General features: G+C 43.2%; 84 protein-coding genes, 1 riboswitch and 1 other annotated feature (1 of these 86 cut by a window edge). Of the genes, 8 read left to right on the plus strand and 76 right to left on the minus strand.

What is annotated here, in order from left to right; genetic code table 11:
• The 18 genes from H9659_RS08570 to H9659_RS08655 form a co-directional block, all read right to left on the minus strand.
• Positions 1 to 174, minus strand: the start of a protein-coding gene (locus H9659_RS08570) for a Maf family protein (RefSeq protein WP_191689528.1). It extends 429 nt beyond the left edge of the window; only the first 174 of its 603 coding nucleotides appear in the window; its start codon is at positions 172 to 174; the stop codon falls past the left edge of the window.
• A gap of 96 nt (positions 175 to 270) precedes the next feature.
• Positions 271 to 942, minus strand: coding sequence for a hypothetical protein (locus tag H9659_RS08575; protein ID WP_191689529.1), 672 nt, complete (start codon positions 940 to 942; stop codon positions 271 to 273).
• Positions 943 to 1,030: 88 nt separating this feature from the next.
• Entirely contained in the window at positions 1,031 to 1,786 is a 756-nt protein-coding gene (locus H9659_RS08580) for a prepilin peptidase (RefSeq protein WP_191689530.1), read from the minus strand.
• Complete coding sequence (locus tag H9659_RS08585) at positions 1,783 to 2,481, minus strand: hypothetical protein (RefSeq protein ID WP_191689531.1); 699 nt, start codon at positions 2,479 to 2,481, stop codon at positions 1,783 to 1,785. Before H9659_RS08585 ends, H9659_RS08580 begins: the two co-directional genes overlap by 4 nt.
• Complete coding sequence (locus H9659_RS08590; protein ID WP_191689532.1) at positions 2,465 to 3,184, minus strand: hypothetical protein; 720 nt, start codon at positions 3,182 to 3,184, stop codon at positions 2,465 to 2,467. Before H9659_RS08590 ends, H9659_RS08585 begins: the two co-directional genes overlap by 17 nt.
• Entirely contained in the window at positions 3,168 to 4,145 is a 978-nt protein-coding gene (gene pilM, locus H9659_RS08595) for a type IV pilus biogenesis protein PilM (protein WP_191689533.1), read from the minus strand. The genes H9659_RS08590 and pilM overlap by 17 nt, the downstream gene beginning before the upstream one ends.
• 29 nt (positions 4,146 to 4,174) lie before the next feature.
• Complete coding sequence (locus H9659_RS08600; protein ID WP_191689534.1) at positions 4,175 to 4,651, minus strand: competence type IV pilus major pilin ComGC; 477 nt, start codon at positions 4,649 to 4,651, stop codon at positions 4,175 to 4,177.
• 120 nt (positions 4,652 to 4,771) lie between these two features.
• On the minus strand, positions 4,772 to 5,983 hold the full coding sequence (locus tag H9659_RS08605) for a type II secretion system F family protein (protein WP_191689535.1): 1,212 nt from the start codon (positions 5,981 to 5,983) through the stop codon (positions 4,772 to 4,774).
• 2 nt (positions 5,984 to 5,985) lie between these two features.
• Positions 5,986 to 7,023, minus strand: a complete 1,038-nt coding sequence (locus H9659_RS08610) for a type IV pilus twitching motility protein PilT (RefSeq protein WP_191689635.1) — start codon at positions 7,021 to 7,023, stop codon at positions 5,986 to 5,988.
• A gap of 15 nt (positions 7,024 to 7,038) precedes the next feature.
• Positions 7,039 to 8,694, minus strand: a complete 1,656-nt coding sequence (locus H9659_RS08615) for a GspE/PulE family protein (RefSeq protein ID WP_191689536.1) — start codon at positions 8,692 to 8,694, stop codon at positions 7,039 to 7,041.
• A 25-nt stretch (positions 8,695 to 8,719) separates the two neighbouring features.
• Positions 8,720 to 10,144 (minus strand): G5 domain-containing protein, encoded by a 1,425-nt coding sequence (locus H9659_RS15665; protein WP_191689537.1) that lies wholly within the window; start codon positions 10,142 to 10,144, stop codon positions 8,720 to 8,722.
• A gap of 35 nt (positions 10,145 to 10,179) precedes the next feature.
• The gene (locus H9659_RS08625) at positions 10,180 to 10,428 is read right to left on the minus strand and encodes a hypothetical protein (protein WP_191689538.1); all 249 of its coding nucleotides are present in this window, start codon (positions 10,426 to 10,428) and stop codon (positions 10,180 to 10,182) included.
• A gap of 17 nt (positions 10,429 to 10,445) precedes the next feature.
• A complete protein-coding gene (locus H9659_RS08630; RefSeq protein WP_191689539.1) occupies positions 10,446 to 11,681 on the minus strand; it encodes a hypothetical protein in 1,236 nt (411 codons plus the stop codon).
• 19 nt (positions 11,682 to 11,700) lie between these two features.
• Complete coding sequence (locus H9659_RS08635) at positions 11,701 to 12,186, minus strand: prepilin-type N-terminal cleavage/methylation domain-containing protein (protein WP_191689540.1); 486 nt, start codon at positions 12,184 to 12,186, stop codon at positions 11,701 to 11,703.
• 8 nt (positions 12,187 to 12,194) lie between these two features.
• Positions 12,195 to 12,626 (minus strand): PulJ/GspJ family protein, encoded by a 432-nt coding sequence (locus H9659_RS08640; RefSeq protein WP_191689541.1) that lies wholly within the window; start codon positions 12,624 to 12,626, stop codon positions 12,195 to 12,197.
• A gap of 137 nt (positions 12,627 to 12,763) precedes the next feature.
• A complete protein-coding gene (locus H9659_RS08645; RefSeq protein WP_191689542.1) occupies positions 12,764 to 14,488 on the minus strand; it encodes a GGDEF domain-containing protein in 1,725 nt (574 codons plus the stop codon).
• A gap of 25 nt (positions 14,489 to 14,513) precedes the next feature.
• A complete protein-coding gene (locus tag H9659_RS08650) occupies positions 14,514 to 16,226 on the minus strand; it encodes a sensor domain-containing diguanylate cyclase (protein ID WP_191689543.1) in 1,713 nt (570 codons plus the stop codon).
• A gap of 46 nt (positions 16,227 to 16,272) precedes the next feature.
• Positions 16,273 to 17,496: a bifunctional folylpolyglutamate synthase/dihydrofolate synthase gene (locus H9659_RS08655; protein ID WP_191689544.1), complete on the minus strand. Its 1,224-nt coding sequence runs from the start codon at positions 17,494 to 17,496 to the stop codon at positions 16,273 to 16,275.
• A gap of 88 nt (positions 17,497 to 17,584) precedes the next feature.
• Between H9659_RS08655 and H9659_RS08660 the strand changes: the two genes are divergently transcribed.
• Both H9659_RS08660 and H9659_RS08665 read left to right on the plus strand, forming a co-directional pair.
• Positions 17,585 to 18,451, plus strand: a complete 867-nt coding sequence (locus tag H9659_RS08660; RefSeq protein WP_191689545.1) for an ATP-grasp domain-containing protein — start codon at positions 17,585 to 17,587, stop codon at positions 18,449 to 18,451.
• Complete coding sequence (locus H9659_RS08665) at positions 18,448 to 19,248, plus strand: ATP-grasp domain-containing protein (RefSeq protein ID WP_191689546.1); 801 nt, start codon at positions 18,448 to 18,450, stop codon at positions 19,246 to 19,248. Before H9659_RS08660 ends, H9659_RS08665 begins: the two co-directional genes overlap by 4 nt.
• Positions 19,249 to 19,660: 412 nt before the next feature.
• Here the strand turns inward: H9659_RS08665 and H9659_RS08670 are convergent, their stop codons facing one another.
• The 28 genes from H9659_RS08670 to H9659_RS08805 form a co-directional block, all read right to left on the minus strand.
• A complete protein-coding gene (locus H9659_RS08670) occupies positions 19,661 to 22,309 on the minus strand; it encodes a valine--tRNA ligase (RefSeq protein WP_225217738.1) in 2,649 nt (882 codons plus the stop codon).
• 244 nt (positions 22,310 to 22,553) lie between these two features.
• Positions 22,554 to 22,781, minus strand: a binding site (T-box leader).
• Positions 22,782 to 23,016: 235 nt separating this feature from the next.
• Positions 23,017 to 23,622 (minus strand): hypothetical protein, encoded by a 606-nt coding sequence (locus H9659_RS08675; RefSeq protein WP_191689547.1) that lies wholly within the window; start codon positions 23,620 to 23,622, stop codon positions 23,017 to 23,019.
• Between the two features lie 117 nt (positions 23,623 to 23,739).
• Positions 23,740 to 25,029: a glutamate-1-semialdehyde 2,1-aminomutase gene (hemL, locus tag H9659_RS08680; RefSeq protein ID WP_191689548.1), complete on the minus strand. Its 1,290-nt coding sequence runs from the start codon at positions 25,027 to 25,029 to the stop codon at positions 23,740 to 23,742.
• Positions 25,026 to 26,009, minus strand: a complete 984-nt coding sequence (hemB, locus tag H9659_RS08685; protein ID WP_191689549.1) for a porphobilinogen synthase — start codon at positions 26,007 to 26,009, stop codon at positions 25,026 to 25,028. The genes hemL and hemB overlap by 4 nt, the downstream gene beginning before the upstream one ends.
• 3 nt (positions 26,010 to 26,012) lie before the next feature.
• Positions 26,013 to 26,771 (minus strand): uroporphyrinogen-III synthase, encoded by a 759-nt coding sequence (locus H9659_RS08690; RefSeq protein WP_191689550.1) that lies wholly within the window; start codon positions 26,769 to 26,771, stop codon positions 26,013 to 26,015.
• Positions 26,761 to 27,693 (minus strand): hydroxymethylbilane synthase, encoded by a 933-nt coding sequence (gene hemC, locus H9659_RS08695; protein WP_191689551.1) that lies wholly within the window; start codon positions 27,691 to 27,693, stop codon positions 26,761 to 26,763. Before hemC ends, H9659_RS08690 begins: the two co-directional genes overlap by 11 nt.
• A 57-nt stretch (positions 27,694 to 27,750) precedes the next feature.
• Complete coding sequence (gene ccsA / locus H9659_RS08700; protein ID WP_191689552.1) at positions 27,751 to 28,581, minus strand: cytochrome c biogenesis protein CcsA; 831 nt, start codon at positions 28,579 to 28,581, stop codon at positions 27,751 to 27,753.
• A gap of 87 nt (positions 28,582 to 28,668) precedes the next feature.
• Positions 28,669 to 30,033, minus strand: a complete 1,365-nt coding sequence (gene hemA, locus H9659_RS08705; protein ID WP_191689553.1) for a glutamyl-tRNA reductase — start codon at positions 30,031 to 30,033, stop codon at positions 28,669 to 28,671.
• A 239-nt stretch (positions 30,034 to 30,272) separates the two neighbouring features.
• Entirely contained in the window at positions 30,273 to 30,860 is a 588-nt protein-coding gene (gene yihA, locus H9659_RS08710) for a ribosome biogenesis GTP-binding protein YihA/YsxC (RefSeq protein WP_191689554.1), read from the minus strand.
• Positions 30,857 to 33,175, minus strand: coding sequence for an endopeptidase La (gene lon, locus H9659_RS08715; protein WP_191689555.1), 2,319 nt, complete (start codon positions 33,173 to 33,175; stop codon positions 30,857 to 30,859). Before lon ends, yihA begins: the two co-directional genes overlap by 4 nt.
• 123 nt (positions 33,176 to 33,298) lie before the next feature.
• Complete coding sequence (gene clpX / locus H9659_RS08720; RefSeq protein ID WP_191689556.1) at positions 33,299 to 34,564, minus strand: ATP-dependent protease ATP-binding subunit ClpX; 1,266 nt, start codon at positions 34,562 to 34,564, stop codon at positions 33,299 to 33,301.
• Between the two features lie 353 nt (positions 34,565 to 34,917).
• Positions 34,918 to 36,216, minus strand: a complete 1,299-nt coding sequence (gene tig, locus H9659_RS08725) for a trigger factor (RefSeq protein WP_191689557.1) — start codon at positions 36,214 to 36,216, stop codon at positions 34,918 to 34,920.
• 103 nt (positions 36,217 to 36,319) lie between these two features.
• Positions 36,320 to 37,297 carry a tetratricopeptide repeat protein gene (locus H9659_RS08730; RefSeq protein WP_191689558.1) on the minus strand — a complete coding sequence of 326 codons (978 nt, stop codon included), beginning with the start codon at positions 37,295 to 37,297 and terminating at the stop codon, positions 36,320 to 36,322.
• Positions 37,298 to 37,371: 74 nt separating this feature from the next.
• Complete coding sequence (locus H9659_RS08735) at positions 37,372 to 37,908, minus strand: hypothetical protein (RefSeq protein ID WP_191689559.1); 537 nt, start codon at positions 37,906 to 37,908, stop codon at positions 37,372 to 37,374.
• A 167-nt stretch (positions 37,909 to 38,075) separates the two neighbouring features.
• Positions 38,076 to 38,531, minus strand: a complete 456-nt coding sequence (locus H9659_RS08740) for a GNAT family N-acetyltransferase (RefSeq protein WP_191689560.1) — start codon at positions 38,529 to 38,531, stop codon at positions 38,076 to 38,078.
• A 234-nt stretch (positions 38,532 to 38,765) separates the two neighbouring features.
• Positions 38,766 to 39,479 (minus strand): YetF domain-containing protein, encoded by a 714-nt coding sequence (locus tag H9659_RS08745; protein WP_191689561.1) that lies wholly within the window; start codon positions 39,477 to 39,479, stop codon positions 38,766 to 38,768.
• A gap of 64 nt (positions 39,480 to 39,543) precedes the next feature.
• A complete protein-coding gene (locus tag H9659_RS08750) occupies positions 39,544 to 41,283 on the minus strand; it encodes a sensor histidine kinase (RefSeq protein WP_191689562.1) in 1,740 nt (579 codons plus the stop codon).
• On the minus strand, positions 41,280 to 42,050 hold the full coding sequence (locus H9659_RS08755; protein ID WP_191689563.1) for a response regulator transcription factor: 771 nt from the start codon (positions 42,048 to 42,050) through the stop codon (positions 41,280 to 41,282). Before H9659_RS08755 ends, H9659_RS08750 begins: the two co-directional genes overlap by 4 nt.
• A 79-nt stretch (positions 42,051 to 42,129) precedes the next feature.
• Positions 42,130 to 43,257, minus strand: coding sequence for a bifunctional peptide-methionine (S)-S-oxide reductase MsrA/peptide-methionine (R)-S-oxide reductase MsrB (gene msrAB / locus H9659_RS08760; RefSeq protein ID WP_191689564.1), 1,128 nt, complete (start codon positions 43,255 to 43,257; stop codon positions 42,130 to 42,132).
• Between the two features lie 19 nt (positions 43,258 to 43,276).
• On the minus strand, positions 43,277 to 43,774 hold the full coding sequence (locus tag H9659_RS08765; protein WP_191689565.1) for a redoxin family protein: 498 nt from the start codon (positions 43,772 to 43,774) through the stop codon (positions 43,277 to 43,279).
• 13 nt (positions 43,775 to 43,787) lie between these two features.
• Positions 43,788 to 44,510 carry a cytochrome c biogenesis CcdA family protein gene (locus H9659_RS08770; protein ID WP_191689566.1) on the minus strand — a complete coding sequence of 241 codons (723 nt, stop codon included), beginning with the start codon at positions 44,508 to 44,510 and terminating at the stop codon, positions 43,788 to 43,790.
• 188 nt (positions 44,511 to 44,698) lie between these two features.
• A complete protein-coding gene (locus H9659_RS08775; protein ID WP_191689567.1) occupies positions 44,699 to 45,385 on the minus strand; it encodes a copper homeostasis protein CutC in 687 nt (228 codons plus the stop codon).
• Between the two features lie 75 nt (positions 45,386 to 45,460).
• Entirely contained in the window at positions 45,461 to 45,673 is a 213-nt protein-coding gene (locus H9659_RS08780) for a hypothetical protein (RefSeq protein WP_191689568.1), read from the minus strand.
• Positions 45,674 to 45,984: 311 nt separating this feature from the next.
• Entirely contained in the window at positions 45,985 to 46,470 is a 486-nt protein-coding gene (locus tag H9659_RS08785; RefSeq protein ID WP_191689569.1) for a GNAT family N-acetyltransferase, read from the minus strand.
• A gap of 117 nt (positions 46,471 to 46,587) precedes the next feature.
• A complete protein-coding gene (locus tag H9659_RS08790) occupies positions 46,588 to 46,770 on the minus strand; it encodes a hypothetical protein (RefSeq protein WP_225217740.1) in 183 nt (60 codons plus the stop codon).
• Between the two features lie 200 nt (positions 46,771 to 46,970).
• Positions 46,971 to 47,309 carry a PepSY domain-containing protein gene (locus H9659_RS08795; protein WP_191689570.1) on the minus strand — a complete coding sequence of 113 codons (339 nt, stop codon included), beginning with the start codon at positions 47,307 to 47,309 and terminating at the stop codon, positions 46,971 to 46,973.
• A 574-nt stretch (positions 47,310 to 47,883) separates the two neighbouring features.
• Entirely contained in the window at positions 47,884 to 48,192 is a 309-nt protein-coding gene (locus H9659_RS08800) for a hypothetical protein (protein WP_191689571.1), read from the minus strand.
• Between the two features lie 92 nt (positions 48,193 to 48,284).
• Entirely contained in the window at positions 48,285 to 49,463 is a 1,179-nt protein-coding gene (locus tag H9659_RS08805; RefSeq protein ID WP_191689572.1) for a MalY/PatB family protein, read from the minus strand.
• Between the two features lie 214 nt (positions 49,464 to 49,677).
• On the opposite strand from H9659_RS08805, the gene H9659_RS08810 reads away from it, so the two are divergent.
• The gene (locus H9659_RS08810) at positions 49,678 to 51,702 is read left to right on the plus strand and encodes a penicillin-binding transpeptidase domain-containing protein (protein ID WP_225217741.1); all 2,025 of its coding nucleotides are present in this window, start codon (positions 49,678 to 49,680) and stop codon (positions 51,700 to 51,702) included.
• Positions 51,703 to 51,829: 127 nt separating this feature from the next.
• On the opposite strand, the gene H9659_RS08815 is transcribed toward H9659_RS08810, so the two are convergent.
• Positions 51,830 to 52,006 carry a PspC domain-containing protein gene (locus H9659_RS08815; RefSeq protein WP_191689573.1) on the minus strand — a complete coding sequence of 59 codons (177 nt, stop codon included), beginning with the start codon at positions 52,004 to 52,006 and terminating at the stop codon, positions 51,830 to 51,832.
• 18 nt (positions 52,007 to 52,024) lie between these two features.
• Here H9659_RS08815 and H9659_RS08820 point away from each other — a divergent pair, with 18 nt between their 5' ends.
• Positions 52,025 to 53,224 (plus strand): iron-containing alcohol dehydrogenase, encoded by a 1,200-nt coding sequence (locus H9659_RS08820; RefSeq protein ID WP_191689574.1) that lies wholly within the window; start codon positions 52,025 to 52,027, stop codon positions 53,222 to 53,224.
• Positions 53,225 to 53,300: 76 nt separating this feature from the next.
• On the opposite strand, the gene H9659_RS08825 is transcribed toward H9659_RS08820, so the two are convergent.
• Together H9659_RS08825 and H9659_RS08830 are read right to left on the minus strand one after the other, a co-directional pair.
• The gene (locus H9659_RS08825) at positions 53,301 to 53,771 is read right to left on the minus strand and encodes a peptide-methionine (S)-S-oxide reductase (protein ID WP_191689575.1); all 471 of its coding nucleotides are present in this window, start codon (positions 53,769 to 53,771) and stop codon (positions 53,301 to 53,303) included.
• Between the two features lie 201 nt (positions 53,772 to 53,972).
• Positions 53,973 to 55,781: a M3 family oligoendopeptidase gene (locus tag H9659_RS08830; RefSeq protein WP_191689576.1), complete on the minus strand. Its 1,809-nt coding sequence runs from the start codon at positions 55,779 to 55,781 to the stop codon at positions 53,973 to 53,975.
• A 389-nt stretch (positions 55,782 to 56,170) separates the two neighbouring features.
• On the opposite strand from H9659_RS08830, the gene H9659_RS08835 reads away from it, so the two are divergent.
• On the plus strand, positions 56,171 to 56,518 hold the full coding sequence (locus tag H9659_RS08835) for a hypothetical protein (RefSeq protein ID WP_191689577.1): 348 nt from the start codon (positions 56,171 to 56,173) through the stop codon (positions 56,516 to 56,518).
• Positions 56,519 to 56,789: 271 nt separating this feature from the next.
• Here the strand turns inward: H9659_RS08835 and H9659_RS08840 are convergent, their stop codons facing one another.
• The 4 genes from H9659_RS08840 to H9659_RS08855 all read right to left on the minus strand — a co-directional run bounded on the left by H9659_RS08840 (position 56,790) and on the right by H9659_RS08855 (position 59,508).
• Positions 56,790 to 57,269, minus strand: a complete 480-nt coding sequence (locus H9659_RS08840; RefSeq protein WP_191689578.1) for a DnaD domain protein — start codon at positions 57,267 to 57,269, stop codon at positions 56,790 to 56,792.
• 203 nt (positions 57,270 to 57,472) lie between these two features.
• Entirely contained in the window at positions 57,473 to 58,486 is a 1,014-nt protein-coding gene (locus H9659_RS08845; protein ID WP_191689579.1) for an LLM class flavin-dependent oxidoreductase, read from the minus strand.
• Positions 58,487 to 58,621: 135 nt separating this feature from the next.
• A complete protein-coding gene (locus H9659_RS08850; RefSeq protein ID WP_191689580.1) occupies positions 58,622 to 59,305 on the minus strand; it encodes a DUF3169 family protein in 684 nt (227 codons plus the stop codon).
• Positions 59,302 to 59,508, minus strand: a complete 207-nt coding sequence (locus tag H9659_RS08855; RefSeq protein ID WP_191689581.1) for a helix-turn-helix transcriptional regulator — start codon at positions 59,506 to 59,508, stop codon at positions 59,302 to 59,304. The genes H9659_RS08850 and H9659_RS08855 overlap by 4 nt, the downstream gene beginning before the upstream one ends.
• Positions 59,509 to 59,921: 413 nt before the next feature.
• Positions 59,922 to 60,099, plus strand: a riboswitch (Lysine riboswitch).
• Positions 60,100 to 60,218: 119 nt separating this feature from the next.
• On the opposite strand from H9659_RS08855, the gene dapA reads away from it, so the two are divergent.
• Complete coding sequence (gene dapA / locus H9659_RS08860) at positions 60,219 to 61,103, plus strand: 4-hydroxy-tetrahydrodipicolinate synthase (protein ID WP_191689644.1); 885 nt, start codon at positions 60,219 to 60,221, stop codon at positions 61,101 to 61,103.
• A gap of 160 nt (positions 61,104 to 61,263) precedes the next feature.
• Here the strand turns inward: dapA and H9659_RS08865 are convergent, their stop codons facing one another.
• The 11 genes from H9659_RS08865 to H9659_RS08915 all read right to left on the minus strand — a co-directional run bounded on the left by H9659_RS08865 (position 61,264) and on the right by H9659_RS08915 (position 72,871).
• Positions 61,264 to 62,346, minus strand: coding sequence for a tartrate dehydrogenase (locus H9659_RS08865; protein WP_225217742.1), 1,083 nt, complete (start codon positions 62,344 to 62,346; stop codon positions 61,264 to 61,266).
• 39 nt (positions 62,347 to 62,385) lie between these two features.
• A complete protein-coding gene (locus H9659_RS08870; protein ID WP_191689582.1) occupies positions 62,386 to 63,372 on the minus strand; it encodes an NAD(P)-dependent oxidoreductase in 987 nt (328 codons plus the stop codon).
• Positions 63,373 to 63,489: 117 nt separating this feature from the next.
• The gene (locus H9659_RS08875; protein ID WP_191689583.1) at positions 63,490 to 64,677 is read right to left on the minus strand and encodes a thiolase family protein; all 1,188 of its coding nucleotides are present in this window, start codon (positions 64,675 to 64,677) and stop codon (positions 63,490 to 63,492) included.
• A 3-nt stretch (positions 64,678 to 64,680) separates the two neighbouring features.
• A complete protein-coding gene (locus tag H9659_RS08880) occupies positions 64,681 to 65,841 on the minus strand; it encodes an acyl-CoA dehydrogenase family protein (RefSeq protein WP_191689584.1) in 1,161 nt (386 codons plus the stop codon).
• A gap of 14 nt (positions 65,842 to 65,855) precedes the next feature.
• Positions 65,856 to 66,590 carry an enoyl-CoA hydratase/isomerase family protein gene (locus H9659_RS08885; protein WP_191689585.1) on the minus strand — a complete coding sequence of 245 codons (735 nt, stop codon included), beginning with the start codon at positions 66,588 to 66,590 and terminating at the stop codon, positions 65,856 to 65,858.
• A 58-nt stretch (positions 66,591 to 66,648) separates the two neighbouring features.
• Entirely contained in the window at positions 66,649 to 67,494 is an 846-nt protein-coding gene (locus tag H9659_RS08890) for a 3-hydroxyacyl-CoA dehydrogenase (protein ID WP_191689586.1), read from the minus strand.
• 102 nt (positions 67,495 to 67,596) lie between these two features.
• Entirely contained in the window at positions 67,597 to 68,277 is a 681-nt protein-coding gene (locus H9659_RS08895; RefSeq protein WP_191689588.1) for a 3-oxoacid CoA-transferase subunit B, read from the minus strand.
• On the minus strand, positions 68,264 to 68,950 hold the full coding sequence (locus H9659_RS08900; protein ID WP_191689590.1) for a CoA transferase subunit A: 687 nt from the start codon (positions 68,948 to 68,950) through the stop codon (positions 68,264 to 68,266). Before H9659_RS08900 ends, H9659_RS08895 begins: the two co-directional genes overlap by 14 nt.
• 215 nt (positions 68,951 to 69,165) lie before the next feature.
• Entirely contained in the window at positions 69,166 to 70,644 is a 1,479-nt protein-coding gene (locus tag H9659_RS08905; RefSeq protein WP_191689592.1) for a sodium/proline symporter, read from the minus strand.
• A gap of 47 nt (positions 70,645 to 70,691) precedes the next feature.
• Positions 70,692 to 71,852: an NAD(P)/FAD-dependent oxidoreductase gene (locus tag H9659_RS08910; RefSeq protein ID WP_191689594.1), complete on the minus strand. Its 1,161-nt coding sequence runs from the start codon at positions 71,850 to 71,852 to the stop codon at positions 70,692 to 70,694.
• 41 nt (positions 71,853 to 71,893) lie between these two features.
• Entirely contained in the window at positions 71,894 to 72,871 is a 978-nt protein-coding gene (locus H9659_RS08915; protein ID WP_191689648.1) for an ornithine cyclodeaminase family protein, read from the minus strand.
• A 164-nt stretch (positions 72,872 to 73,035) separates the two neighbouring features.
• On the opposite strand from H9659_RS08915, the gene H9659_RS08920 reads away from it, so the two are divergent.
• A complete protein-coding gene (locus tag H9659_RS08920; protein WP_191689596.1) occupies positions 73,036 to 74,232 on the plus strand; it encodes a sugar diacid recognition domain-containing protein in 1,197 nt (398 codons plus the stop codon).
• A gap of 240 nt (positions 74,233 to 74,472) precedes the next feature.
• On the opposite strand, the gene H9659_RS08925 is transcribed toward H9659_RS08920, so the two are convergent.
• The 6 genes from H9659_RS08925 to H9659_RS08950 form a co-directional block, all read right to left on the minus strand.
• Positions 74,473 to 75,222 (minus strand): amino acid ABC transporter ATP-binding protein, encoded by a 750-nt coding sequence (locus H9659_RS08925; protein ID WP_191689598.1) that lies wholly within the window; start codon positions 75,220 to 75,222, stop codon positions 74,473 to 74,475.
• Positions 75,223 to 75,258: 36 nt separating this feature from the next.
• On the minus strand, positions 75,259 to 75,915 hold the full coding sequence (locus H9659_RS08930; protein WP_191689600.1) for an amino acid ABC transporter permease: 657 nt from the start codon (positions 75,913 to 75,915) through the stop codon (positions 75,259 to 75,261).
• Between the two features lie 53 nt (positions 75,916 to 75,968).
• The gene (locus H9659_RS08935) at positions 75,969 to 77,111 is read right to left on the minus strand and encodes a saccharopine dehydrogenase family protein (protein ID WP_191689602.1); all 1,143 of its coding nucleotides are present in this window, start codon (positions 77,109 to 77,111) and stop codon (positions 75,969 to 75,971) included.
• An 85-nt stretch (positions 77,112 to 77,196) separates the two neighbouring features.
• Positions 77,197 to 78,006: a transporter substrate-binding domain-containing protein gene (locus tag H9659_RS08940; protein ID WP_191689604.1), complete on the minus strand. Its 810-nt coding sequence runs from the start codon at positions 78,004 to 78,006 to the stop codon at positions 77,197 to 77,199.
• Positions 78,007 to 78,225: 219 nt separating this feature from the next.
• Positions 78,226 to 79,779, minus strand: coding sequence for an aldehyde dehydrogenase family protein (locus H9659_RS08945; protein WP_191689606.1), 1,554 nt, complete (start codon positions 79,777 to 79,779; stop codon positions 78,226 to 78,228).
• 32 nt (positions 79,780 to 79,811) lie between these two features.
• The gene (locus tag H9659_RS08950; protein WP_191689608.1) at positions 79,812 to 80,972 is read right to left on the minus strand and encodes an LL-diaminopimelate aminotransferase; all 1,161 of its coding nucleotides are present in this window, start codon (positions 80,970 to 80,972) and stop codon (positions 79,812 to 79,814) included.
• Between the two features lie 289 nt (positions 80,973 to 81,261).
• Here H9659_RS08950 and H9659_RS08955 point away from each other — a divergent pair, with 289 nt between their 5' ends.
• Positions 81,262 to 82,575, plus strand: coding sequence for a short-chain fatty acid transporter (locus tag H9659_RS08955; RefSeq protein WP_191689650.1), 1,314 nt, complete (start codon positions 81,262 to 81,264; stop codon positions 82,573 to 82,575).
• Between the two features lie 433 nt (positions 82,576 to 83,008).
• Here H9659_RS08955 and H9659_RS08960 read toward each other — a convergent pair whose 3' ends face one another.
• The 6 genes from H9659_RS08960 to H9659_RS08985 form a co-directional block, all read right to left on the minus strand.
• Positions 83,009 to 83,206 carry a hypothetical protein gene (locus H9659_RS08960; protein WP_191689610.1) on the minus strand — a complete coding sequence of 66 codons (198 nt, stop codon included), beginning with the start codon at positions 83,204 to 83,206 and terminating at the stop codon, positions 83,009 to 83,011.
• Positions 83,207 to 83,343: 137 nt separating this feature from the next.
• Positions 83,344 to 83,634: a hypothetical protein gene (locus H9659_RS08965; protein WP_191689612.1), complete on the minus strand. Its 291-nt coding sequence runs from the start codon at positions 83,632 to 83,634 to the stop codon at positions 83,344 to 83,346.
• 201 nt (positions 83,635 to 83,835) lie between these two features.
• The gene (locus tag H9659_RS08970) at positions 83,836 to 84,306 is read right to left on the minus strand and encodes a DMP19 family protein (protein WP_191689614.1); all 471 of its coding nucleotides are present in this window, start codon (positions 84,304 to 84,306) and stop codon (positions 83,836 to 83,838) included.
• Between the two features lie 822 nt (positions 84,307 to 85,128).
• Positions 85,129 to 85,284, minus strand: a complete 156-nt coding sequence (locus H9659_RS08975; RefSeq protein ID WP_191689616.1) for a tRNA U-34 5-methylaminomethyl-2-thiouridine biosynthesis protein — start codon at positions 85,282 to 85,284, stop codon at positions 85,129 to 85,131.
• A 504-nt stretch (positions 85,285 to 85,788) separates the two neighbouring features.
• The gene (locus tag H9659_RS08980) at positions 85,789 to 86,004 is read right to left on the minus strand and encodes a hypothetical protein (RefSeq protein WP_225217745.1); all 216 of its coding nucleotides are present in this window, start codon (positions 86,002 to 86,004) and stop codon (positions 85,789 to 85,791) included.
• 845 nt (positions 86,005 to 86,849) lie between these two features.
• Positions 86,850 to 87,278, minus strand: a complete 429-nt coding sequence (locus H9659_RS08985) for a DnaJ family domain-containing protein (RefSeq protein WP_191689620.1) — start codon at positions 87,276 to 87,278, stop codon at positions 86,850 to 86,852.
• Positions 87,279 to 87,867: the final 589 nt, after the last annotated feature.

Below are 87,867 nucleotides of genomic sequence, written 5' to 3' on the forward strand. Positions count from 1 at the left end.
CTTAATGGACGCCAGAGCTTGTGCATAAGTTTCCGGCTTTTCACCATTTTCTATCGGACGCTCATCCGCGGTGCTGGCGTGCACAGAAAACGGAACTCCTAAACGTGCGAGCAACTCTTTTCTTCGTGGCGAAGCTGATGCTAAAATAATGGTTTCATTCGTTTCAAAAAACATACGTAAACGCCCCCTTTGCCACATCATACGACAATGTGACCCGGAAGAAAATTGTGTGGAAAACTGCAAAATATGATTTTGACACGTTTTCAGCTATCAAAAATCAAGTTTGACACACTCACCCGTTTCCGAATAATGGGCTAACACATGCATTTTAATGATATTCAGATCATCTGTAAATGCAGTGATAGCGGCAATATTGCTCGCGAACGCATCTTTTTTCCCTTCGCCTGCAGTCTGTTTCCGTGAAGCGACCAAATCCTGAATTTCAGAAATTTGCGAGGCACCAAGCACATTCCTCAATAATTCACCTTCTCCACTGTCGCAGGCGAGCGGAGAAACAGTCACTTGTTTACGGAATACCCCTTCTTCGCCAGCGGGATCTGCATCTTTTTCAGAAAGCCCTAACGCACTCCACACATAAAATTGACCGTCAGCATGGACCGCTGCGGCTTTTGGCAAGTTTTCATCCGCTATGAAAGTCGTTGCGGATGTCTTTGACGAAAAAACCCCATGCTGTTTCGCATACATGGAAATGGGAGCTCCTGCAGCAGCTTTTTCCGACTTCGCTTCATCTTTTTTACCACCTGCTTGGCCGGATGCCGGTCCACTCGCGGGCACGTTTACGTCAGGCGACGCAGCACTTTCCGGTTTCTCTGTTTTCAGCAGGATGAATCCGACAATCGCGACTGCCGCAATCCCTAACAACACGCCTTGTCCGAGCGCGAGCATAATTGTCATTTTCGAATACTTTTTCTTGAAGTTCATAACAATCCCCCCAGTTTCATTAACCGTACCAAAACGGGCATGAAAAAGAACAAGACTCGTGTCGTCTTGTTCTGGAAAATTGTTCGACTTAAGTAAACAGCGTCAGATACCATCCGACAAGTGCGTTTCCGTAAAAATAACTGATGACCGCCGCCACTGCGATGGAAGGTCCAAAAGGTACAGGCGTTTTACGACCTTGACGCGTACGTCGGAGGTGGATGATACCTACGATTGAACCGACCAGAGCCGCGAGAAACAGCGTAAACAACGTGAGCTTGGTTCCAAGCACTAGGCCGATGACGAAAAACAGCTTAATGTCGCCACCTCCCATACCGCCTTTCGACACGATGGCGATCAGCAAGAGCACCAAGAACCCGACCGCTGCTCCTAGAATGCTATCCCACCACGGGTTAAGCGGACTAACCAGGCGCAGCAGCGCAATTGCAACTCCAAATGGCAGCAAGATTCTATTCGGAATCAGCATATACGCGATATCTGAAACCGTAATGATCACGAGCATGGAAATGAAAAGCAATGCCACTGCAAGTTCAACAGAAAACCCTAAAGAATAGAACGAAAAGGCAAATAGAACTCCAGTAACGAGTTCCATCAACGGGTAAATCGGACTGATTTTCGTTCCGCATCCACGGCATTTCCCCCGTAGAAATACGAATGAAACTATAGGGACCAAATCGATCACAGTCAGACGGCGATTGCAAATCGTGCAATGCGAAGGCGGTGAGACAATCGATTCTTTTTTCGGCACGCGTAATCCTACGACATTGAAAAACGATCCGAATACTAGCCCATACACGAAGAAAAAGCTTGTCCAGACAACCGTCATTCGTCTTCACCTGCACGCGTTGTCGGATCCTCTTTCCCCGCTGGTGTCGGCGCATCCAATTTCGGCAGTTCAGGTAAGAGCTCCGGAAGCCCAGGACGGTAGAATGCCTCGAACGAAACCATAAGTTCGAGCGGCTCTTTTTCAGCACTAGCGTCCCGAATCTCTTCCGGCGTATCGAGTTCGATGGATTGTACGACAAAAATACGCTCCATCGCTTCCACTTCACGGATGAAACGATCCATCTGCTCATACGTAGTGGCTGTGAGCTCGACTTCGACGGTCAAACGTTTAAGAGCAAGGGCAGGATCTTCCGTACCGGAATCAATTTGTTCAGTAGTTTCTGTAGGTGCATCACTTAGTTCAACTTGAGTAAACGTCACATTATTTATTAACGCGTTCGACTTCACTTCCGCTTTTTCAAGTTGGACGAGCAACAGGTCCTCAAGTGGCAGAACAGGCACTTTCCGTTGCAACGGGCGTGAACTGGTGGACTGTTCCACGGGTTTCGATGCTACTTGCCGCTGCAATTCGAACAGCACTTCCCGTTGGTCAGCTAGGGACGTAATGACTCTCTCATTTTCTTCTTTTGCAGGCGCATAGAGCTGGAACCAGCTATAACTGACGAGCAATGCGAAAAATATGACCGCCAGAACTAGAAGAGCGATGTCTTTCTGGCGTTTAGTTAGACTCCGCATCGGACCCCTCCTCTTCCGGAACAGTAGCTTCATTGTCATCCGCAGTATCTGCCGGCGGAACGGTTTCTTCAGCTGATGGTTCAGTAGATTCATTGTTTTCCACGGTATCCTCAGGGAGTGGAGGAGCCGCTCCATCAATCACTTGGCGTCCATCTGTAAAGAAAATAGTATAGGTCGCAAGATAACGGGGTAACCAGTTACTCACGACACCCTCTTCCTGATCAATTTCTTCCGCTTCAATCGATTCGATGGATGCAGACTCCACCAATTCGGATGACAACATGCGAGTTAAGAAGTAAGCCGCTTCCGTCTTATCATCGAACTGGATTTCCACTGTCGCTTGGTGAGGTGCCGCAAATGCAAACGAACGGAAAAAACCGCGTCGCGGAAGTTGTGCGACCAAGTCTTCCAGCAGCGGAGCTGTTTCATAACGATAGTCTTCCACCCACTGCACACTCGCAGCAAGCTGATCAAGCGATTGGGCCGTATCCGAGCGATCCAACCGGCCGGTCAGCTCAGATTGAGTGACCTGAAGTGTCATCAATTGGTTGTCCAAACGCTCCGTATCCGAGACCACACTCCGTGTAAGCAAAAAGAAAATCAGCCAGAAAAGAAGCGCTGCGCCGATAAACGCAAGCGCAACGTAGAGGAGGCCGGAGCGCTCCTTCTCCTTTTCCGGCAATAGGTTAATGTCGACTAGCATGGTGCACCTCTTTCAGCGCCAATCCGATCGTCCGATTGAACGACGCAGGGACTATCCCGCCATCAGTAAATGTCAGAGGCTCCGGCAATAATGGGCCAGCCACCACATTCAAACGTTCAGATACTTGAATTAATAACTTATCCATCTCCGCATACTCCCCATTAAAGAGGAGATGCGTAATCGTCGCACTGCCATTCCACATGTTATAGCGATAGAAATTCACGAGTTTTTCAAGTTCCTGCACAATCGCTCGCGGGGATAATCCAGTGGAATCCATCGATAACCCAGTTGCCGACACATCGAGTTCCGTGGCATTCTCCAAATCGACCGGACGCATGAACTGCGGGTAGTGTTGGTGGAAAATCGATACGACGAGCTTTCCTGCGGTAAGATCAGCTAAAAGCACATGCTCGTCCCCTGTGAACTGATGTTTTTCATGCGCCAATCGATAAAGCGCGAGCGGCGCAATATCCGCGACGACAGGTACCAATTTCGCCTCCGTTAACGCGGTCTCATATCCAATGAGCACACTTTCCTTGGAAGCGATCAAAATCGCTTCGTGTGCGTTCTTGTTCGGGTAGTAGGGCACAACGTCAAAAACCGGATCATCGAACGGCAAGTAGATCGACGACCCGATTTCTATGAAAAAGTGCCCTTTTAGTTCATCTTCCATCACGTCTTCCGGGTACGGCACTTTCCGGATCATGACATATGTATCGGGCGCAAGGAACTGGACACTGCGTTTCGCAATGCCCCATTCCTTCGCAAGCCCGTCGAGCACAGTCGCCAACCCGGCTGAATCCACCACCCGACCGTCATGGACGGTGTTGGGCGGAAGCGGGATTTCCACCGCTTCTTCCACGGTTAATGGATCTCCCGCTTTCAGCTTCACGTAGCGGACGGCGTCTTCTTCAATTGTAAGTGAGATGGGCCGCTTTGGGCGGGAGAATGGGAATGGCATGGGTTGGCTCCTTAATATGAAATCTAAAATTATTTTGCGGTTCCTTTAACAGTTGTTGCTTTTCCGCTTTCAGTAATTTCTTTACTTGTGACTTTTTCGAATTTCACTTTCTTAGTTCCGCTATAAGTACCTTCCCCATCAAAGTACGCTGCACTAGTAGTTTTGTTACCCGTTGTTCCATCTGTATTAAGTTTAGATTTAGTTACAGTTGAAGTGTCATCTAAACTTGCTTTATCCGCAAGATACCCTGAAGACACTAATTCAGATACAGTTACAGAGTCTGTGATATCTTTCGTGTCTGCATTCTCAGCAAAATAAAGACTTCCTGCAGCAATGGCTGTTTGAGCATCTGCCTTTACAGCCTTCACTCGAGTATTCTCAATAATTCCACCAATCGACGGCACAGCAATCGCTGCAATAATCCCCAAAATAACAATGACCGCAAGTAGCTCGACGAGCGTCAGCCCTTTTTCATTTTTCAACTTTTTCTGTAAAAACTTCTTCATTTGTTCTCCTCCTCAGTGTACGTGCTTTCGTTCTTACTGTCAGTATACCAAAAGTTCCGGTCATGAGGAACTATTATTCTACTAATTTATGAAATTTAAATGTACATTTAGTTTCACGTGTTACAAATTATCTATCTCGTTAAACAGGCTGAACATCGGCAATAAAATTGCAAGGACAATAGTCCCTACTAACCCCGCTAACAGAACAATCATGATCGGCTCTATGAGCGCTTTCAATCGTTCAGTGGACGCATCGACTTCACTTTCGTAAAAATCCGCAACTTTCGCAAGCATTGAATCCAAAGACCCAGTCTGCTCTCCGATGGCAATCATATGAGGGATGAGTGGTGGAAATGCCCAGTGCCCTTCCATCGGTTCAGTGAGCGAGCCGCCTCGTTCCAGCGATTCCCGTGACTTTACAAGCACTTTCCGTACAACGGAGTTGTCGATGACTTTTTCGGTCATCGCGATTGATTGCAAAATTGGAACAGAACTCGAGAACAGCGAACTCAAAGTCCGAGTCAGCGTTGCAAGCACGGATTTCTTCACGATGTCTCCGAAAATCGGCAATCGCAGCAACAACGTATCCAGCATCATTTTACCTGCAGGATTATTTCGGATCAGATAGAATGCAATTGAGATTGCCGCAACGGTCATAACAATGACATACCAATAAGAAAGCGCAAACTCACTTGCTGACATGACGAAACGGGTCAATAACGGTAATTCCCCTCCCACGCTTGCGAACAGATCCACAAACATCGGAACGACGAATGTCAGCAAGAAAATGACGACTCCGACCGCTACGATTCCTACAACTATTGGATATGATAGCGCAGACAACACTTTTTGACGCGTTTTGTACGCTTTTTCATAATGGATTGCCAATCTATCCAATGCATCATCCAACGTACCTGACAGCTCACCCGCTTTGATCATATTGACGACGAGCGGTTCGAACGCTTTCGGGTGCTTTGCAAATGAATCGGATAATGCGCCACCAGTCCGTAAGTCTTCATTCACTTCAGTCAAAATCTTTTTGAACTGCTTTCCTTCCACTTGCAGTGCTAGGATCCGAATCGCCTCGACGATAGTCACCCCTGCACGGAGCAGTGTGGAAAACTGTCTTAAAAACATGATGAAATGCTGGCGTTTTACCGGCTTACCGATTTGGATGTCTTTAGTGAGTGTCGTTTCCGCCTGTTCAGTTAAATTTTTGACACGGATTCCTTCGCGTTTCAGTTTCAACGCTGCATCTCTTTTGTTATCGGCAACGACAACACCTGAACGGACTGTTTTTGCGTCTCGTCCATCATATTTAAAACGCGCCACGATTACGATTCCTCCTGCAAGTATGGCTCAGCGGTATCATAACTGATCACTCCGCCATCCAATAACTCTTTAACAGATGCGCTCATCATATGCATCCCTGCTGCACGATTTGTTTGAATGACATTCGGGATCTGATGGACCTTTTCCGAACGGATCAAGTTTGCGACTGCTGCATTTTTAATCATCAGCTCCGTCGCTGCACGTCTTCCTGAGCGGTCTTTAGTGGGCAATAGCCTTTGTGATAACACCGCAGTCAATACACCAGCGAGCTGGACACGTATTTGAGCCTGTTGACCATGCGGGAACACATCGATTATGCGGTCGATTGTCGATGCGGCACTCCATGTGTGAAGTGTTGCGAGAACCAGATGTCCGGTTTCAGCAGCTGTAATCGCAGTGGAGATCGTCTCTAAATCACGCATTTCACCTACAAGAATGACATCCGGATCCTGGCGTAATGCAGCACGTAATCCGTCTGCAAACGAATCCGTATCAAAGCCGACTTCCCGTTGATCCACAATGCTTGACCCATGACTGTGCATGTACTCAATCGGATCTTCGAGCGTCAGAATATGTTTTCGTGACGTCTGATTCAAGTAATCGATCATCGATGCTAGCGTTGTGGATTTACCTGATCCCGTCGGTCCGGTCACAAGGATGAGTCCTTGCTTGGTTTCTGCTAATGTTTTCAGAATACCGGGCATCTGTAAGGAATCGATTGTCGGTATGTCTGTTGGAATCGTACGAAACGCTAGAGAAGTTACACCTCGTTGTTGAAAGGCATTGACACGGAAACGCGCTACGTTCGGCACCTCATAAGAATAGTCAATCTGCCCTTGTTCCTTAAACGCGGTAAATAATTTATCAGGGACCGTTGCTTGAGCAACTCCCATCGTGAACCGTTCATCTATCAGTTCACTACCGAACCGTTTCAAATCTCCATTAATACGAAAGACTGGCGGAGAGTCTATCGTCATGTGAATGTCAGAAGCATGAAGTTCAACCGCCTTCGTCAATAATTCATCGATCTGTTGTTTCATCACGATATCCCCTCCTTATTCAGGCAACGCAACGCGAAGCACTTCTTCCGTCGTTGTCAATCCTTGCTTCACTTTATCCAGTCCATCATCGATCAAAAAGATCGTTCCACTGTTAACTGCGGCTTCTCGCATTTTAGCGGGAGTCGCGTTGCTGTTGATCAATTCCCGCATCGCGTCGTCGATCAGCAACACTTCGTGAATCGCAACACGCCCTCGATAACCCGTCATGTTACAAGCTGCACATCCTGACCCGCGATTGATTTCCTCTATCGTCATACCGCGTTTCGCAAAAATCTCCTGCTCACGTACAGATGCTGGCATTTTTTTGCCGCAGTCCCTACATACTTTCCGAATAAGACGTTGCGCAACGACTGCGTTGAGTGACGCTGTAACTAGAAACGGTTCGACACCCATATCGAGCAATCGAGTGATGGATGCAATAGAATCGTTCGTGTGGATAGTACTGAGTACTAAATGTCCAGTCAGAGAAGCACGAATGGCAATTTCGACCGTATCCCGATCTCGGATCTCTCCGACCATCACGATGTCAGGATCTTGTCGCAAGATCGACCGTAGACCCGTTGCAAAGGTCAACCCTACGTTTTGATTGACCTGGATTTGGTTGACACCTGAAAGCTGGTACTCGACGGGGTCTTCAACGGTAATGATATTGACTTCTTCGCGATTCAATTTGTTCAGTGCCGCATATAACGTCGACGACTTACCAGATCCCGTTGGACCAGATATGAGTACGATGCCGTTCGGCCGATTGATTTCCGCTAAAAACCGTTCTAAATTCAGCGCATTGAATCCGAGTTTCTTCAAATCACTCAACGAACTGCTCAAATCCAAAATCCGCATGACGATCTTTTCCCCGAAAATAGTAGGTAAAGTCGATACCCGCAAATCGATTGGACGGAAATCGATTGTTGTCTTAATACGCCCATCTTGAGGTAAGCGCTGTTCGGTTATATCTAAATTAGCAAGAATCTTAATGCGAGCGGTAAGCATGCCCTGCATGTGCTTAGGAAGAACACGCTCCGTTTTCAGCATCCCATCTAACCGGTAGCGGATCACGAGCTCATTTTCCTGGGGATCCAAATGGATATCACTCGCTTTTTGAGCGACTGCAGAGACCATTAACTGATTCACCAAGCGAACGATAGGGGAATCGAGATCTGTCAGTTCTTCTTGCTGCTTCGTTTCTTCAGGCTGATCAATGAAAATATCTTCGAACGATTCGTCTTCGTAATACTTGGAAATCGTTCGAAGTATATCGTCTTTTGAAGCAATTGCCGTTTCAATATGGAACCCCGTTGATAAGCGCAGATCTTCGATTGTCAAATAGTCCATCGGGTCGCTCATTGCAACAAACAACCGATCGCCATCCGCTTTCAACGGAACCAGCAAGTTACGTTTCGCAAATTCCTTAGGTACAATATTGAACAGTTTCGGATCGAACGGATACCTGAACAAATTGATATGAGGAATCCCGAGTTGGAATTCCAATACTTCGATGAGTTGTTGTTCTGTAATGTATCCTCGCCCAAGCAAGGCATCGCCAAGTCGTTGGTCTCGAGGCTTTTCCGCCAATGCCATGTCGAGCTGAACATCTGTAATCAGTCCTGACTCAACAAGTAAATCCCCTAACCGTTTTCGTGGTGCCGCCATTATAAATCCCCCTCCAACCCGGGTGTTACTTGATCAAATTACCGCCTTTATCGTATTGATATCCTTCTTCTCCAGGCTTCGCCATAGGTTTCCCATCATCCTGTTCTGCAGGATCACCAGGATTTCCAGATGGTTCGTTGCTTCCTGAAGGTTTCTCTCCATTGGATGAGCCTCCAGTTGAACCCTGGTTCGAAGTCGAATCATTTCCCGAACTCGAATCGCCGTTGCCCGTGGCGGAATCAGAATCATTCCCCGTGCCGTTGTTTTCAGAAGAATCGGTCCGAGACTCATTTCCCAAGTCCGTCTCTGCTTCAACTAAAGGTAGCTGTTCGACGCGGGAAACCGGCGGATAAAAATCTTCCGATACAGATTCAGTAGTTAGCAGAGTGCCGTCTTCCATGATTTTACGCTGCACAATCACTTCGAAACCATCTTTGCCCGGCTCTGCAACACGAACTTGTCCTCGGGATAGGTCCTCACTATATTGAACGACAGTTTTCGGTTCGAATTTGTGCGTTTCTGCGACGTATGGCTTGTATTCATAACGAAGTGGCATTCCTTCGATGGAAATGTTCAGGGATCCACTTTCCCAATTTGCATGCACTGTATAAGAGGTGTAATTCGGATTTGTCATTACATAATCGAGACCAAGCTGTGCATTTATGGCCGCTTCGAATCCAGGTTCAATCCCTTGGGTCAGTTCATGACGGATTGTACGATCTTCAATCCAGAAGTTCGTCTGTAACGAAGCACGGTATAGGGTAGAAGCAAGAACCGTGAGTTCCTCTTCATCCAATAATCCAGGCTGTGTATTCTCAATGAATTCAAGAAGTGAAAATGGTGTTTTCGGTTCCATTTCACTTCCATCCAACTCACTGAGCAAATCGAGCATCGGAGCTGTCAAACCGTCAACCTCAGTGGAAGCCGAAGCAATTACAGTAGGTGTCTGTGTCGATTCAAGATAATCGGTCAATATAATGGATTGCGGCATGATTCCTGATTCCAGTTTCTCGCTAATTCCATTGGCGATCGATTGAAGTTCCGACTCATTGAATGCAAGCATAGGCAATTGCTGCTGTAACAACGTGCGAAGCCCATCTTCAGAAACCGTCGCGATCAATGAATTCTCTGCTTCGGATTTAGCTTTTTCAATCGTTGCAGAAGGATTATATTCGACCAGCTCTACAGGCAATGGAATGGTTGCATCTTGGTAGAGTAAATCCACCTGCAGTTTATCCTGCATCCCTAGCAAATCAGATGTCAATTTAATTTCCGCTTCCTTATCCGTCTGCTTCGAAAGGTTAAACGGTCCTGCGTATGTATGGTCTCCAAACCGTTTGCCGAAGATTAGGGTTTCCGCAGCAAACGACCCAGCAGACGCAATTCCAAAAAACAGTAAAGAAGCGCCCATAATGCTTAAAAAATATGTGATGACTGTTCGATTACCCACGTACTAGACGCCTCCCCTCAAAATTCTTATTACGGTCAATTATGCGTTTTCGCTTCCTGTTGCTTCGAAAGCAAGACTGCTGTCGCGAAGGATAACCCAAGGATGACAAGCAAGGCGTACCATAATGACATCGTTTGTGACACTAGCATTGCTAGGAATGCTGTTGATGTACCGAGTAGGACGATCCAATTAGCGATGATTGGTAGTCTTTTTAGCCGTATCAGCAAATAAGAGATAACATAAACAGTTAATGAGACAGCAATTAAAAATAAAAAAGGTGCCAAGATGAACCTCCTCGAAATTATTTATATATTACATCTATTACTGGTTCAAGCCAGTTAACTGTAAAACTTGTATCCACACTATTATTAAGACATTGCTTTAAAACTTCTGATTTACTACTTAGCTTAGTAATATTTGAACCATTGAACTTATTATTCGATGGAATGTCAAGTAAATACAGATGACCTGAATCTCCAAATTTAATTTTCCCTGCATTTAAGTTCCCTGCAATGCACACTTTGCTACCTTGCTTTATTTCTAAATTATTATCTATTTGAGCGTCGCCATTGACTACTATTAATGAGTCGTTGACTTTAAAATTGTTCAAAACTTTGAGTGTGCCATCAATATACATTTGAAGTTTTTCATTATTGTTGAAGTTTTTCAACATTAAAAACTTTTTGACAAAAAATGTAGAATTGTTCGCCGCTGTATTTCCTTTTTTCTCATTATCGAAGCCATTCGGAAAATAAACAGTCGAGATTTTCATCTCTTTTATATTATCGACACCATAATGAACACATATTTCATTATCAATTCTCTGTGATGCACAAATCTTAGCAGGCTCTGGTAGCGGATATAGATTATTAATGTTTATAGGCAAACTCCCGTTTCCATTATTAGGAGGTACTGGTGAATTAGAAGGATCAAAAGATGGGATAGTAAACGTTTGCTCGTATACAAGCCGAACGTTTTTTTGATCACCTTTCATCTTCCCTAAAATAGCACCAGACACTTCAACCGTATATCCATCTTTCCGTAAGCCGATTGCGACATTATCATTATTAGTCCAAACCAAAGATACATAGTCATCTGTTTTTTTTAAGTTTCTGTCAAGATCGTAGTAAAAGTTCCCATTATGATCAAAGGTTGAACTCCCTATGGTAGACACATTCACTTCTTTTAAATATGCAATAAGAGCCACAGCTGTTTTTTCTCGAACGTTTTTATACATCTTTGAAAAGTTTTCCGGTGTTTTACTTGTTGTATTACTATTTTTAAAATCCGTAATCATTTTTTCAGCCTGGCGTTCAAGTTCGGGTTTTTTTCTATAAAACTCATTTAGAAACTGAACCTTTGTATAATCCAACCCAGCTTCAGCTACAACAACTTTCAATTGATTGTTATCAATAGTTTTTTCCTGCTTTGCATTACTAATGCTACTACTAAGGAAGACAGCGGAGACAATTGTGATTAGAGTGATTAATAAAAGCACGGTAAGAAGGGCGTAACCTTGCTCATTTTTTTTAACCACTACGAAAACCTCCTTAGTATCATTTATTTTGATATCGAGTAATGCTAGTTTGGATTGTCACAGACAGTTTAGGATTATTTTTATCTCTTATTTTTAAATACAAGTTATCAAGGTTGCTCTTCTTGGGTTCAACTCTAACATCTATTTGCGATTTATAAGTATCATCACTAGACAAACTATCCTCAAATTCACTTGCTTCATAAAAGTAGTCTTGCGCAATAATGCTTTTAAATGAAGGGACGTCTTCACATCCTTGAATGATTATTTCATTTTTAGAAGTAATGAGGCGATAACAATCATTCCTCCTATGTTCATATTGTAATTTAGTAATTACTGCGTTCGCCTCTTGCTGCAATTTCAGTTTAGTAGTTTCTACTACATTATGCTTGACGCTAATATTGAGAGTAGTCCATATAATACCTGTCACTAGTGAGATTAGAACAAGAACCGATAAAAGTTCTACAAGAGTTATTCCTTTTTGATCAGTCCTCAGCAGGTTTTTCATTCTACTCATCACTTCGCTTTCACATATCCGAATGATTCACTTATAAGCTGATTATTCTTCATCATTTTTATATGGATTCTGTGTAATTTAACAACGCCCGGCATGGGATTTGAAATTGTATTCATAGGCGGTTCTGCTTCCTTCTTTATTCGAATAATTGCATCCGGATAAGCTGTATCTTCAGTGCATAACCATAGACTATCATCAGTACAACTGACACCTTGTAATTCACTAAAATCGATAGAATAACTTTTGTACTCCTCCAAAATTACCCGAGCTTCATTCATCGTCTCCAACTTCGTCTCGGTTCTATTATTGAAAAGTGTCATTTGAGGGAAAATCGTCATAAAAGCGACGAAAACTATGCCTAATATCACAAGTGACGCGAGAATTTCAACTAAAGTCAGTCCAGACTCTTCAGTAGTTTTACGTTTCATCACTTTTCCCGCACCTCATTTCGTTCCTTTTGCCTATCTCTAGCATAACGGAGTGAGCCTTTGAGTTCAATAGGGTTCTGCGTATAATTGTTACAAAAAAAGACTGCGGGCGCAGTCTTTTGAGTGAAACCTTATCTCATTCAAATCTCAATCGTTTCTGGTTGTTCTCCTTCATAAACACCTACACGGTTCCGTCCCGCCTGCTTCCCTCCTATATAGAGGGCTCGGTCAGCATTCCGTAATAAACTATTATCCGATTTCGTGTCCTCCGGAATCGAGGAGACACCTAGACTGACGGTGAGGTTGACACCAATGGATTCGATATTATCCGTCAAGTCCGGTTTGATCATAAACGTATGCTGCTCCACTTCAAGGCGAATGCGTTCCGCAAGTGTAACCGCTTCCTTTTTCGTGAAATCCGGGAGCAACAAAACAAATTCCTCACCGCCGTAACGGGCCAGCGTCCTGCCATCCGTCTCGTATTTTTTAAGAATTTGAGCAAACGAACAGAGGATGTCATTTCCGCTTTGATGTCCATAGTTGTCATTGATGGATTTGAAATGATCGATATCTAAAATGATGGCGGATACACTTGAAATCTCCTGTTCATGGAATCGACTGAGCTCCTCACTCAACTTCTTCGTCAAGTACCGGAAATTGTACAGTTTCGTCAAGCCGCATTTTTCACTTTTTTCAATCGTAAGTTCGTAATGAAATGCCTTCATGACAGAGGTTTCAAAATATCCCGTTAACAAATCGACCATTTTCTTATCTATTTCTTCAAAGAAGTTTCTTCGGAAAGACGTCATGATCAGATAGGCTTCAAGTTTTCCTGCCCGAATAATCGGTGCGACCATAACACTTTGCACAGCACTGCTGAACTGGAGATGTTCCAGCTTTTCAATCTCTTTATGTGAACTATATACATTTATTTTGTTGGGGGATAACAAAGGTATCGCTTCATTTTTAAAGGTGAAAAACTCCGCTTCCTTTGAAAAATTACCTGCCTCTGAACATGCTAACAAGTGAAATTCTGTTTCCTTGTAAATATCGAGAATATAAGCTTGATCATAATTTACGACACCGCGAATTTTTTTCGTGAAAACTTCTATGACTTCATGCGTGCTAAGACTCTCGGTTAACTCGTGGCCTATATCGACAGCAGAAGATAGCTTCTTGTTGAACTCTCCTGAAAACGCATACTTGCGGATAATCAGTAGAATAAGGAGGAAGGGGACTCCAAGCAACATCACGGAGAATACACCTAATTTGTAAGTTAACAGACTATATGCGACCGCTAGAGGAAGAACTACCATTGTTATCGCAAAGTCCCACAGCGCGACTTGCTTAAAATCATCAAAAGAAGTTCTTTCGATTTTCATGATACAGTATAGTATCAAGCTATTTATAAGAGAATACGATATTGCGTAGACCGCGGCGGCTGCAAGAAAAGCCCAAGGTGGCATTTCCGAGATACTTCCGCCAGCATAATGGAAACAGAACGCACTAGTAATTGACACGATTGCAAACATTAACGAGTTCGTGGTGAAGCGATAGAATGCCGGCAGACTAGATTTTCGCACAAATTGTAGAATTATGAGTGCAAGTTGCATGAATACCATTTCCGCAAAAAGGCCGTACTGAAAAAAGATCACAAAAATAATCCAGCGTTCAAGCGAAATACTAATTGAAAATATTTGAAACGACACACTCATTGCGACGACTAACATGATGAAATTCAGTATTAAAAACCACATATCAATTTCTTTAAAAGGAAACTTCACGTAAATGACATACAATGAGGTCGGTACTACTAATAGCCACAGTAACAAAGCTATCCACTGCTTATGTGGATTGTTGAGCATTCTGTATCCTCCGTTCTGGAATACTTTACTTCACATAGCCGCCTACTCGATTCCGGCCAGCCTGTTTCGCTCCAATATACAATGCTCGATCTGCATTCCGGAGAAGCGTCATCGCTTCATCTGTGTCTTCAGGCGCGGCTGATACACCTATACTTGCAGTGATTTGAAGTTGTTCTTTACTCATTGGACCCGACAAATCATTCTCGATCCGCATGTTTGTCTGCTCGATTACACTCCGTAACTCTTCTGCAAACCCGAGTGCTGTAGCCGCTGAATATCCAGGCAGAATATAGACGAATTCTTCGCCTCCATATCTAGCAACGATTCCGTTTTCAGGACATTCGTTTTGCAGAAGATGTGCAAATTGTTTCAATATAAGATTGCCACATTCGTGACCGTACGTATCATTCACTTTTTTGAAGTGATCAATATCCAGCATAACAACAGCAACGTGTTGGTGGACACCTTTATGAATCAATGCCATTTCATGTTTCAAGTGCTGTTCTAAAAAACGATAATTATATAGCCCAGTTAACGCACAGCGGTTACTTTGCTGCTCTGCTCGTTCTATATATCTCGCTTTCTCAACCGCTACGATAAAGTAAGAACTGAGAAGGTCCAATACATTTAAGTGAAACTCTTTGAATCCGTCTCTCTTTTTACTTCCCAGTACCAACGCTCCAACAATTTCTTGATGGCGTATTAACGGGACGCATAATAAGCTTTCAAGATCTGCTGGGACAGTAGTCATCGACCGTTCAATCCATTGTTCCCTTCTAGAATACAGAAATCTGTTTTTATTGGATAGGACCTTACCAGCAATCCCCTCCCCGTTCTCTAAGCGAACTTGAGGTACGTCGACTTTCCTTGCTTCCACATAAAAATGGGTAGGTTCCAACCATCCATCATAGTGCTTGAACAAGTACACATACTCCGCTTTAAATAATGCCGTCGTTTTCGTCATGAATTCTTGCACAACTGCTTCTTCAGTTGTCATTTTAGCAAGTTGCTGTCCGATCTTTCCTGCAGCTTGAATATAGGCATTCAAGTCATCTGTCTTCCGGTTGATTCTCAATAAGATTGTCATGAAAAAGAATGGGATTCCCACTAACAGATATCCAATAGCACCATAGTGAATCAGAACGAAATATAAAGATAATGCGAGCGGGACTGCAATGATCATCCGGAAGTAATGCAACAATGTTTCCTTTACAGAACCCCGTCTTTTCCTATGAGTCAGGACTTCATAGAGCTTTGAAATCCAATCATAAAGAAATGAATAGACGATTTGATAGACGACAACACTGACAACCAGTTTACCCATATCCATTTCCCCGGTTTTTGCCCCTGTTAAGAAAAAGGCGATAGCCGCACAAACTGATAGGATAAAATAGGCTAGCGAGTTGTAAAGGAAACGAAAAAGGATATTCCCTTTTTTGAGACGCGCAAAAACCGCTAACGCAATAATCACTTGCGTTATGATCAATTCAATCGTTAAACCGTACATAATAAAGATCGGTAATGTAAACCAGACAAAAAGCGAGACAGGTTTTCGATTATATATGATCGGATAGTGTAAACTTAAAAATCCCAATAAAACTGAAAGTCCTACCCATAACCAATTCACCGTAGGCACGGGCTGGGTATGAAGAAGATAAACGATGCCGGTCGGCACAACAATTATCCACGTTAAGAACAGAAGCATCAATTGCCGGCCTTTCAACTTCATCTTCTTCATCCTTCCTGTTCCCGCCAATCATACGGAATTTTCTATTTATTGATAATTAAAGTATATGAGTCCTTAGGCTATTAAGCAAGTATAAAGAGCCTGAGACTATTTTCTTTCGAAGTAGGTCTTTAGATAGTATTATAGACGCATAATCTTCCTTTGTCACCTTTTTGTTTCCAAATTCACATTGCTCATAAAGGGATTGTGCCGAAGCAGCTCCAGGGACTTCGAAGTCCAAGAAGGTAAATGATTGTGCAACCGGTATTAATTCGTTGAGTGTTGCGTTAATCTCCTTATTCGCCATCATTCCTATGACAAAATCAACCTTTTCCCCAGGAAACTGTTCTTGGATTGTACGCCGAAGCATTACAGCTGCTGCAGGATTATGAGCACCATCAAAAAACACGCCAGGTGCGACCTCTTCAAAGCGATAGGAAAGCTGTGCGTTTGCAATTCCTGTTTGAATCGCTTCTGCCGGCAAGTGTAGACCGGCTTTGAGAAGAGCTTCTATCGCAACCGCTGCATTGATCGCTTGGTGGGGACCTTTCATCTTTCTATTCGGTAATGCTAGTTGCAGACTTCCCTGGAACTGTTCCGGGGTTCCTTCTTTCATCCGAAAGTCTTGTCCATAAATCAGTATTTCACTGCCGACCTCTGCAGCCACTTTTTCTGCCACTTTTTCAGCTTCCTCTAGTAATTGGCCGCAAACAGCGGGAACTCCTTTTTTAAATATCCCTGTTTTATGCCACGCAATCTGTTCGATCGAGTCACCAAGGAATCCGACATGATCTTTTGCGATAGATGAAATCACGGTAGCCACCGGTGTTATCACATTTGTACTGTCGAATCTCCCCCCCATTCCGCATTCGATGAGGACAACATTTGGTTTCAGGCGATTGAATGTTACATACGCGGCTGCCGTCAGCAATTCGAAGTCCGTCAACTTCCCGTCAAGTCCGGCATCTTTCAGTGTTTGGAAAGAAGTTGTCAACTGCGCTTCTGAGATATTTTGTCCATCGATCCGGATTTGGTCATGGATATCCACCATTGCTGGTGAAGCAAAAACCCCCGTGCTGATGCCTGCTTCACGAAGGATGGACTCCATAAAGCAGATTGTTGATCCTTTTCCATTAGTGCCTGCGACGTGAATTGCCCGCAGATTTACTTGTGGTGATCCGAGAACGTGCATCGCGTGTTCAATTGCCGCTAGGCCAGGTTTAATCTCATCATCGCTCGTAATCCTTTCTCTTTTCTTGTACTCATCCAACTTCGGTATCATACCTTTTCCCCACCTTATGCTAAACTAATAGTCAATAGCCTCGAGAAGGCTTTTCTTAAGAGTATAGCATGAGAGAGAAGGGGATCATTTGAAAAAATGCTGGATTATTTATAATGGAAGTTTAGTGAATGATAAATTCCGGGATCAGGCGGAACTCGTCCAGGAAGCTGCGTACCGAGCCAGAATTTCTGCCTCTATTTACAAAAATTACGAAGTGTTCATGGATGTGACCGCCGCAATTGAATCCCTGCCTGATTTCGTCGTGTTTCTAGATAAGGATATTGTGCTTGCGACGTTCTTGAAATCCCTCGGTATTCCTGTATTCAATGATCCGGAAGTAATTGAGCGGTGTGACAATAAAACGAAACAAGCGATTACTTTGGCTCACGATGGGATCCCGATGCCACGTACCATTGTTGCTCCGAAAGTGTATCGGAACTTCACAATCCGGGATAGCGGTTACTATGAACGCGTTTTAGAAGAACTCGGTCTTCCGATGATCATCAAGGAAGCGCGGGGGTCGTTCGGGATGAACGTCTATTTAATCGAGACAGAAGAACAGTTTTATGAGAAAACGGACTCATTACGCGGGGTTGACCATTTATTCCAGGAATTCATCGATTCGAGCCGGGGGCGGGATATTCGTGTGAATGTCGTCGGTGACCGGGTTGTTGCTGCGATGTATCGACATTCCGAGACGGATTTCCGTGCGAATATTACGAACGGCGGCATTGCTGAGACTATCGAATTGACGGAAGCACAAATCGAAGTCGCATTGCGTGCTGCGAAATCAGTAGGCGCAGTTTTCGCAGGAGTCGACTTATTGTTCGGCGTTAACGAAGAACCGCTAGTGTGTGAAGTGAACGCCGCTGCCCACATCCGCAATATTTATAATGTAACAGGCATCAATGTAGCAGATGCAATGATTGAATACATTTTAGAGGTGATTGCGTGAAGGGGTACATCTACTATGATGAGGAAGATGCGGTTCGCAATCACTGGTTCATCGATGAGCTCATTAAAGAAGGGTTTGCGAAACAGTTGGATGTTGAATTATTGACTGGGGATGCAGATCTTCCTAATGATGCGAAATTCGTCATTTATCGAGGCAGGGACTTCGGGAAAAGCCGTCAGTTCGAATCAGATGGTGTTATTGTCATTAATCGCAGCGAGGTAAATCGTATAGCGAACGACAAACTCCAAACCTGTGAGCTCGCTGCTATTTTGGGGATTCCATCGATTCCCACGAGGCGGTTGAATTCTTCTCTGGACGTTCGGGAGTACCCCGTTATTATAAAAACTGCAGATGGTCACGGGGGCGCGGATGTACATTTATGTACGACTGAAGCTGAGGTAGATGAAGTGGTCGCTCACTATGCTGATCGACAGCTTCTGATTCAACCTTATATCGAGCATGGTTCCTCAGATGTCCGACTATATATGATTGGCAATGAAGTGGTTGGTGCGGTAAAACGGACTGGAGTGGGGACTTTTAAAGCAAATGTCGCATTAGGCGGGACAGCGGAACGATTTGTTCCTCCCTCCCCTTTACGCAAGTTCGCAGTAAGGATTGCAAAAGCTTTGAAGAGTGACTATATCGGAGTGGATTTCATCCAGAATAAAGATAATGTTTGGTTGCTGAATGAATTGGAAGATCCTGTAGGAGCCAGGTCGCTTTATGAAACAAGTGAAGTGAATGTTGCGCGTGAATTCATGCAGCATATATGCAGGAAAATCGAGAAAACCTTATGAAGTGCGAGCCAGCACTTTGTAAGGTTTTTTTGCTTTGCAATCGCAGTAGTTTGCTCAGTGTGATATTCGTTCTGCGACAATTCTATGTCTTTGTCCATGAGCCGGAGGTCTTTTTCGTTAATGGGAAGCATTTAAATTTCAATAAGGGATTAATTGGGAGGACTTCCTTTGTTTTATGAGGATTCCATATGGAGCGGATGATGCTTTTTAAGCGTTATAAGCGTTTTTCATATTTTATGAGCGCTTTCCGTGATTTATGAGCGATTCTCAGTGTTTATGAGCACTTTCCAGGTTTTATGAGCGGATCCATGAGTTTATGATCACTTTTCCTGTTTTATGAGCGTAATTAGTGATTTATGAGCACCTCTCCAATAAAAATAAAGAGGGCTTTCGCTAGAAAGCCCTCCCTTACTTAAATCTCTTTCAGTTCTTCAATGCGGCGCTGAACAGCCGCTTGCTTTTCGAGATAATCTTGTTCTTTTGCTCGTTCTTCATCTACAACAGACTGTGGTGCTTTGGACACGAAGCGTTCGTTGGACAATTTTCCTTGAACGCGTTTCACTTCGCCTGCCCACTTATCCAACTCTTTACCGAGACGTGCAATTTCTTCGTCAATGTTTAGTAAGCCTTCGAGCGGCATGAAGAGTTCTGCACCTGTAACTACTGCTGACATTGACTTGCCAGGAGCGTGGACATCTACTCCGATTTCCAGTGTTTCCGGGTTACAGAATTTCTCGATATACTGACTGTTTGTTTTCAAGACAGCTGCTGTCGCTTCGTCTTTCGCAACAATATACAGCGGTACTTGGCGACTCATCGGTGTGTTCACTTCCGCACGAATCGTACGCACCGCTTTGATAACATCAGTCAACAACTTCATGTGCGTGGAACGTTCCACATTCGTCAAGCTGGAATCTGCCACCGGCCATGGTGCAACCGTGATGGACTCGCCTTCATGTGGCAAGTTCTGCCAAATTTCTTCCGTAATGAACGGCATGAGTGGGTGAAGTAAACGCATCGTATTGTCGAGTACATATGCAAGAACCGAACGCGTCATATGCTTCGCTTTCTCGTCTTCCCCGTACAATGGCAACTTCGCCATCTCGATGTACCAGTCACAGAAATCATCCCAGATGAAGTTATAGAGTGCTCGGCCGACTTCCCCGAACTCATAGCGATCTGACAATTTCGTCACAGAGTCAATCGTTTCGTTGAGACGCGTTAAGATCCAATCATCTGCAACAGAGCGTTCGCCCGATAAATCGATTTCTTCGTATTTCAAACCTTCCATATTCATCAACGCAAATCGGGAAGCATTCCAGATTTTGTTGGCAAAGTTCCAGACCGCTTCAACTTTTTCAGTCGAATAGCGAAGGTCTTGGCCTGGTGATGAACCGGTTGCCAGGAAGTAACGCAATGCATCGGCACCATACTGATCGATGACATCCATCGGATCCACGCCGTTACCGAGAGATTTCGACATCTTGCGCCCGTCTTCAGCACGAACCAAGCCGTGAATCAAGACATCCTTGAATGGACGCTGGTCTGTGAACTCGATGCCTTGGAATATCATGCGGGACACCCAGAAGAAGATAATATCATATCCTGTAACAAGCGCATCCGTTGGATAGTAACGCTTGAACTCAGAGTTTTCCGTATCCGGCCATCCCATCGTGGAGAATGGCCATAGAGCAGATGAGAACCACGTATCCAGTACATCCTCTTCCTGATGCCAGTTTTCGATGTCTGCAGGTGCTTCTTCGCCGACATACACTTCTCCTGTTTCATTGTGATACCAAGCTGGAATGCGATGTCCCCACCAAAGTTGACGAGAAATACACCAGTCGTGAATGTTTTCCATCCAAGTCAAATATGTTTTCTCGAAGCGTTCAGGTACGAATGACACTTTGCCTTCTGCTTGTTGCAATTCAATCGCTTTTTCAGCAAGTGGCTGCATCTTAACGAACCACTGTGTAGATAAATACGGTTCGACAACTGCACCGCTCCGCTCCGAATGACCTACGGAATGGTTATGTGCTTCGATTTTAAAGAGGACGTCCATATCCTGCAAATCTTTAACGATTGCTTTGCGGCATTCGAAACGGTCCATTCCTTCGTATTTACCTGCTAACTTGTTCATTGTTCCATCTTCATTCATTACAAGAACGCGTGGCAGATCATGGCGATTTCCGATTTCAAAGTCGTTCGGATCGTGAGCTGGTGTAATCTTAACCGCGCCACTTCCGAAGTCCATTTCTACGTAATCATCCGCCACAATCGGAATTTCACGGTCGACGATCGGCAGCTTCACGGTTTTTCCGATTAAGTGCTGATAGCGAGCGTCTTCCGGGTGAACGGCAACCGCTGTGTCACCCAACATTGTCTCTGGGCGTGTTGTCGCAATCTCGATACTTCCAGTTCCATCTGTGAGTGGGTAACGCATATGATAGAATGCACCCGCTACATCCTTATGGATTACTTCGATATCAGACAATGCTGTTTTCGTTGCAGGGTCCCAGTTGATAATATATTCGCCGCGGTAAATTAAGTCTTTCTTGTACAATTTGACGAACACTTCACGAACTGCACGTGAAAGCCCTTCATCCAACGTGAAACGTTCGCGTGAGTAATCCAGCCCGAGACCAAGCTTAGACCATTGTTCACGAATATGACCCGCATACTCATCTTTCCATTTCCATGTCTCTTCCAGGAACTTCTCACGCCCTAGATCATAGCGTGTTTGCCCGTTAGCGCGCAGCTTCTCTTCTACTTTCGCTTGCGTTGCAATACCGGCATGGTCCATACCAGGAAGCCATAACGCATCATATCCTTGCATGCGCTTCATGCGAGTCAAGATATCTTGAAGTGTCGTATCCCAAGCGTGACCTAAGTGCAATCTACCCGTTACGTTCGGTGGTGGAATGACAATCGTATAGGGCTCTTTCCCACTCTCCGGCTGAGCTTTGAAATACTCGCCCTTCAACCACCATTCATAACGATCTCTCTCAATCGTTTGCGGATCATACTTAGTCGGCATCTCCAACTGGTCTTTTTCTGTCATAACAATTCCTCCTCGTAATAATAAAAGTAATTCAATTCATTTTTGTTTTTAATCGGACACTTTGTACTTATACTTTCTGTTGATTGGAACGTAAGGCGGGGACTCCTTAGGGACCAGCGAAGATTGAAGACCCCGCAGAAGCACAGCGCCGAGGAGGCTGAGATCAAGCCTCTAGGAAAGCCTCAGCCTGAAGTGGAAATCAACATTATGTCCAATTTTTGAAACACAAAAAACCCCTTCGTCGTTAAAGGACGAAGGAGTCAGTTCGCGGTACCACCTTTATTCGCAACTATGCAAAAAGCGCACGTTGCCTCAATGGATATAACGGCTTCTAACCGGCTTTCGCTACTTGGAAAAACGTTCACGAAAACTGCTGACGGGTGACTTTCAAACTGTCGACAATAGGTCCTTGCACCATCCGGACCCTCTCTAAAAAAGCCGACTGATCTACTCTCCCGCTAAACGCATCACTATACTGTTTCCAATAGTTTACCGGATGTATAGCGTACCCGTCAAGCCCGCTTTGAAAGGATGGTGTTATGAGAAGAGGTTATAACCCTTATTTACTTCCGCCATGGCTCAGAAGATGCCGTTTTTACTGCAAAATGATCATTATCCCGATTTCCTGTTTCCAGCTCATCCGGCTATTGATCATCCCTACGACAGGGGACTTTTTACTCTTCTGTATCCTTTGCGGATGTTGTTTCTTATTCCACAAAAACATCATTTAACCGGAAGGACGTCACTGTAACATCATCTTCCAAATCATTGATGAACGCGAGCATTTCATGATCTTCCGCATAGTTATTCAAGGTTTCAATGTGATTCACACTGGAACTATCCAAATCCGCAGTAACGGCTGCAGTCGTCGTTTCTGACAACTCATCCGCTGCCGGGTCTTTCTTAGCTACAGCTTCGACTTCAGTCAATTTAGCTTCAACTGTCCACATGACCGTAAGAGCCCCATCATCCGTCGCGGTTGCTGTAGCATCGATCACATTCGCTTTAAGTTGTCCGTCTGCACTCGTTGGCAAATCTACGAGCAATGGCACGGCATACTCGAAATAACCCGATTTGTCTTGAACGTCCACATCATCAATCAAGATCGCATCAGAATCTAAAGCTGCTTCCTGCGCTTCACCATCAAATGCAACATTTGCTGCTACATGATAAATCCCCGAAAGCCGAACAGCATCTTCCGTCTTATGCTCTGTATATCCCGCGGTCACTTTCACTTCTTGTGCAGAAACTGCTTTCCCGTACTCTGCAGGAAACTGAAACGTCTCCGTTAATGTCCACTGTGTTGGCTCCATTATTTTGCCGCCTCCTTTTATACGTAAGAGTATATGACGGCAAACCGCTTAACAGAACAATCGTCCAAAGAAAAACAGCCTTTCCAAAGAGTTTCATCTCAGAAAGGCTGTTTGTATTTATTTTTTCAACTGACTGAATACTTTATGGAATGCATCTACTGTTTTCGAGATGTGCGCTTCCGTATGTGCCGCTGAAAGGAACATGCCCTCGAACTGCGAAGGCGGCAAGAAAATCCCTTCCGCAGCCATCAACCGGTAGTATTCAGCAAATAGCGCCAAATCAGATGTCTTTGCAGATTCATAATCGACAACGTCGACATTTGTGAAGAAGAATCCGATCATCGATCCTGCACGGTTCACAGTATGCGGAATTCCATTTGCACTTGCTGCTTCGCGGAATCCTTTTTCAAGCTGATCGCCAAGTTTCATGAAGTGCTCATATGATGACGGATTCAACCGCTTCAACGTCTCGATTCCAGCTGTCATTGCGAGTGGATTTCCCGACAAAGTTCCAGCTTGATAAACCGTTCCTGCAGGTGCAATGTGCTCCATGATTTCGCGTTTACCGCCGTATGCTCCTACAGGCAGTCCGCCGCCGATCACTTTACCGAGGCATGTCAAATCAGGTGTGACTCCAAAATGCCCTTGTGCACAATTGTAGCCGACACGGAAACCGGTCATCACTTCATCAAAAATGAGAAGCGTTCCGTTTTCTTCTGTCAACTTGCGTAATTCTTCAAGGAAACCTGGCTGCGGCGGCACAACTCCCATGTTTCCTGCGACTGGTTCCACGATGACACCAGCGAGATCGTCTCCATACTCTTTAAAGGCGACTTTCAAGCTTTCCAAGTCATTATAAGGAACGGTGATCGTGTTTTTCGCAACGCCTTCAGGAACTCCTGGGCTGTCCGGAAGACCGAGTGTCGCAACCCCGGAACCCGCTTTAATAAGCAATGAATCCCCGTGACCGTGGTAACATCCTTCAAATTTCAAAATGAGATTACGCTTCGTATATCCACGTGCTAAACGCAATACACTCATCGTCGCCTCTGTACCTGAAGACACCATGCGCACCATTTCAATCGATGGGACACGGTCGATGACGATTTCAGCCAGTTCATTCTCGAGCAATGTGGGTGCACCGAAACTGGACCCTTTCAAAGCCGCTTGCTGAATGGCCGATACAACACCTTCTTCAGCATGTCCTAAAATTAGAGGCCCCCACGATAATACATAATCGATGTATTCGTTGCCATCGATATCTGTAATGATCGCGCCTTTACCGCTCTCCATGAAAATCGGATCCATATTGACCGATTTGAACGCACGGACAGGCGAATTCACGCCGCCAGGCATTAGATCTACAGCTTTACTGAATGCTTGTTTTGAATTTGTATACTCTCTCATTTTGTCTCCTCCAACCAACGAGCGGCATCTTTCGCGTGGTACGTCATGATCAGATCGGCACCTGCACGCTTCATACTAGTCAACGTTTCAAGGACGATCCGTTGTTCATCGACCCAGCCATTAAGGGCAGCAGCTTTCACCATCGCGTACTCTCCACTCACATTATAGGCAACCATCGGAAGCAACGTATTGTTTTTGACATCGCGTAAAATGTCCAAGTACGACAACGCAGGTTTCACGATTAAGAAATCTGCGCCTTCCGCAATATCCGATTCCGCTTCACGCAATGCTTCCATACGATTAGCAGGATCCATTTGATACGCTTTACGATCACCGAACTGTGGCGTGGAATCCGCAGCATCCCGGAATGGTCCATAATACGCCGATGCATACTTCACCGCATAAGACATAATTGGAATCTCTTCGAATCCGGCATTATCCAATTCTTGGCGGATCGCAGCAACGAAACCATCCATCATATTGGATGGGGCAATGATATCCGCACCTGCGCTCGCCTGTGAAACGGCTGTCTTCACGAGCAAGTCCAAAGAAGGATCATTCAACACGCGTTCACCTTCAATCACACCACAATGTCCGTGATCGGTATATTCACAAAGACAAGTATCTGCAATGACAATTAGTTCAGGATGACGCTTTTTCGCAAGCCGGATCGCTTCCTGGATGATTCCGTGGTCATGGTAAGCCCCGCTTCCTACAGCATCTTTTTCAGTAACAACGCCAAAGAAAATGACAGAAGGAATTCCTAGTGCAACTGCCTCATCTAACTCTTCCCCGAGCCGATCCATCGAATGCTGATAGATACTAGGCATCGAAGGGATTTCGTTTTTCACATTCTCGCCTTCAATCACGAAGATCGGGTAAATAAAGTCTGTTGCTTGCAGTTGTGTTTCACGAACCATTGCACGCATTCCAGCAGTGCTGCGAAGCCGACGGTGCCGGCGGAAATTCAAATTATTCATCTGTCAATTCCTTCCTTTCGACCCGGCTAATGTCTGCACGAGTTCAGGTAATGTATAAGTTTCAGGCATTACGTGGACAGGTGCGCCCATTCTGTGCAGTGCCCGTTTCGTAATATGACCGATCGCGCCAATTGTATAGCCTGCCCATCCTATCTTAGGCGCCACATGTTCTGTGAATACTGTAACCGCTGACGGACTTGCGAACAATACGGTAACAGAAGTGGTATCTTTCACTAATTCAACTATCCGAGCTGCAGAAGAAACTTCAGGAAGTGTTTCGTACACCGTCCATTCATCCACCGATAACGAAAGCTCAGTTGAAATGAGCGTCCCAGCTAAATTACCTTTGATGAATAGCGCACGTAACGATTCCCCTTCAGGGTTGAACTGCCGAACGAAAACATCTGCACTGAATACGTCCGGGATGAAGTCCACTCGAAAGCCGATGCGTTCAAGCGCATGGGCGGTTTTTTCCCCCACAGCGGCAACACGGAGTTCGTAATCCTGCACATCCATTTTAAACCGCTTCAGCTTATGATGAAAGGCAGCTACTGCACTCTGGCTCGTAAAAATCAACCAATCATAGTTCCGTGTCTGCATCATGCGCTCATCATCATTCACTGATACCCGTTCCTCCGTGCGAATGAGCGGGTATGAAACCGGATTGCCTCCAAGCTGTCTAACAAGCTCGTAAGGTTCTTCGGATTTTTTTGTACTCGTGAAAATCACGGTCTCTCCTGACAATGGAAGCTTATTGACCATCCATTTCAGCCTTTACTCGTTGAATGACTTCTGCTGCCCCTTCTTTACGGAGGACACTTGAAACGACTCTCCCCGCTTCTACAGGAGTTTCAGCTTTAGCCGTATGACGATACACTTCTGAACCGTCCGGAGCGGCGATGAAGCCAGTCAATTCGATACCATCGTCTTTCTGTTGCGCAAAACCGCCAATCGGCACTTGGCACGATCCGTCCATTTCGCGGAGGAATGTACGTTCCGCTTCTACTTCTCTGAATGTCTGTTCATCATTCATTTTTGCAAGTTCTGCAAGAAGTTCTGCATCATCTGAACGGCATTCAATCGATAAGGCACCTTGACCGACCGCCGGAATGCAATCTTCCAGACTCATGTATTCCGTAATGATTTCATCGCTCCAGCCCATACGTTTAAGTCCGGATGCAGCGAGTAGGATGGCATCATATTCACCGTCCTGCATTTTCTTCAATCGCGTGTCAATGTTGCCGCGGATCCATTTGATCTCTAGATCTGGACGGAGCAAGAGGAGCTGAGAACTTCTGCGCAAACTGGAAGTCCCGACCACTGCACCGGCAGGAAGGTCTTTAAATGCAACATTGCCATTTGAAATGAAAGCATCTCGCGGGTCTACACGTTTAGGGATACAGCCGACAATCAAGCCTTCCGGTAAGACGGATGGCATATCTTTCATACTATGTACAGCAAAATCGATTTCTTTATCAAACAATGCTTGCTGGATTTCTTTAACGAATAAGCCTTTTCCGCCGACTTTAGACAGTTGAACGTCAACAATGCGATCGCCTTTTGTAACGATTTCTTTCACTTCAAAGTCAAATGGCACATCCAATGCCTTCATTTGATCGATGAACCAATTCGTTTGGGTTAACGCAAGCTTACTTCTCCGTGAACCGACAATTATTTTTCTCAATGTAATCTTCCTTCCCGAAGTGAATGATACGTACTAAGTGGTTTGGACTTCTCAACTTTATAACCAAAAATGGAATTGGGATAGTTTACTGCCCAAAAAGAAATTGATGATGAGTAAAACAAATGCAAAAATCGTTGCCCATGCAAAATCAGCAGCTTTCACTTTTCCGCTTCTATTTAAGAAAAGCAGCACACCGTAAACAAGCAGCAAAAAGAATGACCCAATAATCTTTATGTCGAATATCGTCCAATCGGAAAGTGCTGTGTATGCCCACTGAATGCCTAATATCAGGCTCACCAGCAATACCGGGATGCCTGTATAGATTGCAGCTTTCATCCCTGTCATCGCGTGCTGCAGAGAAGGCAACCGACTGAATTGCGAAGTGAATTTCTTCTTCTTCAGTAAATTATAGACGAGCAAGTATAGAATCGCGAAAACAAAAGCCATAGCAAACGCCGCATAAGAGAGAATGGCGAATGTTATATGGATGAATAACAGTTCAGATATAAGCGAGTCCCCGACTCCTGAAGATGCTACATGGGCAGGCGCAAATATATGAATCGTCATAAAACAGAAAGCAATTACATTCAAAAAGAATCCTGCATAGCTCAAGCTATACTTCAGTTGAATGCCAAGCGACAACGTGATGAGTACCCAGGCAAAGAAGTACACCCCTTCATAAAGGGATAACACTGGTAATTGCCTCGTCACTATGAGAGCGTGCAATAGGAAACCGGTTTGCATGAAAAATACAATCACAGTCAGCCAAAATGCGCTTCTCTGAGCACGAGGATCTTTGTTTAAATAATCCACAAAATAAAAAATCAGGCTGACGGCGTAAAGGATGAGCATAGCTTCCTGAAGCCGCGCCATCGTCATTTCAACCATAGGCCACCTCTGCCTTTCTGTCAAAAAAGCCACTTCCGCATCGGCCGACTAGAGAAGCGGGATGGGAAATGACTTTGTGGAACACACTCAATATGTCAAATCAGGCTGTAAACCGGAATTTTGGGAAGCTCCGGCTTCCTGTTCCGCTTTTTGCTGTTGTACCTGAAAATTCTTTTCTTGTTCAACCTCTTCTTCAATACCGAAAATAGATTGGAACAGCTCCAGTTTTTCTGCCGATTTAGCATCCGTCGCAAATTCCTTAGCCTGTAAAATCGGTTCTTTCAGCAACTGGTTAATGATCGATTTTGTATGTTTGCTCAGCACTTTCTTCTCACGATCAGTCAGGTCAGGCATTTTGTTTTCGATACTCGCCATTGTTTCCGCTTGGATACTGAGCGCTTTCTTCCGTAATGCCGTAATGACGGGCACAACACCAAGCGTCGCAAGCCATTCTTTGAACATGACCACTTCTCCACGGATGATCATCTGGATTTCTTCTGCTGCCTCTTTACGCTGCGCTAGGTTCGCTTCCACGATTCCTTGCATATCATCGATGTCATAGAGGAACATATTCGGTAAATCTCCGATACGCGGATCCATATCACGCGGAACCGCAATGTCGACTAGGAACAGCGGACGCCCTTTACGAAGACGCTCAACAAACTGCATAAGTTCGTAGTCGATGACGTAATCCTTTGAGCCCGTGCTGCTGATCAAAATGTCAACATCGAGCAGCGTACATTGCAATTCCTGTAGGGACTTTGCGTTTCCATCAAACTGTGTTGCCAATTCCTCCGCTTTAGAAAACGTCCGATTGAGCACAGTGATTTTACCGACTCCGCTACCTTGCAAGTTTTTAATCGTCAGCTCACCCATTTCACCTGCACCTAAAATGGCAATGTGCTTGTGCTTCAACGAACCGAAAATCTTTTTCCCAAGCTCGACAGCAGCATATGACACAGAGACTGCATTTTCGCCAATTGCAGTTTCAGCATGAGCACGTTTTGCAACAGTTATCGCTTGTTTGAACAACTCATTGAAAATCGTACCTGTCGTACCGATTTCCTGCGCTTTCAAAAAGCTCGTTCTGACTTGGCCGAGAATTTGTGTTTCACCTAGCACCATCGAATCGATACCTGAAGCGACTGACATAAGGTGTTCAATCGCCTCGTCCTCTTCTTTGATGATCAAGTGGTTCGCAAACGATTCCAGCGGAAGTTCAAACCACTCCGCTAAAAAGTTTTTCACATAATAACGTCCAGTATGAAGCTGGTCTACAACTGCATATATTTCAGTCCGATTGCACGTCGAAACGATAATATTTTCTAAAATACTTTTAGTCGATTGCAAAGTTTCCATAGCGTGCGGCAAATCAGCTTCGTTAAACGAAAGTTTTTCCCTGATTTCTACCGGCGCTGTCCTGTGATTGACTCCGATAGCGAGTAGTTTCACTAGGTGCTCACACCTTTCGCGTCTATTTCCTGCTCATAAGTATAGCACACCCTATTATGAGTGAATCCTTTATTTATGAACATCATATGAACGACACAAATTTCGTGCCCCTCTTTATAATTATTATAAAGTAAATAGATATAAGATTCCATGGATATGTTTTAATTTTATATAATTGCCAAACAGCATAACAAGAAGCAGAGAGTATTATCCTCTGCTTCCTGTTTCATGTATATGATTTATCTTTGCATTCTGCTTTCGATTTCAGCCCAGACCGCTTCAACACCAATCCCTTTTTCAGAAGAAAATACAAATAATGGGTCGTCGCCGAGCATATTCAATGTTTCTCGTACAATTTTCTTATGTTTATCCCATTTCCCTTTTGGAATTTTATCCGCTTTCGTTGCAATCACGATTGTAGGAATATTGTAGTGGACAAAGAAATTATACATGTTGATGTCATCCGCTGAAGGTGCATGACGAATGTCGACGATTTGAACCGCTGCCACTAAAGGTTCCCTGCCCGTCAAATATTGTTCGATCATGCCGCCCCATTTTTCTTTTTCAGTTTTGGATACTCTAGCATATCCATATCCAGGTACATCTACAAAGAAGAGTTGCTCTTCTATTTTATAGAAGTTCAGCGTCTGTGTTTTCCCTGGCTTAGAAGACGTTCGAGCAATATTTCGACGTCCTAACATTTTGTTGATAAAAGAAGATTTACCTACGTTTGAACGTCCCGCAAGAGCAAACTCCGGGAAGCCGTCATCCGGATATTGTTCCGGCCTGACCGCACTCATCACCATTTCAACGTTATGCACTTTCATAATTCTCGTTCCTCCAATGCGATCGCCAAAACTTCCTCGGCGTCGTCAACCAATTTAAATGATAACTCCTCACGAATCTCTTCAGGGACGTCATCGATATCTCGCTCATTTTCCTTAGGTAAAATAATAACACGTAATCCAGCACGATGTGCACTCAGTGTCTTTTCTTTCAATCCGCCGATCGGTAAAACACGTCCACGTAATGTGATTTCACCCGTCATACCTACTTCCCTGTGGATCGGACGATTTGTCAATGCAGAAACTAGCGCTGTTGCAATCGTAACACCTGCTGAAGGACCGTCTTTTGGAACAGCACCTTGAGGGACATGAATGTGAATGTCCTTCGTTTCATAGAACGAAGCATCGATACCCAGACTTTCCGCTCTGGAACGGACATAGGAAAGTGCAGTTTGCGCAGATTCCTTCATGACATCACCAAGCTTTCCTGTCAGGATCAGTTTACCCTTACCTGGGGAGAGCGATACTTCAATTTGAAGCGTATCGCCACCAACTGCCGTGTACGCCAGGCCAGTTGCCACGCCGATCTGATTCGTCGTTTCAGCTTGTCCATGACTGAACTTTTTCTTACCGAGGAAATTTTCAAGCGTCTTCGAACTGATCGTCACACTTTTCTTTTTCCCGCTGGCGATTAAACGTGCGGACTTCCGACAGACTTGCGCAATCTCACGCTCAAGTGCACGGACTCCCGCTTCCCTCGTATAATAACGGACGACATCCAGGACAGCCGGCTGCTGGAATTTGACTTGCGTCTTCGTCAACCCATGCTCTTTCAACTGTTTGGGGATTAAGTGATTCACAGCGATCGCCTTTTTTTCGAGCTCTGTATAACCAGCAATTGAAATGATCTCCATACGATCACGTAACGGTCCAGGAATCGCACTCAAATCATTCGCCGTTGCAATGAACAACACATTGGATAAGTCATAAGGCTCTTCTATGTAATGATCACTGAATGTACTATTTTGTTCCGGATCCAGAACCTCCAACATTGCAGAAGACGGATCTCCTCTAAAATCATTGGACATCTTATCGATTTCATCTAGTAAGAATACCGGATTTACAGTTCCAGCTTTTTTCATCCCTTGAATAATACGGCCTGGCATCGCACCGACATAAGTTCTTCGATGACCACGGATTTCCGACTCATCCCGGACTCCGCCTAGTGAGATCCGAACGAATTTGCGGTCCAACGATTCAGCAATTGACTTTGCAAGTGATGTTTTTCCGACACCCGGAGGACCTTCGATGCAAAGGATCGGGCCTCGCAGAGACTTCGTCAATTGGCGTACGGATAAAAATTCAAGGATCCGTTCTTTAACAGAATCGAGACCTTCGTGATCCCTATTTAAAATAGTTTCGGAACGTTCGAGATCCAATTGGTCTTTAGAAGCAACGGACCATGGCAAGGAAACGAGCCAATCAATATAAGAACGGATAATTCCGCTTTCCGCAGCTGCAGAAGGGATTTTCTCATAACGGTCCAACTCGCGTTCAGCCGTCTCCATAACGTCCTCAGGCATCCCTGACTCGGCAATCCGCTCTCGCAACGCTTCCACTTCGAGACCTTTTCCGTCTTTATCTCCAAGTTCGGTTTGGATCGCTTTCATCTGTTCACGCAAGTAGAACTCTTTCTGGGTGCGTTCCATCGCTTCGCGGACGCGTTCATTAATCTTTTGCTCCAGCCCCATGACTTCCTGTTCGTTGAAAAGACGGCTAATCAGCCATTCCAACCGTTCCTTGATGTTGCGGATTTCCAAGATATCTTGTTTCGCCCGAATCTTTAAAGGCAAGTGCGACGCAATCGTATCTGCAAGTCTGCCGGGTTCCGCAATGGCCGAGACAGAATTGTAGGCATCTTCAGTAATCCGTTTCGAGATTTTTGTATACTTCTTAAAGAGAGTGAGCACGGTGCGCATAAGCGCTTCGGATTCTGAATCGACTGCAGTTGAATCAGGGAACCCGTTCACTGTCACAACAGGATATAAATCAGCTTCTTCATAATCCGTCCATTCTGCACGTTCAATCCCTTCGATTAACACCCGATAGGTACCATTCGGCAATTGGGTCATCGATTTAACGAGAGCAAGTGTGCCGAGGTGATAAAGGTCATCCGGCTTCGGGTCTTCATCATTCAGATCGATTTGAGTCGCTAAGAATATCAAGTTGTCCTGTGCAATTGCATGCTCGATTGCGAAAACGGAACGTTCTCTGCCAACATCTATATGTAAAGTCATCGTCGGGTAAATCAATATGCCTCTAAGAGGAAGAAGCGGTATATTATGTCGTAGTGCCATCGAACAAACACCTCCATCACTAATTTTAACCCATTCACTATGTATTGAATACAATAAGAAATAAGGAAAAAAGCTGACCCATTGAGCACAAATGCGCCTCCTTTAAGTCAGCTTCTTCCTATTTTATGCAGTATGCTTTTCTGAATCGAGTTTCATTTCAGTGCCATCTTCAAGATACAAAAGCGGCGAACCTCCACCGACAACAGAATCCTTGGTAATGATACATTTTTTAACTTCATCCAGAGATGGTAACTCGTACATCACATCAAGCATAATATTTTCGATAATGGAACGTAAACCACGAGCACCCGTCTTGCGCTCAATGGACTCTCGAGCAATTTCCAAAAGTGCTTCGTCTTCAAATTGCAATTCAACATCATCCAGACCGAGCATCTTCTGATATTGTTTTACAATTGCATTTTTTGGCAGTGTCAAGATTTGATAGAGCGTATCCTCACTGAGTTGTTCGAGTGTCGCAATGACAGGCAAACGACCGATGAATTCCGGAATGAGACCGAATTGCTGAAGATCTTCCGGAATCATACGTGAAAGTAGAGACCGTTCCTCTTCTGCAGCGTTCGGATCAGAACCGAATCCGATCACTTTTTGACCGACACGGCGTTTAATGATTTCGTCAATTCCGTCGAATGCACCGCCGACGATGAACAAAATATTCGTAGTATCGATTTGAATGAATTCCTGATGAGGATGCTTCCGGCCACCTTGTGGTGGAACACTGGCAACAGTCCCTTCCAGGATTTTTAGTAGCGCTTGCTGCACACCTTCACCTGAAACGTCGCGAGTAATGGATGCGTTCTCGGATTTACGTGCAACTTTATCGATTTCATCGATATAAATGATTCCTTTTTCAGCACGTTCCACATCGAAATCAGCGGATTGGATTAACTTAAGAAGGATGTTCTCGACGTCTTCACCCACGTAACCTGCTTCAGTCAACGAAGTTGCATCCGCAATCGCAAAAGGAACGTCCAAAATACGCGCAAGTGTTTGCGCAAGGAGTGTTTTACCACTACCGGTTGGTCCAATAAGTACGATGTTGGATTTTGCGAGTTCTACATCATCGACTTTACTGCCTGAGTTCACACGCTTGTAATGGTTATAGACCGCAACTGAAAGTGATTTCTTCGCACGATCCTGTCCAATTATATACTCGTCAAGAATGGATTGGATTTCCTTTGGTTTAGGAACATCTTTGAATTCGAAACCTTCTTCGAGACCGACTTCTTCTTCAACGATTTCGGCACAAAGTTCAACACATTCGTCACATATATAAACCCCTTGCCCTGCAACAAGCTTGCGGACTTGGTCCTGCGTCTTGCCACAGAACGAACAGCTCAAATTGTCTTTTTCGTCGTTAAATTTGAACAAATTGCTCACCCCTATTCAGTGAAATCTTACAAGATTCCAACTGGTTTTTCAACTATTTCGTTCTTTTGCAGTATGTACACGAGTTTCCTCGCGCTCGTTACTTAGACAAGTGAATAACTAAACGGCATTAGCAGTCTTGATTTCCGCTTCAGGTGGAAGCGAGCTTACAGAATTCAGGTCATGCAACAGTTGCGGCAGGACGCCGCGACCTTAGGTTGTTTCCATGACAGGTCCCCTCGGAGTCGCCACCTTGCGCTTCAATCATTGGTGTTTTTTCGTTATACATATAACATTGCCCATTATATACAAAAACAAGGTACGGCTAGGCGTACCTTGCATGGAGCGGCTTTGGATTACTCTGCAGCTGCTTCTGTGATTTTAGCGTTGTCCACTAGAAGTTGAACTGTTTTGTTGAAACGAAGATCGTTTTCGAGCATTTCAGTACCGCCTAGAGCAGTTTTGATTTGTTCGATGTCCATGTTGAATTGCTCTGACATTTTGTTAAGTTCTTCGTTGATTTCTTCTTCAGTGACTTCGATGTTTTCTTCTTTGCCGATCGCTTCAAGTGTAAGTGATACACGTACGCGGCTTACAGCGTCGTCATGCATTTGCTTACGAAGTGATGCTTCGTCTTGTCCAGAGAACTGGTAGTACAAGTCAAGGTTCATACCTTGCATTTGAAGGCGTTGTCCGAACTCATCTACCATACGGTTCGTTTCGGATTCAACCATTTCTTCAGGTACTTCGAATTCAGCGTTGCGTGCAGCCGCTTCTACGAGGTCGTCGCGAAGTGCTGTTTCAGATGCTGAGCTCTTTTCAGTTTCCAGGTTTTCTTTCATTTTCTTACGGAGTTCGTCCACTGTTTCAACGTTCTCGTCCATTTCTTTAGCAAGTTCATCATTCAGCTCAGGAACTTCTTTTGCTTTCACTTCGTTGATTTTCACTTTGAATACTGCTGGCTTACCTGCAAGTTCAGCTGCGTGGTATTCTTCAGGGAACGTCAATTCAACGTCTTTCTCGTCACCCGTTTTCAAGCCGATCAATTGCTCTTCGAAGCCAGGGATGAATGAACCTGATCCAATTGCAAGATCATAGCTCTCAGCTTTTCCACCTTCGAATGCTTCTCCTTCAGAGTAGCCGTCGAAGTCGATGTTTGCTGTATCGCCTTCTTCGATTGCGCCGTCTTCTTTAACGACCATTTCAGCCATTGACTCACGGCGAGTTTGTAGTTCCATGTCGATTTCTTCATCTGTAACTTTTGTCTCTTGGCGTGTTGCTTCAAGGCCTTTGTATTCGCCTAATTTTACTTCCGGTTTAAGAGGGACGATAGCTGTAAATACAACCGGCTCGCCTTTTTCAAGCTTTTCGATGTCGATTTCTGGAGATGCAATCGGCTCAAGGCCTTCTGCACGTACAGCTGCATCGTATGCTACTGGAAGAACGATATCGATTGCATCGTTGTAAAGTGCTTCTTCCCCGTACATTTTGTTGAACATTTTACGCGGCATTTTACCTTTACGGAATCCAGGCGCGTTCACTTGCTTAACGACCTTTTTGAATGCCTTGTCCAATCCTTCGTTAAAAGTCTCCACTGAAACTTCAAACGTTAACTTCCCTTTGTTACCTTCTTGTTTTTCCCATTTAACTGACATCTTTTCATACCTCCGAATCATAGTGACGAATATATTTTGTACCGTTTATACGCCATTGACAACCATCTCAGTATATCATAGTCTCTTTATCTTTCAAGAAATTTCATTCAACCGCTTCACCGGAGTCTTGATCGACCTCAAAAATCAGCTTGTGCAAGGCGGTTTGAGGGAGTGGTGTTCCTTCAAATAGAAAGGCGGAATAATTTTCATAAGCACTGGCAACAGCTTCAGCTGGGACACCCCAATCGAGCGGATAGCTGACCAAGGCGAATTTTCTTACAGCCTCTTCTATAAGTGATAGTCTGGAAGGATCTTTGTCCAAGGAGTCTTGCAGTAAAGCAAAAATCTCTTTAGATACAGCGTCTTCGCCGGGTAGCGGCAGCTCGGAAGGAATAACGCTGAGTCCTCTGCCAAATTTCCGGATAACGAGGGGGTTTTCGTATCCTGTATTTCGCAATAAAACTAAAGCGACTGTTCGCAGCACAGGTGGAAGTTCATCATGAACCGCAATTTCAGCGAGCAGGGATTGAGAATTCTCAGCTCCGTTGTTTTCAAGCTGTGCGAGCATTTGTTGTTGTTGAAATCCATCCATTTGTAAAAACGACTCAAACGAAACCGTTTCTTTCGGCTGCATTGAAAAGTCGTCTGTAAAACGGCTTAATAACCTTCCATTCAGTTCGCGCAGATAGATAAACTTCTGCTTCAACTCACTTGGAATGACTCCTTCGTCCAGAAGAGCTCCAATGGTGTCTTCCACTTCCACATAATCCTGAAGTTGCATACAAATCGCCAGGTACAATTCCATCGCTTCAAAGTATTCACTCATATCACTTTGCAACCACTGAGCGGCGTATGTCTTCGCTTGCTCGAATGCTTTCGTTTCATAGTATGCAACTGCAAGTATTCCAGGTAGTTCAGATAAGTTCGGGGCAATCTCAAGAAGCTGTTCCGAAATACGGACAGCTTCTTCAAATTCCTCTGCCTGCATGGCATCTTCGGCTTGGTCTAGCAATCGCTCCACCGTTCCGGGAAAGACAATCATATTGCCTTTTTTATGCAGTCTTTTCCGTTTGCGTTTCACGTCCGTCACCTGCTTTCAATGATACTATAGCACAGCATTTCCCCTGTGCGCATGTTCGACGGAAGATCACGTGTTCATTCTTTTAGGGGGACCAATATTTTTTCCACTTCGACACCTTCATAACTCAGTCGATTTTCAATAGGAGGAAGAAACTTCATAAATAATCGATTCATAGTGAGTGTTAACATGACGTCATCGTCAAACTTAAAATCGAACTCCGAATTACCATCCTTTGCCGGCACGGACCTATATACTGCTTCCTCCACTTCCCCCCAAGAATACGAATGAGGGTGAAAGGATAGTAGCGGGCGATATGTTATTCCGTCATCCGATAACATCGTATAGTTCAGTGAAGCTATGTAAAAACTAGCACATGCCAATATCGTTAACCCTACACTTATAATTAAAGACTTTTTGCTCATATACATTATATATAGAACGAAAGCTGCAGCAATAAGAAGAGCAAAACCTACCGCATATACTGTGTAAACGCCGAAAGATACAAATATAAACCAACTTCCCGATTTGAAGTAAATGGAGTTCGCTATAAAATTGGGTAACAAAAAGACAGCAAATGGTGCCAGTAATAATAAGGAAATCCCGATAACCATCGGGATATGTCTCCGTTCTGTATGAATGCTGATCCACTTCCTTGTACAGTTTTTACCGATCGAATTCTAGAAATTTCATATATCGCCACTATGAATGTTTAACGAATAACCGCAACACATGTCGTTCCTCTAGAAGAATCTATCACTGTTCCGGCTAGCTAAACTTCTTAGTGATTGAACTCCATACGATGTGTTGTTTCGGATGTTGAATCGTCAAATTCAAAGCCATTATGACGATAAAACGCATCCGCTTTGGACGACTCTGTTTTAACAGTCAACTCATGAAAATGGTTTCTCGCATGCTCCACAATCTCTTTCAGCAACAATGATCCCGCCCCGTTTCTGCGTTCATCCGCTTCCACATAAAAACGCTGAAGTCGTCCAGTCTCAGGATCACCACCGGGTACAGGAAAGCGGTTCACGCCTCCAATCGCCACTACTTCCCCCTGTTTGTCTTTCACACAATACAAAGCTTCCCCGGGCTCAGTGAATGTATTGATACCATCTTTGTAATCTTCAGCAAGCCGTGTAAGGAAACGATATCCTTCTTCTTCACTTTCGGAAATAAGTGACTCGATGTTAAGTTTCGTCAAATCTTGAACTGGTTCCACTACGTATGTCATATCGCTCGCTCCTCTATTATTAAAATAGTAAACGCATTACTCACTTTTTAACATTCCACACCCCGAGTGAAAATTCCTTCTTTTCGAAATAATTATAAATGTTGTATCCATTTTAATATAATCTCCTGTAAGAGGTGTTCCAGGTAATGCAGTGTAAAGGAATCTTCCCTTTTCTTTACGAACAAAATAGAGAGGCTCCTTCAATATTTACACGTGAAGGAGCCTCTCTCATTATTATTCTTTTGTTATTCTCTCATCGATGTGCAAGTCTCCGTTCGCTTGTATTTCTGCGTAGAAGACTTGATCGACACGATTGATGCCTTTCTTTTTCAGCTGATCATACACCCACTCTTGCGTCAAATTGAGTTCCGATAAATTTTCCAACACAAGTTCCCCATCTGAAATAATTTCAGTAGGAATGTATTTCGGTTCTTTCGTAGATGCCTTTACATCCGCTTTTGTCGCATTCTCTAAACCTGTACGTTTCATGACACTTAAATTACCGTTGACTTCAAAGATGGCATAATATACGTCTTTAATAGAGAAAATGCTTTGTTCTCTTAGAAGCATATTCAAGTCATTCAGTGTAAGTCTCGTCTTCCGTAATGCACCTTCTTCAATTTTCCCTTCATGGATAACAATCATCGGTTTATCATCCAACAACACCCGGGCTTTTTTTGATTTCAGCGAAATATAGTTCATTAATATTGTAAGCACAGCCCACCAGATCATCGCAACAAGCCCGTCCGTAAAAGGTGTCTCCGATTCTCCAGCAATATTCGCAGCAATGGAGCCGATTGTGATTCCCGTCACGTAATGGAAGAATGTCAGTTGAGATATTTGTTTTTTTCCCATGAAACGAGCTAAAAGAAGCAATACAAGAAAAGCTATTGTTGTGCGCAAGATCATTTCCCAAAAATCCACTTTAAAGAAATCCGTATGTTCCATAGTGCACATTCACCTCCATCTTACAGGAAGTATGCACCTGCTCTATGCAACTAATACGTATTAATCATGATCTAACGGAAGAAGCTAGGTGAATCCGAACTGTCGTCCCTTCAGTTTTTGAAGAATGGACACGTACACCATACTCTTCACCATAATAGAGTCGAATACGTTCATCTACATTACGAATGCCCACACCACCGAGTTTCGTCGTTACGTTAGCCCCTGCATCGTTCACGGCCTCTACGTCATACCCATCTCCTGTGTCATGGACAATTAGAACTAGGTCATCTCCCTCTGAAACTGCGGAAATCGAAATGACCCCTCCATCAGAAAGTCCGCGTATTCCGTGATAGAGGGCATTTTCGGCGATAGGCTGGACAATAAGTTTCGGCATTTCGATATCCTTTACCGCCTCATCACAGTGAATTTCGTATTTCAATTTATCTCCATATCGTTCTTTTTGGATGAATAAATAACGTTCCACGTGTTCCAACTCATTTTCAACCGTCGTCAACTCGCTGCCGCCACTAAGCGATAATCTGAAAAACGACGCCAGTGCTTTTGTCAGGTCAATCACTTTTTCATGGTCACCAAACTCTGCCATCCATACAATCGTATCGAGCGTGTTATAGAGAAAATGAGGGTTGATCTGACTATGCAATGCACTGATTTCAGAGGTCCGGAGATGTTTTTCCTTTTCCGTGATTTCAAGCATCAGCTTCTCGATTTTGTGTGTCATCGTATTAAAATGACGCGTCAGACTTTGCGCCTCATAACATCCTTTCTCATCGACAGGAATTTCCTTCAACCCCATTTCAATGTTTTGCATCGCTTGCTCCAATTTCTGAAATGGTGCCGTAATCCTACCTGCAAAGAGATACACACTTGTCGCTGCAACTAAGAGCAGCGAAATACCGACCCAAAAGAAAATTTCAATTAGTTGTTTCTTCATAGCAAGAAGACTGTCTTGAGACGAGACACTCACGAGCAACCAATCCGCATTCTTCAGTGAATGGGTATACGTCAATGTGTTTTCTTTGGAATCATACTCTGCTTGGTCATCTACAATCGCCTTCAATTCACGTTTTTTCCTGTCATTCTGGAAATACGCGGGGTCTGCATGATAGACGACTTCCTGGTTTTCATTGAGGATGAACGAAAACCCCTCTTTTCCGAGATCCAAGTCCGCTAAATAATCTTCAATCACTTCATAATCGAGATCGATGAGCAGCACACCTCGGTTTTCCCCAGCTGCATCCGTAATTTCCCGACTGATCGAAATGACCCATGTGTCTTTATCCATCGTGAAATCTTGCATCCGTGCTGACGTTAAGAAAGCTTGGCCACCATTCTTAATTGCCGAGCGATACCACGTTTCTTGCATCATATTCGTCGATTTGCTCATCGTCAAACCGGATTCGTTCGACAAAATCTGACCGTCTTTAGTTACAATGATAATCGATTTCATGAATTCATCAGATGCGAGGGTCGTATCGATCGTTTTCAATAAATCGTTTTTGACCGCTGGCGACCGGGTTGGATCCGATAAATAACTGACGAGTTGAGGATTCTCAGCGAGGAGACTCGACACCGCATTCAGCCGATCGATATATAAATCGAGATACATGCCGCTTTGGTTCACAGAGGACTTTGTACTTTTCGCAGCCTCGCTTAATAGAATCGAGGAAATGCTTGCATAGAGAATTCCTGCCATCAGCAATAATGTCAATCCGCTTGCCAGTATATAATGGAGAGCAATCTGTACACGTAACTTTCTATAGGTATTCGGACGAATTCTCTTCATTGCCTCGATTTCTCCTTGAAGTGGTTGGGGGACATCGAAAACCTCTTTTTAAATGCGGCACTGAAGTAATTCGGATCTTCAAACCCCACGGAAGCTGCAATTTCATACATTTTCATCTCCGTGCTTAACAGCAGCAACTTGGCGCGGTCGAGTCGAGCCGCAATCATGTACTGCTGGAAAGTGGTGCCGAACAGTTGCTTGAATAATGTACTGACATAGGATGGACTGAGAGCAAGCTTCGAAGCAAGTGTTGCAAGCGAGAAGTCGATGTTATCGATATTCGAATTGATTTCCTGTTGGATTTTATATTTATATCCTGTAGTTTCATCTCCACTGTCAACTGACTGAACGAGCCCATCTATCAGTTTCGTCACTTCTTCTTGACGATGTGCTTCATGGACTTTCCCAACCAGTTTTTGGAGCAGTTCCTGAATATCTTTTTTTGAAACAGGCTTCAACACATAATCGTCTACGCCCGTTTTGAGCGCAGCCACTGCATAATCGAAATAGTCGTATCCTGTGATCATTGCGATTTTCACATTCGGCTTTAACGCCTTAGCAGCAGATGCAAAATCCAGTCCATTCATCTTAGGCATATTGATGTCTGCTAGGACAAGATCTGGCCGATGCGTTTTGAAAAGGTCAAGAGCCTCTTCGCCATCAGCCGCTTCCATAACTTCAGTAATCGACAAGGCTTCGAAATCGACAAACGAGCGAATGCCCCTAATTAGTATCGGTTCGTCGTCTACAACAAGTAACTTATACATTGGCGGCTCCTTTCATAGGTAAATGTGAAAAACAGAAGGCAGCAACAGCCACCTTCTGCAGTGTTATTTCCAGTGTACCTTACTTCACCAGGCTTGTCAGATAGCCGTAGCCTGCGTCTTCCATTTCTTCAAGCGGTACAAAATCGATTGCTGCGCTGTTGATGCAATAACGCAAACCGCCGCGATCTTTCGGTCCATCATCGAACACATGACCTAGGTGACTATCACCTGCGCGACTTCTCACTTCAATCCGCACCATGTTGAAGCTCTTATCTTTATGCTCGGTTACGACTTCAGGAATAATCGGTTGTGTGAAACTTGGCCATCCACATTGCGAATCGTATTTGTCTTTCGAAGAAAACAACGGTTCTCCGGTCGCAACATCAATATAGATCCCGTCTTCGAATGAATCCCAATATTTGTTCGAGAATGCTGCTTCCGTGTCGCTGCCTTGTGTCACTTTGTATTGCGCTTCAGTCAGTTTCGCTTTCAGCTCTTTGTCACTCGGCTTCGGATAGTCTGCCGGGTCGATCAACGACGGAATCTCCTGATCTTCCAACGAGTCGAATTCCACGTGACAATAACCGTTCGGATTTTTTTCCAAGTAATCCTGGTGATACTCTTCTGCCAGTGTATAACTTGTTAATGGTTCCACCTCTGTCACGATTTGTTCGTCATAACGCTTTTGCTGTTCGTTGACCACTTTCTCGATTACAGCTTGCTCCGCAGGATCTGTATAGAACACACCAGAACGATATTGCGTTCCGCGGTCGTTCCCTTGTTTGTTCAATGAGGTCGGATCGATGATCGTGAAAAAGTGATCCAAAATAGTAGTCAAGTCGGTGCGTTCGGGATCGTATCTGACGTGAACCGTTTCGGCATGCCCCGTTTCACCAGTGATCACATCTTCATAGGTCGGGTTCTCAGTTGTTCCGTTCGCATATCCCGAAGTGACATCATAGACGCCGTAAACTCGCTCCATATAGGCTTCGACGCCCCAGAAACAGCCTCCTGCTAAATAGATATCTTTCAAGTTGTTTTCATCAAATGTCAAATTATCGTTCGGGTTTGCAGGATATTTAGATGAAGCTGCCGCTTTCAGCGAACCTGAAGTCGAGCCGGTTTTGTCAGTAGCTGCAGTCCCGTTGGAACAAGCCCCGAGAATCAGAGCAAGCCCAAGCAGTCCAATAAGATAGTTCAGTTTCATGATCTGTCTCCCCATTTCCTTAGTTTAATTGGTCCATCATCTCTTTGATTTGTTCATTCGATAACTGACCCGGTTGTATTTTTACGACTTCCCCTTTTTTATTGATGAAAGCGGATGTTGGATAGCCTCGAACTTCGAACTCTTGTACCAGGTCTCCACCTTCATCCATCAGGACTGGCAAGTCTTCTATGTTTTCAACACCCTTAATCCATTTCACGAAAGCATCTTTTTTCTTTTCGTTGTTGTAGCCAGGCGCAACGACGGTAACGACTTCAAAATCCGTGTCTTCCGCAGCAAGGGCATTCACTTCTTCAAGTCCAGCGAGACAGATCGGGCACCATGACGCCCAAAATTTCACGTAGACGTTTTTCCCTTCAAAGTCTGAAAGGTCAACAGTCCCCCCATTTATATCCTCCAGCTGTAAGACCGGGTCTTTTGCTTCTCCCGATTTCGCACCAGAAGAACACGCCCCTAGAACAGTTACAAGAGCAAGTAAAACAAGCAGTTTTTTCAGCATGTCAATTCCTCCTTCATTGTGGAATGAGTGTTGTAAAGAAATTCAAGTTATTCGTCATGAGAAAGAGCCCCATCACGACGATGATGATGCCGCCAGCGACTTTGATTTTCCCTAAATGGCGATTGAGCTTTTTCATACGTTGCAGTAAGAAGTCCGAGAAAACGGAGAGAATTAGAAACGGGATCAGCATGCCTAGCGCATAAATCAGCATAAGAAATGCACCATGTGCCGCTTGCCCTTCGTTCGCCGAAAGTCCAAGAACTGCCCCTAAAATCGGTCCGATACAAGGCGTCCAGCCAAAACTGAACGTGAAGCCGAGTAAGTAGGTCCCAAGAAAGTCGCGTTTCCCACTTCGTCTAAGATTCACTTTGTTCTCTCGTTCTAAGAAAGGAATATGGAACAAACCGATTTGATGCAATCCGAGAAGTACGACGACAATCCCACAAATCGTAATGAATGCTGTCGTATTGATAAGCGCACCTAAAGCACCTGCTCCGAATCCAAGAAGGACAAAACTCGTCGATAACCCAAGTACGAAAATTACCGTTTTGAAGATCAATCTAGGATGAATTCTGATTTTCCCGACTTTAATAAGGCGGTTATGCTGAGGGGACGTCGGATCTCCAGAAGAAAGTATCGATACGTATACAGGTAATAACGGTAAGATGCAAGGAGAAAAAAATGATAAAATCCCTGCTGCAAACACGCTGCTGAGTAACACTTGTTCGCCGATCATAATAAGGCCCCTCCCGTTGTAGTTTATAGTCTTATTGTAAAGTGGTGGAGAAGAATACCCTATAGACTGATGTTTGGAGTTTCTTAGAATTGATACGGTGAACAAAAAAAAGACTGCTCCAAAAGATGAATCATCTTCTGGAACAGCCGATTTAGTGAATTGGCGATAGTTAACTAACGCTTGAGGTTCTATTTCCTCATCATTGACTTGATACTTGTTATCACTTCTGGAATGATTGGATATTGAAAACTTTGGCGTTCCCGGACGGCAGAACCAAAATGTACTTCTGTGACACCAGTAGCTTCAATAAATTCAGTCAAACCGTCTGGCGTCATGCCGTTTCCTGCTAAAATCGTCACGGATGTATTTTCGGTCCTCACTACCAATTCCCTGATTTCCTCTATCGATTCGGGAGCTGGTGCTGGACCACCTGATGTTAGGATTCGTTGGATTTGAGGGAAGTTCCCTATCGTAGCGACTGCTTCCAGCTGATCTTCGATTTCATCGAATGCCCGATGAAATGTGACATTCAAGTCTCCTGCTGCATCTAAAAAGCGCTTCAAATTAACGGTATCGACTCGTTTCGTTTTGTCCAGTATACCGATGACGATTCCCGCAGCTTTTGTTTGTCGTATGTGACGGATATCCGCAAGCATCACTTGAATATCTTCTTCGTCGTAGTGGAACGTTCTACTATGAGGACGGACAATGACGTGGACAGGAATCGAAACGCCTTCAACGACAGCTTCAATCATCCCAAGACTAGGCGTCAGTCCGCCTTCAGTTAGTGCTGAACATAATTCCAGCCGATCTGCTCCTGCACGTTCAGCTGCACGTGCGTCTTGCAGGCTTGTTGCGATAATTTCAAGTTTCATAGTCGCATACCTCCTTACCATGAATGGATTTATCCTCATCCAATATATCTTTTCTCTACTTGGTGAGTCTACTCATCACTGTTGTTTCTCGCAAGTCACGGATGACCAAAAACTCTCCTTCACTACGGCTACTTTTGCTTGTTCATCGAAGTTTTCAAAACACTTTTCAATAATACGTTCATTCGCCTGATGATTTTTGTTCATTTGTTCTATAATTCCGGTCCCTATTGCTACAATAATGACGCAACTAAGGACTGCAATAAGCAGTTTCGGTTTTACTTTACTCAACTTCAGTTCTTCCTTTCATACTAAATGCTTTTATTTTTTCCCCGGACATGAAAAGGATAGCTAAACAAAATAACCATCCACTGTCAGCGCGTCCTCATTTAGGTCTACTAAGTAAAAAGTATGCCCTTGAAATTGAAAACAACTTGTCAGTAGTGTTGAGATGATTTCTTCGTTCCGAAGTAAACCCATATGTAGTAAGCAATCCAGAAAGTAATGGGAACAACAAAGAAAAAGCAAGTTGGGTCGGCGGAAGAATAAAAAGCAGAATACAGTACTTCTTATAGTTCATCTTGTCCCCTCATCTCTCAATCTCAAACGGTATAACGCATCCGGATTGATTGAAGCTTGTGGCCATCAAAGTCTTCTTCAAATTCATCAATTACGTCGAAGCCTTTCGCTTCATAAAACGTTTTCCCGATTTTATTTGCAGCTTCCACAGTTAATACGATCATTTTTGCATCATCTAAAATATTGATTCCTTTTAAAAACAATGCTGTTCCGATTCCTTGACCTTGCGCATCTGGTAAGAGATAAATTGCTGCCAATTCAGATTCTCCCGCTTCGTTTACACGGGAAAAGTTTGCAAACCCCACCATTCTACCTTCCTGTTCAGCAACGAGCATTACTGAGTTTTGCATGCGTCGCGACATCATGTCATCGCTATAAGCGTTCTCAAGAAACCTCTCTTGCACATCGACAGGTATGATGCCATCATATGTTGCATTCCAGCTGATTTTCGCCACTCTTTGAACTTGTTGAATATTTCCTGGTTGCATAGTCCGAATTTTAAATTGCATGTTATCCACTCCTCTTTCAAAATTGTTCTATGCAGTCACAACCCCAAAAAACTAGGATAAATTCATTCCAGTCGATTACTGCGTTCGCGTAAATATTGTTCATAAGCTCGCTGTACTTTATCTTTTTTTTGGAGAGGCTTCAAACACTTTTTTATGAATATCATTCAGCAAATACACTCCCCAGAATATACACCCGGCGACGATTCCAAAAGCTAGGATGACACCTGCAACAGGACCCGCAATCATGACTAACAGAATAGCCAGTAACAAGGCCAGTGCGATAAAACCTATTAGTGCCATTTTTATTCTCCTTGTTTTAAAGAGATTTGGTACATTCCAATGATAATGGAAATTTTAACGATTTTCAGAATAATAAAGGGGTACTTAATAGGATTCTTTTGAAATGGAGCCACCCTTCGTTTTCTCATCCCCTAGGTCAAAGCTCACATCCTAATGCTAAGTACCTTGATTGAATTACAACTTGTACCGCATCTCTTTTTTCAATTAAGAGGACCATATATCCCTACGAACTCTCCAGTATAAGCATTCAAAAGAACCGTGACTTGTTGGCTCTCATATTTAAACTCAACTTCCCATTTTCGTTTGTTCATAAGGCCCCAAAAAAATCCTTGTTGCTTGGTTAACTCAGTCCGGTTCACTTCCCAGGGAACAATCTCATCTTCCACTTTCGAAAATGAGACTTTCCATTCCTCCGGTGGAGCGACAAGATATTGTTTCGCTTGATGGATTGCTTGGTTCGTTTCAATAATCGGTTTTTGGTAGGAGTATACAAAACCAAATAAAGTGATAGCACATAATGTGAGTAGGATACGTTTCATAGAGGAACTCCTTTAATCGATTTTCTTAGAGGAAACCAAAATCCCATGACGTTGACCGCTTTTATTGATTTGTCATTCAGCATGATTTCACCTTTCGAGAAAATATAATACCAATTAAATGAGTAGCCTTGAATCGTGTTCTTGTTCATTTTTAACTCCATATTATTTCCACTCTCCACTTTTACCACTTCCACACATTCAGACGTTAGACATTCGATACCATATGTATTTTTTACATAGTCATCAAATTCAGCTGATGATAGAGGGACGCGATAGAGACTAACTACAATTCCCGCTATGAAGAGTAGAACGGTTTTTTTAATAAAGGTTAACTTCGTATTTAAAATTAGACCAATCGAACAAATCAGCATTACCAATAGTGCTGACTGAAAATGAAACAATTTAAAGATGAAAAAGGAATTGAGGAGAACAAATGAGAGATATTTTATGATGAAATCAGTTTTTATTTTTTTTACAATCACTAAAAATGACGTAACTAACATAATGGTTAAAATCACAATTTTTATGACTATCATTTAACCACGTCCTTTATTAACATACTAGCTCGTAATTTTTAAAATATAAGAGGGAAAAATGAAATAGCTCCTAACACAATAATCCAACCAATAACTGCAGACAGGACAATTTGACTTTTCATTTTAGTTATAGCTTCTTCGGTTAGTGTCTTTAAATACTTACGCATCCCTATTCCAATCCCCCAAGCTCCAAGTACCAAAAATGTTAGGCTTAACACAAATTCAGGGTTTGGAAACGAATCTCCTATTGCATTAAAAATCAAACCGTTCAGTCCGAAATACAAAAGTAGAACTAGCGCAACCAAATAACTGCCAAGCATCCGTCTTTTAGTGACATATTTGAACAACTTTTCACTCCTAACAAAAAAGAACCTCTTTAGACAATTCTATCCAAAGAGGTTCTGTTAAGCAATTCAATTTTTTTACTATTCTTATTCATTCATACAGACAATGTATTCACTGCATCTTTAATCTGTTTTGCTGCTTTTTCGACAATAGAGCGGGAACATGCAAGGTTCATACGGACAAAGCCTTCTCCGCCTGGCCCGAATACTTTCCCTTGGTTCAAGGCAACGTGCGCTTTCGATAGGAAGAATGTTTCGAGCTCTTCGGGAGTCATTCCGAGTTCACTACAGTCAATCCACGCTAGGTACGTTGCCTCTAACGGTAAAACTTTCAATGCCGGAACGTTCTCCGCAAAATAGTCCGTGATAAACTTCAAGTTTCCTTCTATATAGCTCATCACTTCATCCAGCCATTGGGCGCCATGCGTGTAGGCTGCTTCTGTTGCGACAGGTCCAAAAGAATTCGGCATGCCGATTGCATTTCTATCGGTTTCTGCCATGAATTTCTCACGCAGCTTTTCATTCGGAATGATGATGTTGGACGTCTGTAATCCTGCAAGATTGAACGTTTTACTAGGTGCCGTGCTCGTAATACTATTTTGAGCGAACTGTTCTGAAAGTGAAGCGAACGGAACGTGACTTCCTTTTTTGAACACGAGATCTGAATGGATTTCATCCGAAATAACTAGAATTCCATGTTCCATACAGATATCCCCAAGACGTTGCAAGTCTTCTTTTTTCCAAACGAATCCACCTGGATTATGAGGATTGCAAAGCATCAATAGTTTCACAGTCTCATCGATTTTCGATACGAGATCTTCAAAATCCATTTCATACGTTCCGTTGTTGTTGACGAGTGGGTTATAAACGACCTCACGATCATTCGTTTCTGTCACTTTCATGAATGGATAGTAGACAGGCGGCTGCACGATGACCTTATCCCCCGGGTTCGTATATGCCTGAACAGCCAAGCTCAAGGCGGTTACGACTCCTGGACTGTGACAAATCCATTCTTTTTCAATCGTCCAATTATGGCGTGTTTTCATCCAATCCATAATTGACTGGTAATAGCTTTCTTCTCTGATCGTATAGCCGAAAATCCCATGCGCGGCCTTATCTGCAACAGCTTTGGAAACTTCTTCCGGCACTTTGAAATCCATATCTGCAACCCAAAGTGGCAACAAGTCTTTTTCGCCAAACAAGGCTTCTGCACCATCCCATTTCACGCTCGATGATTTCATGCGATCTACTACTGTATCAAAATTGTATTTCATGTGTCATTCTCCTTTCTATTTCTTCGCGACTGATTCTACATACATTATTATCCTATCGCTAACTGGAGAAAGTGTACAAAAATCAGCTTATCAACCTCTTATTTAGATATTACATTTCAATTTGTTATTTAATTTCTGGGTAAGGTCTAGTACGATGGATATAATGATGAAAAGGACAGACCGACTAACAATGATGGTTGAAGGGGGTCATTTTTTGAAGAAACTAAAGTATATTAGTTCGCTGTTATTTGTTGCCATCCTTCTTACAGGATGCAGTGAGAAAGAAACACCTGAAGACCGATTGCAAGCTTACATCTCAAATTGGAATGAAAGTAAATTCTCCGACATGTACAGCACCTTTTTAAATGCGGAAACGAAGAAAACGTTCGATTCTGATGAATTTGTGGACCGTCAAGAAAAGTTGGCAGAGGATTTAGGGTTCCAGAACCTGAAAGTTACCTATACAAAACCTAAGGAAGATACAGAATGGAACGAAGAGAAACCAGCTGTCTTCCCTATTCAAATTTCAATGGATACTATAGCAGGTCCTATAGAATTCGAGAAAGAGATGACATGGAAGTACGAAAAGCGGGATGATAAGGAAAATTGGTTTGCAGAATGGGATCCGTCCTTCATTCTCCCAAAGTTGACCGCAAAAGATAAGATTCAAATCTCTACGATGTCTGCTAAGCGTGGGAAAATATTTGACCGGAATGGGAATCCTCTTGCTGTGAATGGGACCGGCTACGAAGCAGGCATTGTTCCCGGTAAGTTTACAGACGAGACGAAAAAAAGCGAGCTGGCTAAACTTCTGAATACTACTAGTGAATTCATTGATCAGCAGCTCAACCAAAGTTGGGTACAACCTGACTATTTCGTACCGATCGCCCCTGTTTCAAAAAACAATCAAGCGTTGTTGGAACAGCTCATTGCCATTCCAGGAGTCACCTACCAAGAGACAGAAATGCGGGAATATCCTTATGGTGAATCTGCTGCCCATTTAGTGGGATATATAGGAAAAATGACTGCTGAATTGTTGGAAAAGCACAAAGATGAGGACTATAAGGAAACAGATTTAATCGGCAGACAAGGGCTTGAACGAATCTTGGAAGAGCGTTTGAGAGGAAAAGACGGCGTCGGGATTTATATTAAGAGTCCTGAAGCAGGTGCTACTCTTCAAAAAATAGTAGAGACCGAAGCGGTAAATGGAGAAAATATTTCGTTGACAATCGACGCAGAATTACAAAAGAACATTTTTGTATCCATGAAAAACGAACCAGGAGCAAGTGCTGCGGTGGACCCTCAGACAGGTGAAACATTAGCACTCGTCAGCTCCCCTAGTTTCAATCCTTCAGAATTCATGTTGGGGATTAGCGGAGATCGTTATAAAAAGCTATCCGAAGACCCACTGAAACCATTGTTCAATCGATTTGCAGCAGCTTACGCACCTGGATCATCTTTGAAACCCATTACAGCGGCAATCGGACTGGAAAAAGGGACATTGAAACCAGAACAGGGACTATCCATTACGGGTAAAACGTGGCAGAAGGACTCTTCTTGGGGGGCTTATCGCGTTTCTCGTCTCCACCCGGAAGCACCGAATCCGCTCAACTTAAAAAATGCGCTCATCTATTCCGATAACATTTACTTTGCACAACAGGCTTTGGCTATCGGAAAGGAGGATTTCGTCTCCGGTTTAACTCAATACGGTTTTGGAGAAGAAATTCCTTTCTTGCTCAACATCTCCCCTTCTCAAATTTCGAATGACGGAAAGATTGCTTCAGAAGGTCAACTAGCCGATACTTCCTTCGGACAAGGTCAAATGTTAGCGAACATTCTACATCTGGCAACGATCTATGAACCGATTCTGACGAATGGAATTATGTACAAACCGACGTTGTTACTCGATGATAAAACCAAGCAAGTGTGGAAAGAAGGAATTCTTAGCAAGGAGAGCGCAGATGTTCTCAAAAATGATTTACGGAGTGTCGTCGTAGATGGCTTTGCCCAGGCAGCCAATATTCCGGACATTCCGCTTTCAGGAAAAACAGGGACTGCTGAGTTGAAGACTTCTGCAGAAGGACGGGGACAAGAAAACGGCTTCTTCGTCAGTTACAATACGAACAATCCCTCATTTATCCTTGCGATGATGATTGAAAATGTAGAAGATAATGGCGGAAGCGGGTATGTCGCTGAGTTTGCTGCAGAGGTGTATAAATCCGACAGCAAAAATAAGTGAAATTGTAAAGCGGGGCAGTCCTGTAAGGTTTATAACATGACCTTTCGGGCTGCCCCCTTTTTCATCATGGTAAAGAGCATCATATCCTAATACAATGATAGAGAAGACGCACCCCTCTGTCTTTAATCTAATAATTAATTGACAACCGCAGCGGACCGTCAGGAAGCATATTAGCCAGTAAAGTATAAATTGTGAAAGTGGCAGGCGTAACCACAAAAATCAATCTGACTAGAAGTGAAGAATTACCAATTAGTCCCGTAATACCGCCACAAACACCTTGTAATACTTTATAAAAAAACGTCATACGAAAAGGAGCTCCCTTATGTACAATCTCTATTGCAGAATAGTTCAATCCGCTTACAAAACGGTTGCGCAGTTCCTTCCTTGGCGACAACCGCTCTTACTAGAAGGTGAAGAAAGTCTGAAACAATTACCTTCGTTGCTAACCCAGCATTCCATTCAACATGTGCTAATCGTATCAGATGAAGGTATTTCAAAGCTCGGGTTAATGGATGGGTTGCTGGACGGGTTGACACTACAAAATATTCAGTACGCGGTATATGATAAGACCGTTCCGAATCCGACAATCGACAACATTGAAGAAGCGTTAAAGGTATATCAGTCTTCAGGATGTCAAGGAATCATTGCGTTCGGCGGAGGCTCCCCCATGGATTGTGCAAAAGGAGTTGCCGCGAGAGTTGCCCGACCCGAAAAGACGTTACCTCAACTGAAAGGTCAATTGAAGGTGAGGAAATCCATTCCACCGCTAGTAGCGATTCCGACGACTGCAGGTACAGGAAGTGAAACAACGATTGTATCTGTTGTTTCAAACAGTGAAACGCATGAAAAGTATGCCATTAATGATCCTGTACTCACGCCGCACTTCGCGGTGATGGACCCATTGTTAACCGTGGGACTTCCAAAGCACATCACCTCAACAACTGGTATGGATGCGCTGACTCATGCAGTTGAAGCGTATATCGGACGGAGCAATACACCCCAGACAAAGCAATGGAGCCTGGAAGCGACAAAGCTGATTTTCGAAAACCTCTTTGAAGCGTATGAGGATGGAAATAACATAAAGGCGCGCGCCAAAATGCAACGTGCTTCTTTTCTAGCCGGAAGAGCTTTCACTCGGGCGTACGTCGGCTACATCCATGCCATCGCCCATACGCTTGGAGGGTTTTATAATGTTCCTCATGGACTTGCAAATGCAGTTATCATGCCATATGTTCTTGAGTACTACGGGGAAGCAGTCCACAAACCTCTGGCAGAGTTGGCGGATCTAACAGGCATCACAGACTCAACCGATTCCGATGAAGTGAAATGTAAGAAGTTCATCGAGGCCATTAGGGAAATGAATGAAAAAATGGACATTCCTGAGACGATCAGTAGTATTAAGATATCAGACATTCCTTTAATGGTGGAACGTGCATATAAAGAGGCCAATCCGCTTTACCCTGTGCCAAGGATTCTGAATAAAAAGGAATTGGAGACACTGTATATATTGATAAAAACATAAAGGTTATTATGACAAAGCCAGATTCCCATGAAACGACTTCAAGGAATCTGGCTAATGGTTTTAAATTTAATCACACTTATTTGTATTTCATCAACAGATCCTTTGGAATATGACAATAATCATCAGGATATCTATCTAACCTGTCTTGATGTTCCTCTGCACTTTTCACATAGTTGGTTAGTGGCAGCACTTCTACAACTATACGGTCATTATCGGATCTTTTCTTCAAAAACGCGGTCGCTTCTTCTAAATGTTCTTTCTCCTCGCTATATACTCCCGTTCTATATTTTTCACCAACATCTTGCCCTTGTTTATTCAAACTATATGGGTCAATGATTTCAAACAGATACTCCATTAGTTCGGTAATCGTTACCACTGCCGGATCAAAACTTGTTTTCACACACTCTGCGTACCCATCATAATCCTCTTCAAGATTCGGACTGGTACCATTCGCTCTCCCTGCTTCTGTAAACTCAACGCCAGGTAAGGTTTTAATGAAAGCTTGTACGCCCCATAAACATCCGCCTGCAAAATAGATTACCTCCATATGGACTCTCCTCCTTCTTTTGCAAAGCTAGCTGTTACTTTCAAACAACTCATTTATCAAAACTAGTAGAATCTGATTTTACTGCAAGTATTCGTCGTGGTAAACAAGCAACCTCTTCGGTGACTGTCACCTTCTTAAAAAACTCATTGTTAAAAGGTACGGATCCAACTATCGATAGCGGGATCCGTACCTTTCTATTTATCACTTCTGTAATTGGTTAGTCAATTCAACAAACTCTTCAACATCTTTTCCAATGAGTTCAATTCCAGCTGCCCAGAATTCTTGCTTCGTCACATCTACATCCAGATGCTTCTTGGCCAAGTCTTCAACTTTCATAGATCCTGTGTCTCTTAATAAAGCAATATACTTCCCTTCAAATCCTTCCGGGTGTTTCAAGTATTCTGCATAGATTCCGAGACTGAACAAGTACCCGAATGTATAGGGGAAGTTATAGAACGGAACACTGTCGATAAAGAAGTGCAGCTTGGCTGCCCAGAAATGTGGATGATAAGAAGATAGACGATCTCCAAATGCCTCTTTTTGAGCTTTCACCATCAATTCATTCAGACGTTTTTCAGAAACGATCCCTTTTGCGCGCTCTGTATAGAAGCTATCTTCAAATAGGAAGCGAGCACGGATATTCATGAACATCGCTGTTGCCCCTTCTAATTTATTCGCTAAAAGAGATATTTTTTCTTCATCTGTTGCAGCATTTTTAACCGTAGCATCCGCAATGATGGTTTCTGCAAATGTACTTGCAGTTTCCGCTACGTTCATCGCGTATCCTTGGTTCAGTTCCGGCAAATCTTTCATGACGTGACTATGGAACGCATGCCCTAACTCATGGGCTAGTGTACTTGTATCGCTCGGAGAACCTGTGAACGTCATGAAGATACGGGACTCTTCAAACTCAGGTAAGCTTGTACAATACCCTCCTGGACGCTTGTTCGATCGATCTTCTGCTTCCACCCAGCGGTTTTCAAGCGCGTGTTTCGTGAAATCCGTCAATTCAGGTCCAAACAGAGCAAAATTCTCAATTATGAAATCACATGCCTCATCATAAGTGAAACGTGTTGGTTTTGTTGCCCCCACTGCAACAGGGGCATCGACGTCTTGCCAGCCCAGCTTCTCCATCCCTAACAACTTCGCCTTTTGTGTTAAGTAGTCAAGAAACGTCTGTTTCTGCGCGTCGACTGCAGACCACATCGCGTTAAGCGTCTCTTCCGTCATTCGGTTATATTCAAGCGGTTCCTCTAAGTGACCTTTCCTGCCATGTGCTTCTTGCAATGTTAAGCGATACCCGGCTAAATGATTCAGAATATCTGCAAAGACCGGACCATTCTTAGTCCAAACCTTCTCCCACTCTTCAAAAAGTTCTGCACGCACTTTTTCGTCAGGGTCTGCATACATTTTGTTCATCGCTTGTCCTATTGACAACTCAGTCGTTTTGCCGTCTTTGTCAGTAAAAGGAATTGTCATAATGGAGCCGACAGTATTATAAAGATCACTCCATGCGGCAATGCCATCTTTATTCAATTTGGCGATCAGTTTCTCTTCTTCTTCAGACAATAGACGTTTCCCTTGTTCACGTATCTCATCTAAGGAGAAACTGATTTCTTTTAAAGCGTCATCTTGCAAGAGTTTTCTCCAATGGTCATCTGACAGTGCCACAAGTTTTTTTGTAAAAACCGTTGACAACTGCTGGATTTCGCTGTACAGTTCCATCACTTGGCCTTTAACCACACTTGCATGTTCATCATCCATGAACGCATCATGCCACATGTTAATGAATGTCCCAACCTGACCCAAACTTTTACTGATTACTTCCTGCTGCTTTAATAATTCCAGCAAAGCGGATGCATCGTTAGCTGACTCACTCTTCCACGATGTCAGATGACCTGTATAAGCGTCAATATTCTCTTTGACAGCTGAAAGTGTAGTTTGTACTTCTTCTGAAGTCGTTCCGCCTTTGAAAATACTTTCCAAATCCCAAGTATCTTGATACTTCATTCTCAACTCACTCCCCTTATCCTTCTATTGTAAACGCTATCACTCAATTTAGAAAGGTTTGTTAACTAATACAATTAAATTGTTATTATGTAAAAACTGGCCTAGGAATATCTTCTGATTCTGCTCTTCTTTTCGCATTTTTGGAGGCTGTCTCTTATAGTAATACAAGACCTGGTATATAATGATAACAACTGGATAGCACGTACAATTGAAAAATAACCGTCCGATTCATTCTGCATTGGAGGAAAAATCATGAAACTGCATCACAATGAATGCATCGAGTAAGTTGAATCAGTTCGTTTTTCGCTTGAACAGCTTCTGAACTGTAAATCTTGCATTCAGGAAATTATCGTGAACTCTGAAACGGTCTCCAAGATGGGGGAAATCATATGAAATTCTTTGAAGCACGGGTAAAGAAGTGGTCCAGCAAGAAGTTGTATGAACGGCTCACTCGGCTGAGAGACGAAAAGGCGCCGGACACCAAGTCAATCAGCACCATCCTTTCTGAAATCGCCAAGCGAGATCCCGCAGAGTACGAGACTGGAAAAATTGAAGCAATAGTGGAAAAGTACAAGCGTCATGCCGTCATGGAAAGCACAGACATCCTGCACCTTGAAATCCAGTACAACGAGGACTATCTCGCCAAAGCAGAATCCGAGACTGATCCGCTCGAGCGAAAAATTCGTGCGGCGCAGCTTGATGTGGTTCAAAAGGAACTAAAGAGCCGAAAAAACTAAACTTATCGGATATATATTAATTCCGTTAAAAATCAGTATACTCGGCACGGATTTCCATCCCATTGCCTTTTTTCCAGAGCGCTCGTAATAATAACTTAGAAAGAAAAAACGAGAGCAATGCTAAAATCAGCATGCGCTCCTATTTTGATTTTAATGTGAAATTAGGGTATTTTGATACATACCGACGTTGTCGCATTATAGAGGTAGTGCATTACCACTCGAGCAGGAAGGTCAGCACACTGCATAGCTTGAAAAAATGGTGGAAGAGTCCCTATTCGATTTTCATAACTTCTTTATAGACATGATTCACTAGTGATGTGAAGCCTTCGTGCTCGTTTGAATAGCCCTTATGTTGCAGAATCTCCGTGAATTTTTTGTAGGTTTCATCAGAAGTGAAAAGACTCAGTTCTTTTCCACTCGGCTTTCTTAAATTCTCCTCTTCCCACTTTTTCTTCAGAGCATGTTGAGTCTTAAAGAACTTCAATGCTTGTTCTGCCGTTTTGATACGGTTCAATTCTAGGTTGCTTGCCAATTCAAGGATTCTTGTTTGATTCACTTTCCCATTATCACTCAATATGACATATTGAAGCAAAACATTGATGACTGGTTTCGAGAGTCCTTGCACCGTTACCAAACGATCTATCACTTTAATATCTTCGGAAGTTGGCATCCTTCCGCCAATTTCTTTGAGCATATCAATTGGCTCAGTGTGTTCAATGTAGTCCATCAATGCTCCCTCTCGTTCAATCATCCAACATCTCTCCTCTTCGTTAAAATTTGGTCACTGACAAGAGTTCAATTATTATAGAGTTAAAAATCCGACTTTTCAATTTAATTATACATGAATCGCTCAGTGTGTCACAGACTCAATATTTACTTGCAAAAAAAGACCGGATTTGTCTAAAGACAAATCCGGTCTTTTTTATAACTCTCACGTTATATAGACCTGCTTATTTAGTCCATCATATCTGCAATGAGTTCAAAAGAACGCAACCGATCTTCTTGATAGAAGACAGGAGAGCTCATGATGAATTCATTCGCTCTCGTCTGTTCTAAAAATGCTTCCAGTTTGCGTTTCACCGTTTCTGGGCTTCCGACAATTGTCGCTGGTGAATCGAGCATATTGGCTGCTGACACTTTTTCACTCGGACTCCACACAGCATCCGGCTCATCCAAAGGCGGTTTGAACTGAGTCGGCATTCCTCTGTGAAGACTTAAGAATTGTTGTTGGAATGATGTTGCGAGCCACAATGCTTTTTCATCTGTATCTGCAGCAATTATGCTGACTCCAAGCATCGCATACGGATCTTGTAGATGCTTCGATGGCTTGAAATTCTGATGATATAACTGCAGCGCTTGCATCACATATGCTGGAGCGAAGTGACTGGCGAACGAAAACGGCAATCCTTGTTGGGCAGCAAGCTGAGCACTAAAACCTGATGAACCAAGCAGCCAAATCGGTATATCTTGTCCCTCTCCAGGAAATGCACGGACGCGAGCATTCGGTTGAGGATTGAAATACGAACGTAACTCTTCCAATTGCTGAGGGAAATCTTCTCCACTGCTATTCAATGTACGCCGCAATGCGTATGCAGTCGCTTGGTCACTGCCCGGAGCCCGACCTAAACCAAGGTCAATCCGACCTGGATAAAGTGCATCGAGCGTTCCAAACTGTTCTGCAATCACCAGTGGCGCGTGGTTCGGTAACATGACGCCGCCTGAACCGACACGCATCCTTTCCGTGGCACCTGCAATATGGCCAATTAGAACAGATGTCGCAGAACTTCCGACACCCGGCATATTATGATGCTCTGCCAACCAATACCGATTGAATCCTAGTTTTTCGACATGCTGAGCCAATTCCACGCTATTTTTAAATGTTTCACTCGGACTTCCACCTTCATTTATAGGTGCAAGATCTAATACGGATAATGGAATTCCATTAAATGTTCTAACTGTTGAAGTCACTCTCTACCACTCCTCGCCGCTCATCTTCACAACAAGCTTACTATTAGTAACCTATTATACAAGTTACTATAGACAACGTAGGGAATCAACTTTGTTGTTTGGCTGTCCCCTATTTAATATTGTAAATTAACGGCATTAGGTTTTTTTACGAATGAATAAGAAATATTGCGCGTTTGCTCCCAAAAGAACGATACCAACAACAAAGATAGCGAATAATTGCGAAACACCCGTACCGATTGAATATACGATGAGCAGAAGCAACGCGAGAATGAGCGCACCATTCAGCATATTAAAAGAGCGGTACAGGCCCTCCAGCATAACGTGCCGCTCCCCTTCGTCAGAAGCCGCTAGCAACTTTTTTCCATAATCTTTTTCCGAAACAGATGGCAAGTTGCGGTCGGGATAAAATCTAGTGATCATACTAGAGACACCAATGGATAATGCAAGTGCGATGGTTGCAGAGAGGACTGAAACCACTTCCAACCAAGCAGGCTGATTCGTAATGAGAGCAATTGCAGAGGATACAATTCCAATCACAATTGTCGCGATAACAACTAAATTGGTATCACTGAACTTTTGGTACAGCCATATGTCCAGTTCATCTTCTTCATCATCCGAAACGTTCATTTTCGATTTTTTCCACATCTGTAAAATACTTAACCCGATATAGAGCAGTAAAACAAATGCAATCAAAGATAATGCTGCATTCACTTGAAATGCAACTGCCGAAAAGTTGTAGTCGATTTGAATTGAAAGGGTGGTGTACATGACAACAAATCCTACAACCGCTCCAAAAATCCCCCAAATGACCAATCTCATTCAATCTCCTCCTCTTCGAATAGAAAAACACTTTCAATCGCTTCATTAAAAATCCGCGCAATCCGGACGGCAATCAGCAAGGAAGGGATAAATTCCTCCCGCTCTATTAAACTGATGGTCTGCCTCGACACTTTAGCCCGTTTTGCAAGCTCCGTCTGGTTCAGCCCATTCCGAGCACGCAATTCCTTCAAACGTGTTTTCACTAATCTCACCTCTTAAAAGAAGTGTAACGTATGCCTTTCATAATGACAAGTATATTTGTCAAATTGACAATTTCTTTTTTCAAAACACTTGCACCTATTTAGAGTTGTACATGCTAACTTTTTTATTTATTTCTATATGTGATAACCAAGCAACCATTGATACACTCAAGCCTAGCCATTTGTGACCAAGCAATCCGTTCTTACACATAACTGGCAAGCAATCTTAAATTGTTTGGAACTCTTGATATGCATTCCTTATGCTTACTTGTTTTACACAACGAAGTATCCGTTGCTTATGTCTTCTATGAATGCGAAGCCAAACTTTGTAATTGTCATACTTTCAGGGTTGCATTTCTATTCACTACAGTGTAAGCTAGTCGTAATTAAACATTCACTTATTTCGTAACTTTCGAAATGAGGATAGAGGCGCAAAAACCATCAGTACACAATCAGAGGATGATGAGATCCGACGAAGATTGAAGAAAGGGGAATTTGCCGAAGTGGAGAGATGCTCATTATCTCAAAGCTGGTTCTGGGCTGAACAAGTGCAGAATTGTCATATAGGAAACTATATGGAGGGCTATCTGATGCAAAGAAATAATTTATTATTTCCAAGCAGCAGCGTTCTCTCGCTGCTGCTTTTTGCGTTTCAGGATACACTGCCTTCCACCTCTATGTTTTGTAATAAAACAAAAGGAGATGGAGAACAGATGAATTTTGGACAACTGATTACCGCTATGGTCACCCCATTTGATGAGCAAGGAGAAATCGACTTTGCTGCGACACGCAATCTGATTCATCATTTACTTGAAAACGGCTCGGAATGCCTGGTTGTTGCAGGCACAACAGGAGAATCCCCGACATTGACGCAACAAGAAAAGGTGAATCTATTTGAGTTCACTGTACAGGTCGTTGCTGGAAGAGTGCCGGTCATCGCAGGTACCGGATCAAACAATACCAGGGAATCCATCGAGCTGACTCGGTTAGCTGAAACAGCCGGTATGGACGGCGTCATGCTCGTTGTCCCCTACTATAACAAACCTTCCCAAGAAGGAATGTACCAGCACTTCAAAGTAATTGCAGAATCGACTTCGCTGCCCGTCATGCTCTATAACATTCCCGGACGCAGTTCTGTCAATATGAGTCCTGAAACGATTATCCGACTTGCGGAAATCCCAAATATCGTTGCTGTCAAAGAAGCGAGCGGCAACTTGGATGCCATGGCGGAAATCATCGAGAATACACCATCTCACTTTGCACTTTATAGTGGTGACGATGGTCTGACACTGCCTGTTCTTTCTATAGGTGGAGCAGGAGTTGTGTCTGTCGCTGCCCACATTATCGGACCTGAAATGAAATCCATGATTGGTCATTTCAATAACGGTCGTACTCTTGAAGCGTCCACTTTACACCGTCGTTTGCTGCCCATCATGAAAGAACTTTTTGCCGCTCCAAACCCTTCACCAGTTAAAGCAGCACTGAACTTGGAAGGCGTTCCAGTTGGCGGCGTCCGCTTGCCGATGCTGCCATTGACAGATGTGCAGTTGAATTCGTTGAATCGTGCACTCCTTCAGCAAGACACGATGCTTATTTAATACATCAGTGTGCATACAAAAGGCAACCCATTTCCTATATGGAAACGGGCTGCCTTTTTTAAGTTCTCGGATCAGCGAGTGCTGTGTACCTCAGTAACATAGTAGAGTGGTCTCTCACTTCGCTTAACTTTTCATTTTTCCTTATAACATTCCGAATCAGTTATACTAAGTTACTAGTTTTTGCAGATAGCAATTCTACAAACCGATCCCCTAATTGGCTAGTTGACGCTGAACCGCCTAAATCTGACGTTAGTGATTCTTGTTCATTCAGAATGTCTTTGATGGTTGATAAGATCGCTTCTCCCCATCTTTCTTCTCCGAAAAAGTCCATCATTTGACTCACAGACCAGATAGCAGCAATCGGATTCGCAATTCCTTTTCCGGAAATATCCGGAGCCGATCCGTGAACGGGTTCAAACATGGAAGGATAATCGCGTTCCGGATTAATGTTTGCTCCTGCCGCTAAGCCCATCCCGCCAGTGATCGCCGCTCCAATGTCGGTCAAAATATCTCCAAAAAGATTGGAGGTGACAACCACTTCAAATCTTTCAGGCTCCGTTACAAAGTAAAGACTAGCAGCATCCACAAGATATGAATACGTTTGTACGTCGGGATATTCTTTTCCAACTTCCTCAAAAACTTCGTCCCAGAACACCATGGAATAATTCAGTGCGTTCGCTTTACTAATGCTCGTCAAAGTCCGGTTGGAGCGTCTCGCTTCCTCATATGCGTACCGAATGATCCGTTCCGTCCCTTTCCGAGAAAATACGCCAGTTTGCAAGACGACTTCTTCTGCTTTTCTTTTAAATAGCCAGTCCCCTGCACCCGCGTACTCCCCTTCACTGTTTTCCCGGATCACAAGAAAGTCGATTTCTTTCGATGTTTTGTCCTTTAACGGCGTGAGTGTAGGGTTCAATAGCGTGATTGGTCGTAGATTCACATATTGATCAAACTCTTTTCGAATTCTAAGCAACAAATCCCATAAAGAAATATGATCAGGGACACCAGGATACCCTACAGCTCCCAAATAGATGGCGTCGAATTCTTTAAGTTGCTCGATTCCGTCATCTGCCATCATCTTTCCGTGTTTCAAATAATACTCGCATCCCCATGGAAATTCTGTGAAGGAAAAAGAAATGGACGGATCTAGTTTTTCAATCGCTTTTAATACTTTTACACCCTCTGAAACGACTTCAGGACCTATTCCGTCCCCTGGTATAAGTGCAATTTTAAATGTCTTCATAATTACCTCCTATACTTTCGGTCGATGAATCAACCACATTTAACTTAACAATTTTTCAGCGTTTGCTATAACAGATAATTCTTCGCCGCTAATCGCCTTTATTAAGTTCTCAGCTATCGCAACGGATGTCATTTTCGCAGCTTCGATACTGATTCCACCAATATGTGGGGTCATGGTAATTTCATTCATTCCGTAAAACGGGTGATTTTCCGCTGGCGGTTCAACAGCGAACACATCGACTGCCGCCCGCAGAAAGGTCCTATTCTTAAGAGCCTCCACTAAATCTTCTTCATGAATGATTCCGCCACGTGATGTATTGATAAGAACGGCAGATGGCTTCATGACATTGAAAACCTTTTGGTCAATCAATTCTTTCGTCTGATTTGTCAACGGAATATGAAGACTGATTGCATCGCTTTTACGGAACACATCTTCCATGGAAGTGGTCAATTCCACTCCTAGGGAATTAGCAAGTTGTTGTCTATCATCTGAAATTGTTCTGACATAGGCAGTAACATTCATTTCAAAGCCATTCTTCACTATTTTGGCGACTTTTTGAGCAATCGATCCGAATCCGATCATGCCAAGAGTTTTCCCTTCCAATTCAGTAGTATATCTTCCATCTCGGAAAGAGAAGTTCCCTTTTTGCATTTCCGTATGGAACACACTGATATCTTTCATAACAGATAGCAGTAAAGCTACAGCGTGTTCTGCAGTGGCGGTGCTATTCATTTTCGGGGCATGTAACACTTTTATTCCTTTTGCCGTCGCATATTCCACATCAATATTGTCCAGTCCGATTCCCGCGCCTGATATCGCAATCACGTTTTCACAGTGATTTAAAATTGCAGGAGTGATTTTTGCAGGTGCTCTCAGAATAATCCCATCTACGGAATTCTGTTGCAAGTATTTAATGATTTCTTGCTCATCGAACTCATTGAATTGTTTCACGTCTGCAAGTTCTCTCAACTTCTTTTCCCCATCAGGATGATACATCGGCAGAATTTGAACGATATGCAATGACAATGGACAACACCTTTCTGTAAGCTTTTTATGATGCTTTGAAAGTACCGAACCTGATCTGATTTCAATGTAGTCATTGTCCGAACTGTAAATAGGGAGTATGTGGAAACGCTACCTGCTTTATTGAAGGTTTTCAACAATTGTTGTAATGCCTTGACCCCCGCCGATGCACAGAGTCACTAATCCGTATTTCGAATCTCTACGTGCCATTTCATGAAGTAATTTTGTCATGAGCACTGCACCTGTCGCTCCGATCGGGTGACCAAGCGCTATCGCTCCTCCATTTACATTCACCTTTTCAATGTCCATGCCAGTCCCTTGAATGACGGATAATGCTTGGGCCGCGAAAGCTTCGTTCAACTCTATCAAGTCAATATCATCGATTGTGAGTCCGCATTGCTCTAATGCTTTTTTTGTCGAAGTAACTGGACCGATTCCCATCACTTCTGGAGAAACGCCACTCACTGCTTGGGCGATGATTTTTGCTTTCGGCTTGACTCCATACTCTTCCAATTTGTCCTCTGACATCATCAGCACGACCGAGGCGCCGTCATTTCGGCCACTGGTATTTCCTGCAGTGACCGTTCCATCCTCTTTGAAAACTGCACGCAGTTTTGCAAGCTGTTCTTTAGTGGACTTTCTTGGATGTTCGTCCACTTCAAATCGGACACTGCTTTTTCTCGATTTGACTTCAAATGAGACGATTTCGTCTTTGAAAAGCCCCTTTTGAATCGCTCGTTCAGCGAGAAGTTGACTCCTTATTGCAAACTCATCTTGCTCTGCCCTCGAGATATGATATTGTTCAGCTAGATTTTCTGCTGTTAAGCCCATTGTCAGTTCCCCATACTTTTCTGCGGGTTGTGAACAGGGTTGACTCTCCGTATTCGGATCTAAAATCATCCCATTACCTGCATTGAAACCATATCTGGCATGCCGTACGTAATAAGGAGCCGTACTCATACTTTCAGCACCACCGGCAATCACTACATCCGATAATCCTAGCCGGATTTGCTGGTCCGCATTATTGATGGCTTGCAATCCTGATCCGCATTGGCGATGTACTGTGTATCCTGGAACGGTTACCGGCAAATCTGCTCTAAGTGCAGCGAGACGGGCCAAATTCGACGTATCTGCACTCTGTTTTGCTTGGCCGAGAATGACTTCATCCACTTGGATGTTTTTCCCCGTTCTTTCCATCACTTCACGAATCACTGCTTCAGCCAAATGATCGACTGTGACGTCTTTAAGCGCTCCGCCCATTCTCCCAACTGCAGTTCTTACCGCCCCAACAATATAGGAATTCCGCAATTTCTACAGCCCCTTATTCGCATAATCACGTTTCAGTTCACTAGCAATGATGTTTCTTTGGATCTCAGAGGTGCCTTCATAGATTTTAGTAATTCTTGCATCCCGGTAATATCGTTCAATTGGGTAGTCTTTCATATATCCAATGCCGCCATGGATTTGTAAAGCTAGGTCCGCTACTTTGTTATACACTTCTGAAGCAAACAGTTTAGCAATCGCTGCTTCTTTTACAACACGCATATTCTGATCGGTCATCCAGGCAACACGGTAGGTCATGGAGCGGAGAACTTCGATTTGCATGGTGATTTCCGCCAGCATATGTTGAACCGCTTGCATATCGACAATTTTTTGGCCGAATTGTTCTCGCTCATGCGCATAGTCAAGAGAGTGTTCCAGCAATCTGACGCAGGACCCTAAGTTTCGAGCGGCTAGTCCTGCCCGGCCATTCGCCAGTATTTTCAATGCGTTGATATATCCAGAACCTTCTTCTCCTAAAACGTTTTCTGCTGAGACTTCCATATTGTCAAAAAACAATTCAGCTGAATGGGATCCTCTTAACCCCATTTTCTGTTCTACCGATCCCAGGATGAATCCTGGCGTGTCTTTTTCGACAATGAACGAAGTGATTCCGCGTGCCCCTTTGGAACTGTCCGTTACAGCCATCACTGTAAAGACATGACCGTCCACAGCATTCGTAATATAATGCTTGGAGCCATTAATGATGTATTTGTCTCCTTTTTTAACAGCGTTTGTTTTCAAGTTGGCTGCATTCGATCCTGCGCTTGGCTCAGTCAATGCAAACGCACCAATCCATTCACCCGTCGCCATCTTCGGAAGGAACTTCTTCTTTTGTTCATCCGTTCCCAGATCCACGATTCCGACGGTCCCGATCCCTGTGTGAGCACCAATTAGCGTCGTAAATCCATTATGCGTTTTTCCTAGTTCTTCATAGATCGCACACTTGCCGACCATATCCAGTCCAAGCCCCCCGTATTCCTCGGGAATTCCAAGACTGAAAAGACCCATCTCTTTAGACAGATCCACAATTTTTTTCGGGATGCGATCCTTTTCTTCAATTTCCATCGCGACCGGTTCAACTTGTTCTCGGACGAACTTTCTGACATTCGCTCTTAAAAAATCGATATCCTCTGTGAAATTGAAATCCATACCCATTTCTCCCCTTATCGATTGATGAAATTCGCTGTTCTTTTTTCAAGGAATGCTAGCGTTCCTTCTTTTTTATCTTCTGTAGTAAATGCAACTGCTTGAGATAGTTTCTCAATCCACATAGCGGTTCCAGCATCTACATCGAATCCTTTATGGACGGCCGCTTTCACAAGTTGTACAGCGACCGGACCTTTTTTCATGACATCAGAAGCAATTCGCTCAACCGTTTCAACAAGTTCTGTTTTATCCGTAAAATAAGTGACAAGTCCTATACGTTCTGCTTCTTCCCCATCAATTATTTTTCCAGTTAAGATCATATCGAGTGCACGCCCTTTTCCAACGATCCTAGAAAGGCGCTGCGTTCCGCCTGCACCTGGAATAATCCCTAAGTTCAGTTCTGGTAAGCCGAATCTCGCTTGTTTCGTTCCAACACGAATATCGCAAGCGAGCGCCAATTCGCAGCCACCTCCCAAAGCGAACCCTGTGACGGCAGCGATTGTCACTTTCGAGCAGTTCTCAATTTTTGTATATAGCCCCTGCATGCCAGGAATCAGTGCTTCAAGAGCCTCTCGCTCATAAAGTTGTTGAATGTCCGCTCCAGATGCAAATGATTTTCCGCCTGCACCTTGAATGACAACGACACGGACTTCATTGTCCAGCTCAGCATCCGTGAAAGCTGAATCCATTTCCAATAACGTTTTAGCATCTAGCGCATTTCTTATTTCCGGACGATTCAGAGTGATCCACATGATGCCTGCTTCTTTTATCACAACAATATTAGTGAAACTAGCTATATCCGTTCCTCCTTCACGTATAATCGTATAACCCTTTACCACTTTTTTTGCCGAGTCGCCCCGCTTTCACATAGTTGACAAGTAGTGGACAAGGTCGATATTTCTCACCTAACGTTGCGTATAGATATTCCATATTTCGAAGTCTTGTATCTAAACCGACTAAATCAGCAAGTTCAAGCGGACCCATCGGATGATTCAACCCTAATTTCATAGCCTTGTCGATATCTTTAGCGGATGCCACGCCTTCCATCAGCATGTTCATCGCCTCATTTCCGATCAAGCAGTTCATTCTCGATGTGACGAAACCAGGAAACTCGTTCACTTCGACAGCTTCTTTTCTTAGTGACGCAGCAACCCCTTTCACAAACTCTACGGTTTCATCGGATGTTTCGAGGCCTCTGACCACTTCTATCAACTTCATCTTATGAACGGGATTGAAGAAATGCATGGCAACGACTTTGTCAGGACGAGATGTTTGGGCACCGATTTCTGTTGGGCTCATCGTGGAGGTGTTTGTAGCCAGAACCGTTTCTGGCTTACACATTCGATCCAGCTTTTGGAACACGTCAATTTTCAACTCGATCTTTTCAAGAACCGCCTCGATGACTAGATCAGCTTCTTTCGCCGCTACTTCGAGATTGGAGTCAACCAACAAATTCATTTTTGCGTTTTCGTAGTTCTCTTCTTTCAGAAAACCACCTCGAAAACTTGAATCCAGTAACTCATCGATTTCTTTTTTTGCTTTTGCAAGTATGTCATCGTTCAAATCATTTAGCACCACTTTAAAACCCGACACTGCGCACGAATAAGCGATCCCTTTTCCCATTACACCGGATCCTACAACTGTAATTTGCTTCAACACTTGGCCTCCTTATTCATGACTACTTTGGGTTAAAAGATTCTTAACTTCTATCTTTGGAGAACGGTCTATCTCTCAGAAATATGCTTGTCTAATAAACCTTCAACCTTCTTCAGAGACACTATCATTCAATGATGAGTTCGATAGTACTGAATTGTATTCAAATTCAGCTCCTGTTATTGCCTTTAATTCTTCTATGCTGATATCAGACAGAATTTCAACAAGCTTCATTGTCCCTTCTTCAAACCTGAATACGGCATGCTCTGAAACCACTAGGTCTGCTTTGCGTATTCCACTAGAGGGATATGTCAATTCCTTCACTAGTTTAGGCTCCCCATTTTTGGAAGAGTGCAGGGTGGCTATAATGATTTCGTTCGCTCCTGCAACTAGATCCATCGCTCCCCCGACTCCTAAAATTGTTTCCCCGGGCACTGCCCAATTGGCAATTTCCCCTGTCTGATCGACTTGCAATACTCCTAGAACCGCTACATCTATATGGCCGCCCCTGATCATTGCAAACGAATTTGAACTATCAAATAGTGAAGCCCCGATTTCCATCGTAATAGGAGCCTTACTAGCACTTATCAAGTCCATATTCACTTCATCGGCCGGAGGAGTAGGACCCATTCCAAGCAATCCGTTCTCCGACTGGAGTACAAGTTTCTTTTCTCCTAAATAATCCGGAATCAGCGTCGGGATGCCGACACCCAGGTTGACGACTTGGCCTTGTTTCAACTCTCGGACGATTCGTTTTGCGATCTTAATGCGATCAGACGGATTCAACGAAAACACCTGCCTTTTTCACATAATTACTTAGGACAATGTAATCTACATAGACGTGTGGGGTTACGATTTCTGAAGGTAACAAATCGCCGTTTCCAACGATTTCATCCACTTCCGCTATGACGATTTTGCTGGCAGTCGCCATGACCGGATTGAAGTTCCTGCCTGTATGGTCATATACTAGATTGCCTAATCGATCCGCTTTATGGGCTTTGATGAGTGAAACATCACCTTTAATCGCTTTTTCAAATAGGAAACGTTCCCCATCAATCACTTTTTCTTCTTTTCCTTCTGCTAGTTTTGTCCCAACCGCGGTTTTCGTATAGAAACCGCCGATCCCAGCACCTCCGCACCTCACCGCTTCCGCTAACGTGCCTTGTGGGATCAATTCAATCACCAATTCACCGTCAACCCACGCTTGGACGGCATCGCGATTCGTCGTAAAGTAGGAGCCAATTGCTTTGTTCAATTTTTTCTCCTTCAAAAGGATTCCTAACCCTTTACCTGGCTCACCTAAGTTATTACTGACAATTGTCAGGTTTTTTAACGTGGAGGCTGCTATGCCTTCTATTAGCGTCAAAGGAGTTCCTGACATCCCGAAACCACCGACAAGCAGTTTGTCCCCGTCCTTAATGAGTTTTACAAATTCATCTCTCTGCAACAATTTTCCCAAGTTCGGTCTCCTTCCCAAGTTGTTCTTACGGTTATCGCTTTATCTAAAACGAGTTTCAAATCCCGCTCATACCATGTATATTCCAAAGCCTTGCTTGTAATTCGTTCTGATTGAGATATCGCAAAGCGGAATTAAAAGATAGTAACGAAGAAAAGACGCAAACCAAAAAGTCTGCGTCTTTAATTAATCTGGAGAAAATCTTCTAGTTCCCTTTCTTAAACAGACGTAGATTCTGTTGTCTCTACAGAAGCTGGATCTTGCTCCTCTTCTTTTTTATCCGGGAACAGTAAGCTGAAGACGATACCGAATGCCGCAGCGATGAAGAACGTTGTGAAGCGGGAGGTCGCAATCGCATCCAGTGGTGTGGAGATCCAAATGACTGTACTTACAAAGCCGGATATAATTGTCGCGATAACGCCGATGCCTGAATACCGTTTCCACAAGAACGTTAACATGACTGCGGGAGACAGCGTACATCCTACTCCAGCCCATGCCCAACTGACTACCAGAAAGACGAGGGACTTTGAGGTTAAGGCGATTACTAAGCCCACGATTCCTGCTCCAACAATCGTCAGGCGGGAAATAGCGACCAGTTTTTTTTCAGACAGCTTCAAATTCATAGCACGTTGTATGATGTCTTCACTCACAGAACTTGTAATGACCAGTAACTGTGAATCCGCTGTAGAAATGATAGCTGCAAGAATACCGGCGAGTAGAATGCCTGCAATCCATGGCGGCATGAGGTCTAAAATCATAAAGGGCAGAATCATTTCCACGTCTGCAAATACTTGACCTTGGTATAATGTGAGCGCCGTAATCCCAATCATGAATGCCCCACTGTAAGCTAAGATCGTCCAAGTAATTGCGACGAAACTCCCTTGTCTCGCTTCTTTCTCACTTCTAAGAGCCATGAATCGTGCACTCAATTGAGGCTGCCCACCAAGGAAACCGAAAAACCAGGCAAAGTTATTAAAGAGTAATAAGCCTAAAGAGAATCCAATTGCTCCCCCTGTCCACGAATCCATCGATGGGCCAGCAGCCACGAGAGCCTGACTGATCGACAAGTCGGCGGCTGAAATATGGAATAACGCTACAATCGGTAATACAACCAACGTAATTAGCATCATGATCGATTGAATCATGTCTGTCCAAACGACTGTGACAAACCCTCCCACATAAGCAAGGATCACGACAACAATAATACTTAGAATGGCCCCGACTTTAGTAGGGATATTAAAGACGGCAAACAAGGTTTTCCCTGCTCCAGCAATTTGTGCGCCAAAGTAGAACATCATGAAACTGAAAATAAGTATAGTAGAAAGCCAAAGGATAAGCTTACCTTGTTTGCCGAATCGTGCTGCTAGAAAACTGGGCAATGTCATCGTACCCGTCTTCTCCGCTTCTTTCATGAAACGTTTCGCTAAGAACAGCCAGGAGAAGATGATACCTGAAGCGATGCCGACTGCTACCCAAACTCCTGATAGTCCTGTAGCAAAAACAAAACCGGTGTATCCGAGCAGGAGCCAAGCCGACTCCCCAGTAGCACGTTCTGAAAATGCTAATGCCCAACCTGGCAGCTGCTTTCCACCTAAAAGGAAATCTGCATGGCTTTTCGTACGACGACTTACGAGATATCCGACCACCAGCATGACCAAGAGGTACATGACGAATTCGACCATAATAACCGTATGCATTTTACTCATCTCCTTTGGTTTTCTCAGTACAGTTCCTACATATGCACTTACACAATCGCGTCTTCCAACACTAAGTCGTTCTCTGCGAAACGTTCGACTCTTAACGGTGTCAAATCAAGTGTTTCATACTTCCCTTTGCAGATCAGCTCCGCCAAACCAAGACCGACACCAGGCGCTTGCTGCATGCCGTGTCCGCTGAATCCAAGCGCAACATAATAGCCTTTCATCATCGGATGCTCTCCGATAATCGCATTTTGATCGACCGTATTATGGTCGTACATTCCAGCCCAACCAGATTCCAATTTAAGACTTTCAAAGTTAGGAATCCGGTGAGCTAAAATCGGCCACAAATGGTCGAATGAAGAGCGTTTCCATTTAAAATCGATCCCTGGTTTTACGTCATCCGAAAATCCTGCGACGATCCGATCCATCTCGTGCCTGAAATAGACACCAGTCGGATCAATTGTAAGCGGTAACATTTTCTCTAATTTCTTTACCGAGTCAAAGACATACATTTGTCGTTTCAACGGGACGACTGGTAATGGCAATCCCATCTGTTCACTTAAAGCAGCACCCCACGCACCTGCACAATTAATGACAATCGGTGCCAGGTAAATGGTTCCGTCCAGTAGTTGAACACCTTTCATTCGTCCGTTTTCTGTCAGTAAAGTAGAAACTTCTGCAGTCTTGTATTCCACACCTAAATATTGAGCATTTTTCCGATACGCTTGCATGACAGAATACGGATCCAGATAGCCATCTTCTTTGCAGAATAAGCCTCCAGCTAAATCATTTGTTTCCAGTTCCGGAATGATGTTCAGTAAATCGCTGGTTGAAAGGATTTCAGAAGGAACGCCCAGTGCATTTTGCAATTTGAGCTGCTTCTCATAAGCTGGCAGCATCCGTTCAGTAGCCAAAAACAAGTAACCGCGCTGCTTGAAATCTATTTCTGCTTTTTCTTCACCAATAGCCATGTCTTCTGCAAAATTTTTATAGACTTCCAAACTGAAGCGGCTCAATTGGATATTGATAGCCGTTGAATACAATTGACGGAATCCGCCTGCACTTCGTGATGTGGAGGAATACTCATACGTAGGATCTTTTTCAAAGACGAGGATATCGCCCTCGAAACCGCTCTTACGCAATGAATACGCTGTACTCGAACCCATAACTCCGCCACCTACGATGATGATATCCGCTTTTTTCATAGCCTGTACTCCCCCTAAAATTGTAGTTCGTCTTCGTTACTTCATGTAAGGTCAACAGTCACTCCAGCTTTGTTTTTGCAAGCTTTATCGTAAAAATATTTGGCAATGACAATGTCAGCTATGGCCAGCCCAACCGATTTAAAGATCGTCACTTCCTGATCAGACTCTCGTCCAGCTAATTTCCCGCTTATAATTTGTCCAAGTTCGCCGTGCAGCATATCGCTGGAATACATTCCTGCTTGGATCGGTACAACTAAATCCCCCGCTTCTTCCAACGCCGAGTCTTTGGACTCCACCACTACTTTAACTGCCTTACAAATTGCCGATGTCGGTAACTCTTGCATAGTTGGCTTGAAAGAACCTACTCCATTGACGTGGACCCCAGGTTTTAAAGGTTCCGTAAACACGGGTTGCATAGAAGTTGTGGCGGTGACCAGAATATCTGACTTTCTCACCACCTCATTCGGATCTTTGCAAATGACAACATCCTTATTGAACCTACTCCATACAAACTTTGAAAATGCGAGTGCCTTTTCTTCACTTCGATTGTGTATATAGAGGGTATTGATATTCCTCACAGCCAGAATCGCTTCACAAAGTCCCTTGGCTTGTTCCCCCGTACCAATAATCCCAAGTGTTTTTGAATTTTCCCGGGAAAGGTACTTTGTTGCAACTCCGGATAAGGCCCCTGTCCGTATTCGTGTTAAGTAAGAACCTTCCAATAAAGCAAGTGGTTCTCCTGTTGTTACATCTGAGAGCAAAACGACACCGTTTATGACCTTTTTTCCGATTTCCAAATTAGAAGGTACAACATTGACATATTTAAGTCCCATTGCATGGAGCCCTTCTGCTACCGAAGGCATGACGACACCAGAGTTTTCAGTGCCAAACGGTAAAATCGTTCGAATGGGTGTATCGGTGGCTGACGCCGAAAATTCCATTAAGGCGATCTCGATACAGTGTAAAATCTCTTTCATATCCACTAGTTCCATTTGGCTTTTAGCACTCAAAACTAATATTTGTAATCCCTCCAATCACTTAATCTATTCTGTCTTCCAATATACTTTCATATGTTGAAAGTAATACATCCAAAATGCACAATAATTTAGGGTGAAACCAATTCAAATCCGGTAAAAACTTCTCATCTGCTTCGAAAATCCAACAACGGAAAGGGTGGAACGAATTGCAGAACATAGGGCACTATGCACAATCAATTGTTGAACAGTTTTCCTCCATATTGAATATCCCGATCAGTATTACGGATAACGAGGGGAAGGTGATCGGGAGCACAGACAATAACCGACTCGGCTCTCATCACATAGCGACTTCGGAAGTGACGCGTTCTGGAAAAATGATGTTTTTTACAAAGGAGCAAACTGCCGATCTCGTGAACGTCTTACCAGGTATTGCTGCGCCATTACGGTTCCAACAAGAAACAGTAGGTGTACTCGGTCTTATAGGAGATCCCTTGAAAGTCGAACGTTACGTTCAATTTGTTCAATCCCATATTGAGATGATGCTCATGGAAAATCACCGTTCACGAACAGTTGCTTCTCAAATGGAAACGATGCGGGATTTCTTTAAACGTCTATCAATTTTTAAAGAGAAAGCCGATTACAGCAATCTTCACAGATATTGTGAACTGCACGGATTTACATTAGGGATACCAAGGCGCTCCATTTTATTGGATATACAATCTTCTGATGACGCAAGACCCTCTAATGAGCAAACACATACATTCAACCACGAAGAACAAGAGCTATATATATGCTTGAAGAATTTATTCATTCAAAATGAGTTGGATCGTGTTGTTCCTTTAACGACAGGAGAATGGTTGATTTTGATCGCTGACCACGCTGAAGAAAAGACTTTGATGAGGAAAAGATTAGAGCTCGCTTCGGACAAGTTGCGGAACTTCTTGGATGCCCGGGATATTGACAATGATTTTGTGTTCTCATTCAGTGATCCTTCTTCATCCATAGAGAGGCTAATAGATGACTATGAGCACTGTAGAAGAGCTGTGATGATTGCCAGACGCCATCACGTTCAACAATCCATCGTCTCTGTAGACGACTGGAACTTACTATCCCATCGTGTAGACGAAATCACACTCCCCGCTCAGCGGACACTGGACAATCACATCGAAAAATTAATGAACCATGTGAACGGCACTGTCCTCATTGAGAGTTTCCTCGTCTATTGTGATGAGCAGCTCAACATGAGCCAAGCCGCCAGGAAACTGTACATTCACCGGAATACGCTTTTATACAGATTGCAGCAGCTTCAAGATGTTTTGAGCATTGATTTGAATTCTTTTAAACAATGCACACTTTTATATTTAGCATTAAAGAAGCACCAATACTTTAATGAGGCTACTTAGACTAAGGACCAAGAAAATGTCCTCAGTTATGACCTTTTCAGGCCAAGCTAAAAACTTTTTCTTTAAACAAACCTCAACAATTCATTAGAAATCCATGAATACTTCCAATCAGTAATTTCTTGGTACAGTACTCATTCTTTTGCCAAGTTTTCACACAACAAAAAATGCAGGAGAGAAAATTTTCTTTTTCTCTCCTGCATTTTTTTGTATAGTTTTTAGTTAGAAAAATGAAAGATTCACTCACTCCGCCATCGTAAGGAATCTTCTTGTCCGTTCTTCCTTTGGATGATCAAATACATCCTCTGGATTCCCTTGTTCAACAATTACACCGCCATCCATGAAAATGACGCGATCAGCCACTTCTCTAGCAAAATTCATTTCATGTGTCACAATGACCATCGTCATTCCCTCTTCCGCCAACTCTTTAATCACCTGAAGGACTTCCCTGACTAGTTCAGGATCCAGTGCCGACGTGGGTTCATCATAGAGCATGACGGTTGGATTTAGAGATAACGCTCTAGCAATTGCAACGCGTTGCTGTTGACCGCCTGATAACTGCGATGGGTAATGATCACAACGATCTCCTAGACCTACCTTAATAAGCAGGGTTTCCGCTAATGCCTTTGCTTCAACGGGTTTGACCCCATAAATCGTCACAGGACCCTCCATCACGTTTTCAATCGCAGTCTTATTCGGAAATAGATTAAAAGACTGAAAAACAAAACCGGTTTTCTTCCGTAATTCCCTGATTTCTTTCTTGCGTTTCCGATCCAGTTTTCCTCCTGTATGGAGTTCATGAGGACCAATTCTTATGATACCTTCGTTCGGTTCTTCTAAATAGGTTAAACATCTGAGAAAAGTCGATTTCCCCGACCCGCTTGGCCCCATGATGACGACGACTTCACTTTTGTTCACGGTCAAGTCCACACCCTCTAAAACCGGATTTTCACCAAAAGCTTTTTTAAGATTTTTCACTTCAATGACCTTCAAGATACTCCCCTCCGATCCCTGAATTCCCTCACTACATCATCGAACTAAATGCTTTGATGAGCGTTTTTCGAATTTATCCAGCAATGTCGTAAAGAACGTAATCAGGATCCAATAGATGGCTGCAGCTGTTAGGTAAATCGTTAACGGTTCAAACGTTTTAGCGATAATCAAACTAGACATTTGCAGGAGTTCAGTAACGGTTATGACAGAGACTAGTGATGTATCCTTTACTAGGACGATAAATGAATTCGATAGTGTTGGAATGGCGATCCGAAGACTTTGAGGGAGAATGATTCTTCTCATAGCTTGCGCATACGTCATTCCCATAGAAATAGCAGCTTCCATCTGACCCCTGTCGACAGCAAGGATCGATGCACGGAATGATTCAGAAAGATAAGCACCTGCATTTAAACTTAGCGCCATGATTCCCGAAGAAATAGGGTCTAGTGAAATACCAATTTGCGGCAATCCATAATAGATGACAAAAATTTGTACAAGAAGTGGGGTTCCTCGAATTACGGATATATAGATACTGGCGATTTCATATAAAACCTTGATTTTCAGAATTCGGATAAGCGCTGTGGAAAAGCCTATCCCGAGTGCGATGAGTACAGTTATACAACTTAGAAAAATCGTCATGATCGTCGCTTTCAATAGGGAGGGCAATGAGTCGATTATGATTGTAACATCCACTACTTCACTTCCTTCCAGACTTTCTATCGAGTCAACACAATCTATTCTAAATGCTAACTTTTAAATTCAATATGGATCCCAAGCTCTTTTAGTTCTTCCACAAAAGGATCGAACCTCTCGTTAACAATGATCGTTTCTATGGGAACCACACCTGTTTCTAGTATCTTTTGCTCCGCAATCCACTTTGCCGCTAATGTCGCAGGAAGTGCGGTTGTTTTTGCCATGGACGTTATGTTTCGTTCATGGTCGTACACATCAACCATTTCCCATGTGTAGTTTTTTAACGTTCCATTTTTAGTTCCGTTCACTTCCACTCGAACCACCGTAACATCCTCATTTGATACACCTACCATTTTTGGGGCAAGTATCTTTTCTGAAATTTTCACAGGAGTAGTCACAACCCCATCAACTTCAATCGGCTTATGATCTAAGAAGCCTAACTCTCCTAACACCTTCATCTTCTTCCAATGCCCTGGATAGCGAACCGTCTTTTCAGTTAAGTTGCCCACCTTGCCTTTCAACGTATATGCAGTGCTATGCGCATCTGTTATGACGGCTTCACATTCACCAACCGGGTCAGGGAACGTTAAGGACTCAAGCTCAGAAAGCGGAGGAAATTCTACAATCTCACCATCTTTTATGGCAATAGCGGGTTTTGTATAGAGTCCTAACACACTTTCCAACCGAAATACGACTTGGTACCATAGTGGCGGAACTGGCCATCTAGGAATTCCACCGCATATCAAGACCGCTTCATCAGCTTCATCCAGCATTTCGATCCCTTGTGCTGCAAGGAAGTTTGTGATGCCAGGTGCGACTCCACAGCCAGGGATAATCGTCACTCCAGCCTCTTGTGCTTGACTATGTAATTCCATTTTTTCTGTGAACATGGATCCGACTAAATCTACTAAATGGCATTTCGCAGCGATTGCAGCCTTTACAGCGGTTAAGCTCAATGAATGAGGGAGACACCCAACCGCGACATCTGCGCCCTCAAGTACTTTTATGAAATCATCTTCGGTTGACAGCGATACCGTCTTCCCGATCACCTTCGGATTACCCGCAATTCCGAGACATTTATCGATACTTTCCTGTCTAATATCGACCGCAGTGACGGATTCAATTCCTTCGAATTTTGCTATTTCACTCACGATTGTCGTTCCAATCATCCCAGTTCCTAAGACCACTACTTTCATATAATTTGCTCACCCCTGTCTATTTTTTCGAATGGAAATCCTAGAGCAAACAACACATCCTTCTGCTGTTCACTCTAGGGAAGCATCACATGTCTATTGGATCTGTTCCGAACCACTTTTTAAAAATTTCTTTATAAGTTCCATCCTCTTTCATTTCCTTTAATGCCTGATTCACTTTTTCCACAAAGTCCTCATTTCCTTTATTGACAGCCATTCCGATTTCATCTTTATTTAAAATGTCACTGGTGACTTTGATCGGCAAGTTGTTTTCTTTGATGTTATAGTTCATGAGCAGCTGGTCATTAATGATGACATCCAATCGCTTATTCGTTAAATCTTGAATGTAATCGCTTACAGCCTTATACAATTTCACATCTGCACCTTCCACACTGTTCGCAACCTCTTCAAAAGTTGTTCCCCCACCCACGCCTACTTTTTTGCCTTTAATATCAGGGAGTTCGGTAATATCATTCGTATCGTCACGCGTCACGAGTACCGAACCTGTCACCACGTATGGATCGGTGAAGTCAACACTTTTCTTCCTTTCCTCTGTAACCGTCATCTGCCCGATGATAATGTCGAACTTGTCTGCTTTCAGTCCACCGATCAAACCATCCCACTTTGTCGCGATGAATTCAGTTTTTACACCTAATCTCTTTGCAATTTCATTTGAAATGTCGACATCAAATCCTTGAAACTCGTCTTTGTCGTTCAGGAAGTTGAAAGGGGGGTATGTCCCTTCAAAAGCCACTTTAATGACTTTGGAATCCGCGACTCGATCGGCGACATCCGCCTTGGTCACTTCCACTTCTTTCTCCTTTGCTTTGTCACCACACCCAGCAAGTACAACCGCTACTACAAGGGATAGAAAAGAATACAATAACAACTTTTTCATCTTTACTCCTCCAAATTTCATATTTACGATCCTTGACCATGGGATTCACCAATTGCACTTCTCCACTGGTTGTCCTAGCCTTTGAGGAACGGGTTACTCAACTATATGTCCAAGCATTGTGAAAGATTCATAAAGATTCCCCATAAGAAATTTAAAAGCCGCTCGCACTACTGACAATACTTCGTTGTCAATAATGCAGGCGGCTAAAGTTTCACCTACTCAATAGTTATCAATCTGTGCTCGTTGCAATTTCCCGCTGTAATCCACATAGACGGATTTCCATTCGGTATAGACGTCCAGGGCGGCTACACCTGAATCTCTGTGACCATTGCCAGTCCCCTTCGTCCCTCCGAAAGGCAGGTGGATTTCAGCACCTGTTGTGCCCGCGTTGATATAGACAATTCCCGTATCTAGATCCCTCATCGCCTGGAACGCCAGATTGACATTGGACGTGAAAATAGAGCTGGATAATCCGAATTTCACACTATTGTTCACTTCGATCGCTTCCTCCAAGCTTTTCACAGGAATAATCGAAACAACTGGACCGAAAATTTCTTCCTGAGCAATCCGCATATCAACTGTCGCATCGGTAAAGATGGTAGGTGCGTAGAAATTCCCACTAACGAGTCCGCTCTCTGTTACCATTCTTCCACCGGCAAGAAGTGTCGCTCCTTCTGCAAGACCGATTTTTACATACTCATGGATTTTACCTAACGAGGCACGATTGATGACCGGACCTACTTTCACTGTTTCGTCCGCCCCGTCACCTAGCGATAATTCGCCAATGCGCTCAACTAGCTTGTTTTCAAGCGCTTCTTTTACATCCTGATGAACAATAATGCGACTGGTGGCTGTGCACCTTTGACCGCTTGTACCAAATGCCCCCCACAAAATGCCATCTACTGCAAGATCCAAATCCGCGTCTTCCAAAACAATGACCGCATTTTTACCGCCCATTTCAAGGGAAGTCCGTTTCAAGAGTTCCCCAGCACGAGCATTGATAGCACTGCCAACCTCATTCGATCCTGTAAAGGAAATTAAATCGATGCCAGGATGTTCCACCATGGCATTTCCTACTTCACGTCCTGAGCCATTCACCAGATTCAACAAACCTTTCGGCAGACCCGCTTCCTCAAAGATCTTTGCAAATTCATAAGCAATGATCGGCGTTTCTGTTGCCGGTTTCCAAACAACCGCATTCCCTGAAACGAGAGCCGGAAATGTCTTCCATGAGGCGATTGCTATCGGGAAATTCCACGGGGTGATCAAACCTGCAACTCCGATAGGAACTCGTACACTCATGGCGAATTTGTTCCGCAGCTCGGACGGAACGGTATCACCAAAGAGACGCCGGCCTTCCCCCGCCATATAATACGCCATATCGATCGCTTCTTGTACTTCTCCACGAGCTTCGTCGATCACTTTGCCCATTTCACTAGTAAGAATCTGCGACAATTCTTCTTTCCGTTCTTTCAATAGGTTTGCAATTGCATATAAGTACTCAGCACGTTCAGGTGCTGGAACAAGACGCCATTCTCTTTGAGCTTTTTTTGCAGCTTGGACTGCACGATCCACATCTTCCTCGGTGGATTGTGTAACTTCCCCTAGCACTTTACCGTTGGCAGGATTAAGCACGTCCACAAATTTACCCGATGAGGATTCACACCACTCACCATCGATGTAATTAAGAAGTTTTTTCGTGTCACTACCATAGTCCGTCTCATTACCTTTTCTATTAGAATGAACCACTTGAATTCCTTTTCGATTGTTCATATAAATGCCTCCTCATAATTTTCATGTATTTGCTAAATGCTTTCCTTGATTCGCTGGATCGCTTCGAATAGTCTTTCATTCGGAACCGATAAAGAGATGCGGAAATACCCCTCTCCACTTGGCCCAAAAGCGTTGCCTGGTGTCACGATTACCCCTGTTTTCTCGAGGACATGGGAAACAAATCCGGTGGAGGTAAAGCCTTCAGGAACAGGGGCCCAGACGAAAAAACTCCCTTTAGGCGGCTCCACTTGGATACCGATTGAAGTTAGACCCTCGAGTACCACAGCCAATCGTTCTTCGTAAATCCGGTTATGGTTTTTGACACAGCTTTGATCACTGGTGAGTGCAACGGCTGCTGCCTTTTGGATCGGAGTGAATTGGCCAGTATCGGTATTGCTTTTAAGTACCGATAAGGCTTTGATGATCTCTTTATTGCCCACCACATATCCGATTCGCCAACCTGTCATATTGTAGGTTTTTGAAAGCGAACCGAACTCAACAGCCACATCTTTGGATCCCTCGACTTGCAGAATACTTGGTGCAGTATAGTCCGAATATGTCACCATATTGTAAGCAGAATCATGGGCGATCGGGATACCATGTTGTTTCGAAAACGCCACGGCATTCTTAAAGAAATCAATGTCTACCGTTGCAGAGGTCGGGTTGCCGGGATAATTTAAAAACATCAATTTCGAGCGTTCAATTACTTCTGGAGGAATTGAACTGAAATCGGGTTCGAAATTATTCTCTTTTAGCAATGGCATGTCAAAATACTGTCCGTTTGCAAGCAAAGTTGCCATCCTATAGACGGGGTAGCTTGGGTCAGGTATCAAAACCATGTCCCCTGGATCGATCAGTGTAGGGATTAAATGAGCAATGCCTTCTTTAGATCCGATGAGTGCCAGTACCTCTGTTTCCGGATCAAGGTCAACTCCATAGTGCCGCAAATAGAAATCTGCGATAGCTTGTCGATATTCAAGACAGCCGATGAAATTCGGATACTTGAAATTAACAGGATCCTGCATTTCCTCTACTAATTTTCCAACAATATGCGGCGGAGTCGGCAGATCGGGATCCCCAATCCCCAAGTCAATCACATCCACTCCTTTTTCGATCAATGCCGCTTTCTTTTTATTGATCTCTGCAAACAAATACGGAGGGATTTGTCCTAAACGATCCGATTGATAGATCATAAAACCACCTGCCTTATCACTTTTCTCTCCACAATATGACTCACTGTTAAATCTATGAGCGTTCCTCTTGGATTAGTACTCAAATGTTCCGAGTAACTAGTGAGCAGAAGAAATTCACATGAATCAAGAATTCATCTATGGAGTTTATAATAGATACTTCGTTTAAATAAACATCCCCATTACAATTGTGTAAGTGTTAAAAAGAAAAATAACTATTCAACAGAAAACATATTCTATTGAGAATATTAGTATGGTAATCTGGTAGGTGACAACTTAAGGGGGGGAAGAAATAAGAACGCTTACAAAATGGTCGAATACGATCATGGAACGGTATTTACCGGATCCGTACATATTTGTTGCGATCTTGACTTTGGTCGTTTTCGCATTAGGGCTTGGATTGACGGATTCTGGACCACTCGATATGGTCGTCTATTGGGGGGACGGCTTCTGGGGATTGTTATCCTTTACGATGCAAATGGTCATTGTTTTAGTTGCGGGTCATGTACTTGCTAGCAGTCCGCTGTTCAAAAAAGGGCTGAGCAACTTGGCTGGTTTAGCAAAAACTCCTGGTTCAGCAATCATACTCGTTACAGTCGTTTCATTACTCGCTTGTTGGATTAACTGGGGATTCGGCTTAGTGATCGGTGCGTTGTTCGCTAAAGAAATTGCGAAGAAAGTAAAAACTGTCGATTATCGTCTTCTGATTGCTAGTGCATACTCAGGATTCATCGTCTGGCACGGAGGATTGGGTGGCTCCATCCCACTTTCGATTGCAACAGCTGACCATCCATTTGCTGAAATCATGGGAGTTGTGCCAACCTCAGAAACGATTTTCTCGCTCTATAATCTGTTTATTGTAGGTGTGATTTTTATAAGTCTTCCTATATTGAATCGTTTCATGATGCCAAAACCGGAAGACACTGTAGCCGTCGATCCTGCACTTCTCGAAGATGAGTTAATCATCGAAGACATCTCTGAGAAGACACCTGCTGCTCGACTTGAAAATAGCTGGATTCTTTCCATGCTGATTGGATTGCTCGGTGTGGTCTATTTAATTCGTCACTTTGCGGTCAACGGGTTTGACTTGAATTTGAATATCGTTAATTTGATTTTCTTCATTCTTGGAATCATTTTTCATGGCACACCTAAACTTTTCCTGGCAGCAGTTACGAATGCAGTCAAAACTGCCGGAGGAATCATTATCCAATTCCCGTTTTATGCCGGTATCATGGGGATGATGGTGACGTCTGGTCTTGCGGGTGTCATTTCAGAAGGGTTCGTTAACATTTCAACAGCGGCTACATTTCCGCTTTTCACATTCTACGCTGCTGGAATTGTAAACTTCTTCGTCCCTTCAGGCGGCGGCCAATGGGCTGTTCAGGCACCAATCATGCTAGATGCCGCGCAAACACTGGGAGTCGATTACTCGAAAACCGCTATGGCGATTGCTTGGGGAGACGCGTGGACCAATATGATTCAGCCATTCTGGGCACTACCAGCTCTTGCGATTGCTGGACTGCGTGCCAAAGATATCATGGGATATTGCGTATTTGTTTTAGTCTTGAGTGGAATCATTATCAGTGCAGGTCTTTATTTCTTTTAATGTTAAAAGCCGTCATCTGGAAGATCGGATGGCGGCTTTTTAGATGGCATACAATTTCGAAATATACTTATCACTCAAAAGGACTATAACCATTTTATTTAATGGCTTTACCTAGATTTGTGTCTCTACTTCTTCCTGGAAATGTTCTTGCCAAACAGCCGAAATCGATTGTCCATCGTTCTCTTCACCGCGTACGAAGCACCCAATATGCTCAATCTGTATAGAACGGTTGCTGCCCAACCATCGCTCTATCATGAGATACATCATCTACTTTTAGACAGTACACATTGCTGCTTGTTTAAATAAGGTAAATATTGTCTGAATATCACTATATTTTAACGGAAAAATCAATTCCTCAATAAATAATTGCGAAATTGATCGCTTTAAAATGTGCTACAATCGCGCTTTATTATGAAAAAACGCAATTATTCTTTCACACATTTTTCTTTAACCTACTTACTATAAAGATTATAGTTCCAGTAGAAAAAATCAATACAAAAGTACTCAACCAAGTTAAATCATCATTACTTAGGTATTTTAAAAGAATGACACCAAAATAAATCACAATAAATATTGGCACAAGTATTACTATTTCTTTCATCAAAGTTGATTTTTTATTTACTTGAGACATATAGATTCCCCCTAAACACTTAACGTTTATCAATACAATTCAGTATTTCAGCATCTGGCCCGTTTTTTGAACTGACCCAAATCGCTTTCCCGCAATCGCGTCCGATTGAAGCACAAGCTTTCTACTGTAAAACCGCATTAGTCTATAATTGTCATGGGATAAGGCGTTGATTTGCCATTAACTTGGATATCTATTGTATCAACAGACTCGTCTGTTGTTAAAGTGTAGATATATTGCTTCTGTTTATCATTGCTCGCATCCACTTCATCCAACTTAATAAGTGCTGTTTTGCCTACTGATTCCAAACTGGCTTTAACATCTTCTTGTGATTGAAAAATAATGTAAGATACTTTACCATCTTTATTATTCATTTGAAGTTGATCATCAGGGTTTGTTGCTTCCTTTACTTTTTGAGGAACAGTATTCACTTCGTCAAAGCTTAACTTTTTCTGTGCACATGCTGATAGAGATAGGATTGCAAGAGCAGAGAATATTATTAAAAATATTTTTTCACCAATTTCACTTCCTCATCAGTTTATTGTTATTTAAATAATCTGGCCCGATTGTTGTGTAGCTCATGTACATGAATAGCGCCCGATTACGGAAGGTACTATAGCATCCTTTCTTGATTAATCTTCAACTACATCTATTAAATCAGTATGAATACTAACAAAGTAAGCTTTTAGTAAATTCTCTAATATCCCGTTAAGCTTGTGATATTCGTCATCAGCCTTTTTAATAACATTATAAAATTCATCTTCTTCTTCTATCTCATTTTCTAGAGCAACGTACAACCTCCACAATTCTTGACCATATCTTTTCTCAATCATTGCATAGTCTTGAGCACCAATTTTCTCGAGGGTAGATATTAATTTGTTTAAATAAATGTCAATGCTTATCTCATCGATATACGATTCAATCCAATTCAGTAAAGTTTCGTGTCCTCCACTTTCAAGCTCAGAATAGTATTGAAAAACAATAAATGCTTCATTTAAAACTGTGTCTTTAGAAGATAAATCACATTCACTTATCACTGTTATAATAGTGTTCCATATATTGTCGTTGTCTAATAAATCTCTTCTGTTCATTTTAGGTTTCATAGTATTCCCCTTAATGTTAACTTTCTTGAAACAGTCTTAAACTAAATGGCCCTTTAACGGCATACTCCTTCTTCATGAATAGCGCCCGTTAAATGAATCCAAGAATTACATAGCCTTAATTTCGTCAATGAATAATACAAGAATAAATCCACCAACAACTACAAAGCCTATTATAAGCCAAATTAATAAAAGCCAACTTGTGGTCAAAAATATTTTCTCAAACCATTTGCTATGGAGTATCTTCATTGTTCACCTCAGTTCCTATTCAAAATGGTGCGATTGCAGAACGGAAGCAAATCGCTTTCACGCAATCTTGCTCAATTGGGGATTGGATAATTTATTTTTCCAAGCTACGCTTTTTCGAAAGGAAATTGTAGGAAAAAATATCCCTAAAGAGTTTAAAGCTAATTTTTAAAACTCTACCTTCCTATACTGAGGTATCAGCCAATCGTAAATAAACATGACATCAACACCTCGCACACTTCTTTTTATACATTATTCTGGCCCAATTGAGGCACAAACCTTATGTAAGAATTGCCCCCGATTCTGGAAATAAGCTTCTTGTATACATCTATTCACTCACGGTTTTTTTACCATATTTATTTTCCATAACGTAAAAAACAACTAGTGTTATGAGAATCACAATTGGAGTTGTACTGTAATCCATTAACCTGAAATACGGCAATATTAAAGACAGAAGTATCAGTATTGTCGCTACTAGTCGAACGATAATAAGATTTTTAAGATGTTTTTTATTATCCAAATTACTCCCTCCTTTTCTTAGCATATCTCTAACAAATGGCCCGTTTGCGGTAATTCAATTCAGTCTTTCTTCTCTTCTTTTTTAACTATGTAACCTAGCAAAAACCCAAATAACGCGCCAATTATGTATTGCATATCAAAGCCCTTTGTAAAGAAGCTGATAATTAACCAACCTACAATCATTCCAGCTATTGCTAAAACTACATTTTTAGACATCCTTTGATCTCCGTTATAATTACATTTATTCCCAAATGTACTCTTCTAAAAAAATGGAACATGGGTGCGTAACTATTGTAAAGTTAACGCGCTGGTTTGTAGAAAGAAAAAATAACTAGTTCAAGCAACTTGTAATTTAACAAAATATAGAACAAATAAAGAGCCAATACTAAGTATGGCGAGTCCTACACCCAGCGTAGCAAAGAGATTATTGAAAGGTGAAAAGAAAATGACAAACAGAAGCATTGGCAAACCAGTAAGCGATACAAAAATCAACCTACCTTCAAAAGTCAAAATACGTTCTACACCGCAATTATCACATTTAACTGGTCTGTATACCAAATCTAAAAATGCTTTGTAACCTTACTCCAGCTGAAAGGCATATTACAATTTTGACATTTTCGCAATATCATCACTCCTTTTTCGGCATAACATCCTGGCACGATTGCAGAACAGACGCAAATTGCTGTTTCGCAATCACGCTTTATAACTTGACAATACTTATTACATTTTCCCTTTTTTAATCCAATTCCTGATACGGAGGCTACCTAATATTGAACCCACGAAAAGAACAAATAAATTAAATATCCAAAGTGAAGCCATCCCAATCTCTTGAATTTCTTTTGCATTTATTGTCATAAATATCAATGCACCTATAAACATTAGGTAAATAAAAATATTTGGAACAATCCACGCAACCCTTAATTTCGTGTTCTTCAAATGATTCCTCCTAAATGTCATTAATTCTCAGATTATATCATTATAGTTTATACAAATAATTGGCCAGTTTGTGTATATAAGACATACACAGATATTGACGTTCCGATTAGCTATCGGACATATCCGAGTAGGCCTGCCCCTATTATTATGACGCCTGCGACTGAAGGCATAACGAAGCCTTTCTCCTGTTTTTCATAAATCGCAACGCTCTGATTAATGAAATTGATTCCTAAAAACATCCAAAAGAGCAGAGCGTAGATTGGCTTGAACCACGAGGGTACGAGTAGGATGAGAACACCTATTAGGGTTATACGATTGATCAACATATTCCAATTCATAACTATCACCCCTAACCTATTTCCAATCAGGAAAATTTACTTACTTGAGCGTCGTTGAGGAATGGGGTTTCCAGGATTTCGTAGAACGACCTCAACTCCGCCACTGTCTAGTCACATGTTACGAACGTTTTACGTTGTTCCGTATCAATATTGCAAAATACCTGATTTCATTTTATATAAGTTTTTAAACGTATATGAGTAGACTCATATCGCGTTTTCTGAACAACTGCAATTCTTCGTTTGCTTCTTCTGAAACCTATCAGTCCCGTAGATCAGCACGATTGCTATCAAGGCTGTCAGCCCGTGACGTATGATCGAAGGCAGAATCGTCAACTGTCCAACTGCATATAAATTCGGTGTATACAGCCAGGTAAACAGCAGTCCCTAAATCACTTCAGAAAGTCCGCACGCCACAAGGATCGCCGCTACAATTCCGAGATAGCGTTTCAAGTCCATCACCCCTCTATCTTTCTTACGCAGCCACCCTGTCGGAAGATTCATTTTCCCTCAACTGTTCTCAGCTTCCTGATCCATTTGCTCGCCCTGCAGCGTAATCCGCTCTACTGCCTGATAAACAGTGGCCAGCGTGATAGGCCCCTTTTGCATCGGTCTCGGACACGCTCGATTGTACTTGGCGAGTTTGAGGTTGATGTCACCGAAATGTTCATCCATGTCCACTACAATACCAGCAGACAGGTACTCTGCCAGCAGACGGACGTCCTCACGGATCTCGTCCTGCAATTCGATCCAGTGCGGTTTGTAGCCTGCCTCTTTCGCAATCCGCTGAAAATGCTGCAGCGTATCCCCTGAGAAATACTCACGGGAGAGTGGTTTTCCCCTGCCTTTCAAATTATCCATGCCGCCTTCTTCCCGATGCTTTTTCAGAATATCCCCCATTAAATCGTTGTATGGTTGCTCTTCGTTCCGCTCTCTCATCGCTTTCAGTCCTTTCCATCAACTAAAGTAACGGCCAGAACCGGTCAATCGGTTCTGGCCGCTGATTCTCTTCTCTTAGAAAACCGTCAATGCGATTGAACACAAAAAATTCTGTCTCCAATTATTGTAACATATTCAATCGTTGCCGCTTACTCATATTGCCAGTTCTGTCTAAAAAGTTGAACAATATCACTTACCATCGTGCTGAACTGCTAGTAGTTAATCAGACAACAACTAACTGGAGGAACTGCAATGTTCGTTGAATTCAACAAAGCGGAATAGCGGAAGAATGATCAAGTGCTGTTTCCATTTCCATCATTTGATCTGATCGTATTTAAAGGCGCTGTACCCACCCTCCAATTGAGTGTAAATATGCAGTAAGAACTTCCTAACCTACAAATCAATAGATGACTGCATAGAAAAAGCCTGATCGAGAGTAATTTTTCGTCCAGGCTTGTTTTTAATTTAGTTTGTATTCACTCATCCAAAAACAGCAAGAGCAGTCCCTCAATTGGCTTGTCAACATTAAATCGGACAATTTTTATAAGGTCTCTAATCGGTACTCAATTGGCGTTAGATAATCTAGCGT

The sequence above is a fragment of the Sporosarcina gallistercoris genome, assembly GCF_014836415.1.
Lineage (GTDB): Bacteria > Bacillota > Bacilli > Bacillales_A > Planococcaceae > Sporosarcina > Sporosarcina gallistercoris.

Bases quoted from the DNA above. Each gene is read 5' to 3' on its own strand.
- msrAB (WP_191689564.1), bottom strand. From the start codon at position 43,257: ATGAAACTGAACTATCTTATTGGACTGCTTGGGCTTGCTCTGATTCTC.
- H9659_RS08795 (WP_191689570.1), bottom strand. From the start codon at position 47,309: ATGAAACGTATCCTACTCACATTATGTGCTATCACTTTATTTGGTTTT.
- H9659_RS08655 (WP_191689544.1), bottom strand. From the start codon at position 17,496: ATGATACCGAAGTTGGATGAGTACAAGAAAAGAGAAAGGATTACGAGC.
- H9659_RS08650 (WP_191689543.1), bottom strand. From the start codon at position 16,226: ATGAAGAAGATGAAGTTGAAAGGCCGGCAATTGATGCTTCTGTTCTTA.
- H9659_RS08635 (WP_191689540.1), bottom strand. From the start codon at position 12,186: ATGAAAAACCTGCTGAGGACTGATCAAAAAGGAATAACTCTTGTAGAA.
- H9659_RS08735 (WP_191689559.1), bottom strand. From the start codon at position 37,908: ATGGTTATCGGGATTTCCTTATTATTACTGGCACCATTTGCTGTCTTT.
- H9659_RS08935 (WP_191689602.1), bottom strand. From the start codon at position 77,111: ATGAAAGTAGTGGTCTTAGGAACTGGGATGATTGGAACGACAATCGTG.
- lon (WP_191689555.1), bottom strand. From the start codon at position 33,175: ATGGCACTACGACATAATATACCGCTTCTTCCTCTTAGAGGCATATTG.
- H9659_RS08580 (WP_191689530.1), bottom strand. From the start codon at position 1,786: ATGACGGTTGTCTGGACAAGCTTTTTCTTCGTGTATGGGCTAGTATTC.
- H9659_RS08645 (WP_191689542.1), bottom strand. From the start codon at position 14,488: ATGCTCAACAATCCACATAAGCAGTGGATAGCTTTGTTACTGTGGCTA.
- tig (WP_191689557.1), bottom strand. From the start codon at position 36,216: ATGTCAGTTAAATGGGAAAAACAAGAAGGTAACAAAGGGAAGTTAACG.
- H9659_RS08885 (WP_191689585.1), bottom strand. From the start codon at position 66,590: ATGTGGATCACTCTGAATCGTCCGGAAATAAGAAATGCGCTAGATGCT.
- H9659_RS08670 (WP_225217738.1), bottom strand. From the start codon at position 22,309: ATGACAGAAAAAGACCAGTTGGAGATGCCGACTAAGTATGATCCGCAA.
- H9659_RS08790 (WP_225217740.1), bottom strand. From the start codon at position 46,770: ATGGCACTAATAGGTTTTATCGCACTGGCCTTGTTACTGGCTATTCTG.
- hemL (WP_191689548.1), bottom strand. From the start codon at position 25,029: ATGAGAGAGTATACAAATTCAAAACAAGCATTCAGTAAAGCTGTAGAT.
- H9659_RS08615 (WP_191689536.1), bottom strand. From the start codon at position 8,694: ATGGCGGCACCACGAAAACGGTTAGGGGATTTACTTGTTGAGTCAGGA.
- H9659_RS08600 (WP_191689534.1), bottom strand. From the start codon at position 4,651: ATGAAGAAGTTTTTACAGAAAAAGTTGAAAAATGAAAAAGGGCTGACG.
- H9659_RS08750 (WP_191689562.1), bottom strand. From the start codon at position 41,283: ATGAAGAGAATTCGTCCGAATACCTATAGAAAGTTACGTGTACAGATT.
- H9659_RS08610 (WP_191689635.1), bottom strand. From the start codon at position 7,023: ATGAAACAACAGATCGATGAATTATTGACGAAGGCGGTTGAACTTCAT.
- H9659_RS08970 (WP_191689614.1), bottom strand. From the start codon at position 84,306: ATGAAACCTAAAATGAACAGAAGAGATTTATTAGACAACGACAATATA.
- H9659_RS08835 (WP_191689577.1), top strand. From the start codon at position 56,171: ATGAAATTCTTTGAAGCACGGGTAAAGAAGTGGTCCAGCAAGAAGTTG.
- H9659_RS08805 (WP_191689572.1), bottom strand. From the start codon at position 49,463: ATGAAATACAATTTTGATACAGTAGTAGATCGCATGAAATCATCGAGC.
- H9659_RS08590 (WP_191689532.1), bottom strand. From the start codon at position 3,184: ATGCTAGTCGACATTAACCTATTGCCGGAAAAGGAGAAGGAGCGCTCC.
- H9659_RS08765 (WP_191689565.1), bottom strand. From the start codon at position 43,774: ATGCTGAAAAAACTGCTTGTTTTACTTGCTCTTGTAACTGTTCTAGGG.
- H9659_RS08675 (WP_191689547.1), bottom strand. From the start codon at position 23,622: ATGGAGCCAACACAGTGGACATTAACGGAGACGTTTCAGTTTCCTGCA.
- H9659_RS08740 (WP_191689560.1), bottom strand. From the start codon at position 38,531: ATGACATACGTAGTGGAACCAGTTCAAGATTTGACGAAACTTAACATC.
- H9659_RS08880 (WP_191689584.1), bottom strand. From the start codon at position 65,841: ATGGATTTCAATTTCACAGAGGATATCGATTTTTTAAGAGCGAATGTC.
- H9659_RS08910 (WP_191689594.1), bottom strand. From the start codon at position 71,852: ATGAAAAAAGCGGATATCATCATCGTAGGTGGCGGAGTTATGGGTTCG.
- hemB (WP_191689549.1), bottom strand. From the start codon at position 26,009: ATGAATAATTTGAATTTCCGCCGGCACCGTCGGCTTCGCAGCACTGCT.
- H9659_RS08825 (WP_191689575.1), bottom strand. From the start codon at position 53,771: ATGGAGGTAATCTATTTTGCAGGCGGATGTTTATGGGGCGTACAAGCT.
- H9659_RS08850 (WP_191689580.1), bottom strand. From the start codon at position 59,305: ATGAGATTGGTCATTTGGGGGATTTTTGGAGCGGTTGTAGGATTTGTT.
- H9659_RS08975 (WP_191689616.1), bottom strand. From the start codon at position 85,284: ATGTCTAAAAATGTAGTTTTAGCAATAGCTGGAATGATTGTAGGTTGG.
- yihA (WP_191689554.1), bottom strand. From the start codon at position 30,860: ATGAAAGTGCATAACGTTGAAATGGTGATGAGTGCGGTCAGGCCGGAA.
- H9659_RS08940 (WP_191689604.1), bottom strand. From the start codon at position 78,006: ATGAAAAAGTTGTTATTGTATTCTTTTCTATCCCTTGTAGTAGCGGTT.
- H9659_RS08575 (WP_191689529.1), bottom strand. From the start codon at position 942: ATGAACTTCAAGAAAAAGTATTCGAAAATGACAATTATGCTCGCGCTC.
- ccsA (WP_191689552.1), bottom strand. From the start codon at position 28,581: ATGGTTGAAATGACGATGGCGCGGCTTCAGGAAGCTATGCTCATCCTT.
- H9659_RS08960 (WP_191689610.1), bottom strand. From the start codon at position 83,206: ATGTCTCAAGTAAATAAAAAATCAACTTTGATGAAAGAAATAGTAATA.
- H9659_RS08775 (WP_191689567.1), bottom strand. From the start codon at position 45,385: ATGAAACTTGAAATTATCGCAACAAGCCTGCAAGACGCACGTGCAGCT.
- pilM (WP_191689533.1), bottom strand. From the start codon at position 4,145: ATGCCATTCCCATTCTCCCGCCCAAAGCGGCCCATCTCACTTACAATT.
- H9659_RS08785 (WP_191689569.1), bottom strand. From the start codon at position 46,470: ATGCAATTTAAAATTCGGACTATGCAACCAGGAAATATTCAACAAGTT.
- H9659_RS08865 (WP_225217742.1), bottom strand. From the start codon at position 62,346: ATGAAGACATTTAAAATTGCACTTATACCAGGGGACGGAATAGGTCCT.
- H9659_RS08745 (WP_191689561.1), bottom strand. From the start codon at position 39,479: ATGGAACATACGGATTTCTTTAAAGTGGATTTTTGGGAAATGATCTTG.
- H9659_RS08770 (WP_191689566.1), bottom strand. From the start codon at position 44,510: ATGATCGGCGAACAAGTGTTACTCAGCAGCGTGTTTGCAGCAGGGATT.
- H9659_RS08585 (WP_191689531.1), bottom strand. From the start codon at position 2,481: ATGCGGAGTCTAACTAAACGCCAGAAAGACATCGCTCTTCTAGTTCTG.
- H9659_RS08985 (WP_191689620.1), bottom strand. From the start codon at position 87,278: ATGAGAGAGCGGAACGAAGAGCAACCATACAACGATTTAATGGGGGAT.
- H9659_RS08690 (WP_191689550.1), bottom strand. From the start codon at position 26,771: ATGGTCAATAAGCTTCCATTGTCAGGAGAGACCGTGATTTTCACGAGT.
- H9659_RS08950 (WP_191689608.1), bottom strand. From the start codon at position 80,972: ATGATCTATCAATCGGATCGTTTAGGACAAATCCCTCCGTATTTGTTT.
- H9659_RS08815 (WP_191689573.1), bottom strand. From the start codon at position 52,006: ATGACGTTTTTTTATAAAGTATTACAAGGTGTTTGTGGCGGTATTACG.
- H9659_RS08755 (WP_191689563.1), bottom strand. From the start codon at position 42,050: ATGTATAAGTTACTTGTTGTAGACGACGAACCGATACTAATTAGGGGC.
- H9659_RS08820 (WP_191689574.1), top strand. From the start codon at position 52,025: ATGTACAATCTCTATTGCAGAATAGTTCAATCCGCTTACAAAACGGTT.
- H9659_RS08840 (WP_191689578.1), bottom strand. From the start codon at position 57,269: ATGATTGAACGAGAGGGAGCATTGATGGACTACATTGAACACACTGAG.
- H9659_RS08905 (WP_191689592.1), bottom strand. From the start codon at position 70,644: ATGCATACGGTTATTATGGTCGAATTCGTCATGTACCTCTTGGTCATG.
- H9659_RS08945 (WP_191689606.1), bottom strand. From the start codon at position 79,779: ATGAACAATCGAAAAGGAATTCAAGTGGTTCATTCTAATAGAAAAGGT.
- dapA (WP_191689644.1), top strand. From the start codon at position 60,219: ATGAATTTTGGACAACTGATTACCGCTATGGTCACCCCATTTGATGAG.
- H9659_RS08830 (WP_191689576.1), bottom strand. From the start codon at position 55,781: ATGAAGTATCAAGATACTTGGGATTTGGAAAGTATTTTCAAAGGCGGA.